Source organism: Massilia sp. UMI-21, from assembly GCA_015277795.1.
Classification (GTDB): domain Bacteria; phylum Pseudomonadota; class Gammaproteobacteria; order Burkholderiales; family Burkholderiaceae_D; genus Telluria.
The window spans coordinates 1-115,343 of sequence record CP063848.1 but is presented as its reverse complement, the minus strand read 5'-3'; the positions used below and the strand labels follow the sequence as shown (position 1 = coordinate 115,343).

Annotated in this window: 93 protein-coding genes, 3 tRNA genes and 1 pseudogene (1 of these 97 running past the window's edge); 57 read left to right on the top strand and 40 right to left on the bottom strand. The window is 65.6% G+C overall.

Annotated elements, in window-relative coordinates:
* From hisD to tatC, 13 genes are all read left to right on the top strand, one after another.
* On the top strand, positions 1-1,301 hold the 3' portion of the coding sequence (gene hisD / locus IM543_00485) for a histidinol dehydrogenase (GenBank protein ID QOY94444.1). It extends 19 nt beyond the left edge of the window; only the last 1,301 of its 1,320 coding nucleotides appear in the window; the start codon falls outside the window, past its left edge; it ends in the stop codon at positions 1,299-1,301.
* Positions 1,298-2,131 carry a site-specific DNA-methyltransferase gene (locus tag IM543_00480; GenBank protein QOY94443.1) on the top strand — a complete coding sequence of 278 codons (834 nt, stop codon included), beginning with the start codon at positions 1,298-1,300 and terminating at the stop codon, positions 2,129-2,131. Before hisD ends, IM543_00480 begins: the two co-directional genes overlap by 4 nt.
* Entirely contained in the window at positions 2,128-3,228 is a 1,101-nt protein-coding gene (locus IM543_00475; GenBank protein QOY94442.1) for a histidinol-phosphate transaminase, read from the top strand. The genes IM543_00480 and IM543_00475 overlap by 4 nt, the downstream gene beginning before the upstream one ends.
* 52 nt (positions 3,229-3,280) lie before the next feature.
* The gene (gene hisB, locus IM543_00470) at positions 3,281-3,871 is read left to right on the top strand and encodes an imidazoleglycerol-phosphate dehydratase HisB (protein QOY94441.1); all 591 of its coding nucleotides are present in this window, start codon (positions 3,281-3,283) and stop codon (positions 3,869-3,871) included.
* Between the two features lie 18 nt (positions 3,872-3,889).
* Positions 3,890-4,531 (top strand): imidazole glycerol phosphate synthase subunit HisH, encoded by a 642-nt coding sequence (gene hisH / locus IM543_00465; protein QOY94440.1) that lies wholly within the window; start codon positions 3,890-3,892, stop codon positions 4,529-4,531.
* Positions 4,532-4,571: 40 nt separating this feature from the next.
* The gene (hisA, locus tag IM543_00460; protein ID QOY94439.1) at positions 4,572-5,348 is read left to right on the top strand and encodes a 1-(5-phosphoribosyl)-5-[(5-phosphoribosylamino)methylideneamino]imidazole-4-carboxamide isomerase; all 777 of its coding nucleotides are present in this window, start codon (positions 4,572-4,574) and stop codon (positions 5,346-5,348) included.
* 5 nt (positions 5,349-5,353) lie between these two features.
* Entirely contained in the window at positions 5,354-6,115 is a 762-nt protein-coding gene (hisF, locus tag IM543_00455) for an imidazole glycerol phosphate synthase subunit HisF (protein ID QOY94438.1), read from the top strand.
* Positions 6,112-6,519: a phosphoribosyl-AMP cyclohydrolase gene (hisI, locus tag IM543_00450; GenBank protein ID QOY94437.1), complete on the top strand. Its 408-nt coding sequence runs from the start codon at positions 6,112-6,114 to the stop codon at positions 6,517-6,519. The genes hisF and hisI overlap by 4 nt, the downstream gene beginning before the upstream one ends.
* Positions 6,516-6,854, top strand: a complete 339-nt coding sequence (locus tag IM543_00445) for a phosphoribosyl-ATP diphosphatase (GenBank protein QOY94436.1) — start codon at positions 6,516-6,518, stop codon at positions 6,852-6,854. The genes hisI and IM543_00445 overlap by 4 nt, the downstream gene beginning before the upstream one ends.
* Before the next feature lie 171 nt (positions 6,855-7,025).
* Positions 7,026-7,400: a histidine triad nucleotide-binding protein gene (locus IM543_00440; protein QOY94435.1), complete on the top strand. Its 375-nt coding sequence runs from the start codon at positions 7,026-7,028 to the stop codon at positions 7,398-7,400.
* A 116-nt stretch (positions 7,401-7,516) separates the two neighbouring features.
* The gene (tatA, locus tag IM543_00435) at positions 7,517-7,756 is read left to right on the top strand and encodes a Sec-independent protein translocase subunit TatA (GenBank protein ID QOY94434.1); all 240 of its coding nucleotides are present in this window, start codon (positions 7,517-7,519) and stop codon (positions 7,754-7,756) included.
* A gap of 9 nt (positions 7,757-7,765) precedes the next feature.
* Positions 7,766-8,287: a Sec-independent protein translocase subunit TatB gene (tatB, locus tag IM543_00430; GenBank protein ID QOY94433.1), complete on the top strand. Its 522-nt coding sequence runs from the start codon at positions 7,766-7,768 to the stop codon at positions 8,285-8,287.
* On the top strand, positions 8,288-9,043 hold the full coding sequence (gene tatC, locus IM543_00425) for a twin-arginine translocase subunit TatC (GenBank protein QOY94432.1): 756 nt from the start codon (positions 8,288-8,290) through the stop codon (positions 9,041-9,043). It begins immediately after the preceding gene.
* 24 nt (positions 9,044-9,067) lie between these two features.
* Here tatC and IM543_00420 read toward each other — a convergent pair whose 3' ends face one another.
* From IM543_00420 to IM543_00400, 5 genes are all read right to left on the bottom strand, one after another.
* The gene (locus tag IM543_00420) at positions 9,068-9,865 is read right to left on the bottom strand and encodes a peptidoglycan-binding protein (protein ID QOY94431.1); all 798 of its coding nucleotides are present in this window, start codon (positions 9,863-9,865) and stop codon (positions 9,068-9,070) included.
* A gap of 149 nt (positions 9,866-10,014) precedes the next feature.
* The gene (locus IM543_00415; protein ID QOY94430.1) at positions 10,015-11,751 is read right to left on the bottom strand and encodes a PHB depolymerase family esterase; all 1,737 of its coding nucleotides are present in this window, start codon (positions 11,749-11,751) and stop codon (positions 10,015-10,017) included.
* A 293-nt stretch (positions 11,752-12,044) separates the two neighbouring features.
* Positions 12,045-13,907, bottom strand: coding sequence for a DUF885 domain-containing protein (locus tag IM543_00410; GenBank protein ID QOY94429.1), 1,863 nt, complete (start codon positions 13,905-13,907; stop codon positions 12,045-12,047).
* Between the two features lie 225 nt (positions 13,908-14,132).
* Complete coding sequence (locus IM543_00405; protein ID QOY94428.1) at positions 14,133-18,278, bottom strand: DEAD/DEAH box helicase; 4,146 nt, start codon at positions 18,276-18,278, stop codon at positions 14,133-14,135.
* Positions 18,275-20,236, bottom strand: coding sequence for a S9 family peptidase (locus tag IM543_00400; protein ID QOY94427.1), 1,962 nt, complete (start codon positions 20,234-20,236; stop codon positions 18,275-18,277). The genes IM543_00405 and IM543_00400 overlap by 4 nt, the downstream gene beginning before the upstream one ends.
* A 91-nt stretch (positions 20,237-20,327) precedes the next feature.
* Between IM543_00400 and IM543_00395 the strand changes: the two genes are divergently transcribed.
* From IM543_00395 to IM543_00385, 3 genes are all read left to right on the top strand, one after another.
* Positions 20,328-21,410, top strand: coding sequence for a uroporphyrinogen decarboxylase (locus tag IM543_00395; GenBank protein QOY94426.1), 1,083 nt, complete (start codon positions 20,328-20,330; stop codon positions 21,408-21,410).
* A gap of 593 nt (positions 21,411-22,003) precedes the next feature.
* Positions 22,004-24,010, top strand: coding sequence for a primosomal protein N' (locus IM543_00390; protein QOY94425.1), 2,007 nt, complete (start codon positions 22,004-22,006; stop codon positions 24,008-24,010).
* 77 nt (positions 24,011-24,087) lie between these two features.
* A complete protein-coding gene (locus IM543_00385) occupies positions 24,088-24,912 on the top strand; it encodes a hypothetical protein (GenBank protein ID QOY94424.1) in 825 nt (274 codons plus the stop codon).
* Here IM543_00385 and IM543_00380 read toward each other — a convergent pair.
* Entirely contained in the window at positions 24,878-25,768 is an 891-nt protein-coding gene (locus IM543_00380; protein ID QOY96448.1) for a DUF2236 domain-containing protein, read from the bottom strand. The genes IM543_00385 and IM543_00380 overlap by 35 nt on opposite strands.
* Before the next feature lie 127 nt (positions 25,769-25,895).
* Here IM543_00380 and IM543_00375 point away from each other — a divergent pair, with 127 nt between their 5' ends.
* Positions 25,896-27,347 carry a dihydrolipoyl dehydrogenase gene (locus IM543_00375; GenBank protein QOY94423.1) on the top strand — a complete coding sequence of 484 codons (1,452 nt, stop codon included), beginning with the start codon at positions 25,896-25,898 and terminating at the stop codon, positions 27,345-27,347.
* Positions 27,348-27,482: 135 nt separating this feature from the next.
* On the opposite strand, the gene IM543_00370 is transcribed toward IM543_00375, so the two are convergent.
* The 3 genes from IM543_00370 to modA all read right to left on the bottom strand — a co-directional run bounded on the left by IM543_00370 (position 27,483) and on the right by modA (position 29,546).
* Positions 27,483-27,968 (bottom strand): DUF1857 family protein, encoded by a 486-nt coding sequence (locus tag IM543_00370; GenBank protein ID QOY94422.1) that lies wholly within the window; start codon positions 27,966-27,968, stop codon positions 27,483-27,485.
* 83 nt (positions 27,969-28,051) lie between these two features.
* Positions 28,052-28,768 (bottom strand): molybdate ABC transporter permease subunit, encoded by a 717-nt coding sequence (gene modB / locus IM543_00365; GenBank protein ID QOY94421.1) that lies wholly within the window; start codon positions 28,766-28,768, stop codon positions 28,052-28,054.
* Position 28,769: 1 nt separating this feature from the next.
* Complete coding sequence (gene modA / locus IM543_00360) at positions 28,770-29,546, bottom strand: molybdate ABC transporter substrate-binding protein (protein QOY94420.1); 777 nt, start codon at positions 29,544-29,546, stop codon at positions 28,770-28,772.
* Positions 29,547-29,613: 67 nt separating this feature from the next.
* On the opposite strand from modA, the gene IM543_00355 reads away from it, so the two are divergent.
* From IM543_00355 to IM543_00345, 3 genes are all read left to right on the top strand, one after another.
* Positions 29,614-31,674, top strand: coding sequence for a UvrD-helicase domain-containing protein (locus IM543_00355; GenBank protein QOY94419.1), 2,061 nt, complete (start codon positions 29,614-29,616; stop codon positions 31,672-31,674).
* A gap of 261 nt (positions 31,675-31,935) precedes the next feature.
* Complete coding sequence (locus IM543_00350; GenBank protein QOY94418.1) at positions 31,936-34,002, top strand: DUF4214 domain-containing protein; 2,067 nt, start codon at positions 31,936-31,938, stop codon at positions 34,000-34,002.
* 56 nt (positions 34,003-34,058) lie between these two features.
* Complete coding sequence (locus tag IM543_00345; protein QOY94417.1) at positions 34,059-34,274, top strand: SlyX family protein; 216 nt, start codon at positions 34,059-34,061, stop codon at positions 34,272-34,274.
* On the opposite strand, the gene IM543_00340 is transcribed toward IM543_00345, so the two are convergent.
* Positions 34,249-35,589 carry a GMC family oxidoreductase gene (locus IM543_00340; GenBank protein QOY94416.1) on the bottom strand — a complete coding sequence of 447 codons (1,341 nt, stop codon included), beginning with the start codon at positions 35,587-35,589 and terminating at the stop codon, positions 34,249-34,251. The two genes, IM543_00345 and IM543_00340, sit on opposite strands and share 26 nt — an antisense overlap.
* 157 nt (positions 35,590-35,746) lie before the next feature.
* Between IM543_00340 and IM543_00335 the strand changes: the two genes are divergently transcribed.
* From IM543_00335 to IM543_00310, 6 genes are all read left to right on the top strand, one after another.
* Positions 35,747-37,912, top strand: a complete 2,166-nt coding sequence (locus tag IM543_00335) for a M3 family metallopeptidase (protein QOY94415.1) — start codon at positions 35,747-35,749, stop codon at positions 37,910-37,912.
* A 94-nt stretch (positions 37,913-38,006) separates the two neighbouring features.
* On the top strand, positions 38,007-40,127 hold the full coding sequence (locus IM543_00330; protein QOY94414.1) for a M3 family metallopeptidase: 2,121 nt from the start codon (positions 38,007-38,009) through the stop codon (positions 40,125-40,127).
* Between the two features lie 97 nt (positions 40,128-40,224).
* Entirely contained in the window at positions 40,225-42,357 is a 2,133-nt protein-coding gene (locus IM543_00325; protein QOY94413.1) for a M3 family metallopeptidase, read from the top strand.
* Between the two features lie 128 nt (positions 42,358-42,485).
* Complete coding sequence (locus tag IM543_00320; GenBank protein ID QOY96447.1) at positions 42,486-42,698, top strand: DUF2132 domain-containing protein; 213 nt, start codon at positions 42,486-42,488, stop codon at positions 42,696-42,698.
* Positions 42,699-42,709: 11 nt separating this feature from the next.
* The gene (locus IM543_00315; GenBank protein QOY94412.1) at positions 42,710-42,994 is read left to right on the top strand and encodes a DUF4404 family protein; all 285 of its coding nucleotides are present in this window, start codon (positions 42,710-42,712) and stop codon (positions 42,992-42,994) included.
* Between the two features lie 107 nt (positions 42,995-43,101).
* Positions 43,102-45,357 carry a YgiQ family radical SAM protein gene (locus IM543_00310; GenBank protein ID QOY94411.1) on the top strand — a complete coding sequence of 752 codons (2,256 nt, stop codon included), beginning with the start codon at positions 43,102-43,104 and terminating at the stop codon, positions 45,355-45,357.
* Positions 45,358-45,402: 45 nt separating this feature from the next.
* Here IM543_00310 and IM543_00305 read toward each other — a convergent pair whose 3' ends face one another.
* The 3 genes from IM543_00305 to IM543_00295 form a co-directional block, all read right to left on the bottom strand.
* Complete coding sequence (locus IM543_00305; protein QOY94410.1) at positions 45,403-46,203, bottom strand: HDOD domain-containing protein; 801 nt, start codon at positions 46,201-46,203, stop codon at positions 45,403-45,405.
* Between the two features lie 131 nt (positions 46,204-46,334).
* Complete coding sequence (locus tag IM543_00300) at positions 46,335-47,498, bottom strand: AI-2E family transporter (GenBank protein ID QOY94409.1); 1,164 nt, start codon at positions 47,496-47,498, stop codon at positions 46,335-46,337.
* The gene (locus IM543_00295; protein QOY96446.1) at positions 47,495-47,950 is read right to left on the bottom strand and encodes a cyclic nucleotide-binding domain-containing protein; all 456 of its coding nucleotides are present in this window, start codon (positions 47,948-47,950) and stop codon (positions 47,495-47,497) included. Before IM543_00295 ends, IM543_00300 begins: the two co-directional genes overlap by 4 nt.
* A gap of 281 nt (positions 47,951-48,231) precedes the next feature.
* On the opposite strand from IM543_00295, the gene IM543_00290 reads away from it, so the two are divergent.
* Positions 48,232-49,389, top strand: coding sequence for a GGDEF domain-containing protein (locus IM543_00290; GenBank protein ID QOY94408.1), 1,158 nt, complete (start codon positions 48,232-48,234; stop codon positions 49,387-49,389).
* 368 nt (positions 49,390-49,757) lie between these two features.
* On the opposite strand, the gene IM543_00285 is transcribed toward IM543_00290, so the two are convergent.
* From IM543_00285 to IM543_00275, 3 genes are all read right to left on the bottom strand, one after another.
* A tRNA-Asp gene (locus IM543_00285) sits at positions 49,758-49,834 on the bottom strand.
* A gap of 92 nt (positions 49,835-49,926) precedes the next feature.
* A tRNA-Asp gene (locus IM543_00280) sits at positions 49,927-50,003 on the bottom strand.
* A gap of 43 nt (positions 50,004-50,046) precedes the next feature.
* Positions 50,047-50,122, bottom strand: a tRNA-Val gene (locus tag IM543_00275).
* A 188-nt stretch (positions 50,123-50,310) separates the two neighbouring features.
* Between IM543_00275 and IM543_00270 the strand changes: the two genes are divergently transcribed.
* The 5 genes from IM543_00270 (at position 50,311) to IM543_00250 (ending at position 58,450) form a co-directional block, all read left to right on the top strand.
* Positions 50,311-51,582, top strand: a complete 1,272-nt coding sequence (locus IM543_00270) for a glycerate kinase (GenBank protein QOY94407.1) — start codon at positions 50,311-50,313, stop codon at positions 51,580-51,582.
* Positions 51,583-51,816: 234 nt separating this feature from the next.
* Positions 51,817-54,051 (top strand): TonB-dependent receptor, encoded by a 2,235-nt coding sequence (locus IM543_00265; protein QOY94406.1) that lies wholly within the window; start codon positions 51,817-51,819, stop codon positions 54,049-54,051.
* Between the two features lie 356 nt (positions 54,052-54,407).
* On the top strand, positions 54,408-56,192 hold the full coding sequence (locus IM543_00260) for a S8 family serine peptidase (GenBank protein QOY94405.1): 1,785 nt from the start codon (positions 54,408-54,410) through the stop codon (positions 56,190-56,192).
* A gap of 168 nt (positions 56,193-56,360) precedes the next feature.
* Positions 56,361-57,464, top strand: a complete 1,104-nt coding sequence (gene dinB / locus IM543_00255) for a DNA polymerase IV (GenBank protein ID QOY96445.1) — start codon at positions 56,361-56,363, stop codon at positions 57,462-57,464.
* 89 nt (positions 57,465-57,553) lie between these two features.
* Complete coding sequence (locus IM543_00250; GenBank protein ID QOY94404.1) at positions 57,554-58,450, top strand: recombination-associated protein RdgC; 897 nt, start codon at positions 57,554-57,556, stop codon at positions 58,448-58,450.
* 151 nt (positions 58,451-58,601) lie between these two features.
* Here IM543_00250 and IM543_00245 read toward each other — a convergent pair whose 3' ends face one another.
* Both IM543_00245 and IM543_00240 read right to left on the bottom strand, forming a co-directional pair.
* Entirely contained in the window at positions 58,602-60,215 is a 1,614-nt protein-coding gene (locus tag IM543_00245) for a catalase (protein QOY94403.1), read from the bottom strand.
* A gap of 81 nt (positions 60,216-60,296) precedes the next feature.
* Entirely contained in the window at positions 60,297-60,782 is a 486-nt protein-coding gene (locus IM543_00240; protein QOY94402.1) for an asparaginase, read from the bottom strand.
* A gap of 141 nt (positions 60,783-60,923) precedes the next feature.
* Between IM543_00240 and IM543_00235 the strand changes: the two genes are divergently transcribed.
* Positions 60,924-61,688, top strand: coding sequence for an L-asparaginase (locus tag IM543_00235; protein ID QOY94401.1), 765 nt, complete (start codon positions 60,924-60,926; stop codon positions 61,686-61,688).
* Between the two features lie 11 nt (positions 61,689-61,699).
* On the opposite strand, the gene IM543_00230 is transcribed toward IM543_00235, so the two are convergent.
* Positions 61,700-62,689 carry a D-2-hydroxyacid dehydrogenase family protein gene (locus IM543_00230; protein ID QOY94400.1) on the bottom strand — a complete coding sequence of 330 codons (990 nt, stop codon included), beginning with the start codon at positions 62,687-62,689 and terminating at the stop codon, positions 61,700-61,702.
* A gap of 349 nt (positions 62,690-63,038) precedes the next feature.
* On the opposite strand from IM543_00230, the gene IM543_00225 reads away from it, so the two are divergent.
* Both IM543_00225 and IM543_00220 read left to right on the top strand, forming a co-directional pair.
* Positions 63,039-64,901: a phosphoenolpyruvate carboxykinase (GTP) gene (locus IM543_00225; protein ID QOY94399.1), complete on the top strand. Its 1,863-nt coding sequence runs from the start codon at positions 63,039-63,041 to the stop codon at positions 64,899-64,901.
* 181 nt (positions 64,902-65,082) lie between these two features.
* Positions 65,083-65,904, top strand: a complete 822-nt coding sequence (locus IM543_00220; GenBank protein QOY94398.1) for a lipid-binding SYLF domain-containing protein — start codon at positions 65,083-65,085, stop codon at positions 65,902-65,904.
* An 80-nt stretch (positions 65,905-65,984) separates the two neighbouring features.
* Here IM543_00220 and uvrA read toward each other — a convergent pair whose 3' ends face one another.
* Entirely contained in the window at positions 65,985-68,834 is a 2,850-nt protein-coding gene (gene uvrA / locus IM543_00215) for an excinuclease ABC subunit UvrA (GenBank protein QOY94397.1), read from the bottom strand.
* A gap of 315 nt (positions 68,835-69,149) precedes the next feature.
* On the opposite strand from uvrA, the gene IM543_00210 reads away from it, so the two are divergent.
* Entirely contained in the window at positions 69,150-69,875 is a 726-nt protein-coding gene (locus tag IM543_00210) for an acetyltransferase (GenBank protein ID QOY94396.1), read from the top strand.
* Between the two features lie 214 nt (positions 69,876-70,089).
* The gene (gene ssb / locus IM543_00205; protein ID QOY94395.1) at positions 70,090-70,593 is read left to right on the top strand and encodes a single-stranded DNA-binding protein; all 504 of its coding nucleotides are present in this window, start codon (positions 70,090-70,092) and stop codon (positions 70,591-70,593) included.
* Positions 70,594-70,934: 341 nt separating this feature from the next.
* Here the strand turns inward: ssb and IM543_00200 are convergent, their stop codons facing one another.
* The 6 genes from IM543_00200 to IM543_00175 are packed head-to-tail and all read right to left on the bottom strand — an operon-like array spanning position 70,935 to position 77,016.
* Positions 70,935-71,333 (bottom strand): cation:proton antiporter, encoded by a 399-nt coding sequence (locus IM543_00200; GenBank protein ID QOY94394.1) that lies wholly within the window; start codon positions 71,331-71,333, stop codon positions 70,935-70,937.
* Positions 71,330-71,608, bottom strand: a complete 279-nt coding sequence (locus IM543_00195) for a K+/H+ antiporter subunit F (GenBank protein QOY94393.1) — start codon at positions 71,606-71,608, stop codon at positions 71,330-71,332. The genes IM543_00200 and IM543_00195 overlap by 4 nt, the downstream gene beginning before the upstream one ends.
* The gene (locus IM543_00190) at positions 71,592-72,110 is read right to left on the bottom strand and encodes a Na+/H+ antiporter subunit E (GenBank protein ID QOY94392.1); all 519 of its coding nucleotides are present in this window, start codon (positions 72,108-72,110) and stop codon (positions 71,592-71,594) included. The genes IM543_00195 and IM543_00190 overlap by 17 nt, the downstream gene beginning before the upstream one ends.
* Positions 72,107-73,750 (bottom strand): monovalent cation/H+ antiporter subunit D, encoded by a 1,644-nt coding sequence (locus IM543_00185; protein QOY94391.1) that lies wholly within the window; start codon positions 73,748-73,750, stop codon positions 72,107-72,109. The genes IM543_00190 and IM543_00185 overlap by 4 nt, the downstream gene beginning before the upstream one ends.
* Positions 73,747-74,091: a Na+/H+ antiporter subunit C gene (locus IM543_00180; protein ID QOY94390.1), complete on the bottom strand. Its 345-nt coding sequence runs from the start codon at positions 74,089-74,091 to the stop codon at positions 73,747-73,749. Before IM543_00180 ends, IM543_00185 begins: the two co-directional genes overlap by 4 nt.
* Positions 74,092-77,016, bottom strand: a complete 2,925-nt coding sequence (locus IM543_00175; GenBank protein QOY94389.1) for a monovalent cation/H+ antiporter subunit A — start codon at positions 77,014-77,016, stop codon at positions 74,092-74,094. It lies immediately after the preceding gene.
* A 242-nt stretch (positions 77,017-77,258) separates the two neighbouring features.
* On the opposite strand from IM543_00175, the gene IM543_00170 reads away from it, so the two are divergent.
* The 6 genes and pseudogenes from IM543_00170 (at position 77,259) to IM543_00145 (ending at position 83,715) form a co-directional block, all read left to right on the top strand.
* Positions 77,259-79,034 (top strand): ABC transporter ATP-binding protein, encoded by a 1,776-nt coding sequence (locus IM543_00170; protein QOY94388.1) that lies wholly within the window; start codon positions 77,259-77,261, stop codon positions 79,032-79,034.
* 240 nt (positions 79,035-79,274) lie between these two features.
* Positions 79,275-79,700, top strand: a complete 426-nt coding sequence (locus IM543_00165; protein ID QOY94387.1) for an organic hydroperoxide resistance protein — start codon at positions 79,275-79,277, stop codon at positions 79,698-79,700.
* Positions 79,701-80,302: 602 nt separating this feature from the next.
* A complete protein-coding gene (locus IM543_00160) occupies positions 80,303-81,466 on the top strand; it encodes an MFS transporter (GenBank protein ID QOY94386.1) in 1,164 nt (387 codons plus the stop codon).
* A gap of 204 nt (positions 81,467-81,670) precedes the next feature.
* A complete protein-coding gene (locus IM543_00155) occupies positions 81,671-82,069 on the top strand; it encodes a DUF4254 domain-containing protein (protein QOY94385.1) in 399 nt (132 codons plus the stop codon).
* Positions 82,070-82,522, top strand: a complete 453-nt coding sequence (locus IM543_00150; protein ID QOY94384.1) for a hypothetical protein — start codon at positions 82,070-82,072, stop codon at positions 82,520-82,522.
* A 79-nt stretch (positions 82,523-82,601) separates the two neighbouring features.
* Positions 82,602-83,715, top strand: a pseudogene (locus IM543_00145) (glycosyltransferase family 9 protein).
* Between the two features lie 39 nt (positions 83,716-83,754).
* Here the strand turns inward: IM543_00145 and IM543_00140 are convergent.
* Positions 83,755-84,807, bottom strand: coding sequence for a glycosyltransferase family 9 protein (locus tag IM543_00140; protein ID QOY94383.1), 1,053 nt, complete (start codon positions 84,805-84,807; stop codon positions 83,755-83,757).
* A gap of 282 nt (positions 84,808-85,089) precedes the next feature.
* On the bottom strand, positions 85,090-86,784 hold the full coding sequence (locus IM543_00135) for a carbamoyltransferase (GenBank protein ID QOY94382.1): 1,695 nt from the start codon (positions 86,782-86,784) through the stop codon (positions 85,090-85,092).
* A 204-nt stretch (positions 86,785-86,988) separates the two neighbouring features.
* Between IM543_00135 and nudC the strand changes: the two genes are divergently transcribed.
* A complete protein-coding gene (gene nudC, locus IM543_00130) occupies positions 86,989-87,810 on the top strand; it encodes an NAD(+) diphosphatase (GenBank protein QOY94381.1) in 822 nt (273 codons plus the stop codon).
* 2 nt (positions 87,811-87,812) lie between these two features.
* Here the strand turns inward: nudC and IM543_00125 are convergent, their stop codons facing one another.
* A complete protein-coding gene (locus tag IM543_00125) occupies positions 87,813-88,679 on the bottom strand; it encodes a hypothetical protein (GenBank protein QOY94380.1) in 867 nt (288 codons plus the stop codon).
* A gap of 146 nt (positions 88,680-88,825) precedes the next feature.
* Between IM543_00125 and folE the strand changes: the two genes are divergently transcribed.
* The 3 genes from folE to IM543_00110 all read left to right on the top strand — a co-directional run bounded on the left by folE (position 88,826) and on the right by IM543_00110 (position 90,533).
* The gene (gene folE, locus IM543_00120) at positions 88,826-89,392 is read left to right on the top strand and encodes a GTP cyclohydrolase I FolE (GenBank protein QOY94379.1); all 567 of its coding nucleotides are present in this window, start codon (positions 88,826-88,828) and stop codon (positions 89,390-89,392) included.
* A gap of 86 nt (positions 89,393-89,478) precedes the next feature.
* The gene (locus IM543_00115; GenBank protein ID QOY94378.1) at positions 89,479-89,802 is read left to right on the top strand and encodes a transposase; all 324 of its coding nucleotides are present in this window, start codon (positions 89,479-89,481) and stop codon (positions 89,800-89,802) included.
* 125 nt (positions 89,803-89,927) lie between these two features.
* The gene (locus IM543_00110) at positions 89,928-90,533 is read left to right on the top strand and encodes a phosphatase PAP2 family protein (protein ID QOY94377.1); all 606 of its coding nucleotides are present in this window, start codon (positions 89,928-89,930) and stop codon (positions 90,531-90,533) included.
* Between the two features lie 181 nt (positions 90,534-90,714).
* Here IM543_00110 and IM543_00105 read toward each other — a convergent pair whose 3' ends face one another.
* Positions 90,715-91,137, bottom strand: a complete 423-nt coding sequence (locus IM543_00105) for a hypothetical protein (GenBank protein ID QOY94376.1) — start codon at positions 91,135-91,137, stop codon at positions 90,715-90,717.
* An 86-nt stretch (positions 91,138-91,223) separates the two neighbouring features.
* Positions 91,224-92,276, bottom strand: a complete 1,053-nt coding sequence (locus tag IM543_00100) for a lipid A deacylase LpxR family protein (protein ID QOY94375.1) — start codon at positions 92,274-92,276, stop codon at positions 91,224-91,226.
* A gap of 130 nt (positions 92,277-92,406) precedes the next feature.
* Here IM543_00100 and IM543_00095 point away from each other — a divergent pair, with 130 nt between their 5' ends.
* Complete coding sequence (locus IM543_00095) at positions 92,407-93,660, top strand: RtcB family protein (GenBank protein ID QOY94374.1); 1,254 nt, start codon at positions 92,407-92,409, stop codon at positions 93,658-93,660.
* Here IM543_00095 and IM543_00090 read toward each other — a convergent pair.
* From IM543_00090 to blaOXA, 3 genes are all read right to left on the bottom strand, one after another.
* Positions 93,650-94,309, bottom strand: a complete 660-nt coding sequence (locus IM543_00090; GenBank protein QOY94373.1) for an HAD hydrolase-like protein — start codon at positions 94,307-94,309, stop codon at positions 93,650-93,652. The genes IM543_00095 and IM543_00090 overlap by 11 nt on opposite strands.
* A gap of 102 nt (positions 94,310-94,411) precedes the next feature.
* Positions 94,412-96,091, bottom strand: coding sequence for a 2-isopropylmalate synthase (leuA, locus tag IM543_00085; protein ID QOY94372.1), 1,680 nt, complete (start codon positions 96,089-96,091; stop codon positions 94,412-94,414).
* A 409-nt stretch (positions 96,092-96,500) separates the two neighbouring features.
* The gene (blaOXA, locus tag IM543_00080; protein QOY94371.1) at positions 96,501-97,289 is read right to left on the bottom strand and encodes a class D beta-lactamase; all 789 of its coding nucleotides are present in this window, start codon (positions 97,287-97,289) and stop codon (positions 96,501-96,503) included.
* 334 nt (positions 97,290-97,623) lie between these two features.
* On the opposite strand from blaOXA, the gene infA reads away from it, so the two are divergent.
* From infA to IM543_00060, 4 genes are all read left to right on the top strand, one after another.
* Positions 97,624-97,887: a translation initiation factor IF-1 gene (gene infA, locus IM543_00075; GenBank protein QOY94370.1), complete on the top strand. Its 264-nt coding sequence runs from the start codon at positions 97,624-97,626 to the stop codon at positions 97,885-97,887.
* Positions 97,888-97,976: 89 nt separating this feature from the next.
* Positions 97,977-99,158: a fatty acid desaturase gene (locus IM543_00070; GenBank protein QOY94369.1), complete on the top strand. Its 1,182-nt coding sequence runs from the start codon at positions 97,977-97,979 to the stop codon at positions 99,156-99,158.
* 185 nt (positions 99,159-99,343) lie between these two features.
* On the top strand, positions 99,344-100,996 hold the full coding sequence (locus tag IM543_00065) for an ATP-binding domain-containing protein (protein ID QOY94368.1): 1,653 nt from the start codon (positions 99,344-99,346) through the stop codon (positions 100,994-100,996).
* A gap of 104 nt (positions 100,997-101,100) precedes the next feature.
* A complete protein-coding gene (locus tag IM543_00060; GenBank protein ID QOY94367.1) occupies positions 101,101-102,195 on the top strand; it encodes a hypothetical protein in 1,095 nt (364 codons plus the stop codon).
* Between the two features lie 48 nt (positions 102,196-102,243).
* On the opposite strand, the gene IM543_00055 is transcribed toward IM543_00060, so the two are convergent.
* On the bottom strand, positions 102,244-102,744 hold the full coding sequence (locus tag IM543_00055) for a hypothetical protein (GenBank protein QOY94366.1): 501 nt from the start codon (positions 102,742-102,744) through the stop codon (positions 102,244-102,246).
* A 336-nt stretch (positions 102,745-103,080) separates the two neighbouring features.
* On the opposite strand from IM543_00055, the gene IM543_00050 reads away from it, so the two are divergent.
* The 3 genes from IM543_00050 (at position 103,081) to IM543_00040 (ending at position 104,698) form a co-directional block, all read left to right on the top strand.
* Positions 103,081-103,572, top strand: coding sequence for a type VI secretion system tube protein Hcp (locus IM543_00050; GenBank protein QOY94365.1), 492 nt, complete (start codon positions 103,081-103,083; stop codon positions 103,570-103,572).
* 170 nt (positions 103,573-103,742) lie between these two features.
* Positions 103,743-104,372 (top strand): peptidoglycan-binding domain-containing protein, encoded by a 630-nt coding sequence (locus tag IM543_00045; GenBank protein ID QOY94364.1) that lies wholly within the window; start codon positions 103,743-103,745, stop codon positions 104,370-104,372.
* A 2-nt stretch (positions 104,373-104,374) separates the two neighbouring features.
* The gene (locus IM543_00040; GenBank protein QOY94363.1) at positions 104,375-104,698 is read left to right on the top strand and encodes a hypothetical protein; all 324 of its coding nucleotides are present in this window, start codon (positions 104,375-104,377) and stop codon (positions 104,696-104,698) included.
* 119 nt (positions 104,699-104,817) lie between these two features.
* On the opposite strand, the gene IM543_00035 is transcribed toward IM543_00040, so the two are convergent.
* Entirely contained in the window at positions 104,818-106,068 is a 1,251-nt protein-coding gene (locus tag IM543_00035; protein ID QOY94362.1) for an IS256 family transposase, read from the bottom strand.
* A gap of 335 nt (positions 106,069-106,403) precedes the next feature.
* On the opposite strand from IM543_00035, the gene IM543_00030 reads away from it, so the two are divergent.
* On the top strand, positions 106,404-107,588 hold the full coding sequence (locus IM543_00030) for a PHA-depolymerase-like protein (protein QOY96444.1): 1,185 nt from the start codon (positions 106,404-106,406) through the stop codon (positions 107,586-107,588).
* A gap of 81 nt (positions 107,589-107,669) precedes the next feature.
* On the opposite strand, the gene IM543_00025 is transcribed toward IM543_00030, so the two are convergent.
* Entirely contained in the window at positions 107,670-108,431 is a 762-nt protein-coding gene (locus tag IM543_00025; GenBank protein QOY94361.1) for an HNH endonuclease, read from the bottom strand.
* A 133-nt stretch (positions 108,432-108,564) separates the two neighbouring features.
* On the opposite strand from IM543_00025, the gene IM543_00020 reads away from it, so the two are divergent.
* Positions 108,565-109,851, top strand: a complete 1,287-nt coding sequence (locus IM543_00020) for an MFS transporter (GenBank protein QOY94360.1) — start codon at positions 108,565-108,567, stop codon at positions 109,849-109,851.
* A 75-nt stretch (positions 109,852-109,926) separates the two neighbouring features.
* On the opposite strand, the gene gyrB is transcribed toward IM543_00020, so the two are convergent.
* The 3 genes from gyrB to dnaA form a co-directional block, all read right to left on the bottom strand.
* On the bottom strand, positions 109,927-112,428 hold the full coding sequence (gene gyrB / locus IM543_00015) for a DNA topoisomerase (ATP-hydrolyzing) subunit B (protein ID QOY94359.1): 2,502 nt from the start codon (positions 112,426-112,428) through the stop codon (positions 109,927-109,929).
* A 196-nt stretch (positions 112,429-112,624) separates the two neighbouring features.
* The gene (locus tag IM543_00010; protein ID QOY94358.1) at positions 112,625-113,731 is read right to left on the bottom strand and encodes a DNA polymerase III subunit beta; all 1,107 of its coding nucleotides are present in this window, start codon (positions 113,729-113,731) and stop codon (positions 112,625-112,627) included.
* A gap of 214 nt (positions 113,732-113,945) precedes the next feature.
* Positions 113,946-115,343, bottom strand: coding sequence for a chromosomal replication initiator protein DnaA (gene dnaA / locus IM543_00005; protein QOY94357.1), 1,398 nt, complete (start codon positions 115,341-115,343; stop codon positions 113,946-113,948).

Below are 115,343 nucleotides of genomic sequence, written 5' to 3'. Positions count from 1 at the left end.
AGCTCGACTCCACCGCAGCCGACTTCAGGCAGACGCTCGACGCCCTGCTGGCTTTCGAAGCCGAAACCGACGACGCCATCGAGTCGAGCGTCGCGAAGATCCTGGCGGACGTGAAGAAGCGCGGTGATGCTGCCGTGCTGGAGTACACCAACCGTTTCGATCGCATCCCGGACGGCGGCGCGTCGTCGATGGCCGCTTTCGACGTCGGGCAGGCCGAGCTGGACGCGGCCCTGGCCGCGTTGCCCGAGGCCCAGCGCAGCGCGCTGCGCACGGCCGCCGAGCGCATCCGCGTGTTCCACGAACGCCAGAAGCAGGAACTGAACGGTTTCACGTTCACGGAAGCCGACGGCACCGTGCTGGGCCAGCGCGTGACCCCGCTCGACCGCGTCGGCATCTACGTCCCGGGCGGCAAGGCCGCCTATCCGTCGTCGGTGCTGATGAACGCGATTCCGGCCCAGGTGGCCGGCGTCCAGGAAATCGTCATGGTGGTGCCGACCCCGGATGGCGTGAAGAACCAGATGGTGCTGGCGGCCGCCGCGATCGCCGGCGTCACCCGCGTGATCACCATCGGCGGCGCCCAGGCCGTCGGCGCGCTGGCCTACGGCACCGAGACCATTCCGGCCGTGGACAAGATCGTCGGCCCGGGCAACGCCTATGTGGCCGCGGCCAAGCGCCGTGTGTTCGGCACGGTCGGCATCGACATGATCGCCGGTCCGTCGGAAATCCTGGTGCTGTGCGACGGCTCTACCGACCCGGACTGGGTGGCGATGGACCTGTTCTCGCAGGCCGAGCACGATGAGCTGGCCCAGGCCATCCTGCTGTGCCCGGACGCCGACTACATCGCGCGCGTGGAGGCGAGCATCCACAAGCTGCTGCCCACCATGCCGCGCGCGGCAACCATCACCACCTCGCTCACCGACCGCGGCGCGCTGGTAAAAGTGCGCGACATGGAGGAGGCCTGCGAGATCGCCAACGCGATCGCCGCCGAGCACCTCGAGATCTCGGCCGAAGAGCCCTTGCAGTGGGCCGACCGGATTCGCCACGCCGGCGCCATGTTCCTGGGGCGCTTCTCGTCCGAGTCGCTGGGCGACTACTGCTGCGGCCCCAACCACGTGCTGCCGACCTCGCGCACGGCGCGCTTCTCCTCGCCGCTGGGCGTGTACGACTTCCAGAAGCGTTCCTCGCTGATCCAGGTGAGCGAGCAGGGCGCGCAGACGCTGGGCAAGGTGGCGGCCGAGCTGGCCTACGGCGAAGGCCTGCAGGCGCACGCCCGTAGTGCAGAGCTGCGCTTGAAGTCATGAGCACCTGGGTCGACCAGGTCTTCTGCGAGGACGCGCTGTCCGGGATGGCGCGCATCCCGGATGCTTCCATCGACCTGATCCTGACCGACCCGCCCTACAACCTCGGCAAGGACTACGGCAACGCCTCGGACCAGCAGAGCGTCGAGGCCTACCTGGCCTGGACCGAGCAGTGGATCGACGCCGCGCTGCCCAAGCTCAAGCCCAACGGCAGCCTGTACATCTTTCTCACCTGGCGCTTCGCGCCCGAGATCTTCGTCATGCTCAAGAAACGCATGACCATGATGAACGAGATCATCTGGGATCGCCGCGTGCCCTCGATGGGCGGCAGCGTGCGCAGCTTCTCGTCGGTGCACGACACCATCGGGTTTTTCGTCAAGCGCAAGGATTACTACTTCGACCTCGACGCCGTGCGCATTCCCTACGACGCCGAGACGAAAAAGGCGCGCTCGCGCTCGATCTTCATCGGCGCCAAGTGGCTGGAAGTGGGCTACAACCCGAAGGACGTGTGGAGCGTGTCGCGCCTGCACCGCGAGCATCCCGAGCGCGCCGATCACCCGACCCAGAAACCCCTCGAGATCATCGAACGCATGGTCAAGGCCTCCTGCCCGGCGGGCGGCGTCGTGCTCGACCCCTTCATGGGCAGTGGCACCACGGCCGTCGCCGCGCGCCAGGCCGGACGCCATTTCACCGGTTTCGAACTGAACCCCGCCTACTGCGACACCATCCGCGCGCGCCTGGCGGCGCCCGAAGTGCCGGTCGCCGGCAGCAAGGCCAATAAAAAACGCAAAAGCGCGGCCAGGAACGCGCCCCTGAACGAGGAAACCGCATGACATCGAACCTCACCCCGATCGACAAGCTGATCGAGAACACCATCCGCGAGGATGTCCGCAACATCGCCAGCTACCACGTGCCGGACGCGAGCGGCTACATCAAGCTCGACGCGATGGAGAACCCCTACCAGCTGCCGCAGGCGCTGCGCGCGGAGCTGGGCCAGCGCCTGGCCGACGCCGCGCTGAACCGCTATCCGGTGGCGTCCTACGCCACGCTCAAGCACAAGATCTGCGCCGGCCTGGGCGTCCCGTCCGGCTACGACGTCCTGCTCGGCAACGGCTCGGACGAGCTCATTTCGATCATGGCCACCGCCATCGCCCGGCAGGACCGACGCGCCGTCGTCATGGCGCCGACCCCGGCCTTCGTGATGTTCGCGCGTTCGGCCCAGTTCGCGGGTGCGGATTTCGTCGGCGTGCCGGTGAAAGCCGACTTCTCGCTCGACCTGCCGGCGATGCTGGCGGCGATCGAGCGCTACCGGCCTGCGCTGGTGTTCCTGGCCTACCCGAACAACCCGACCGGCAACCTGTTCGATGCCGGGGACATGGCGGCCATCATCCGCGCGCTGGGCGAATCCGGCATCGCGGTGGTCGACGAGGCCTACCAGCCGTTCGCCAAGAAGAGCTTCATGGGCCGCCTGCCGGAGTTCCCGAACCTGGTCGTGATGCGCACCCTGTCGAAGCTGGGCCTGGCCGGGATCCGCCTCGGCTACCTGTCGGGCGATGCGAAACTCTTGCAAGAGTTCGAGAAGGTGCGTCCGCCCTACAACGTCAACGTGCTCACCCAGGTGGCCGCCGAGTTCGCGCTCGACCACCTCGACGTGCTCGACCAGCAGGCCGAGATGCTGAACGCCGAACGCAGCCGCCTGGCCGCCGAACTGGCGGCGCTGCCAGGGGTCGAAGTGTTTCCATCGGCCGCGAATTTCATCTCGATGCGTGTGCCGGATGCCGACAAGACCTGTTCAGAACTTCGCGAGGGCAAGGTGCTGATCAAGAATTTGGGTAAAATGGACAAGATGCTGACCAATTGCATTCGTGTCACGGTCAGCACCCCCGAAGAAAACACCGCACTCCTGCATGCCCTGAAAGCATCCTTATAGTCCCCACGAGCGCGGCGTTCCATCCGGAGCGCCGCCACGACGAGCCCCAGCAATGACCCGTACCGCCGACATCACGCGCAACACCAACGAGACGCAGATCCGCGTCGCGATCAACCTCGACGGCACCGGCCGCCAGAAGCTCAACACCGGCGTCCCCTTCCTCGACCACATGCTCGACCAGATCGCGCGCCACGGCATGATCGACCTCGAAGTCGAGGCCGTCGGCGACCTGCACATCGACGCCCACCATACCGTCGAGGATACCGGCATCACGCTCGGCATGGCGGTGGCCAAGGCCGTCGGCGACAAGAAGGGCATGGTGCGCTACGGCCACTCCTACGTGCCGCTGGACGAGGCGCTGTCGCGCGTGGTGATCGACTTCTCGGGCCGTCCGGGCCTGGAAATGCACATTCCCTGGACGCGCGCCATGATCGGCACCTTCGATGTCGACCTGACCGGCGAATTCTTCCGCGGCTTCGTGAACCACGCCGGCGTGACCCTGCACATCGATAACCTGCGCGGCGTCAACGCCCACCACCAGTGCGAAACCGTGTTCAAGGCTTTTGGGCGCGCGCTGCGCATGGCGACCACGCTCGACGAGCGCGCCGCCGGCATCATCCCTTCGACCAAAGGCAGCCTGTAGGCTGGGGTAAAGCGCATCATGACGAACAAGATTGTGGTGGTCGACGGCCTGGGTAACCTGCGCTCGGTGGCGCAGGCGCTGCGCGCGGCGGCGCCCGAGGCCGACATCCTGGTGTCGAGCGATCCGGCCGACATCGATGCCGCCGACCGCATCGTGCTGCCGGGCCAGGGCGCGATGCGCGACTGCATGCGCAGCCTGCGCGAATCCAGCCTCGAGGAAGCCCTGCTGCGCGCCGTCAGGACGCGTCCGGTGATGGGCGTGTGCGTCGGCGAGCAGATGCTGTTCGATGCCAGCGAAGAGAACGAAGGCACGCCGGGCCTGGGCCTGTTGCCGGGCAAGGTGGTGCGCTTCCAGCTGGACGGAAAATTGCAGGCCGACGGCTCGCGCTTCAAGGTCCCGCAGATGGGCTGGAACCGCGTGCGCCAGACCCGCGCCCACCCGCTGTGGGAAGGCGTCGAGGACAACAGTTATTTCTACTTCGTGCACAGCTACTACGCCGTGCCCGAGCAAGCGCAGGACACCATCGGCGAAGCCGACTACGGCGGGCACTACACCTGCGCCGTCGCCCGCGACAACCTGGTCGCCACCCAGTTCCACCCCGAGAAGAGCGCAGCCGCCGGCTTGCGCCTGTACCGCAATTTCATTCACTGGAAACCGTGAGTTCTTCCTTTAATCCGCCGTCAACCAACCGACCACGACCATGCTGCTGATTCCTGCCATCGACCTGAAAGACGGTCACTGCGTTCGCCTGAAACAGGGCGACATGGACCTCGCCACCGTGTTTTCCGAAGACCCCGCCGACATGGCGCTGCACTGGCTCAAGAAGGGCGCGCGCCGCTTGCACCTGGTCGACCTGAACGGTGCCTTCGCGGGCAAGCCGAAGAACGAGAGCGCGATCAAGTCGATCCTGCAAACCGTGCAGGAATATGCCGAAGAAATGGGCATCGACGAGATCCCGGTCCAGCTCGGCGGCGGCATCCGCGACCTCGACACCATCGAGCGCTACCTCGATGACGGCATCACCTACATCATCGTCGGCACCGCCGCCGTGAAGAACCCGGGCTTCCTGCACGACGCCTGCGGCGCCTTCCCCGGCGCGATCATCGTCGGCCTGGACGCCAAGGACGGCAAGGTCGCCACCGACGGCTGGAGCAAGATGTCGGGCCACGAAGTCATCGACCTGGCCAAGAAGTTCGAAGGCTACGGCGTCGAATCGATCGTCTACACCGACATCGGCCGCGACGGCATGATGGGCGGCGTGAACATCGAAGCGACCGTCAAGCTGGCCCAGGCCGTGAAGATCCCGGTCATCGCCTCGGGCGGCGTGCACAACCTGGCCGACGTCGAAGCGCTGTGCGCGGTGCAGGACGAAGGCATCGAGGGCGTGATCTGCGGCCGCTCGATCTACGAAGGCACGCTCGACCTGGCATCGGCTCAGGAACGGGCCGATGAACTGACTGAAGGGGCAAAGGCCTAAGCCGTATGCTCGCAAAACGCATCATCCCCTGCCTCGACGTCACCGGCGGCCGCGTGGTCAAGGGCGTCAATTTCACCGAGCTGCGCGATGCCGGCGACCCGGTCGAGATCGCGCGCCGCTATGACGGACAGGGCGCCGACGAGATCACCTTCCTCGACATCACCGCCTCGAGCGACGGCCGCGACCTGATCCTGCCGATCATCGAAGCGGTGGCCTCGACCGTGTTCATCCCGCTCACCGTCGGCGGCGGCGTACGCAAGGTCGAAGACGTGCGGCGCCTGCTCAATGCCGGCGCCGACAAGGTGTCGATGAATACCTCGGCCGTGACCAACCCGCAGCTGGTGTTCGACGCCGCGCAGAAGCACGGCTCGCAGTGCATCGTGGTGGCGATCGACGCCAAGCAGGTCGCACCCGGCAAGTGGGAAGTGTTCACCCACGGCGGCCGCAACCCGACCGGCCTCGACGCCGTCGCCTGGGCGCAGGAGATGGAACGCCTGGGCGCGGGCGAACTGCTGCTGACCTCGATGGACCGCGACGGCACCAAGTCCGGTTTCGACCTGGGCCTGACCCGCGCCGTGTCCGATGCCGTTGGCATCTCGGTGGTCGCCTCGGGCGGCGTCGGCGGCCTGCAAGACCTGGCCGACGGCATCCTGGAAGGCCACGCCGACGCGGTGCTGGCGGCCAGCATCTTCCACTACGGGCAGCACACGGTCGGCGAAGCCAAGCGCTTCATGCTCGAGCGCGGCATCCCGATGCGCCTGGAGTGAACATGACGAACAAGTGGCTCAATAAAGTCCGCTGGGACGAGCACGGCCTGGTGCCGGTGATCGCCCAGGAAGCGGCCACCGGCGAGATCCTGATGTTCGCCTGGATGAACCGCGACGCGCTCGCCAGGACGGTGGAGCTGGGCGAAGCCGTCTACTGGAGCCGCTCGCGCAAGAAGCTGTGGCACAAGGGCGAAGAGTCCGGCCACACCCAGAAAGTGCTGGAGATGCGCCTCGACTGCGACGAGGACGTCGTGCTGCTCAAGATCGAGCAGAAGGGCGGCATTGCCTGCCATACCGGGCGCCACTCCTGCTTCTTCCAGCAATTCGACGGCGAGGACTGGCAGGCGGTCGAACCCGTGCTGCAAGACCCCGATACCATCTACACCAACAAGAAACACCCATGAGCGAAACCCTGGCCCGCCTTGCGGCCATCATCGAGTCGCGCAAGCCCGAGGCCGGCGGCGACCCTGCAACTTCCTATGTCGCCAAGCTGTTCAGCAAGGGCGACGACGCCATCCTCAAGAAGATCGGCGAGGAAGCCACCGAAACCGTGATGGCGGCCAAGGACGCGCGCGTCTCCGGCGACGCCTCCAAGCTGCTGTACGAGACCGCCGACCTGTGGTTCCACACCATGGTGCTGCTGGCGCAGTTCGGCTTGAGCCCGCAACAGGTAATCGACGAACTGGGGCGCCGCGAAGGCGTGTCGGGGATCGACGAGAAAGCCGCCCGCAAGGAATAACACAGCAAGCGCCGGCTCGTGCTTGCCGCCCGCCTCCGGGCTGTCATAATCGGGGCGTGAGTCCGCATCGCGCGCCGTCATGCCCGGCAGTCACGATGCGGTCATGCGGCAGCGCTAGAATGCACAGGTTTCCCGGGTGCGGAAGCTGTCATCAACGATTCTGGAGACAAGATGGACAACTGCATTTTTTGCAAGATCGTCGCCAAGCAAATTCCGGCCAACATCGTCTATGAGGACGAGGAGGTGCTGGCGTTCAAGGACATCAACCCGGCCGCCCCGGTGCACCTGCTGGTGATTCCGAAGCAGCACGTGGACACCCTGTCCGACTGCGGCATGGAACATGCGGCGGTGCTGGGCAAGATGCTGGCGCTGGCGCCCAAGCTTGCAGAAGAGCACGGTGTTGCGGCCAAGCCCGACGGCAATGGCGGACGCAGCGGGGGCTTCAAGACCCTGATCAATACCGGACCGGACGGCGGCCAGGAGGTCTACCATCTGCACTTGCATATGTACGGCGGCAAGCGTCCGTGGCGCGGCCTTGGCACCTGATCCCTATCCGGGTTTCAACTAAAATTTTAATGCGGGCAAGATGCGCCGCATGGCGTATACTGAAACGTAGGCTTTCCCGAATTTACAGGCGCCAGGCGCCTTGCTAGGAGACAAACATGGGTTCGATGAGTATTTGGCACTGGGTCGTGGTCCTGGTCATCGTGATGCTGGTGTTCGGCACCAAAAAGCTCGGCAATATGGGTTCCGACATCGGCAAGGCGGTGAAGGGCTTCAAGGATGGTGTCAAGGGCGAGGAAGACAAGGCCAACCCGGGCCAGTCGAGCACCCAGCCGCAGCAGCAGGTGAGCGACAAGTCCACCATCGATGTGGAAACCCGCGAAAAGACCCGTCATTAATCGCCGGGCATGATCGATCTCGGACTATCGAAGCTGGCGATCATCGGCGTTGTTGCCCTGATCGTGATCGGCCCTGAAAAGCTGCCGAAGGTGGCGCGCATGGCGGGCACCCTGTACGGGCGCGCCCAGCGCTACCTGCACGACGTCAAGTCCGAGGTCAGCCGCGAAATCGAGCTCGACGAACTGCGCAACCTGCACAAGGAAGTGCACGAGAGCGCGCAATCGTTCAAGTCCGAGGTCGAGCAGTCCATGTCCAGCCACGTCGACGAAGTCGAAGCGCTGTGGGACGACAGGGAACACACGTCCTCGTCGAGGTCCTCGTCCTCGTCCGCCTTCGTCAGCACCGCCGACATCGAGCGCAAGGCGCGCGATTTCCGCCGCAAGAAGCTGGTGCGCACATCCAGCGTCCCGGCCTGGTACAAGCACCGCAACGGCGGCAAGACCCATGTGCTGTCGGGCGCCGCGCGCGTGCGCAAATATCGGCCTGGCCCCGGTCCCGGTGCCAGCAAATCCAAGACTTCCTTTTTCTAGATGACCGAAGAAGCCGCAGGCGAAGAAACCTTCATTTCCCACCTGGTCGAACTGCGTGACCGCCTGGTCAAGGCATCGATCGGGATCGCCATCGTCTGCGCCGCCCTGTTCATCTGGCCGGGCCCCGCACAGGTCTACGACCTGCTGGCCGCGCCGATGATCGCCTCGCTGCCGCCCGGCGCCAAGATGATCGCCACCGGCGTGGTGTCTCCTTTCCTGGTCCCGATGAAGGTGACCTTGCTGCTGGCCTTCATCCTGTCGTTGCCCTGGGTGTTCTACCAGTTGTGGGCCTTTGTCGCGCCCGGCCTGTACGCGCACGAGAAGCGCCTGGTGCTGCCGCTGGTGATCTCGTCCTCGCTGCTGTTCATCGGCGGCGTGGCGTTCTGCTACTTCTTCGTGTTCGGACGCGTGTTCCATTTCATCGGCGAGTTCGCGCCCACGTCCATCGCGGTGATGCCCGACATCGAGAACTACCTCGATTTCGTCATGTCGATGTGCCTGGCCTTCGGCGCGACCTTCGAAGTGCCGGTGGTGGTGGTGATCCTGGTGCGCATGGGAATCGTCAGCATCGAGAAGCTGCGCTCGATCCGCTCCTACGTGATCGTCGGCGCCTTCGTCATCGCCGCCATCGTGACCCCGCCGGACGTGGTCAGCCAGCTGGCGCTGGCCATCCCGATGTGCCTGCTCTACGAGCTGGGCCTGATCGTGGCGCCGATCTTCGCGCGCGTCACGCGTGCTCCCGAAGAACACGCGTAAGCACACCGTGCCCGGCCAGGCCGGTCAGTTCGATCTCAAGACGCCGCCATTGCCCAGTCCCCCCTCCACCGACTGGGCCTGGTAGCCGCGCACCGCCTTCACCATCTGGTTGTACGAATCCATGAAGGAAGCGGCCAGCACCTTGCCCTGTGGCGAGTTGCTGAAGCCGTGCGCACCGGCCAGCCCGCCATGGAAAAAGCCGGCCAGCATGCCGAAATCCCAGTTCTGCGCGCTGCCCTCGGCCGCCGCCAGCTGCACGCCCGAGCGGTTGTCGATCAAGAGCAGCATGGTCGAGGCCTCGTTCGATTTCATCGACGCGCCGATCAGGGAGGCCACCACTCCCGCCCTGCCACCGACCAGCCCACCCAGGCCGCCGGTACCCTTCTGGCTGAAGGTGATCGAAGGCGTCATGGTGTAATCGGCGGCCGCCATCATGCCCTTGCCGAAATTGCTGGTCCTGCGCAGTTCGCCGGAGGCCATCAGGGCCCGTTCGCCCTGCATGCTGCGCAAGGCCTGGCCGCGCTCGACGATGACGAAGCAGTTCGACTGCTGGATGATCATGCGCAGCAGCGGCACCGTGCTCTGCATGCGGTATTCGGCGGTGAACTGGTTCAGCCAGGGCTGGTTCGCTTCCTCGACGATGGCCAGCGTGCCCAGGCTCTTGTCGCAGCGCTCGAGCTTGTCGTTGGCGCCGCTCGACGTCGCGCCGGCGGCGGCGCCGGTGGCGACCGTCCTGGCGCCGGACGCGCCGATGGTGGGAGAGGTGGCGCAACCCGCAAGAGACAGGGAAGCGAGGACCAGCAAGGGCAGGGTCGATTTCATTCAGGCGTCCGTATGGTGAAGAAAGGGAACACCCGATGCTACGAATCGCTGCCCGGCGCGGTTTGTCCACCGTCAAGCGAGCTGTTGAGTCACGACGATCCACGACAAGGCCGGGCAGCACCCGGCCTTGCGACGTGCGCCGATGGCGCTTACGGACAGTTGCCGATCACGTAGTAGCCGGCCGCCGTCTGCGCCAGCGTCGTCGTGTAGAAGGTGTTGTACAGGCCCATGTTCTGGTTCGAGCCGTTGGCCAGCGCATAGCCGCCGCTGTTGTGCGCCCGGCCGGCGGTCACGTGGGCGTAGTTGCTGGCCGTGGTCGTGCTGCAGACGAAGCCCGAGGTGGTGCTGCCGGTCACGCCGGCCGACTTCGCGCTCTCCACGCCGTTGCCGGTGCTGGATACCTGGTAGGTGTAGCTGGTCGATGCCGCCAGGCCGGCGTCAAGGTAGCCCATGCTCGTCAGCGGCGTGCCGTTTACCTTGCTACCGTTGCGGTAGACGTTGTAGCCGGTGGCGCCGCTCGACGCGTTCCAGCTCAGGGCGATGCTGCTGGCGGTGCGGGCGCCGACCGCCAGGCCGGCCGGCGCAAGTAGCGCGGGCGCGGACCCGACCAGGAACTGCGGAATGCTGCAGGCGCTGGAGCTCAGCCCGGTCGCGTTGTTGGTCGCGGTGACCGTGCCGGAATAATAACCGTCGGCGCGTGCCGCGTAGGCCTTGCTGAAGCTGGCGCCGCTGCCGGCGGCGCTGTCATCCACCGGGGTCGGGCCGCTGAGCACCACGCGATAGCTGCTGATCGCGCCCGCCGTGTCGGTGGCGGCGCCGTTCACGGTGATCGTCGAGCCGGAGACGCCGGCGCTGCATGAGCTCATGCTCGGCGGCGCCGCACGCGCCACCCGCAAATTGTTCTTGAACCAGAAGTCCATCACGAAGGCCGGGTAGTTGACCTTGGTCGCATCGACGTAGTTGCTGTTCTGGCCACCGGCGCCGGCCGGCCAGGCATGACCCATGCCGGTGACCGTCATCTCCGAGGTGCGCGGCTTGCCGTTGGCGTCGAGGTGGGGCACGTTGCTGCCGCCGGTCGGCACCGCGCTGGTTGCGCCCTTGGTGTAGCTGCCGCCGTAGACATGGCGCATGGCCGCCGCGTTGAGCGGGCCGTAGGCTTGCGCCACGGTGTAGTCGTTGGTGCCCCAGACCACGCCCGCGACCTGGTTCGCGAAGTGGCTGGCGCTGGCGCCGGCCCAGCTGGTGCAGCTGTTGGCCACGCTGGTCGAGGTGGTGCCCGACGGGACCATCGAGATCTGCGAGGTCGATACGGTCGGCGCCGGCCCGGCGTTGATGCCGATGCCGGCGAAGATGTCGGGCGCCACGCAGCCCATCACCATGGTCTTGGCGCCGCCCGAGGACAGGCCGGTGACGTAGACCTGCTTCGGGTCGATCGCATACTGCGGGTTGCTCACAAAACGGTTGATCAGGTCCAGCAGCACCGCGTTGTGTCCGTAGCTGCGGCTGCGGTTGGTGGCGGCCCAGTCCCAGCAGTGGGCGCCGTACAGGTTGCCGGTGGCGTTGGGCGCCAGGATCACGGCGCCGTACTGGTCGGCGGCCGCCTTCCAGTTGTAGCCGGCGTCGCCCGTGCTGGCGATGACGTCGTTGGCGGCGGTCTGGGCGCAGCCGTGCAGCACCAGCACCAGCGCGCGCTTGCCGGCAAGTAGAGGTGCGGTCGCCGGCCAGTAGTAGTAGCCGGTGAGGGCGCCGCCATTGGTGGTGTCGGTGGCCCAGGTCTGGTTGGCGCTCCAGGCGCCGGGTCCGGCCTGGAGTTGGGCGGACGCCGGCCCGGCGGCGGCCAGCGCCATGCAGGCGGCAAGCGCGGCCCGTTGGAAGGTCAATGCCATGAAAATCTCCGTTCTGTTGTTGTCAGCACTACGGGGCCGGTGGGGGCACGGACGTGACGGGGCACGCCGAGGCCACCACCGGAGATCGGTGAAACGGGAGGAACCGGAAGAGAAAGACTGGCGGGACGCGTCGCTAGGACGCCGGCGCGGGAAGGGAAGTCATGAAGGTCTCCGGCATGTTGTATGGGTTTGCACCCATTCTAGCCCCGGAGACATTGCACACAAGCGAGCGCGCGAGCACGCCGCTTGTGCGCTTTTGCACAGGTGGTTTCCTGTGCAAAATCAATGCATTGTTACTGCATCAGCTCAGCGATCATTTTTACCGGCGCATTGCCGTAGCTGAGGAACTGGTCATGGAATTCCTTCAGGTCGAAGCGTTCGCCGAGCTGCTGCTTGCGGCGCTCGCGCAGTGCCATGATCTGCTCGTAGCCGCTGTAGTAGCTGGTCAGCTGCACCGAAGTGAGCTGCACCCGGCGCCACTTCTCGTCGGCTTCCTGGCGCGTCTGGAAGGCCTGGCGCACCAGCAGGTCGATCGCTTCGGGCTGCTGCATGCCGAGCACGTGGACGCCATAGTCGAGGATGGTGTTGGTCACGCTGCGCAGGTTCCACTTCGAGTACATCAGCCACATCTCGGGCGCGTTGTCGCCGTAGCCGTTCTCCAGCATCATGCGCTCGCCGTACACGGCCCAGCCCTCGACCATGGCGCCGTTCCCGAACAGGGATTTCACCAGCGAGGGCGAGCGGTTCGCATACACCAGCTGCGCATAGTGGCCGGGGATGGCTTCGTGGATGTTCAGGATCTGCAGGATCCATTCGTTGTACTCGCGCAGGCTGCTCTCGGCCTGTGCCGGGGGCAGGCTGTCGAGCGGGGTGACGTTGTAATACGTCTTGTCCTTGGGACGGTAGGGACCCGGGGCGTCGATGCTGGCGCCGGCCACGCCGCGCTGGTACATCGGGGTCTCGCGCACTTCGAGCGGCTTGTCGGCGTCCAGCGTGAGCAGGTTTTTCTCGGTGACGAACTTGTGCAGCGCCGGGATCTGGCGGCGGATCTCGGGCAGGAAGTTCTCGCGCGCGACGTGGCGCTCGGACAGCTTGTCGATCATCATGCCGATCTTCTGGAAGCGGTCGCGCGGCTTGGCCACGCCTGCCAGGTAGCGCGGCCACAGTTCGTCCGAGATGGCGTCCATGCGGGCGAGCAGCTCTTCGCGGGTGGCCAGGGCCTTGCGGAAGGTCTGCTCGGCGCTGCTGGAGGACTGGATCTCGAGCGCGAACTTCTGCTCGTACAGTTCCTTCCCGGCGCGGAACGGACGCGGCTTGACGCTGCCGTCCGCGGCTTTCTTGTCGAGCGCGCTCAGGAAGTCGACGTAGCCCAGCACCGCGGTACCGGCATTGGCGACGCGTAGCGCAAAGATCGCCTTTTCCTGCGGGGTCAGGATCGACTCCTGCGCCGCCTTGCCCAGGTCGGCCAGCACCGCGATGGTGCCCGGCGCCTGCGCGATGGCGAGCTGGGTGTGCTCGCGGGTCGGGTTGACGATCGAGGCCTGCGCCGCCTCGTAGAAGGCCGGCACGCCGGCCAGGCGCTTGAGGATGGTGCGCAGGCGCTGCGGGGTGGCGGCGTATTCGGTGTTCAGAATCAGGTCGAGCGGCTGGGCGATGTTGTACAGCGCCGGGTTCCACTCGTACTCGCGCCAGGTCGTCAGGTTCCAGCGGTCTTTCTCCAGCTTGTTCACCAGCAGGGCCAGGTCGGTGCGCTGACGCGCCGACAACTGCCTGGTATTGAGCTTGTTGAACTTGGCCAGCCACTCGTTGGCAAAGGCCAGCTTCCTGGCGCGGGTGGCCGCGTCCGGGATGGTCAGGTTGGCGGCCTGGTCGAACTTGCCGACGTAGATGCCGCCTTCCGGATCGACGCGCCACAGGGCGGTCAGGTACTGCATGCTCATGGAATCGAAGCGACGGTCGAGGCGCATTTCGGACGCCCGTGGCGCCGCAGCGGCCACCGCCTTCTTGCGGACCGGGGCCTTCACTTTCTTGGTTTTCGACTTGACCACCTTGGCGGCTTTTGCCTTGCCCTTGGTGGACTTGGTGGGCTTGGCGCTGGCCGGCGCCAGCGCGAAACTCGCCAGCAGGACTGCCAGCGCGATCTTGGTTTTCATCATTCTGTTCGAACCCTGCAAATATAAAGGTCGGCGCTCACCCGCGCGGCAAGCGCGAGGCGGAAAGCACGGAAGAGTAGCATTATTCAGGCCGCTTGCGGGCGCTTGAAACATTCCGACACGTGGGCGCGGCCGGCGTGGTTGATTAATTAACTGCGCAATCAAGCGCGCAAATAACTGCGCCCGAACGGCGTATCTGCCGGTGCAGGGCGGTGGCCGCCGGCCACCCTACGACAGGCTCAGCCCCTGCTTCAACATGGCCAGCATCTCGCCCGGCGACATGCGCGCCGCGACCTCGGTTCCTTCGAGCAGGCTGTCGGCCAGGTCGCGCTTGCGGTGGTGCAGCTCGACGATGCCTTCTTCGATGGTGCCGCGCGCCACCAGCCGGTAGATCGTCACCGGCCGCTGCTGGCCCATGCGGTGGGCGCGATCCGAGGCCTGGTCTTCCACCGCCGGGTTCCACCACGGGTCCATGTGGATCACGTAGTCGGCCGCGGTCAGGTTGATGCCGACGCCCCCCGCCTTCAGGCTGATCAGGAACAGCTCGCCCTCGCCGGCCTGGAAGGCGTCGACGCGGCGCTTGCGTTCCTGCATCGGGGTGGCGCCGTCGAGGTACTGGTAGGGGATGTGCTTGCCGTCGAGGTACTTGCGGATCAGGCTCAGGTGGTCGACGAACTGGCTGAACACCAGCACCTTGTGGCGGTTCTCCAGCAGGTCGTCGACCAGGCGCGCGAACGCGATCAGCTTGCTGCTGGCGATGCCGGCGCCGGGCGCCACCAGTTCCGGATTGCAGACGGCGCGGCGCAGCCGCATCATCTCGGCCAGGATCTCGATCGACTTCTGGCTCTCCGGTGCCTCCAGTGCGGCCAGCTTGTCGAGCGCGTCGCGGCGCAGCGACTCGTACAGCGCGCTTTCTTCCTGGGTGAGTTCGACCGGCACCACGATCTCGGTGCGCGGCGGCAGCTCGGTCAAGACCTGGGCCTTGGTGCGGCGCAGGATGAAGGGTTGCGTCAGGCGGCGCAGGCGGTTCCTGGCGCCGGCTTCGGCGCGCCGGTCTTTCCCGCCCTGTTGTGCTTTTTCGATGGGGCCGGCAAAGCGCAGCTGGAACTGGTCGGCGCTGCCCAGCAGGCCCGGGTTGATGAACCTGAACAGGTTCCACAGTTCGCCCAGGTGGTTTTCCAGCGGCGTGCCGGTGGCCGCCATGCGGAACTCCCCCCGCAGCGCCATCACGGCCTGCGAGCGCTTGGTGTGCATGTTCTTGATGGCCTGGGCCTCGTCCAGCACGATGCTGTGCCATGGCTTCTTCGCGAACAGCGGCGCTTCCTGTTGCAGCAGGCCGTAGCTGGCCACCACCACGTCGAAGGGACCGGCCTGCTCCAGCAGCGCGGCGCGCTCGCCCGGACCGAACAGCGTCAAGTTCAGGGTTGGCGCGAAGCGCTGGGCTTCGGCGATCCAGTTCAGGCAGACCGAGGTCGGCGCCACCACCAGCGCCGGGCCGTCGGGCGCGCGGGTGAGCAGCAGGGCAAGGGCCTGCAGCGTTTTACCGAGCCCCATGTCGTCCGCCAGGCAGGCGCCCACGCCCCAGTGGGCCAGGCGCCCCAGCCATTCGAAGCCTTCGCGCTGGTAGTCGCGCAGTTCGGCCTGCAGGGTCGAAGGCAGCGCGGGCGTAAAGGCTTCGCTCTCGGCGATGCGCCGCAAGTGCCGGCGCCAGGCCGCATCGCTTTCCACGCTGCCGGCCGCATTGCTCACATCTTGCGCCAGCTCCGCCAGCGCGAAGCTGGCCAGCGGATGCATGCGCAGCTCGTCGCCGTGGATGCTGCCGTAATCGGCCAGCTCCATCAGGCGGCGGTGCAGCTCGTCGCTCAGGGCCAGGTATTCGTCGTCGCCCAGCGCCACGAAGCGGCTCTTGCCTTCGCGTACACGTTCGAGCAGCGAACGCAGGTCGAGCACGCGCTGTTCGTCCACGACGATGTCGCCGCTGGCCGCGAACCAGTCGCGGTCGCGCCGGATCTGGATGCGCACCGACTTCGCGTTCGCGCGCTTGGTTACGCGGAACTTTTCGCCTTCCGGCCATGCCACCACGACCTTGTCCGGGTCGAGGCTGCGCAGTTCGTCCACCAGCTCCAGGCACAGCAGGGGCTGGCCCAGCAGCCATTCGCCATGCTCGAGCTCTCCGTGTTCGAGCGCGTGGCAGGCGCCCACCAGCTGGCGCTCGGCCTCGCGCTCGGCGTTCAGGTCGCGCCGGGCTTCAAGGCGCACGCCGTTGACGTCGGCGATCACGCTTTCCGCGCCGGCGCCGGGCGTATAGCAGGCGCCGCCTTCCAGCGGGCGCACCAGCACCTGCATGCTCAGGCCCTGCTGGTAGGGGCGCAAGTGCAGGTGCAGGCGCGGGTCGGCCGCCACCTGTTCGATGTCGCCCGGGCTGGCGCCGATGTCCGACTGCACCGTGACGATCGAGGAGATCGCGCTGATGGCGCGCAGCACGCGCCGCTCGGCCTCCACCGGCACTTCCAGGCCGTCGCCGACGATGGCGGCGATGCGGCGGTGTTCTTCCTTGACGCTCACCAGGCGCAGGCGCGTCGGCGTCTCGCGGGTGACGATCACCTCGCCGTCCTGCTCGCCCGGCGCCGGATGCAGCGAGATCGTGACCTTGCCGCCGCGCGCCTTCACGTGCAGCTCGGGCTCGCCCGGCAGCAGTTCGACCCGGGTGCCGGGCGAGTCCATCCAGAACAGCAGCGGATGGCCGACCAGCGCAGCCACGGCCTTGTCCCGTTCGAACTCGAAACGGATGCCGGTGCTGCCGTAGTAACGCCGGCCGGCGATGCTGGCGACGGCCTGCAGGTCCTGGGCGGTGAGGAAGTCGAGGGTCTGGGCTTCTTCCGCCAGGCGCTTCAGGCCGAGGGCGCGGCCGCGGCTCCAGCCGCCCTGGGCGTCGCGTTTCTGCTCGCGTGGCTCCAGCTCGCGCACGCCCATGTGCTCGTCGTAGCGGATCATCCACACCAGGCGCGATTCGCGCACCACCTCGGTGTTGAGGGCCGGCTGCAGGTTGATCAGGGCGTTGAGCTGGCGCTCCCAGGGCTCCTCGCGCTCGAACCAGTGGGTCAGGTCGGTGAAACCGTGCGCGCGGCGCAGTTCACCCGCGCGCACCTCGTAAGCGACGGCGCCCGGACCGCCCATCTGGCCCAGCAGCCCGGCCAGCTGCGCCGACAGCAGGTCGAAGCCGGCGCCTTCGGACAGCGCCAGCATGTCCTCGATGTCCTTGCGCTTGCCCTGCAATTGCGACAGGCCGAGCCAGTGGTGCATCAGCGCGCGGAACGTAAAAGGCTCGAGCGCCATCTCCCAGCTGCGCGAGGCCAGCACCCCGGTGTCCACGGTGCCGCGCCGGATCTCCTGCAGCATGCTGAGCTGAAACACGACCGCCGTCTCCGGCCGCTGCACCGCGCGGGTGGCGATGTCGAGCCAGGCGTCGGCCAGTTTCAGCTGCGGCGGCTGCTTGCTGCGCAGCAGGGCGGTCAGGGTGAGGTGGGCGCCGATGCCGTCGAAAATCGCCTTGCGCTTGCCGGTCTCGCGGCGCAGCTGCTTGAGCGCCGCCTCGATGCCGGGCAGGGCAAGGTCGGTATCGTCGCGCAGCAGGGCGATCACATGGCGCAGGAACAGCCCCGCCGCATCATCGACGTCCTGCAGCAGCGCCGCGGCCTGGTCCAGGCGGCCGCACAGGATCAAGTGTTCGCCCAGGGCGATGCGCAGCGCGATCGACGGGTCGCCCTGGGCCGCATACGTTTCGGCGGCCGCGCGGAGCGCGGGCGCCAGCGCGGGTTCGCGCTGTGCATGCTGGACCAGCACCGCCAGCACGCCGTCGCGCAGCGACGGATCGATGCGCTCGATCAGGCCTGGTTCGAACGGGCGGGCGCAGACCTCGACCAGCGGATGCAGGTAGGACGCTTCGTGGCAGCGCAGGCAGGCCGCCAGCAGGGGCGTGACCGCGCTGCCGTTCTCGCCGGCCAGCAGCGCCATGCGCAGCAGGGCCAGTCCCTGGCGGTAGCTGCGCAGGACGGGCGTGCCTTGCCAGTCGCGGCGCAGCGGCGTGACGTGTTCGTAGGCCGCGCGCAGGGCCGTGAACAGCTCGCTGGAAAGCGCATGTGCCATGGCCGGCCACACGGCGCCGGGCGCGATGGCGGCGCCGCGCTCGCCGGCATCGATGGTCAAGCCCAGTTCGCGCAGCTGCGCCAGCTCGGCCGCCCACTGCTCGGACGGCAACGGCAGGCCGGCGGCCATCAGGTGTTCGAGGATGCGCTGGCGGCCCATCGGCTCGCCGCTGAGGGCGAGCAGGGACAGGATCGCCTGCTCGCCGGAATCGAGATCGTGAAAACTCATGCAGCCGGCAGGTTCTCGATCTCCACCTCGGGCAGGCCGGCCGGCACCGGGATGCCGAACACGCGCAGGTAGAACGCCAGTTCCGCTTCGAGCGTTGTTATCACGCTCTCGGCCTTGCGGAAGCCATGGCCTTCACCTTCCAGGGTGATGTAGGCCACCGGCACCCCGCGTGCACGCAGCGCCTCGACCATGGTCTCGGACTGCTGCGGCGGCACCACCATGTCGTCCAGGCCCTGGAAGAAGATCATCGGACGCTTCAGTTTGTCGGTGTGGTGGATCGGCGAACGCTCGCGGTAGACCTGTTCGGCGCGTTCGGGCGGTGCGATCAGGTACTGGTTGTAGTGCGACTCGAACTTGTGCGAATCGGCGTCCAGGCCGGCCAGGTCCGACACGCCGTAGTAGCAGGCGCCGGCCTTGAACACGTCGTGGAAGGCGAGGGCGGACAGGGTCGTCAGGCCGCCGGCGCTGCTACCGCGCACCAACAGGCGCGCGGGGTCGGCCAGGCCCTGCTCGGCCAGGTGGCGCGCGCCGGCCACGCAGTCTTCCACGTCGACCACGCCCCACTGGCCCTTGAGCAGGTCGCGGTAGGCGCGGCCGAAGCCGGTGCTGCCGCCGTAGTTCACGTCCAGCACGGCGAAGCCGCGGCTGGTCCAGAACTGGGTCGCCAGCTTCAGGGTGCTGGCCGCCATGCCGGTCGGGCCGCCGTGGCCGATGACGATCAGGGGCGGCAGTTCGCCTGCGGCCGGCGCGAAATCGGCATTCGTCGGCGGATAGTGGAAGGCGTAGGCGCTACGGCCGCTGGCGCTCGGGTAGCTGATCGAACGCGGCACCGCCAGGTAGCCGACCGGCGGCAGCTGCGCGATCGAGCGCGCCAGCACCTGGTGCCGGCCGCCGTCGAGATCCTGGTCGAGATCCTGGTCGAGATGCGGGTCGAGATGCGGGTCGAGTTCGATCCGCGCCAGCTCGAGCGCAATCGTCGGCGCCCCGCCCAGCAGCGCGACCGTGTGCCCGTTCACGCGCAGTTCGCGGATTTCTTCATAGGGCGTGGCCACGTCGACCAGGCGGCCGTCGCGCAGGCGCGCCAGCTTGCTGACGCCGCCCTCGATATAGGCGCAGACGATCTCGTCGCCCGATGCAAAACCGTACAGCGAGCCGCCGAAGGTCCACAGCGGGCCGCCGAACTCCGCCTCGCGCGGGCATAGCGCCTGCACCACGCCGTGCTCGAAACGGTACAGGTTCCACCAGCCGCTGCGGTCGGACACGAAGTGCAGCACGCCGCCAGGGGACCATTCCGGCTGGCTGACCGATTCCTGCGGTCCGCCCGCCACCAGCCGGCCATTGAGCAAAGTGCCGTCGTCGGCGATATCGGCCAGCCACAGCTCGGTGCCTTCCCAGGGCATGCGCGGATGGTCCCAGCACAGCCAGGCGAGCTGGCGGCCGTCGGGGGACATGCGCGGCGCGGCATAGAAGTCGTTGCCGTCCACTAGCACCGTCTCGCTGCCGTCGACACCGATGGCGGCGATCGTGTTGTCGGGGTAGTGGCCGCCCGCCGAATGGTCTTCGCGCACCGAAATCAGGCGTCGGCGCGGCGCGTCGACCACGAAGTCGGCGTAGCGGTGCCGGTTGTCGGCGGCCGTGAGCGGCACCGGCCGGGCGCCGGGCTCGACCCGATACAGGCGGCTGTCGGCATGGTTGGAAAACCATGCCACGCCGCCGCTCACCGTGTAGGCGCCGCCGCCGTATTCGTGCACCTTGCTGCGCACGTTGAACGGCGCCGGCGTCAGTTCGCCCCGGGCGCTCACCAGCGTCGAACGCCCGGCCTCGCTGGCGCGGCCCTCCAGCCAGTACAGATCGCTGCCGTCGAGCATGATCGAAGCCAGCGGCGTGGCGCCTGCCGCCACGGTGGATGCGCTGATCGGAGACGTCCAGGTGCCGCAGGGTGCTTGCTGTTTGGTCATGGCTGCTTCTTTCCTCGCGCGAAAAACGCATTATAAGTGGGGGGGCAAGGATGCGATAATAGAGGTTTTCCCTCCGCTTTCATTGTCAGCCATGCCACAATTTGCCCCGCTCCAGAACGACACCTTCCTGCGTGCGCTGCTGCGCCAGCCGACTGACTACACCCCGGTGTGGCTGATGCGCCAGGCGGGCCGCTACCTGCCGGAATACCGCGCCACGCGCAAGCAGGCCGGTTCCTTCCTGGGGCTGGCAAAGAATCCGGACTTCGCCACCGAGGTCACGCTGCAGCCGCTCGACCGCTATCCGCTGGATGCCTCGATCCTGTTCTCGGACATCCTGACCGTGCCGGATGCGATGGGCCTGGGCCTGTACTTCGCCGACGGCGAAGGACCGAAGTTCGAGCGTCCGCTGCGCACCGAAGCCGAGGTGCGCGCCCTGGAAGTACCGGATATGGCGTCGCTCGACTATGTCTTCAAGGCGGTGACCCAGATCCGCACCGCGATCAACGGCCGCGTGCCCCTGATCGGCTTCTCGGGCAGCCCGTGGACCCTGGCCTGCTACATGGTCGAGGGCGGCGGTTCGCGCGAATTCCATACCATCAAGAAGATGCTGTATGCGCGCCCCGACCTGATGCACCACATCCTGGACGTCAACGCGCGCGCGGTAAGCCAGTACCTGAACGCCCAGATCGACGCCGGCGCACAGGCCGTGATGATCTTCGATTCCTGGGGCGGCGCGCTGGCCGACGGCGCCTACCAGGAATTCTCGCTGAACTACATGCGCCAGGTGCTGGGCCAGTTGCAGCGCGAGAAAGATGGCGTGCGCATCCCGGCAATCGTGTTCACCAAGGGCGGCGGCCTGTGGCTGGACGAGATGGCGGACATCGGCGCCGATGCGCTGGGCCTGGACTGGACTGTCAACCTGGGCAAGGCGCGCGCGCTGGTGGGCGACCGCGTCGCCTTGCAGGGCAACCTCGACCCCGCCATCCTGTTCGCCGAGCCGGAGCAGATCCGCGCCGAAGTCGAGCGTTCGCTCGCGGCTTACGGCACACCGGCAGCCGGCCATGGCCACGTGTTCAACCTGGGCCACGGCATCTCCCAGTTCACCCCACCGGAGTCGGTGACGGCCATGGTCGAGGCTGTACACAGCTTCAGCCGCCGGCAGCGCGCCGCCTGAGGGCCGCCGGATGGCCTGGCGATCGGCCCGCGCCGGGCCGATCGCATTGCCACAGCAAAATCACACTTGTTCACAAGTTCGTCAAACCACAAAATTATTCCTGTGGACATCTTTGCCTGGCATGAAAATACGTAAATCAATGATTCTTAAGCGTTTTTTTCATCGCGAACTGTAGGTATACACAGTAGGCAGCCAGGTTTGCAGGTAAATTGTCCCGGCCTTTTGTCCATTGTTCACAAAGTTATCAACAGGATGATCGGTAAGTTGTGAAAAGTGCTTGGTTTACGCGGACTTAGCCCAACTCTTCAAGTAAGGTCTGAAGATTCTGGTGCACCGCAACGCGTTTTCCCAATGCACATGTGCAGTTATGCACAGCAAGCCGATTCCAGCCCAGTTTGTTAACAGGGATAACTCTTGGTTTGCAAGTAATTGATTTTGTTAGATAATTTCTTGTTGTTTCAGTGAATTGAGCGAGCCGAGTTGATCTAACGTAAACCTCGCACGGGGTCAAGTACCACGCTATTCACAAAGTTTTCCACAGCTTATTGACCACTCGCTGGTCTTGCTGCCGCTCCTCATTAAGGAAGGTTGATTTGGCACACTGCTTCCTCCAGGTCGCGCTCGATACACCGCTCAACAGCTGCTTCGACTACCGCTGGGAATGCCAGCCGGGCGAGGCACCCGCGGTGGGCCAGCTGGTGCTGGTGCCGTTCGCACGCCGCGAGGTGGTGGGCCTGATCGTCGCCATCAAGCAGCAGACCGAGGTCCCGCTCGACAAGCTGAAGGATGCCATCGCCGTGCGCAGCCAGCTGTCGCCGCTGTCCGGGCGCTGGCTGGCGCTGGCGCGCTTCGCCGCCGACTACTACCAGCGCCCGCTCGGCGAGGTGGCCTTGCCGGGCCTGCCGAAGAACCTGCGGGTGCCCAAGACCGTGGCGCTCGATCGCGCGCTGAAAAAGCTGGCAAAGGAAACCGCGCCGCATGAGCCCACGCCTTCCGGCATGCCGGTGCTGAACCCGGCGCAGCAGGAGGCCGCGGGCGCCATCGGCGGCGCCCAGGGCTTCGCGCCGATGCTGCTGTACGGCGTCACCGGCAGCGGCAAGACCGAGGTGTACCTGCAGGCCTGCGCCCAGGTGCTGGCGCGCGATGCCGATGCCCAGATCCTGATCCTGGTGCCGGAGATTAACCTGACGCCGCAGCTGGAAGGGAACATCCGCGCGCGCTTTCCCGGCGTGATGCTGGCCACCCTGCACAGCAGCCTGTCCGAGGGCGAGCGCATGCTGCACTGGCTGGCCGCCCACCAGGGCCGCGCGCGCATCGTGCTGGGCACGCGCCTGGCGATCCTGTCTTCGCTGCCCTCCTTGCGCCTGATCGTCATCGACGAGGAGCACGACCCCTCGTACAAGCAGCAGGAAGGCCTGCGCTATTCGGCGCGCGACCTGGCGGTATGGCGCGCGCACCAGCTGGGCATTCCGATCGTGCTCGGTTCGGCCACGCCTTCGCTCGAGAGCTGGCACCATGCCGCTTCCGGCCGCTACCGCAAGCTGGAACTGCGCGAGCGCGCCGTGCGCGACGCCGTGCTGCCCAGCGTGAAGCTGGTCGACACCGAGCGCGACCGCCCCAAGGACGGCCTCACCGGCACCCTGATCGCGGCGCTGCGTCAGCGCCTGGACCGCGGCGAACAGTCGCTGCTGTTCCTGAACCGGCGCGGCTACGCCCCGGTGATCAGCTGCGACGCCTGCGGCTGGATCAGCAACTGCACCCGCTGCACCGCCTTCATGGTGCTGCATCGCCCCGAGCACCGGCTGCGCTGCCACCACTGCAGCCTGGAGCTGCGCATTCCGCGCCATTGCCCGACCTGCGGCAACGTCGACCTGCAGCCGCTCGGACGCGGCACCCAGCGCATCGAGGAAGGGCTGGCGGCGATGTTCCCGGAGGCGCGCATCCTGCGCATCGACGCCGATTCCACCCGCCTGAAGGGCAGTGCCCAGGCGGCCTTCGACAGCGTGCACCGGGGCGAGGTGGACATCCTGGTCGGCACGCAAATGGTCGCCAAGGGCCACGACTTCAAGAAACTGACCCTGGTCGGCATCCTGAATCCGGATACCGCGCTGTTCTCGCAGGATTACCGCGCCAGCGAGCGCCTGTTCGCCCAGCTGATGCAGGTGGCGGGGCGGGCCGGGCGCGCCGGCGCGGCGTCCGAGGTGCTGGTCCAGACCCGGTACCCCAGCCACCCGCTGTACGGCGCCGTCGTGCGCCACGACTACGACCGCTTCGCCGGCAGCCTGCTGGAAGAACGCCGCCAGGCCGGCCTGCCGCCCTTCATGTACCAGGCCTTGCTGCGCGCCGAGGCGCCCGAACTGGCCAACGCGGTGGCCTTCCTGGAGTCGGCGCGCGACAGCCTGCCGTCCGACGCCGTGATGATCAACGACCCGATTCCGATGACGATGACGCGCGTGCACAACGTCGACCGCGCCCAGTTGCTGGTGGAGTCCGCATCGCGTCCGGCGCTGCAGGCGTTCCTGCGCGAGTGGGTCGAGATCCTGCGCGCCATGAAGTCGCGCGTGCGCTGGTCGCTCGAGGTCGATCCGCTCGATATCTGAGCACAGGTGGCGATCGGAGAGAATTCGGCGCCATCCGCACTGCTAGACTGTTCGCCTGCCACGAGAGAGAGCCAAGCATGCGCCCGTCCACCATTGCCACCCTGTTGCTTGCCCTGTTTGGCGCCGCAGCCAACGCCCATGCCGGGACCCGTTCCGGGGCCCTGGCCGTCGACGGCATCCGCGGCAGCATCGCCGCACGCGACTGCGGCCAGGCCGTGGACCGGCTCAAGAGCGGCCTGAAAAACGGCTACCCCGAAGTTGTCCTGCTGGCCGGGTCGATGTACGAGAACGGCATCTGCGTCAAGCGCGACTGGGCGCGCGCGGTGAGCTTCTACGCCCAGGCGCACGGAGCGGGCGAGAAGGAAGGGGCGGCGCGGATCGCGGCCGGCTACGCCGACCCGGCCAGCGGCCATGATGTCGCGGCCGCCCTCTGGTGGGCCTGGCAGACGCCGGGCTTCAGGCTGAACTGGTGCGCGGTGCCCCAAGACGCCAGGGCCGACCCCGACCGCTTCGTCGCGGCTTTGCAGGCCTGGCCGGCAGCGCGGCTGGCGGCCTGCAACTACGTCGCCGGCGTCCTGTCCACCATCGCGGCCGAGGTGAAATACCCCGAGCTGGCGGCCGCCCACGGCATCGGCGGCGACGTGACCCTGCGCTTCCTGGCGGGCGTGCCGCGCATCGAGCTGCAGCGCGGCGACGCGCGCGAGTACGAGCTGGTCGGATGGGTCAGTGCCGACACGCTGCGCGACCGCAAGACGCGCAGGATCGGCGACGGTTTCGAGACGGCGCTGAGCGCGGTCGCCAACCGCGCCCTGCAGCGTTATCCGCACCCCGGCGGCATGCCGGCAGACACGCTGGTCCAGGTGAAGTTCAGTTTCGGGATCGAGCACCAGATGGCGCGCTGAGCTTGCCGTCGGATGCGCCCAGCCGCCGGGCGGCCTGCAGCGGCGGGGTGTCGCCCAGCGGCAGCAGCGCGCTGGCGCGCGCCAGGGCCCGCACCAGCGCCGCCTCTCCAGGGCGCAGGCCGTGTCCGCGCAGTTGCGGCAGCGAACGCACCGGTTCCGGGGTGATGTGCACGGCGGCGCGCACCAGCAGGCCTTGCAGGGCGCGCAGCGGCGCCGGCAGCAGCGGCGCCGCGCCGACGATGCGCATGAAGTCGGCCAGGATGGGCGAGCCCTCCAGGCCGGGCGCGGTGGCGGCCAGCAGCGCCTCCCAGGCGGCCCATGAGTGCGGGGCGCCGCTCGCGCCGTACAGCCGGGCGGCGGCTTCGCCTTCGGCGAACGCGGCATCCTTTTCCGCCGCCGACAGCGGGCGGACATAACGGTGATATGCCTCGCTGAAGCCGAAGCTGGCCGTTGCCTGCACCCAGTCGAGCAGGCGCGGATCGCTGGCGCGGTAGGGCAGGCCGGCGGGCGTGAATCCGCTTACCCCCTCGTGCATGCGCACCACCCGCGCAATCATCTTCTCCGCCGCCGAGCGCGGGCCGTAGACGGTCATCATCGCGGCAAACCCGGTGCGCCGCAGGCGCTTGCCCGGATCGCGCTGGAAGCCGCCGTGGTCCCACACGCCCGAACGTACCGACGGCTCGCTGAGCTCGAGCAGCACCGCCGTTACCCCGCCCACGAACAGGACGACCGGATTGGCGAACACCCGCCAGGCCACGCCGTCGCGCGGGGCCAGGGCCGGCTCGCCGGCCGGCTGGCTGAAGTCGAACGCCATGCCGGGCGGCGGCTTCAGCAGATCCTTGAGCGTCTCCAGCATCGCCTCTCCCCATCCGAACGCGCACATGGTGGCACATTGGCCCGCTTCCGGCGGCACGACTGAAAATCGCGTATCGTTTCGGCATCGGGTTCGACATACAATGCGCCGCACAAGGCATGGAGAAAACATGAACAAACTGGACGTGGACGTTGCCGTCATCGGTACCGGTACTGCCGGCATGACGGCTTATCGGGCGGCAAAGGCGCAGGGCGCGCGGGTGGTCGTCATCGAAGGCAGTCATTACGGCACCACCTGCGCGCGGGTCGGCTGCATGCCGAGCAAGCTCCTGATCGCGGCAAGCGAGGCGGCGCATACGATGCAGCACAGCGCGCCCTTCGGCGTGCATGCGGGCGAGGTCCGCATCGACGGCCGCGCGGTGATGGAGCGCGTGCGGCGCGAGCGCGACCGCTTCGTCGGCTTCGTGCTGGAAGGCGTCGACGCCTACCCCGAGGAAGACAAGCTGCGCGGCCATGCGCGCTTCACCGGCCCGCACACGCTCATGGTCGACGAGCACACCGAGATCAGCGCCGGACGCGTCGTGATCGCCACCGGTTCGACGCCGCTGCGCCTGCCGGCGCTGGAGAACGCCGGCGCGGGCATCGTCACCAGCGACGACGTGTTTTATTGGGACGACCTGCCGCGCTCGGTGGCCGTGATCGGCACCGGCGTGATCGGCCTGGAGCTGGGCCAGGCCCTGCATCGCCTGGGCGTGCGCGTGAAATTCTTCGCGCGCGGCGGCAGCATCGCCCACCTGAGCGACCCGGAAGTGCTGCACAGCGCCACCCGTGTGCTGGCGGAAGAACTCGACATCCAGTTCCAGTCGAAGGTGGTGGGCGCGGAACAGGTCAACGGCGAGGAAGGGGACGAAGTGGCGCTCACCGTCAGCGACGCCATGGGTGTGGAGAAGACCGAACGCTTCCAGTTCGTGCTGATGGCGGCCGGCCGCACACCGAACGTCCATGATATCGGGCTGGAGCACACCGGCCTGGAGCGCGGCGAGGACGGCATCCCCCGTTTCGATGCCCGCACCATGCAGTGCGGAAACAGCCACATCTTCATCGCCGGCGACGCCAACAACGAGCGGCCGCTGCTGCACGACGCGGCCGACCACGGCAAGATCGCCGGCGACAACGCCGGCCGCTACCCGGACGTGCGCCCCGGCCTGCGCCGCACGCCGATCGCGGTCGCCTTCACCGAACCGAACATCGCCACGCTGGGGGCGAACTACCGCAGCCTGTGCGAAGGCGGCAAACGCAAGTTCGCGGTCGGCGCGGTTTCTTTTGCGAACCAGGGCCGCAGCCGGGTGATGTTGCAGAACCAGGGCATGCTGCGCGTGTATGCGGAATATGGCTCGCGCCGTTTCCTGGGCGCCGAGATGATCGCGCCGCGCGGCGAGCACCTGGCGCACACGCTGGCCTGGGCCTGCCAGATGCGCATGACGGTGGACCAGATGCTGGAGATGCCCTTCTACCACCCGGTCATCGAAGAGGGCGTGCGCACCGCGCTGCGCGACCTGGCGCATTCCCTGACCAAGGGCGAGAGCGAAATCGTCGCGGCCGATACCGAGCCGGGGACGTAAGCGACGCGAGTTACCGTAGCGTGGGCGGCTTCGCCGCCCACGCGTTCAGCCGGTGTTGGAACATCGTTGCCGCTCCACGCATCAACGACTGTTTGAACGCGTGGGCGGGAGACCCGCCCACCCTACAAATTCACGTCAATTCAAATAGCTGGCATCCAGCTTGCCCTCGCCGGCCAGCTGGCGCAGGATGCGCACGGTGTCGATGTCGGCTTCCTGGTAGGCCGAGCGCTTGAAGTCGTCGTACATGGCGTTGGCCGGGTCGGTGTGCTCGCCCTGGCCGTCGTCGTAGCAGAAACGCAGCAGCAGGACGGCATCGCCCGGCGCTTCGATGATCATGCGCAGGCTCGAGGCCGCGATCTCGCCCTGGGCCGGCACTTCGTAGCGCACTTCCTTCAGCGGGGTCATATGCACGACATCGTCGACCACCAGGTCGCCGTAGCGCAGGCGGCGCTGGAAGCTGCCGCTGGTGCGTTCGCCGATCGTGCATTCGTCCAGGTGCGGCACGAACATGGTCGGCGACTCGGCGCGCAGCACCAGGCCGCGCCACAGCTGTTCGATCGAGATGGTGTCGATCAGCGGGTTGAGGGGATCGTTGATCTGGATGAGATGTTCGAATTTCATGAGGCAGTCCAAAAAAGCCCTGGCGCACGGCGCCACAAGGGCGTGATGTTACCCGATCGGACAGCGCGGCGTCGCCCCGGTGTTCAGTTGTTGCCAATATAGAGCGCATGCTGCTTGCGCTGGAAGAACGCGATCGCCACCAGGATCGCGAACGAGATCGCCAGCAGCACCAGCGCGTAGGCGTGCGCCGCCGCGTAGTTGAGTTTCTGGGCCTCGTCGTAGAGCGCGATCGAGGCCACCCGGGTCTGGCCCGGGATATTCCCGCCCAGCATGAGCACCACGCCGAACTCGCCCATCGTGTGGGCGAAGCTGAGCGACAGGCCGGTGAGGATGCCGTTGCGCGAGAGCGGCAGCACGATCGAGAAGAAGGCCTGGCGCCGGGTCAGGCCCAGGGCCAGCGCCGACTGCACCAGGTCGCGGCTGACGTTGCGGAAGGCCGACTGGATCGGCTGCACCGCGAACGGCAGGCTGTAGATCACCGAGCCGGCCACCAGTCCGGCAAACGAAAATGGCAGCGGATGGCCGAATACCGACAGCCAGGCCGCGCCCAGCGGCTGCTGCGGCGCCATCAGCATCAAGAGGTAGAAACCGATCACGGTTGGCGGCAGCACGATCGGCAGGCTGACCAGGGTTTCGATGAACAGGATGCCGCGCATCCGGCTGGTGTTGAGCCAGTTGGCCAGCGGGATGGCGATCCCCAGGAGCACCAGCGCGGTCACCAGCGACAGCCGCAGGGTCAGGCCGAGCGCGGCCCAAAGCTCGGGCGGAAAGGCGAAGCCCGACACCGACAGTTCGGTCATCTCAGTTGCCGGCTGGCGGCAGGCCGAAGCCGTGGCGCGCAAGGATGGCGCGCGCCGCCGGCGAACCCAGGAAGCGCACGAAGCGCGCCGCCAGCGGCTGGCCGGCGCCCGCGCGGGTGACGATGGCGCCCTGTTCGATCGGGGGCAGCCCGGCGTCGCTGATCAGGTGGTAACGCCCGACCCCGGCCAACTTCGGGGAACGCACCGTGGCCAGCGAGACGATGCCCACCTGCGCATTGCCGGTCTGGACGAACTGGGCCGCCTGCGCGATGTTCTCGCCGATGACCAGGCGCGGCTGTACCGCTTCCCACAAGCGGTCGCGCTCGAGCACCGCCTTGGCCGCGCGGCCGTAGGGGGCGGTGTCCGGGTTGGCGATCGCGATGCGGCTGATTGTCTGCATCATGCGCGGATCGCGCAAGACGTTCAGGCCCTGGCTGACGTCAACCCGGGCGTCCAGCGTCCACAGCACGATACGGCCGAGCGCATACGGGCGCAGGCTGGCGCCGTCGGCGGCGCCCAGCCTGGCCAACTGGGTCGGGTACATCATGTCGGCCGACAGGAACACCTGGAAGGGCGCGCCATTCCGGATCTGGGCGAAGAAATTGCCGGAGGCGCCGGTGGAAATCCTGAGCTCGGCTTCCGGCGCTTGCTGGCGGAAGGCCGCCGCCAGCTCATCGATGCAATACGCCAGGTCGCTGGCGGCAGCGACGAGCAGCGGTGCGGCGCTTGCCGGCAGGCTGAGCAATGTTGCAAACAAGATGACAAGCAATTTTTTCATGGATTCATTTTAACGCGCCGGTCGACTCAGCCTTACAATACCCGGCCATTCTGCAGAAATCTTTCCCATGTCCAACGCACCCAAATTCGGCCTCAACGGGCCGCAGAGCGAAGCCGTGCTCTATCTCGACGGCCCATCCCTGGTGCTGGCCGGCGCCGGCTCGGGCAAGACACGTGTCATTACGCAGAAGATCGCCTACATGATCGAAGACCGCGGCTACGACCCGCGCACGATTGCCGCCCTCACTTTTACCAACAAGGCGGCGCTCGAGATGCAGGAGCGTATCGCCAAGCTGCTCAAGCAGCCCAAGCAGGCCAAGCAGCTGACCGTCTCCACCTTCCACTCGCTCGGGGTCAAGATCCTGCGGCAGGAAGCGGCCGGCGTCGGCCTCAAGGACAAGTTCTCGATCATGGACAGCGACGATTGCTACACCGTCGTGTCCGACCTGGCGTTGACCACCGACAAGCAGGAAATCCGCCGCATCCAGAACGCGATCTCGCTCTGGAAGAACGGCCTGGTCGATCCGGAAGACGCGATCCGCAATGCGAAGGATGAAGACGAGGCGATGTCGGCGCGCGTCTACCGTAGCTACCTGGCCACCTTGCAGGCCTACCAGGCGGTCGACTTCGACGACCTGATCCGCCTGCCGGTGGAGCTGTTCCGCAACAACGAACCGATCCGCGACCGCTGGCAGCGCCGCCTGCGCTACCTGCTCATGGACGAGTACCAGGACACCAATACCTGCCAGTACGAACTGGTGAAACTGCTGGTCACGGGCCTCGGTAAAAAGCCGATGTTCACGGCGGTGGGCGACGACGACCAGGCGATCTACGCCTGGCGCGGCGCATCGGTGGAAAACTTGAAAACCCTGCAGACCGACTTCCCCGACCTGCGCGTGATCAAGCTGGAGCAGAACTACCGCTCGACCACCCGCATCCTGCAGGCGGCCAACGCCGTCATCGGCAACAACCCGAAGCTGTTCGAGAAGTCGCTGTGGTCCGAACACGGCCTGGGCGAGCCGATCGAGGTGTTGGGCATGCAGAGCGACGAGCAGGAGGCCGAGCAGATCGCCATCATGATCTCGGCCGACCACTTCCAGCGCAAGAACAAGTGGACCGACTACGCGATCTTGTACCGCGGCAACCACCAGGCGCGCGTGATCGAGCAAGCCCTGCGCAAGGAGCGCATCCCCTACACCATGTCGGGCGGCCAGAGCTTCTTCGACAAGGCCGAGATCAAGGACATCATCGCCTACCTGCGCCTGATCGCGAACCAGGACGATGACCCGGCCTTCATCCGCGCCGTCACCACGCCGAAGCGTGGGGTCGGCATGGCCACGCTCGAGACCCTGGGCGAATTCTCCAAGCAGTGGAACTGCTCGCTGTTCGAGGCGGCGCGCAAGGGCGGCCTGGAGGCCAAGCTGGCCGAGCGCCAGCTGGCGCCGCTGCGCGACTTCTGCCGCTTCCTGCTGGAGCTGGAAGACCGCGCCACCCGGCCCGGCCCCTCGGGCAGCGGCGACAACGCCGCCGAGGTGCTCGATGACATGATGAAGGAGATGAACTACGAGCACTATTTATACGAGAACTTCGACGACCGCGCGGCCCAGGCCAAGTGGCAGAACGTGCTCGAGTTCACGAACTGGCTCAAGGAGCGCGGCCGTGGCGGGCGCGACCGCGACGGCGAGGAAAAGAACCTGCTCGAGCTGACCCAGATGGTGGCCCTGATGTCGATGCTCGAGGGCCAGGACGAGGAACAGGATGCGGTGCGCATGTCGACCCTGCACGCCTCCAAGGGCCTGGAATACCCGCACGTGTTCCTGGTCGGGGTGGAAGAGGGCATCCTGCCGCACAAGGGCGACCCGGACGCGCCGGTGGAAGTCATGGCCGCGCGCATCCAGGAAGAGCGGCGCCTGATGTACGTGGGCATTACGCGCGCCCAGCGTACCTTGCGCCTGAGCTGGTGCAAGAAGCGCAAGCGCGCCGGCGAGCTGGTGCATTGCGAGCCCTCGCGCTTCATCAAGGAAATGGCGCTGGACGTCGGCGACGCCCCGCCGAAGGAAACCGAAATCCTGAGTCCGAAAGAAAGGCTGGCCAGCCTGAAGGCGCTGCTGGCAATGCCGAAAGCATAAGTTTTTCGAGGTCTGGCATGGATACGTTGCGCATAAGCCTTGCCAGGCTGTCAAAGGGTGCGCACGATTGAAATTCTTATTTGACTTCATCTGTGCCGCAGGAAATACTTTCCGGAAAGCGAGCTCATCTTTTGAGCACCAGCATCCACTTTCCTACTATTTTCGCGCATGGCAACCGTTTCCGATCTCGAAATTACGCCCCGATCCGGGCTGAACCACATTGACGCTTTGCTCGACAGCGGCCCCGACTGGAATTACCTGATGGGCGCGTCGGCAAACACGCTCTTCTACACGTTCTCGGTTACATCGGGCAACGAGGTCGATCCGACGAGCGGCAAGGCAGTGAGCGGACAGGAAGCCTTTACCCAGGCGCAGCAGCTCGCCACCCGCTCCGCCTTCGATTACCTGCAGAAGATCACCGGCATCCAGTTCGTGGAAACCACGAACGGCGGCAGCGCCCAGATCCACCTGGCGAACCTGAACATCGAGGCCAGCAATACCACGGGCCTGTGCAGCTGGCAAAGCAGTTATTCGTATGGCGCGGGCAATGTGCTGACCGCCTATTCGGCCAATGCCTATGTGTACCTCGACAACGTCGAATGGCGCGCGGAGAACCGTGACCTGACACCGGGCGGCATGGGCTTCCAGACCCTGCTGCACGAGCTGGGGCATGCGATGGGCCTGAAGCATCCATTCGAGGACGACGTCCACCTGGCGAGCGGCGACAACACCGCGAACACCTTGATGTCCTACACCGACGTCGGCGGCCCCTACAGCACTTTCAGCCCGTACGACATCGCGGCCCTGAACTGGCTGTACGGCGGCGACGGCCTGGGCGGCGCGCTCGGCATCAATTCGGTTGCAGGCGGGCGCTACTTTACCGGTACGTCGGGCGCCGATCGCCTGACCGGCACCGCGGCCGACGACACCTTTGTCGGCATGGGCGGGAACGACATCATCGACGGCGGCGCCGGCATCGATACGGTCGTGTTCGGCCGCGCGCGCGGCGAATACCTCATCGGCCAGGACGCCGGCGGCAATGTGGTCCTGACCCATGCGGCGCTGGGCGTGGTCACCCTGGGCAATATCGAGCAGTTCAGCTTCACCGACGCGAGCTACGGGCGGTCCCAGCTCGTGGCCGACAACGTCGCGCCCGGCGCACCGACGGTGACGGTGCTGAAGAACGCTGCGGGTTACACTTCCTACAGCAGGCCCCTGATCACCGGTTCGGCCGAGCCGAATTCGCTGGTACGCGTGTACGCCGGCGACAAGCTGGTGGCCGAGCTGCGCGTCGACGCGAACGGCCTGTTCTCCGGCCCCTCCGACAGCATCTTCGGCGATGGCCAGAACTACGCGTTGCGCGCGACCGCGACCGATGCCGCCGGCAACGTGTCGCCGTACAGCGCGTCGGTCACCTTCAGCGTCGACGCCACCGCGCCGATCATGCCTTCCTCGTCGATGACGATGACCCAGGGCGGCAACCAGCCGGTCTTCAGCGGCAACGCCGAAGCCGGCTCCACGATCCAGCTGGTCCGGGTCACCGACGCCACCGAGATCGGCCGCGCCGTGGCCAAGGCGGATGGCTCCTGGCAGATCGATTCGGTGGCGCTGCCCAACGGCGTGTACCGCACGCTGGTCTCGTCCGTGGACAAGGCCGGCAACGCCACCAGTGCGGCAGCCTACCTCGACTTCACCATCGACAGCGCGCTCAACCAGACCGGCAACCAGCTCGACAACCGCTTTACGCCGGGAGCCGGCAACAACGCGATCGACGGCATGGGCGGCATCGATACGGTCGTCTACAACGGCGCCAGCACCGACTTCACGATCACACGCGGCATCTACGGGGTTGGCGTCACCGACAAGAGCGGCGCGCTGGGCACCGATAACCTGGTCAATGTCGAGCGCATCGAGTTCAGCGACGGCTTCAAGGCGATCGACATCGACGGCATCGGCGGCCAGGTCTACCGCCTGTACGAGGCTGTCTTCGGCCGTCCGTCGGACACGACCGGCATGGGCTACTGGATCAATCGCATGGAAAAAGGCAGCAGCCTGCTGCAGGTATCCAGGGAGTTCATCACCAACCAGCCGGAGTTCGACAAACTGTACGGCGCGAACCCGAGCGATGGCGAGTTCCTGACCAAGTTGTACCAGAACATCCTCGACCGCGCACCGGATGCCGCCGGTTACGCGTATTGGGTGGGACGTATCGTCGACAGCAGCCGCGAGCAGATCCTGATGGAATTCAGCGAAGGTTTCGAGAACCAGGCCCAGGTGATCGGAACCATCGGTAGCGGTATCGACTACACGCCCTGGACCGGTGCTTGACGCAGGAGCAGGCGCGAGACTGGCATAATGCCGGTTTTGCGCCGGAGGGAACCAGCATGAGCCAGGAAGACCGCTTGTCAGATCGACTTGTCGACATCGAGATCAAGCTCGTGCACCAGGAAGACCTGGTCGATACGCTGAACCAGACCATCTACCGCCAGGGGCGCCGCATCGACCAGCTCGAAGCCATGGTCGCCGCGCTGGCGGATCACATCCGTACCCTGCAGTCCACCCGCCAGGGACCGCTCAACGAGAAACCGCCTCACTACTGAACGGGCGACGCTGCGCAGGCGCGGCGCCGGCCAGCATGGCGCCCAGCCGCATGCCCAGGCACAGCAGGGTCAGGGTGGGCGGCAAGCCCCACGGTTGCGGGATCACCGAGGCATCGCATACGTAGAGCCCCGGCGCGGCGCGCAGGTCGCTGTCCACGCCCTTGCCCGCCCCTCCACCGATAGGCACGCTGCCGCCCGGATGCGCGGCGAAATGGCGGGTCGCGAACACCTGTTTCGCCCCCGCCTGTGCGAGGATGCGGCGCGCCATCCCGATGCCTTTCTCGAGACGTGCCCGGTCGCCGGGCGTCAGGCGCTTGTCCACCCAGCGCGGACCCACGGCCCCGCCGATGTCGTCGCGGATCTTCACCATCACGCTCAGCGTGCGCCGGTGCGCACCCACCCGGTCGACGCGGCCCGCCTGCAGCGCGAAGGCCGCGTACATCGGGCCCGGCAGCGTGAGGTCGGCCAGCGCAATGCCTTCTTCGGGAAAGCCGGCGCCGGCGGCCATCGGCACCTCGGCGCCGCCGTCGACATCTTCCACGCTCCCCATCACCGCCACCACCGGGTCGCTGAAGAAAGGCACGCGGGGTGGGCCCAGGCCTGACGCATGCAGCAGGCGCGGACTGCCGATGCCGCCGCCGGCCAGCACCACCAGCGGCGCGCGCGCCGTCTCCAGCGCCCCGGCACGCCGGAACTCCACGCCGGCGGCACGGCCGTCCTCGATCAGCACGCGCCGCACCCGACTGCCGTCGCACAGCATCGCGCCATGACGGCAAGCCTCGTCGACGAAGTCGCGCGCGCTCCACTTGGCGCCATAGGGGCAGCCGTACACGCAGCGCCAGCAGCCGCTGCGGCAGGCCTGCGGGCGGATCATCTTGTCCAGCTTTTCCCAGGCGAAGCCCGCATTGCGCGCCGCCGCCATGATGCGCGTGGCCATCGGGCCGACCAGGCTGTCGGGCAGCGGCGCCAGCGGCAGCTCGCTGCGCAGCGTCGCAAGAAACGGCGCCAGGTCGATGCCGTGGGCGGCGAACATGGCGGGCGGCGGGGCGGCGGCGGTGGCGAAGTTCAGTGCGGAGCTGCCGCCCAGGCCCGTGCCGGCGACCAGCAGCGAGGCGTCGCGATGCAGCCAGGCGCCGCGGCCCGGCAGCGCCATCGTGGCCATCTGGCCGAGGGTGCCGCGCAGTGGCGCGGCGCTGCCCTGCTCGAGGACGAGCACGCGGGCGCCGGCGCGCGCCAGTTCGCGCGCGCTGCTTGCGCCGCCGGGGCCGGTGCCGACGACGATGGCGTCGTAGGAGCGGGAAGAGAAGGAATCCATGGCGAATAAGCGGGTGGAATCGCATGCTAACACGCCCAATTGTTACATCACTGATACATGCGGATACATGCCCGGCAGCGCAAGCCTGCTATGATCTTCGCGCAAAGGCTGTCGAGTACGCCCGGCAGCTCCGTCCAAAGCGTCCGTGAAAGATCTCATGACCAGACCACACCTGCTCATCGTTGCCGCCAGCCTCGCATTCGCCCAAGCCACCGCGGTTGCCGCACCTGCCGCCGCCGCCGGCCCCGCGCTCGACGCCTCGAATCCGTTCGCCCGTCCCAGCAGCCTGCCGCTGAACTACCCGGCTTTCGACAAGATCAAGAACGAGCACTTCCTGCCCGCCTATGCGGCCGGCATGGCCGAACACCTGCGCGAGATCGACGCGATTGCCGCCAACCGCGCCGCGCCCACGTTCGACAACACCATCGTTGCCATGGAGCGCGCCGGCCAGATGCTGGCGCGCGTGGCCGCCACCTTCTCCAACCTGCAGACCGCCAACACCAACGATGTGCTGGATGCCGTGGACCGCGAGATGTCGCCCAGGCTGGCGGCGCACAACGATGCGATCTACCTGAACCCCGCGCTGTTCCAGCGCATCAAGACCCTGCACGCCAAGCGCGCCACGCTCGGGCTGGACGCCGAATCGTTGCACCTGCTCGAGCGCGTGTACAAGGAATTCGTGCGCGCCGGCGCCAACCTGTCGGCCGCCGACAAGGACAAGCTCAAGAAATACAATGCCGAGATCGCCTCGCTGCAGTCGGACTTCTCGCAGCGCGTGCTGAAGGAAGCCAATGCCTCGGCGCTGGTCGTCGACACTCGCGAGGAACTGGACGGCTTTTCAGACGCCGAGCTCAATGCCGCAGCCGCCGAAGCGCAACAGCGCGGCTTGAAGGGCAAGTACGCGATCGCCATCGTCAACACCAGCAGCCAGCCGGCGCTGGCGGTGCTCAAGAACCGCAAGACCCGCGAGCGCCTGATGGCCGCCTCGCTTGACCGCGGCAGCCACGGCGGCCAGTTCGACTCGCGCGACCTGGTGCTCAAGCTGGTCAAGCTGCGCGCGGAGCGCGCCGCGCTGCTGGGCTACCCGAACTACGCGGCCTACTCGCAAGAGCTGGAAACCGCCAGGAACCCGGCCGCCGTCAACAAGCTGCTGGCCGAACTGGCCAAGCCTGCCGTGAACAACGCGCGCAAGGAAGCGGCCGAGATCCAGAAAGTGATCGACAAGGAACATGGCGCGAAGGACGGCTTCCAGGTCGCGTCCTGGGACTGGCCGATGTACCAGGACAAGGTGCGCGCCGCCAAGTACAACTTCGACGAGAACCAGCTGCGTCCTTATTTCGAGCTGAACCGCGTGCTGGTCGACGGCGTGTTCTTCGCCGCCACCAAGGAATTCGGCATCACCTTCAAGGAGCGCAAGGACCTGCCGGTCTATGACCCGGACGTGCGCACCTTCGACGTGTTCGACACGGATGGCAAGCAGCTGGCGATCTTCATCTTCGACCCCTATGCGCGTGGCAACAAGCAGGGCGGCGCCTGGATGAACGAATACGTGTCGCAATCCACCCTGCTGGGCAAGCGCCCGGTGGTCGGCAACCACCTGAACATCCCGAAGCCGCCGCAGGGCCAGCCGACCCTGCTGACCTACGATGAAGTGCGCACCGCCTTCCACGAGTTCGGCCACGCGCTGCACGGCATGTTCTCGAACGTGAAGTACCCGCACTTCTCGGGCACCAACGTGCCGCGCGACTTCGTCGAGTACCCGTCGCAGGTCAACGAGATGTGGGCGACCTGGCCGGAAGTGCTGGCCAATTATGCGAAGCACCACGAGACCGGCGCACCGATGCCGAAAGAACTGTTGGACAAGGTGGTCGCGTCCAAGAAATTCAACCAGGGTTACCTGACCACCGAGTACCTGGCCGCTTCGCTGCTCGACCAGCGCTGGCACCAGCTCAAGCCGAACCAGATCCCGGGCGACGTGCTGGCCTTCGAGGCCAAGGCGCTCAAGGATGCCGGCGTGGATTACGCCCCGGTGCCGCCGCGCTACCGCACGACCTATTTCTCGCACTCGATGAACGGCGGCTATTCGGCCGGCTATTACGCCTACCTGTGGAGCGAGAAGCTCGACGCCGACACGGTCCAGTGGTTCACCCAGAGCGGAGGCCTGTCGCGCAAGAACGGCGACCATTTCCGCAAGACCCTGCTCTCGCGCGGCGGCAGCGCCGAGGCGATGGACCTGTTCCGCGACTTCCGTGGCCGCGACCCGGTCATCGAGCCGCTGCTCGAACGCCGCGGCCTGGCGCGGCCCGGCCTGACCGGTAACTGATTTTTTTCTGCGCAGCGTCCTGTCGCGCCGGGCCACAAGCCCGGTGGCCTCAGGGCGGGCGTGCATCAACGTAGTTCAAACAACCCGAGACACCATGAATCGTCCCCGTATGCTCCTGATCGCGGCCAGCGTCGCGATGGCCAACCTGGCCCACGCCGCACCAGCCTCCCTGCTCGACGCGTCCAATCCGTTCGCCAAGCCGAGCACCCTCCAGTACGGCTACCCGGCCTTCGACAAGATCAGGAACGAGCACTTCGCCCCGGCCTTTGCCGAGGCCATGCGCGAGCAGGCGCGCGAAGTCGATGCGATCGCCAATGACAAGGCGGCGCCCACCTTCGACAACACCATCGTCGCGATGGAGCGCTCGGGCCAGTTGCTGGACCGCGTATCCGCGGTGTTCTCGGCCCTGACCGGTTCCTATACCAACGACACCCTGCAGGCGCTGGCCAAGGACCTGGCGCCCAAGCTGGCCGCCCACGGCGACGCGATCCGCCTGAATCCGACGCTGTTCCAGCGCATCCAGACCCTGTACGCCAAGCGCGACAAGCTGGGCCTGGACGCCGAATCGGTCTACCTGATCGAGCGCTACCACAAGGACTTCGTGCGCGCCGGCGCCAAGCTCTCCAGCGCCGACAAGCAGAAGCTGCGCGAGTACAACAGCAAGCTGGCGGCCCTGCAGACCCAGTTCAGCCAGAATGTGCTGAAGGAAGTGAATGCCTCGGCCTTCGTGGTCGATACCCGCGAGGAGCTGGCCGGCCTGCCGGAAAAGGTCATCGACGCCGCCGCCCTCGAGGCGAAGAAGCGCGGCCTGGACGGCAAGTTCGTGATCCCGGTGGTGAACACCACCCAGCAGGGACCGCTGTCGATGCTGACCAATCGCAGCACCCGCGAGAAGCTGCTGCAGGTGTCGCTGGTGCGCGGTGCGCGCGGCGGCGAATTCGACAACCGCGAAGCCGTGCTGGAGCTGGCCAGGCTGCGCGCCGAGCGCGCCGAGCTGCTGGGCTACAGCAGCCACGCCGCCTACTCGCTGGAAGACCAGACCGCCAAGAACACCACGGCCGTCAACAAGCTGCTGTCCGACCTGTCGGTGCCGGCGGTGCGCAACGCGAAGAAGGAAGCGGCCGAGATCCAGGGCGTCATCGATGCCGAGAAGGGAAATTTCAAGGCGGCCGCCTACGACTGGAACTTCTACAGCGACAAGGTGCGTACCGCCAAGTACGCCTTCGACGCCAGCCAGCTCAAGCCGTACTTCGAACTGAACCGCGTGCTGGAGGACGGCGCCTTCTTCGCCGCCAACAAGCTGTGGGGGATCACCTTCAAGCAGCGCAAGGACCTGCCGGTCTACGATCCGGACGTGCGCGTATATGACGTGTTCGAAGAGAACGGCGAGCACCTGGCGATCTTCGTGCTGGACCCGTACGCGCGTGCGAACAAGCGCGGCGGCGCCTGGATGAGCGCCCTGGTCAGCCAGAACACCCTGCTGGGCAACAAGCCGGTCATCACCAACAACCTGAACCTGGCCAAGCCGGCGCCGGGCGAGCCGACCCTGCTCACCTGGGACGAAGTGCGCACCACCTTCCACGAATTCGGCCACGGCACCCATGGCTGGTTCTCGAAGGTGAAGTACCCGCGCTTCTCGGGCACCAGCGTGCCGCGCGACTACGTCGAGCTGCCTTCGCAGGTGTACGAGATGTGGATGGCCTGGCCGGAAGTGCTGGCAAATTACGCCAAGCACTACCAGACCGGCGAGCCGATGCCGAAGGAACTGCTGGACAAGCTGCGCGCCTCGCAGAAGTTCAACGAAGGCTACCGCACCACCGAATACCTGGCAGCCGCCGTGCTCGACCAGCGCTGGCACCAGCTGGGATCGAAGGCCATCCCGACCGATGTGAAGCGTTTCGAGGAGCAGGCATTGCGTGAAGCGGGCCTCGACTTCGCGCCGGTGCCGCCGCGCTACAGCTCGACCTATTTCTCGCACGCCTTCTCGGGCGGCTACTCGGCCGGTTACTACAGCTACCTGTGGGCCGAGCGCCTGGATGCCGACGCCGGCGAATGGTTCAAGGAGAACGGCGGCCTGCAGCGCAAGAACGGCGACCGCTTCCGCGAGATGGTGCTCTCGAAAGGCGGCACCATGGACGCGGTGCAGATGTACCGCGATTTCCGCGGCCGCGATCCGGTCATCGAGCCGCTGCTGGAACGCCGTGGCCTGAACTGAGTTCGACGAAGCCGGCGTTCGCGCTGGCTTTTCGATTGCCGCACCGCGCTTTGCAAGACCACTACAACACGTCATTAACAACCACAACGAGGGCACCATGATTCGTCCACACATCCTGCTGGTCGCTGCCGCCAGCGCCGCCGCCTCGATGGCCTACGCTGCTCCGGCCTCGATGCTCGAAGCCTCGAACCCCTTCGCCAAGCCGAGCACCCTGCCGTTCCAGTACCCGGCCTGGGACCAGATCAAGAACGAACACTTCGCCCCGGCCTTTGCCGAAGCGATGCGCCAGGAAAGCGCCGAGATCGAGGCGATCGCCGCCAACCCCGCCGCGCCGACCTTCGAGAACACCATCGTCGCGATGGAGCGTTCGGGCCAGCTCATGAACCGTGTCGGCACCGCCTTCGGCACCCTGAAGGGTTCGTACACCAACGACACCCTGCAGGCGCTGGACAAGGAACTGGCACCGAAGTTGTCGGCCCACAACGATGCGATTCGCCTCAACCCGAAGCTGTTCCAGCGCATCCAGACCCTGTACGCCAAGCGCGACAAACTGGGCCTGGACGCCGAGTCGCAATACCTGATCGACCGCTACTACACCGACTTCGTGCGCGCCGGCGCCAAGCTGTCCGACGCCGACAAGCAAAAGCTCAAGGCAATGAACGGCGAGCTGGCCGCGCTGTCGACCCAGTTTGCCCAGAACGTGCTGAAGGAAGCCAATGCGTCGGCCCTGGTGGTGGACACCCGTGCCGAACTGGCCGGCATGTCCGACAAGGCGATCGACGCCGCCGCCGCCGAAGGCAAGAAGCGAGGCATGGAGGGCAAGTTCGTGATCCCGGTCGTGAACACTACCCAGCAGGCGCCCCTGTCGGTGCTGACCAACCGCGCCACCCGCGAGAAGCTGCTGGCGGCCTCGATGGCGCGCGGCTCGCGCGGCGGCGAGTACGACAACCGTAACGTGGTGCTGAAGATCGCCAAGCTGCGCGCCGAGCGCGCGCAGCTGCTGGGCTACCAGAACCATGCGGCCTACCATCTGGAAGACCAGACCGCCAAGACGCCGGCCGCCGTCAACCAGCTGCTGGCCGAGTTCGCCAAGCCGGCGGTGCGCAACGCACGCAAGGAAGCGGCCGAGATCCAGAAGGTGATCGACAAGGAACTGGGCGCGAACAGCTTCCCGGCCGCCGCGCACGACTGGGCCTTCTACAGCGACAAGGTACGCGCCGAGAAGTATGCCTTCGACGGCAACCAGCTCAAGCCTTATTTCGAGCTGAACCGGGTGCTGCAGGATGGCGTGTTCTTCGCCGCCAACAAGGAATTCGGCATCACCTTCAAGGAACGCAAGGACCTTCCGACCTACGATCCGGATGTGCGCGTGTTCGACGTGTTCGACCACGACGGCAAGCAGTTGGCAATCTTCACCTTCGACCCGTACGCCCGCCCGATCAAGCGTGGCGGCGCCTGGGCCAACGCCTGGGTCCCGCAGAGCAAACTGATGGGCACCAAGCCGGTCATCGCCAACAACCTGAACATCGCCAAGCCGGCCGCCGGCGAGCCCACCCTGCTGACCTACGACGAAGTGCGCACCACCTTCCACGAGTTCGGCCACGCGCTGCACGGCATGTTCTCGGACGTGCAGTACCCGCGCTTCTCGGGCTCGCGCGTGCCGCGCGACTATGTCGAGTTCCCGTCGCAGGTCAACGAGATGTGGATGGCCTGGCCGGAAGTGCTGGCCAACTACGCCAAGCACTACCAGACCGGCGAACCGATGCCCAAGGAGCTGCTCGACAAGGTGCAGGCTTCGCAGCAGTTCAACGAAGGCTTCCGCACCACCGAGTACCTGAAGGCCGCGCTGCTCGACCAGGCCTGGCACCAGCTGTCGCCGAAGCAGGTCCCGACCGACGTGCTGGCCTTCGAGGCCGACGCGCTGAAGAAGGCGGGCGTGGACTTCGCGCTGGTGCCGCCGCGCTACCGCACCACCTACTTCTCGCACGTCTTCGCGGGCGGCTACGCGGCCGGCTACTACGGCTACCTGTGGGCCGAGAAGCTGGATGCGGACACCGTGAACTGGTTCAAGGAACACGGCGGCCTGACCCGCAAGAACGGCGACCACTTCCGCAAGACCCTGCTCTCGCGCGGCGGCACCATCGATGCGATGCAGATGTACCGCAACTTCAGCGGTCGTGATGCGCAAGTGCAGCCGCTGCTCGAGCGCCGTGGCCTGACTGGCGACTAAGGAAGCTGGCAAACTGCCGGGTCGGCCGTGCAATACGGCTGCTCCGCGGCTGTTCACGTAAAATCGGGGAAACGATGCCGCTGGCATGGTTTCCCCTTTTTCATGCAAGCCAGTTACGTCACCAAGCGATGAGTGTTCAATCCCTCCACGGTATTACCTTAGAATCCCTGTTAACCCGTCTCGTCGCGCATTACGGCTGGGACGGACTCGGCCGCAGGATCGATATCAACTGTTTTCAGAAAGACCCGAGCATCAAATCGAGCCTGAAATTCCTGCGCCGCACCCCCTGGGCGCGCGAGCAGGTCGAGACGCTGTATCTTGAGACCCGCTTCACCACCTAACGAGAACGATCATGCAGAACGAGAACGATGCGAACCTGAAAGCGCACCTGAAAGCCTTGCACCGCCAGTTGCAGGAAACCAACGAAGTCGATCCCGAACTGGAAACCCTGCTGCGCCAGCTCGACGGCGATATCGACCGCGCCCTGGCGCGGCGCGAAGAAAACCGGCTCGACGAGAACACCTACGGCCTGTCCTCACAGACCCAGGAGCTGGCCGCCCGTTTCGACGTGCGCCACCCGACCTTCTCGGCCGGCCTGCGCCAGCTCGGCAACATGCTGTCGAATATGGGTATCTGAGTCAACTTTCTTGCAGCAAGTCATTCGTGTAGCAAGTCATTGATAAGTAAGCCATTTTTGGGTCGCCGAGGCGACCCTGAAACGGTTTTCCGGTACAATACCGGCCAATGAACGCCCCCCAGAACCTTTTCGCGAGCGTGCCGAAGCGCTCCAGCCGCGCGCCAAGCGCGCCTTTCCTCCCGATGTCCCGTGCCGAAATGGACAAGCTCGGGTGGGATTCGTGCGACATTATCCTGATCACCGGCGACGCCTACATCGACCACCCGAGCTTCGGGATGGCGCTGGTCGGCCGCCTGCTGGAAGCGCAGGGCTACCGTGTCGGCATCATCAGCCAGCCGGACTGGACCTCGGTCGAGCCCTTCCGCGCGCTCGGCAAGCCGAACCTGTACTGGGGCGTCACCGCCGGCAACATGGACTCGATGGTCAACCGCTACACGGCCGACCGCAAGATCCGTTCCGACGACGCCTACACCCCGAACGCCGAGCCGAACAAGCGTCCGGACCGCGCCGTCACGGTCTACTGCCAGCGCGCCCGCGAAGCCTTCCCGGGCGTGCCGGTGATCGCCGGCAGCATCGAGGCCTCGCTGCGCCGCATCGCCCACTACGACTACTGGTCGGACAAGGTGCGCCGTTCGGTGCTGTTCGAGTCGAAAGCCGACCTGCTCATCTTCGGCAACGCCGAACGCGCGCTGGTCGACGTCACGCGTCGCATCGCCGCGGGCGAAAACATCAAGAGCATCCGCGACCTGCGCGGCACCGCCTTCCTGGTGCCGCACGGCTGGCTGCCCGACGACGAATGGAGCGTGCACAACTCGACCCGCGTGGACGTGCCGGGCCGCATCGACAAGCAGCCGAACCCGTATGCGATGGCGCTGGAAGACCCGACACAGTGCGCGCTCGACAACGCCGCGCCGGAACCGGTGGTCAAGCCCGTCATCATCATGACGCGCGAAGAGCGCCAGGCCGCAGCCCGCGAAAAAGCGAGAAAGACCGTGGTGCGCCTGCCGAGTTTTGACACCGTCAGCACCGACCCGGTGATGTACGCGCACGCCTCGCGCGTGTTCCACCTCGAGTCGAACCCCGGCAATGCGCGCGCGCTGGTGCAGCAGCACGGCGACCGCGACGTCTGGCTGAACGCGCCGCCGCTGCCGCTCGCCATGGACGAGATGGACAACGTCTACGACCTGGCCTACGCGCGCGCGCCGCACCCGAGCTACGGCAAGGCCCACATCCCGGCCTGGGAAATGATCCGGTATTCGGTCAACATCATGCGCGGCTGCTTCGGCGGCTGCACCTTCTGCTCGATCACCGAGCACGAAGGGCGCATCATCCAGAGCCGTTCGGAACCGTCGATCCTGCGCGAGATCGAGCTGATCCGCGACACCACCAAGAATTTTGCCGGCACGATTACCGACCTGGGCGGGCCTACCGCCAACATGTACCGCCTGGCCTGCAAGGACAAGAAGATCGAGGAATCCTGCCGCCGCCTGTCCTGCGTGTACCCGACCATCTGCAGCAACCTGGGCACCGACCACAGCAAGCTGATCTCGCTGTACCGCAAGGCGCGCGCCATCCCGGGCATCAAGAAGATCCTGATCGGCTCCGGCCTGCGCTACGACCTGGCGGTGCGCTCGCCCGAGTACGTGAAAGAACTGGTCACCCACCACGTGGGCGGCCTGCTGAAGATCGCGCCGGAGCACACCGAGCAGGGCACGCTCTCGAAGATGATGAAGCCGGGCATCGGCGCCTACGACGAGTTCAAGCGCCTGTTCGACAAGTACTCGATCGAGGCCGGCAAGAAGCAGTACCTGATTCCCTACTTCATCGCCGCGCACCCGGGTTCGACCGACGAGGACATGCTGAACCTGGCCCTGTGGCTCAAGAAGAACAATTTTAAACTCGACCAGGTGCAGACCTTCACGCCGACGCCGATGGCGATGGCGACCACCATGTACCACTCGGGAAAGAACCCGCTGGCGAAGGTGACCGAGGAGTCGGAAGTCGTCGAGACCGCCAAGAGCGGCAAGACCCGCAAGCTGCACAAGGCTTTCCTGCGCTACTACGATCCGGAGAACTGGCCGGTCATCCGCGAGGGCCTGCGCCGCATGGGCCGGGGCGACCTGATCGGCAATGGCGAGCGCCACCTGGTGCCGGCGTCCGACGAGGGCGCCTCGATGGTGCGCGAAGACCGGCGCGTGCCGGGCGGTGTCCCGAAGGGCCGCACGATCGAAGTGGCGCCGAAGCGTGCCGCCCGCGGTGGCGAGCGCAAGCCGGCAAGCACGCCGTTTATGGCGCCGCCGTCGAAGGTCAAGCCGTCGATCCTGGCGACCATCAAGTCCAAGCCGAAGGCCGACCGCAAGTAAGGCTGTTCGCGCCTGCCCCAAGCTGGCGGCGGGCGCGGTCAGTGCTCAGGCAGCCGCGGCGAACGAGCCGTGGCTCGGGAAACGCGCCCGCATCCAATCCATCCCCAGCCCCAGTGCAGAAACGACCTCGGCCGGCAGCGTGTTCACGACCTCCGGATCGTCGCTCGGCGTGTCCGCAAGCAGGCTGGCCAGGTGGACGATGCCGGCAAGCTTGCAGAAGGGCGTGGCGGCCATCGGATCGGACGAGCGCTCCACCGCCATGACGATCCGCGACGGGAAGTTCCAGCGCCGGCACAATTCGGCCGTGATCTGGCCCTCGGACAGTCCCAGCAGGCGCTGCTCGCGTTCCCAGCGCGCACCCGGCAGGTGCGGCAATTGTTCAATCTCGGCAAAGGCGGAAGGCTCCACCTGGTAGATCAGCAGTTCGCCCAGGCGCATGATCATCCCCGCCAGCCAGGCCTCGCCGGCATCGGCATTGGCGCCGTTGGCTAGCCATTTGGCGTAGCCGGCGCAGGCCATGCTGCTGTTCCAGAATTCATCGGTATCGAGACCCGGCATGTTGGGGAAAGCATCGGCAAAGCAGGCCGCCAGGGCCAGCGTCCGGATGTGCCCCACGCCGGTCAGTGCGATGGCTTCGTCGAGCGAACCGATGTTGCGGCTGGAGCCGAAGCGGGCACTGTTAGCGAGGCGCATCAGTTTGGCGGTCAGCGCGGGATCGCGCGCGATGATGGCGCTGATGCTTTTCACCGAGGCTTCCTCGTCGTCGAGGGTGGCGATCAGGGCGTGGGCGACGTCCGAGATGGTGGGCAGGCGAACGTTGTCGAAGAAACTGGCAAGGGTGGTCATGGCACGCTTTCACTGTTAAGACACTTCATTGCGCAGTGTCGTCCAAACCAGTGTAATGCCGTGTGGCAATGACCGTGTGACAGAATGTGCGGATGTGGGGGAAGTGTGGCGGGTAACATACGCCGCCCACCCTACAAGCCCGCGTTCGGCGTCGGCGCCCCGCGCCGTTCGCGCGCGATATCCAGGTCGACGCTGGCCTGGCGCGTGCGCAGCGCCCGCGCATAGCGGTGCCGCGCGCGCAGGCGCGGATTGGTCACCAGCCGGCCCAGGGTCTCGCCCACCACCATCACCACCCCCAGCAGCGGCAGCACCAGCATCAAGCCCACCACCCCGGCCAGCGCGCCGCCGATAAAGATCATCAGGACCGTCACCAGCGGATGCACGCGGATGCTGCGCCCCAGGGTCAGCGGCATGAACACGAAGTCGTCCAGCAGGCGTACCAGCACGAACACGCCGATCGCACCGTAGGCGATGAAGGGATTGCTGGGCGCGTCGGTCGAGGCGACGATCACCACCAGCACGCAGCCGACCACCGAGCCCACGAAAGGCACCCAGGCCAGCACCGCGCAGAACAGGCCGAGCAGCAGCGGCGAGGACACGCCGATCGCCCACAGGCCCAGTGCCAGCACCGCCGTGTCGAGCACGGTCAGCTTGAGCAGGCCGTCGAAATAGCGGCGCGCGGTCTGGTCGACCTCGTGCAGCAGGTAGAGCGCGCGCTCGAAATAGGCGTTCGGCACCGCACGCGCCAAAAATCGTTTGAAACGCAGGCCGTCGCGCAGGAAGAAAAAGGTGAGGAAGGGCGCCAGCAGCAGCGAAGGTACCCAGGTGGCGAGCGCCATCAGGATGTCGCCCAGGTGCTTCTCGGCGAAGTTGTCGGTGTGGGTGCGGAAGATGGCGTTGATGGTCGAGGTCAGGCGCATCTCGGCCAATAAAGGAAACTTCTTCTCGAGCAGGGCGGTCGTGTTGTGCACGAAGGCGATCCCGCCGTCGAGGTAGAGGCCGATCGTCCTTTCCCAGGACGCCTCTTCCGGTCCGCGGCTCCACGAGAAGGCGGCGGTCAGGGCCAGCGTCAGAAAGGCGAAGAACAGCAGGCAGACCAGCATCGCGGCCGCGTTGCGGCCATGGCCGGCGCGCACCAGGCGCTGCATCGGCCCGACCAGGATGTAGTGCAGCACGCCGCCGAAGATGAAGGGCAGGGCCAGCCACAGCATCTGTTGCACCACCAGCAGCAGCACGCAGGTCGCCGCGATGATCCCGGTCCAGACGACGGGGCCGGCGCGCTCGCTGCGGTTCATAGCGCTTCCAGCTGGGGGCGGCCGGTGCCCATCCATTCGCGCAGGCGCAGGCCGATGTGGCGCGCCAGCGCCAGCGAGATCTTGTAGCCGATCACGGCATCGGTCTCGAGCAGCCCCAGGAAGTCGGCACGGAAGAACACCGCCATCTCGCAGGGTTCGACGGCGCGCGCCTGGGCATTGCGCGGCGAGTTGTCGAGCAGGGCCAGGTCACCGAAGAAGCTGCCCGGTTCGAGCTCGGCTACTACCTGGTTGGTACCCTCGTGTAGCTTGTTGATCAGCACCCGTCCGCTCATGATCAGGTAGAGCGCCTGGCCTTCCTCGCCCTCGTCGAAGACGATTTCATCAGTGAGGTAGCGGCGCTCGTGCAGGAGGCCATCGACGATTTTCAGTTCCAGCGGGCTCAAGGATGAGAACAGCGCCGAGTTCTTCAGGCGATGCAGGCGCGGCGACATCTTGGGCGGCTTGAGGAAACCGAAAATCACGATTGCCCGGAATGGTGCGTTGGCTTGTTGTCGGATGATTATCCGCTATCAAGTGCTGCTGCGCATCAAAAACTATGTCGGGGAAGTGTCACGGATAGAAGTGTTGTGCTTTGCTCATGCCGCTGGGCTGCCTGTTCAATTGTGCATCCTTTACGACAAAAAACCGTGTAAGATAATTCTTTACGGAAACACAGATTAACGATTTAACATCTTTGCGGCGATGCCGGGTTGGCTCGCCGATGGGAACAGCGGTGATCGACATTCCTTCCTTCTTGCTGGCGCTCGGCATCGGCAACATTGCGTTTGCCGTGCTGATGGCCGGTTATACATATGGCGCTGCGCCCAGTGCGGGGCTGCGCCTGTGGATGTGGGCGCGCTTCGGCATCGGCCTGTGCCAGCTGCTGGGCTGGAGCCGTCCTTACCTGGACCTGCCGATGCTCAAGGGCGTCGAGGGGGCCGGCTGGATCCTGGCGGTATCGCTGGAAGTGGCGGCCTACTGTATTTTCTTCGGTTTCGCGCGCTGGCAGCGGGTGCTGCTGCCGGTGTCGGCACTGGCGCTGGCCATTGTACTGGCTGCCGGCAGCGCCGGCGCGAAGGTCGCCTACCTGACCGCACTGGTCGCCGGCGTCGTTGCCCTGTTCGCGGCGGCGATGGCCTGGATCCTGCTGCGTCCGACGCGCCGCGCCTCGCTGCTGCAGCGGATCATCGGCGTGAACGACGCCGTGTTTGCGGTGTCGGTGGCGCTGTGGGCGGCCAGCTGCCTGAGCAGCGAGGACCCGCTGGGGCCCCGCGCCGTCCAGGAGTCGGCCTACCTGGCCGGTTACCTCTTGATGATCGTCAACGGCTTCGGCTTCCTGCTGCTGTGCAAGGAAAAAGACGATGCCGAGATGGTGCGCCTGGCCACCGTCGATTGCCTGACCGGCCTGCCGAACCGCCACGCCTTCCTCGAGCGCGCCGAACACGCACGCCAGGCCGCGCTGCGCCAGCGCCAACCGCTGGCCCTGGCGATGATGGACCTTGACCACTTCAAGCAGATCAACGACCGCTTCGGCCATGCCACCGGCGACGAGGCCCTGCGCGTATTCGCGCGCACCGTTCGCGAGACGCTGCGCGCACATGAGACGATCGGCCGCCTCGGCGGCGAAGAGTTCGCGATGGTCCTGCCGGGCGCCGACCTGGCGGCCGCCCTGGCGGCCGCCGAACGCCTGCGCCAGGCGGTGCGCCACGCCACCGTGATCACCAGCGGTACGCCGTACACGATGACGGTCAGTATCGGGGTGGTGGTGCTCGATCCGAACGAGACGCTGGGCATGGCGCTGGCGCGGGCGGATCATGCGCTGTATGCGGCCAAGAGCGGGGGGAGGGATCGGGTGGAGGCGGGGGCGCCGATGCAGCAGCGGCGGGCTTGAACTGCCTGGAATGCAACGAAAAAAGGGTCCGACTTCTCGGACCCTTTCTCTTAAGCTGGCGGAGCGGACGGGGCTCGCCCACGTGCCGCGGGCCGCGGATTCGCTTGCAAGCGAATCCCTTCGAGCCCACGGCCCGTGTTCTCCCGCAGGGGAGAACACTTTGATCGCTGAACGAAAAAAGGGTCCGACTTCTCGGACCCTTCCTCTTAAGCTGGCGGAGCGGACGGGGCTCGCCCACGTGCCGCGGGCCGCGGATTGCCTTGCAAGGCAATCCCTTCGAGCCCACGGCCCGTGTTCTCCCGCAGGGGAGAACACTTTGATCGCTGAACGAAAAAAGGGTCCGACTTCTCGGACCCTTCCTCTTGAGCTGGCGGAGCGGACGGGGCTCGAACCCGCGACCCCCGGCGTGACAGGCCGGTATTCTAACCAACTGAACTACCGCTCCGTTTTTCTGGAACTTGCTTCGACCAGGCTGCTCCAGGCAGCTTGGTCTGTAAAAGAAAAGGGTCCGACGAATCAGACCCTTTTCAGTATTGCTGGCGGAGCGGACGGGGCTCGAACCCGCGACCCCCGGCGTGACAGGCCGGTATTCTAACCAACTGAACTACCGCTCCGTTTACTCTGATCAGTACTTCGATCAACCTGCTGAATCGTGCTTGGTGGGCGCTGAGAGGCTCGAACTCCCGACCTAATCCTTGTAAGGGATCCGCTCTACCAACTGAGCTAAGCGCCCGGCTTCTCTATTCAGAGGTTTCTGTCCGACGCTTGTCATTGCGTCCGAAGAGGCCCGAATTATAGAGGCTGGAATTCGAGGTGTGCAAGGATTTTTGAGAAAAAGTTGAAAACTCATCACATCGGCCGTGTCCACCTGCCCGGCGCTTTTGTGCAAATATCATGGTTCGTCCTGGATGAAGAGCCGACATGCCCACCGCCCACCCGCTGCTGCCGCACCTGTTCGATGCCGCCATGGCCGCTGCCGATCCCTTCCATCTGGTCGCGCGCCACCTGCCGCCGCCGCCCAAGGGGCGCACCCTGGTGCTCGGCGCCGGCAAGGCGGCCGCGCGCATGGCCGAGGCGGTCGAGCGCCACTGGCAAGGGCCATTGACCGGCCTGGTCGTTACCCGCTACGGCCACGGCGCGCCGACCCGCCACATCGAGGTCATCGAAGCCGGTCACCCCTTGCCCGATGCCGCCGGCGAGCAGGCCGCCCGGCGCATGCTGGAGGCGGCGGCCGGACTGGGGCCGGACGACCTGGTGCTGTGCCTGATGTCCGGCGGCGGCTCGGCATTGATGTCGCTGCCCGCGCCCGGTATCAGCCTCGACGAGAAGCGCGCCCTGAACCGGGAACTGCTGCGCTGCGGTGCGCCGATCGGCGAGATCAACCGCGTGCGACGCCACCTGTCCGCCATCAAGGGCGGGCGGCTGGCGCTGGCCTGCCTGCCTGCGCGGGTGGTGACCCTGGTGGTGTCGGATGTGCCGGGCGACGATCCGGCCGTGGTGGCATCCGGCCCGACCGTGCCCGACGGCAGTACCGGCCTCGACGCGCTCGCCATCCTGCAGAAATACGGCATTCCCGTTTCGGGGGCCGTGCGCGCGGTGCTGGCCGACCCGCAACTGGCGGCGCCGCTGGCGGACGATCCGCGCCTGGCGCGCAACGACACCCGCGTCATCGTCACCGCGCAGCAGGCGCTCGATGCCGCCGCGCTGGCTGCCGGGGCGGCAGGGTATGCGCCGTTGATCCTGTCTTCGAGTATGGAAGGAGAGGCGCGCGAGGTCGCGCTGGTGCATGCGAGCATCGCGCGCCAGGTCGTGGAACACGGGCAGCCCTTGCCCGCGCCCTGCGTCATCCTGTCCGGCGGCGAGACCAGCGTGACCGTGCGCGGGCAGGGCAGGGGCGGGCGCAATGCCGAGTTCCTGCTGGCCCTCGCGGTCGCCCTCGACGGCCTGCCGGGCGTGCATGCGCTCGCCGCCGACACCGACGGCATCGACGGCACCGAGGACAATGCCGGCGCCTGGCTGGCCCCCGGCACCTTGGCGCGCGCCCGCGCCCGGGGCCTGGATGCGCGCGCGCACCTGCTGGAGAACGACGGCTACGGCTTCTTTGGCGCCCTCGGTCAATTGCTCGTGACCGGCCCGACCCGCACCAACGTCAACGATTTCCGCGCCATCGTCATCGAAACGGACGTGTTGTAAAGACGTTGCATGCAGCGCCGGACTTTCGTTTTCTCCTTGCAATGCTGCGTATTCATCACTGACAATACGCGCTTTGCAAAACGGCAACTTTAAAACATCATCGAGATGTGCGCCACGATGCGCTTGCCGACAGGCGGAGCATACCGCCCGCGCCGCGGCGTTCACCGGATCGCGCGGCGACGACAAGAGAGAACGGGGACATCGGTTCTTTTATCAATCCATAGGGAAAACTCCATGATGAAGATGTCCAAGATGCACAAGCGCGTCGTCTGCACGCAGGTACTCGGTTCGCTGAGTGGCGCGCTGGCGCTGACCGCCGCCATGCCGGTCCAGGCCCAGACCGCCGCTGCGAACGCAGCGCCGGAACTGCAGACCGTCACCGTGACCGCGCAGCGCCGCACCGAAAACATCCGCGAAGTACCGGTGTCCGTCACCGCGCTCAAGGGCGACAAACTGGACGTATTGGTCTCCGGCGGCGAAGACATCCGCCTGCTGGCCGGCAAGGTGCCGAGCCTGAACGTCGAATCCTCCAACGGCCGTACCTTCCCGCGCTTCTACATCCGCGGCTACGGCAACACCGATTTCAACACCTTCGCATCGCAGCCGGTGTCGCTGGTGTACGACGACGTGGTGCAGGAAAACCCGATCCTGAAGGGCTTCCCGATCTTCGACCTGGCCAGCGTCGAAGTGCTGCGCGGCCCGCAGGGCACCCTGTTCGGCCGCAACACCCCGGCCGGCGTGGTCAAGTTCGAGTCCGAGAAGCCGAAGCTGGGCAAGTTCGAGGGCTACTACAACGTGTCGGCCGCCACCCACTACACGATGAACGGCGAAGGCGCGGTCAACGTGCCGCTGGCGGACAAGTGGGCAATGCGCGTCTCGGCCGTCGGCCAGCACCGCGACGACTACATCGACAACTTCGCCGACGTGGCGATGAGCCAGAAGCGCAATGAGCTCGACGGCTACAACGAGCACGCCGAGCGCGTCCAGTTCCTGTACCAGCCGGACGGCGGCTTCAATGCCCTGCTGAACCTGCACCAGCGCAATACCAACGGCAGCGCCCGCCTGTTCCGCGCGAACCTGATCCAGAAGGGCACGAACAAGATCGTGCCGGGTTACGACCTGGACAAGATCGTCACCAATGCCGACAACTTCCAGCGCCTGAAGACCAATGGCGCCAACCTGCGCCTGTCCTGGGACCTGGGCAGCATGCGCCTGTTCTCGATCACCGGCTACGAGCACGTCAGCGACTACTTCAGCCGCGGCGACATCGACGGCGGCACCCCGGGCGGCCCGGGCTTCATTCCGTTCCAGGTCGAGACCGGCGGCTACATCAGCGACCTCGACCAGTACACCCAGGAATTCCGCCTCGAATCGCAGAACGCCGGCCCGTTCAACTGGCAGACCGGCCTGTACTTCTTCGACGAAGACGCGGTCGGCGGCAGCGACAACTTCAACAGCACCAGCGGCGCCCGCAGCTCGCGCCTGGTGAGCAACCAGAAGAACGAGGCCTGGGCCGCGTTCGCCTCGGTGAACTACACCCTGAGCCCGGACTGGACCGTCCGCGGCGGCGTGCGCTATACCTACGACGAGAAGAACTTCCGCACCCTGGTCAACGAGAACGTCACCCAGATCGGCCCGCGCTCGGTGTCGACCGACCAGGACAAGTTCAACTGGGACCTGTCGGCGACCTACAAGCTGAGCCCGACCGTGAACCTGTACGGCCGCGTCGCCACCGGCTTCCGCGCGCCGAGTATCGCAGCCGCGTCGGCCGCGGTGCCGATCACGGTCGCCGATTCGGAAACCATCACCTCGTACGAGCTGGGCCTGAAGGCCGACCTGTTCGAGCGTCGCGCGCGCACCTCGTTCTCGGTGTATGACTACACCGTCAAGGACCAGCAGTTGACCGTGGTGGGCGGCAATTCGAACGTCAACCGCCTGATCAATGCCGACCGCACCAAGGGCAAGGGCGCCGAGTTCGACTTCGAAGCGGCCGTCACCACCGCCCTGCGCGTGAGCGCCGGCGCGAGCTACAACTACACCCAGATCCGCGACGCCAGCCTATCGGTGAACAAGTGCGCTCAATGCACCGTGACCGACCCGCTGAACGCCGCCGGCCGCGTCGTCATCGACGGCAACCCGCTGCCGCAGGCGCCGCGCTGGAGCGTCAATGCCACCGCCCGCTACGGCGTGCCGGTCGCGGACGGCGAGCTGTACTTCTTCACCGACTGGTCCTACCGCAGCAAGATCAACTTCTTCCTGTACGAGGCGACCGAATTCGTCGGCGCGCCGCTGACGGAAGGCGGCGTGCGTCTGGGCTACATCTTCGGTGGCGGCAAGTATGAAGTGGCTGCCTTCGGCCGCAACGTGCTCGACCAGCGCCGCATCACCGGCGCCATCGACTTCAACAACCTGACCGGCTTTACCAACGAGCCGCGCCAGTGGGGCGTGCAGTTCAAGGGCAACTTCTAAGCTGCGTTTGCATGAACGAGGAAGGCCGCGCTTGCGCGGCCTTTTTTGTTTTGAGCACGGACAATATGTCCTCTCCTACATTATCTCAACAGAAAGCTTTTTGAGATATGTCAACACAAGTGTGGCACACGTTATTTGCCAAAATTAACGTTTCACCGAAGAAAACATGTTTCTTCAACGGTTCTCCGCCTCACTGTTGTTAATACGCTGAAATTGTATCGAATTGTCGCTCACGATCTCATCCTTTCATATTACGCTGCTTTTCGCCGCATTCAGACGGCGCCGGCACTGACCGGAAATCAATGACACAGGCGAGGGTCATTTCGCTTGACGGAAAACACTAACAAGGAAGAAACATGAAGCAATCGCATTCGATTCATCCTGCAATGTTGAAGATGTGTGCTGCAATCTCGCTCGCCTTCGTGGCGGCGACGGTCGGTGCGGCCGAGCAGAAGTTCATTGTTGAAACTGACCGTATCATCGTGAAATACAAGGACGCGGCGCCGGCTGCCAAGGGCCTGGCCCGTGCCGCTGCCATGACCGCCGACCGCAAGGCCAAGCTGGAGCGCGCAGGCCAGGAATTCGGCATGACCGTCCGCGAAAGCCATGCGATCTCGACCGGCGCCCATGTGTTCCAACTGAACGGCCGCAAGCACCTCGACGAGGTGCGCAAGCTGGCCGCCGAAATGATGGCGCGCGACCCGAGCATCGAATACGCCGAGCCGGACCGCATCATGACCCACATGGCGACCGCGAACGATCCTTACTACGCCCAGCAGTGGCACTACACCGACACCACCGGCGGCCTGCGCCTGCCGACCGCCTGGGACAAGTCGACCGGCACCGGCGTGGTGGTGGCCGTGATCGATACCGGTTACCGTCCACATGCCGACCTGAGCGGCCAGATCCTGCAGGGTTACGACTTCATCAGCACCGCCTCCATCGGCAACGATGGCAACGGCCGCGACAGCGACGCGAGCGATCCGGGCGACTGGGTGGCCGCAGGCGAGTGCGGCGCCGGTTCGCCGGCCTCGGGCTCGAGCTGGCACGGTACCCACGTGGCCGGCACGGTTGCCGCCAAGACCAACAACAGCCTGGGTGTGGCCGGCGTGGCATACAACGCCAAGATCGTCCCGGCCCGCGTGCTGGGCAAGTGCGGCGGCTACACCTCGGACATCGCCGACGCCATCACCTGGACCTCGGGCGGCACCGTGAGCGGTGTGCCGGCCAATGCCAACAAGGCCAAGGTGCTGAACATGTCGCTGGGCGGCACCGGCGCCTGCGACGCCACCACCCAGACCGCCATCAACGGCGCCCGCTCGCGCGGCGCGGTGGTGGTGGTGGCGGCCGGTAACGACAACATGAACGTCAGCAATGCCAGCCCGGCGAACTGCTCGGGCGTCATCGCCGTGGCGGCAACCGGCAAGACCGGCGGCCGTGCCTCGTACTCGAACTACGGCACCCTGGTCGACGTGGCGGCGCCGGGCGGCGACGGCAGCTACAGCGTGATCTCGACCCTGAACTCGGGCACCAGCTCGCCGGGTTCCGACAACTACGCGGGCTACCAGGGCACCTCGATGGCCACCCCGCACGTGGCCGGCGTGGCTGCGCTGATGTTCGCGGCCAAGTCGACCCTGACCGTGGACCAGGTGGAAAGCATGCTGAAGTCGACCGCGCGCGCCTTCCCGGCGACGTGCTCGGGCTGCGGCACCGGTATCGTGGACGCGACTGCCGCGGTGAATGCGGCGATCGGCGGCACCAGCACCCCGACCGGCCCGACCATCGCCGAGACCGAGTCGAACAACACCACCGGCACCGCCGACCTGGTGACGACGACCGACACCACCGTGAACGGCAACCTGGGCAGCTCGACCGACACCGACTACTTCCGTGTCGATCTGCCGGCCGGCAAGACCCTGAACTCGGTCATGACCCCGAACAGCAGCTCGGACTACGACCTGTACGTGTACAACAGCTCGGGTACCCTGCTGGCCAAGAGCGAGAACGGCACCGGCTCGGCGGACAGCGTGTCCGTCACCAACACCGGTACCTCGACCTTCGCCCGCTATGTGCGCGTGGTGTACTACAGCGGCGGCACCGGCTCGACCAACGGCAAGTACACCCTGAAGCTCAGCTGGTAAGGAGCAACCAGGACGAGGCGGCGCGCTCCCCTGCGCCGCCTTCATCCGGGAACGCGCGGCATGCCGCGCGTTCTTTTTTGTATTGCAAGAAATCCACTTTCGACGGATACTGTATGCAATTACAGTAGTCGGCACCGCCGCCCGCGTGACGCTGTCCATGTGACTTCTCTGCTCCGTAAAATCATCCACTGCGACTGCGATTGCTTCTATGCATCGGTCGAGATGCGCGACGACCCGTCGCTGCGCGGGCGTCCGCTCGCGGTCGGCGGCCGTCCCGACCAGCGCGGCGTGATCGCCACCTGCAACTACGAGGCGCGCCGCTACGGCATCCATTCGGCCATGGCCACCGCCCAGGCCATGAAGCTGTGCCCGCAGCTGCTGGTGATCCCGCCGGCGATGGAAAAGTATCGCATCGCCTCGCGCCAGATCATGGACATCTACCGCGACTACACCGAGCTGGTGGAGCCGCTCTCGCTCGACGAGGCCTACCTCGACGTCACCGCCTCGCCCCACTGCAAGGGCAGCGCGACCCTGATCGCACAGGAGATCCGGCGCCGCATTGTCGAGACCGTCGGCATCACCGCATCGGCCGGGGTGGCGCCAAGCAAGTTCGTGGCCAAGATCGCCAGCGACTGGAACAAGCCGGACGGGCTGTTCCTGGTGCGGCCGGAAGAGGTCGATGCCTTCGTGGCCGCGCTGCCGGTCAAGAAGCTGTATGGCGTGGGCAAGGTCACCGCCGAGAAGATGCACCGCCTCGGCTTGCAGACCTGCGCCGACATGCGCGGCTGGAGCGTCGAGCGGCTGACCGAACACTTCGGTAGTTTCGGCGTCCGGCTGTACGACCTGTGCCGCGGCATCGATCATCGTGAAGTGAACACCTCGCGCGAGCGCAAGTCGGTCAGCACCGAAGAGACCTATACGCCGGACGTGCCCGACCTGGATGCCTGCCTGCGGCTGCTGCCGGATCTGGTGGAGCACCTGCTGGGCCGGATCAAGCGCAATGGTGCTGAAAAATTCATCAACAAGCTGTTCGTAAAAATCAAGTTTTCGGACTTCCAGCAGACCACGGTCGAGTGTGTTGGCTATGCGCCACATATCCCGACCTATGCCCGCCTGATGGAAACCGGTTGGGCCCGCCACAGCCGCCCGGTACGGCTGCTGGGCGTGGGCGTGCGCCTGAGCGACACCGAAACGGTCGAGCAGTTGCGCCTGTTCGACGATGCCCCGCCGGGCGCGATCGTCGAGGCTGTTGGTGACTCGTCAACTGAATAATTTTTTTCCCTGCTCTACACGGCTGAGTTCTTCCTGGCAGCGTAGAATGTCGTTCCCCAGAATTTTGCAAACAATCGGATAACACGCGTATGTGGTTCAAGAATCTCCAGATTTATCGCCTGCCCGCTCCCTGGGCATTCAACCCGGAACAGATGGAAGAAGCACTGCAGTCGCAGGCCTTCTCGCCCGCGAGCAGCAATGAGCTGCTGCGCCAGGGCTGGGATTCGCCACGCGGCAACGGCAAACTGGTACACGTCGTCAACAAGCAGATGCTGATGATGCTGGGCACCGAGAAGAAATTGCTGCCGAGCTCGGTCATCAACCAGGTCGCCAAGGCCAAGGCCGCCGAGATGGAAGAGCAGCAGGGCTTCCCGCCGGGCAAGAAGGCGATGAAGGAACTGAAAGAGCGCGTGGCCGACGAACTGTTGCCGCGCGCCTTCTCGATCCGCAGCAACGTCTGGGTCTGGATCGACCCGGTCAACGGCTGGCTGGTGGTCGATGCCGCCAGCCCGTCGAAGGCGGACGACGTCATCAAGCTGCTGCTCAAGGCGGTGGACCGCATGCCGCTCGAATCGCTGCGCGTGCAGCGTTCGCCGGTGGCCGTGATGACCGGCTGGCTGGAATCGGACGAAGCGCCTTACGGCTTCACGATCGACCAGGACACCGAACTGCGTGCCACCGGCGAAAGCCGTGCGGCCGTGCGCTACGTGAAGCACACCCTGGAGCCGGACGACATCCGCCGCCACATCGCCGCCGGCAAGCAGTGCACCCGCCTGGCCATGACCTGGAACGACCGCATCAGCTTCGTGCTGACCGAGTCGCTCGCGATCAAGGGCGTCAAGCCGCTGGACGTGATCAAGGAAGGCGAAGCAGTCACCTACAGCGACGACGAGCGCTTCGACAACGACATCGTGCTGATGACGGGCGAGATGGCCAAGCTGCTGGCGGATGTGGTCGAGGCGCTGGGCGGGGAAGCCAAGGCGTAATTCGCCAGCGGCGCCGTTGCAGTCATTCGGGCGCTAGCTATCACCGCGCGGTCGGCAGAGCCGACCACCCTACGAATAGCCGACATCCGTAGGGTGGTCGGCTTGCCGACCGCGCGTTCAACCGGCCGGTGAACTGCCGCGCTGTGCCGGCTTACTTCGCCCCCGCCATCTCCTCGCTGGTCGACGGCTCATCCCCCTGTTCCGGTTTGCCGCCCGAATAGGTCGCCCCCGGACGGTCCTGGTGCGGCGCCGGCATGCCCGGCAGCGGGTCCAGGGCCTTGGCGCGCTCCAGGTCGATCCCCGCCACTTCCGCCACCCGGCGGCCGTAGTCCTCGTCGCAATGCCACAGGTGCCACACCATGCGCAGCTGGATCGGCGCCGGGCATTTCTTGAGGTCGCCGCCGACATTGGCGACCAGGTCGTCGCGCTCCCAGTCCTCGAAGCTGCGGTAGCGCGCGCCGGCCTGGGCATAGTCGTCCGCCGTGCGGCTGGTCTGGTAGCGGCCCAGGTGGCCTTCCACGTGCTGGTGGTAGTCCTTCTCGGGCTGTGGCGCTTCGCCATAGCCGCCCATCAGGCTCGGCTCATAGTTGATGTGCTTGTCCTCGCCGCGGCCGTCCACGTAATAGGTCATGGCGCCGTCGCGCTGGTTGGTGCGCGCCGCCGCGCCTTCCTGCGGCTGGTTGATCGGCAGCTGCAGGTAGTTCGGGCCCACGCGGTAGCGCTGGGTGTCGGAGTAGGACAGGGTGCGGCCTTGCAGCATCTTGTCGTCCGAGAAATCGATGCCGTCCACCAGCACGCCGGTGCCGAAGGCCGACTGCTCGGTTTCGGCGAATACATTGTCTGGATTCTTGTTCAGCACGATGCGGCCCAGCGGCAGCAGCGGGAACTGGTCTACCGGCCAGCGCTTGGTGTCGTCCAGCGGGTCGAAATCGAGCTCCGGATGCGCGCCGTCGCTCATGATCTGCACGCAGAATTCCCATTCCGGAAACTCGCCGCGTTCGATCGCCTGGTACAGGTCGCGCGTGGCGTGGCTGGTGTCCTGGGCCTGGATCTGGGCGGCCTGTTCGCTGGTCAGGTTGCGCACGCCCTGCTTCGGCTGGAAGTGGAACTTCACGAGGTGGGCCACGCCCTGGTCGTTGACCAGCTTATAGGTGTTCACGCCCGAGCCTTCCATCTCGCGGTAGTTGGCCGGGATGCCCCATGGGCTCTTGACCCAGGTGACCATGTGCAGGGCTTCGGGGTGGCTGCAAATGAAATCGTAGAAGCGCCACGGTTCCTGCTGGTTGGTGACCGGGTCGGGTTTGAACGCGTGGATCATGTCGGGGAACTTGATCGCGTCGCGGATGAAGAACACCTTCAGGTTGTTGCCGACCAGGTCCCAGTTGCCGTCGACGGTCTTGAACTTGATCGCAAAGCCGCGCGGGTCGCGTGCCGTCTCGGGCGACTCCTTGCCGCCGATCACGGTCGAGAAGCGCACAAAGATCGGGGTCTGGACGCCGATCTCGTTGAGGACGCGGGCGCGCGTGTAGGTGCTGGCCGGCTCGCCGCCGATGCTGCCGTAGGGTTCGAAGAAGCCGTGGGCGCCGGTGCCGCGCGCGTGTACCACGCGTTCCGGAATGCGCTCGCGGTCGAAATGGGTGATCTTTTCGATGAACTGGTAATTCTCGAGCGTGGCCGGACCACGCTCGCCCACCGAGCGCAGCGACTGGTTGTCGCGGACCGGATGGCCCTGGCGCGTGGTCAGGATGGGACGCTGCTCGTTCATTGCTCTCTCCTCGTGCGGGGTCGATCGAAGAGAGAGTATAAGAAGGCACGCGCCCGGGCAGCGCGCGCATGCCGGTAGGAATTACAATTGCTGGAACACGCCCGCGGCGCGGTTCTTGGTGACGTTATCCCACGGGAACACCTGGCCGTTCATGGCGACGTAGACGCCGGCCGGCAGGGTTTGCGCGACGCCGCAGGCGAAGCCGAGGTTGAACAGGGCGTCGGAATTCGCGATCTCGTAGGGGATCATGGCGCCGGTCAGCACGATGGTCTGGTCGAGCTGCGCGCCGCCCAGCACGGCGGCGGTGTCGCGCATGGTGTCGGTGCCGTGGATGATGACGATGGCTTTCTCCTTGGCCGCCCGGCAGGAAGCCAGCACGCGCTGGCGGTCCGGGTCCTGCATGTCGAGCGAGTCGAGCAGGGGCAGCACTTCGAGCTCGCTTGGCACGGTCATGCGCGAGCGCGCGATCACGGCCGGCAGGTGGCTTTCGGAAAAGCCGAGCACGCCGTTCAGTTCATTGTAGTGTTTATCGAAAGTGCCGCCGGTGGCGATGATTCGCAAAGTCATGTTGGTTTGTCCACGTGCAGAAAAAAAGGTGGGTAATGATAGCCGCAAACCGTAGTGTATCCGACTGTGTCTGCGCTAGAATCGTCCGGATCGGATGAGCCATAATCGATGCGCTATCCCTTCTCTTCTTCATTTACTCCCATGAAAACCGTCGCACCGGGCACCGTCATTTTCCACCGCCATCGAGGCTATGGCGTGATCACCCACGTCAACCTGCTGACCGGCTGGATCTCGGCGCGCTTCGGCAACGAGCAGCGCACGCTCGACCTGAACCTGTCGAGCGACGAGGTACAGCATGCCGACGGCGAACCGATCCTGTTCCGGCGCGCGCCGCCCGACCGCATGCCGCATGCGCGCCTGATGGCCGTGGTGCGCGCGCTGCACCAGGCCGGCTACCAGAAGCTGTACCTGTACTCGTGGCCCAAGCCGTCCGGCCTGCACTGGCGCTGGCACCTGTTCACCGGCCCGCGCAACTGGATGCAGCGCACCTGGCGCGAGGGCTGGTACGGCTCGGGCGCGGACTACAACAACAATCCGGTGATGGGCTGGGGCGATTCGCCGGGCGCCACCACCGAAGAGCTGATCCACGCGCTGGCCAGGTTCGACCCGCAGGGCCTGGCGCAGGCGCTGGGGCGCGACGAAGACCACACGGCCTGGTTCGCGCAGGTGTGCGAGCTGCTGTTGCCGGGGTACATGTATAGCCTGAACATGGAACGCCCGGTGGGCGGCCAGCTGGTCGAGGCGCCGCCGGTGCCGGTGGTGCCGGTGCGCGCCGGCCTGCCGGCGTATGCCGGCCCGGCCATCGGCTGGCCGCCGGGCTGGGCCGGACTATGGACCGGCACCCATGTGATGCCGGCGCGGCGTCCCAGCTTCAGCGGTCTGCCGGAACTGAAGCAGGAGAGCTAGCGCGCGGGGGCTCACTTGGCCAGGGCTGCCGGATTCAGGATGTTGTCCGGCTGCCCCGCGGCAAAGCGCACGACGTTCTCGAACGCCGTCTGGAAATAGATCTCGTAGCTGTCCTGCTCCACATAGCCCAAGTGCGGCGTTGCCAGCACCGTCGGGATGCGCAGCAGCGGCGCATCCGGCCGCAGCGGTTCGCCGACGAACACGTCCAGCGCCGCATGCCCCGGCCGTCCCGCCCGCAGCGCCTGTTCCAGCGCGCCTTCCGCCACCAGCTCCGCGCGGCTGGTGTTGACGAACAAGGCGTCGGGCTTCATGCGCGCGAAATCCTCCGCCCCGACGATGCCGCGCGTCCCTTCCGCCAGGCGCAGGTGCAGCGTCAGCACGTCCGCCTGCGCGAACAGCGCTTCACGTGAGGCGGCCGCCTCGAGGCCGTCGGCGGCGGCTCTCTGCCGGCTGGCTTCGCTTCCCCAGACCAGCACGCGCATGCCGAACGCCCGCGCATAGCCGGCCACGAGCTGGCCGATCTTGCCATAACCCCAGATTGCCAGGGTGCGGCCGCGCAGCGAACGCCCCAGGCCATTGAGCACCGGATTGACCGAGGCGGTCTGCCACAGGCCATCCTTCAGATTATTCGCATACGGCACGATCTTGCGGCTGGCGGCCATGATCAGGGCCCAGGTCAGTTCGGACGGCGCCACCGGCGAGCCGATGCCCTCGGCAATCGCAATGCCGTGTTCGGTGGCGGCGTCGACGTCGATGTGCCCGCTGACCTTGCCGGTTTGCGAGATCAGCTTCAGCTTGGGTAGCCGCGCCAACAGCGCGGCCGGGAGGGCGGTGCGTTCGCGGATCAGCACCAGGGCCTCGAAAGGCGCCAGCCGTGCAGCCAGTTGGCCCATGCCGCGCGCGGAATGCGTAAATACCTTGACCTCGTGTCCGTCCAGCAGCCGGAAACACTGCAGGCCGCGTACGGCATCCTGGTAATCGTCCAACACAGCTATTTTCATCGCAGTTGCTTCCAGTTAACGTTCCATACGTAGCGAAATAACAGCTTCCAAAATGCACTCGAATAGCCTACTACATTACTCGGGCATTTTCTGCTACTTTTTTGTAGTAGACGGGCATGAATCTGGGTTTTCAGGGTGTACAATCGACCAATTCATTGAGGGTTTGACACGCTTGCGTCAGCCCCAGCAGCATCGTTCCCGGCTTCCACGAGGCCGTCGACACGAGCGCCCGTCCCCGGCAGCACCGTGCCGCGCTTTATGGAGCGCACCGCCATTCTAAGGCACGGTCAGACGGACGCCCGAGCGTGTCCGGAACAGACAGCATTCTTAATTGGCATTGGAGGTATCTATGAACCAGCCCGTGATGAACGGCGTCGCCGCACTCAACGTTCCAGCTCACGTCAAACACCAAAAGCTCATCGATTGGGTCGCGGACATCGCCGCCCTGACGAAGCCTGACAGCATCTATTGGTGCGACGGTTCCGAAGAAGAGTACGACCGCCTGTGCGCGCAGATGGTTGCCGCCGGCACGATGAAGAAGCTGAACCCGGAAAAGCGCCCGAATTCCTACCTGGCCTGGTCCGACCCATCGGACGTCGCCCGCGTCGAAGACCGTACCTACATTTGCTCGGCAACGAAAGAGCAGGCCGGCCCGACCAACAACTGGATGGACCCGGCCGAGATGCGCCGCACCCTGAACGGCCTGTTCGACGGCTGCATGGCCGGCCGCACCCTGTACGTGGTGCCGTTCTCGATGGGCCCGCTGGGCTCGCCGATCGCCCATGTCGGCGTCGAGCTGTCCGACTCGCCTTATGTCGCCGTCAACATGCGCATCATGACGCGCATGGGCAAGGCCGTGTTCGACGTGCTCGGTACCGACGGCGACTTCGTGCCTTGCGTGCACACCGTCGGCATGCCGCTGGCCGCCGGCCAGAACGACGTGCCGTGGCCATGCAACGCCACCAAGTACATCGTCCACTATCCGGAAACCCGCGAGATCTGGTCCTTCGGTTCCGGCTACGGCGGCAACGCGCTGCTGGGCAAGAAGTGCTTCGCGCTGCGCATCGCCTCCAACATGGGCTACCAGGAAGCGCAGCAGGGCGGTACCGGCTGGCTGGCCGAACACATGCTGATCCTGGGCGTCGAGTCGCCCAAGGGTGACAAGAAATACGTGGCCGCCGCCTTCCCCTCGGCCTGCGGCAAGACCAACTTCGCCATGCTGATCCCGCCGAAGGGTTTCGACGGCTGGAAGGTCACCACCATCGGCGACGACATCGCCTGGATCAAGCCGGGCGCGGACGGCAAGCTGTACGCCATCAATCCGGAAGCCGGCTACTTCGGCGTGGCCCCGGGCACCAACGACAAGACCAACCCCAACTGCATGGCCTCGCTGCGCGAGAACGTCATCTTCACCAACGTGGCGCTGACCGACGACGGCGACGTATGGTGGGAAGGCATGACCAAGCAGGCCCCCGATCACCTGATCGACTGGCAGGGCAAGGACTGGACCCCGGCGTCCGGCACCAAGGCCGCCCACCCGAACGCGCGCTTCACCGTCGCCGCGACCCAGAACCCGGTGATCGACGCGGCCTGGGACGATCCGGCCGGCGTGCCGATCTCGGCCTTCATCTTCGGCGGCCGCCGCTCGACCACGGTGCCGCTGGTGACCGAAGCCAACAACTGGGTGGAAGGCGTCTACATGGCCGCGACCATGGGCTCGGAAACCACCGCCGCCGCCGCCGGCCAGATGGGCGTGGTGCGCCGCGACCCGTTCGCGATGCTGCCCTTCATCGGCTACAACATGAGCGACTACTTCCAGCACTGGCTCGATCTGGGTAAGAAAATCGAAGCCAAGGGTACGGCGCCCAAGATCTTCTGCGTCAACTGGTTCCGTACCGACGAGAACGGCGATTTCGTCTGGCCGGGCTACGGCGACAACATGCGCGTGCTGAAGTGGATCCTGGAACGTGCCGAGGGTTCGGCCACCGGCGGCCAGCAGCACCTGTTCGGCACCTCGCCGAACTACGGCGACCTGAACTGGGAAGGCGTGGAATTCACCGAAGTGCAGTTCACCCAGATCACCTCGATCGACAAGGACGCCTGGAGCGAAGAGCTCAAGCTGCACACCGAACTGTTCGACAAGCTGGCGTATCGTCTGCCGCAGGAACTGGTGGAGACCAAGGCCAGGTTGGAGAAGCAACTCGGTGCCTGATGCCGCATAGACGGCAGGGGGCTGGAACAGGGGCGGCGCCGAAGGGCGCCGCCCTTTTTGTATCGGAACCACCGTTCTCGTGGGCTGGGCCGGTTGCTTTCCAGATTTCAAACTGGCGCTGCCTGAATGGCAAGGGAGTTACGCTGTTTAGTCTTTCAATACCATCGAGGGAGGAAAGACCATGAAACCAACCATGAAACATTGCATTGCCGCTATGTTGCTGGCAGGATCGAGCAGCGTCGTCGTGGCCCAGGTAGGCCCCGCCAAAGAGGCTGCCACCGTCGGTACGGAACAGCATCAGGAAAAAATGGGCAACGCGGTCGAGCACATTAACAAGTCGATCGAGGTCGTGCGCCAGATGCAGGCAACGCCGGAAATGGCAACGCTGCTGAAGCGTTCGAAAGGCGTGTTCATCGTGCCGGATTATGGTCGCGCGGCGCTGGGTGTCGGCGTGCGTGGCGGCGCCGGCGTGCTGCTGACGCGAACCGGAAATACCTGGGGTAATCCGGCCTTCTACAATATGGGCGGCATCAGCGCCGGCATACAGGCCGGTGCGGAAGCCGGCGCCGTCGCCTTCGTGCTGAATGATGAGAAAGCGATGAAGTCCTTCATGCAGAACAACAAGTTCTCCCTGAACGCCGACGCCGGCCTGACGGTGGTGGACTGGTCGAGGAAAGGCATGGGAACGGCCGGCTGGGGTGACATCACCGTGTGGTCCGACACCGAAGGCCTGTTCGGCGGCGCGGCGATCAGCATCACCGACGTCGACTATGACGAAGAAGAGACCTCGGCCTATTATCGCCGCCAGGTCGCGGCACGCGATGTCCTGAGCGGCAAGATCACCAATCCGAATGCCGCCACGCTGCGCAAGTCGCTGGCCGCACTCACCGGGGACAGTCGCGCGGCCACCATGGGCGCGAGCGGCACCCGCGGCGCCACCTCGGACAGCCAGATGCAAGACAAGGAGCACATGGACAAGACGGACAAGGAATACAAGCGCTAAGCCGGGCGCAGGCATGAAAAAGCGGGGATGCGGCTGGTGGCCGCATCCCCGCTTTTTTTCATCCGACGCTCGATCCCGGCTCAGCCCTTGAGCAGGGGCTTCAAGTACTTGCCCGTCACGCTCGCCTTGTTCTTCGCCACCTCTTCCGGTGTGCCGCTGGCGACGATCTGGCCGCCGCCCGCGCCGCCTTCCGGCCCCAGGTCGACGATCCAGTCCGCGGTCTTGATCACGTCGAGGTTGTGCTCGATGATCGCCAGGGTATTGCCCTGGTCGCGCAGGCGGTGGATCACCTTCAGCAGCAGGTCGATGTCGGCGAAGTGCAGGCCGGTGGTGGGCTCGTCCAGGATGTACAGGGTACGGCCCGTATCGCGCTTGGACAGTTCCAGCGACAGCTTCACGCGCTGCGCCTCGCCGCCCGACAGGGTGGTGGCGCTCTGTCCCAGCTTGATGTAGCCAAGGCCCACATCCAGCAAGGTCTGGAGTTTACGCGCGATGACCGGCACCGGCTTGAAGAACTCGTGCGCGTCCTCGACGGTCATGTCCAGCACTTCGGTGATGCTCTTGCCCTTGTAGTGCACCTCGAGCGTCTCGCGGTTGTAGCGCTTGCCGTGGCAGACGTCGCAAGGCACGTACACGTCCGGCAGGAAGTGCATCTCGACCTTGATCACGCCATCGCCCTGGCAGGCTTCGCAGCGGCCGCCCTTGACGTTGAACGAGAAGCGGCCGGCCGAGTAGCCGCGTTCCTTCGCGGTCGGCACGGTGGCGAACAGGTCGCGGATCGGCGTGAACACGCCGGTGTAGGTCGCCGGGTTCGAGCGCGGGGTGCGGCCGATCGGCGCCTGGTCGACCGAGATCACCTTGTCGAAATGCTCCAGGCCGTGGATCGCGTCGTGCTCGGCCGGCTCGGTCTGCGAGCCGTACAGGTGGCGCGACAGGGCCGGGTACAGGGTGTCGTTGATCAGGGTCGATTTACCGGAACCCGAGACGCCGGCGATGCAGGTCATCAGGCCTACCGGCAGCGTCAGCGACACATTCTTGAGGTTATTGCCCCGGGCGCCGGTGATCACCAGCTGGCGTGCCGGGTCGGCCTTGGTGCGCTTCTTCGGCACCGCGATCTTGCGGCGGCCGTCGAGGAATTGCGCGGTCACCGAGTGCTCGTTCTTCATGATCTGCTCGAGCGTACCTTCGGCGATGATCTGGCCGCCGTGCACGCCCGCGCCCGGACCCATGTCGACGATGTAGTCGGCGGTGCGGATCGCATCTTCGTCGTGCTCGACCACCAGCACGCTGTTGCCGATGTCGCGCAAATGTTTGAGCGTCGCGATCAGGCGGTCGTTGTCGCGCTGGTGCAGGCCGATCGAGGGCTCGTCCAGCACGTACATCACGCCGGTCAGGCCGGAACCGATCTGCGAGGCCAGGCGGATGCGCTGGGCCTCGCCGCCGGACAGGGTATCGGCGCTGCGGTCGAGCGACAGGTAGTCGAGGCCGACGTTGTTCAGGAACTTCAGGCGGGCCGTGATTTCCTTGATGACGCGCTCGGCGATGTCCTTCTTGGCGCCGGTCAGTTCCAGGGTCTCGAAGAAGGCCAGGGTGTCGCGCAGCGGCTTGTCCGAGACTTCGTAGATGGCGCGCTGCTGGGCGCCCTGGCCGATCTTCACGAAGCGCGCCTCGGTGCGCAGGCGCGCGCCCTCGCAGGACGGGCACTTCTTCTCGTTGATGAACTTGGCCAGCTCTTCCTTGACCGCCATCGAGTCGGTTTCCCGGTAGCGCCGCTGCAGGTTGTTCACCACGCCTTCGAAGGTGTGCTCGCGGATCACGGTGCGGCCACGCTCGTTGACGTAGCTGAACGGAATCGCGGTCTTGCCCGAGCCGTGCAGCACGGCATCCTGCGCCGACTTCGGCAGGGTCTCGAAGGGCTTGTCGAGGTCGAAGTCGTAATGGGCCGCCAGGCTCTGCAGCATCTGGTAGTAGAACTGGTTGCGGCGGTCCCAGCCCTTCACGGCGCCGGAGGCCAGCGACAGGTGCGGGAAGGCGACGATGCGGCGCGGATCGAAGAACTCGATGTGGCCGAGGCCGTCGCATTCCTGGCAGGCGCCCATCGGGTTGTTGAACGAGAACAGGCGCGGCTCCAGCTCCTGCAGCGAATAGCCGCAGACGTTGCAGGCGAACTTGTTCGAGAACACCGTTTCCTTCTCGGTATCCATTTCGTAAGCGACAGCGCGGCCATCGGCCAGGCGCAGGGCGGTCTCGAAGCTTTCCGCCAGACGCTGCTTGATCTCCGGGTTCACCTTGACGCGGTCGATGACGACGTCGATCGTGTGCTTTTCGGTCTTCTTGAGCTTGGGCAGTTCGTCGATTTCGTGGATCTTGGCGGCATTGACGCCGCTGGCGACGCGGAAGCGCACGAAGCCCTGGGCCTGCATGGCCTGGAACAGGTCGCTGTGCTCGCCCTTGCGGTTGGCCACCACCGGCGCCAGGATCATCAGCTTGGTGCCTTCCGGCATGGCCAGCACGCTGTCCACCATCTGCGACACGGTCTGGGCCGCCAGCGGCTCCTGCGGGTGGTCCGGGCAATACGGGGTCCCGACGCGCGCGTACAGCAGGCGCAGGTAGTCGTGGATCTCGGTGACGGTGCCGACCGTCGAACGCGGGTTGTGCGAGGTGGCCTTCTGCTCGATCGAGATCGCCGGCGACAGGCCTTCGATCAGGTCGACGTCCGGCTTTTCCATCAGCTGCAGGAACTGGCGCGCGTAGGCCGACAGCGACTCGACGTAGCGACGCTGGCCTTCGGCGTACAGGGTGTCGAAGGCGAGCGAGGACTTGCCCGAACCCGACAGGCCGGTGATGACGATCAGCTTGTTGCGCGGAAGGTCGAGGTTGATGTTCTTCAGGTTGTGCGTGCGTGCGCCGCGGATACGAATTTCTTCCATTAAGTCTTTAAAGGCTTTCAATAAGTTTTGCGGGACCGGCACACATGAGTGTCGCGGGTGAGCGGGCCAATCGGGGAGAACCCATTAGTGTAGCTGGTTTTTCGAAACGCTGTACATGCATCCAGCACTTTCGTGCTAGTAGGACACACCAATCGGCATGTGGAGTAAAGCTATCTGATGTGTTCTCACGCCAGTTCAATAGTTCGCTCGTCAACAAGCGGGATTTTTTTATCGGGTCATTCCCGGTAGCCAAGTCCTGGCTTCGTAGTAGAGTGTTAATTTTAGTTAAGCTGGCAATGCCGACGCGGGGACAGCATGCAGATCACGACGGAAGACGATTTCAACGGCGTCCAGGAAGACCATCCATGGGCGGGACAGTTCACCGTCCTGGGTTACGCCAGCGGTGGAACCAGCCTCATTCCCCATCAGTTTTTCCGCGACTGGCGCGACCAGGAGGCGCAGCATGGCCATTTTTATATCGGCCGCTGCTCGGGCCTCGGCGTCGGCTCGCTGGCCAAGTACGACGCCGGGCACCAGGGCCTGGCAATCGGGCGCTTCGTCGCGGGTGGCCTGCGCCTGCGCTTTCTGCTCAACGGACAGCACGAGACCAGGACGATCTCGACCTACATGTTCTCGATCGCCGGCATGGGCCTGCAGAACGCGCCGCCTCCGCAATATGCCGATTCGATCATCAAGAACGATGTCTGGATCGGCGACGAGGTCATGATGCTGGGCGGCGGCATCATCGAGAACGGCTGCATCATCGGCGCCCGTTCGCTGCTGCCGCCCAACTTCCGCTCGGAACCCTACGGCGTGTATGCCGGGTCGCCGGCCAAATTGATCCGTTTCCGCTTTTCTGAATCCGTGCGCGCGGCCCTGCTGGACCTGGCATGGTGGGACATGCCGCTGACCTGGATCCGCGACAACAATGCGATGTTCCTGCAAGACATGACCATGGAGGAGGACCAGGCCCTTGCCACGATTGCCAGCTTAAAAGCCAGCCGCGAGGCCTTCGAAGCGCAGCACGGCAAGCAGACCTGAGCCGGACCGGATACGGTATTTTTTGCGCCGGATCACCGCGCCGGCGGGCACCTGCCGGGGCGGGGCCCGGTCTCAATTTGAGTGCTGCAACGCCGCGAAAAAAGCACTTTCGGTTCCTGCTCATCGGCCCCATAATACCCAGTTGCAGCACGCGTTCCCTGACGCTTAGTCACGTGCAGAGTCAGGGCTCTACAAAATCTACTGGAGTATCAACATGGCATCAGTCAACAAGGTCATCATCGTCGGCAACCTCGGCCGCGACCCGGAAATCCGCTACATGCCGAGCGGCGACGCAATCGCGAACATCGCGGTGGCCACCTCGTACAAATCGAAGGACCGCCAGACCGGCGAACAGAAAGAACTGACCGAGTGGCACCGCATCTCGTTCTTCGGCCGCCTGGCCGAGATCGTGGGGCAGTACCTCAAGAAGGGCTCCTCGGTCTACGTCGAAGGCCGCCTGCAGACCCGCAAGTACACCGACAAGGACGGCATCGAGCGCTACGCAACCGACATCATCGCTGAGAACATGCAGATGCTGGGCGGTCGCCAGGGCATGGGCGGCGGCGACAGCATGGGCGGCGGCATGGATGACGGCGGCGGCTACGAGCCGCAGCAGCGCCCGGCCCCTCGCCAGGCCCCGCCGGCACCGGCAGCCCGTCCGCAACCGCAGCGCCCGGCGCCGAACTTCTCGGACATGGATGACGACATCCCGTTCTGATACGTACTATTCTGCGAAGTCTTACCTGAAAACGAAGCCACCTCGGTGGCTTCGTTTTTTTATTGCCGATCACGCGCACCGGTGTCATGTCGTACAAACCGCATATCGCCTTATTTAGACGAAACTTTTGATGTCAGCACGACATCGCATCGCCTAGACCTTTATTGCCTTACGCGCGAAAAAGTGTGTTGCCCTGAGCTATTGCAAGGCGGCGACGCCCGCAGCACAGGCCGCCGCCGGCAAGCTCGCGAAACAACTGGCCGCGGCCGAGCGCGAGCGCGAACGCGCGCGTCGGCAGGCGGAAGAAGATCGCAAGCGCAAGGAAGCCGCCGATGTTACGGCTAGCGCCGGCCCGGCACTTCCTCGTCGGGTTGTTCGGGAATGACATACACCTCTCCCGCCGTCGCGCCGGAATCGTGCTTGCGCGCCCGCAGGTCGCGGTACACCGCGGCGCGCACGATCGTCATCGTCACCACCGGCGCCGTCAGGAAGATGAATACCCCGATCAGGATTTCATGAATCACCAGGCGCGACTGCGCCACCGTGAAATAGATTGTCGAGGCCAGCAGCAGGCAGGCGGCGCCGAGGGTGACCGTGATGGCCGGGCCGTGGATGCGCTGGTAGAACAGGGGCAGGCGCACCAGGCCGAAGGCGCCGATCAGGACGATGCTGGCGCCCAGCACCAGCAGCAGGGCCACCGGCAGCGCCGCCCAGCCGGGAATGGCCTCGATGCCCTTCATTCGATGATCTCCCCACGCATCAGGAACTTTGCCAGGGCAAAGGTCGAGGCGAAGCCGAGCAGCGCCACCAGCAGCGCCACCTCGAAATACACCTGGGTGCCGAAGCGGATGCCGAGCACGATGGCCAGCAGCATGCCCGACATCCAGAGCGTGTCCAGCGCCAGCACCCGGTCGTGCGCCTCGGGGCCGACCAGCAGGCGTACGGTGCACAGCACCATCGCCAGCAGGACGCAGACCAGGGCGTAGCCGACGGCGAATTCAAGCAGGGTGTCCATTGTCGTTCTCCGGTTCGAAAATGGTGATCAGGGGCCGCTCGTAGCGGGTCTTGATGGTATCGACCCACCAGTCGGCGTCGTGCAGGTCGAACACGTGCATGGCCAGTTCGTAACGCTCGGGCAGGATTTCGACCCAGACGGTACCGGGGGTCATGGTGATCAGGCAGGACAGCATCGCCAGGCCATAGGGGTCGCGGATGGTCAGCGGCACCAGGATGAAGCGTGCCTCGACATTGCGGGCGTTCCCCGACAGGATGATGCGGCTGACACCGAAGCACGAGCGTACGATCTCGACCGTGGCCATGGCCAGCAGGCGCACCATGGTCAGCGGGGCGCGCATGCGCGGGTAGCCGAGGGGCAGCAGCCGGCGCGACAGCCACGGCACCGCAATGCCAAGCAGCGCCCCGAACAGCAGGTGCGCCGGCGACAGCGACTGGTTGAGCAGCAGCCACAGTACGCACAGGCCCAGCGACACGATCGGATGGGGAAGCCAGCGCATCATGGCGCCTCCGGTGCCGGCGAAGCCTTGTCCGGCCGGGCGGGGCCGGGCACCGGGGGCGTACCCAGCACGCGCTCGACATACAGCCCGGGGTCGTGCAGCTCGGCGCTGGCGCGCGCCAGGTAGCCGAATACGGGGCGGGCCTGGATCGTCAGCAGCACCGACACCAGCAGCAGCGCCACCACCGGCACCACCTCGGCCGTGTGCAGCCTGGGCGGGCCGGCCGTTTCCGTGGCCCAGAAGCTGCGCACGCCGAAACGCATCATCGACACGATGGCCAGCAGGCCGGAACCGAACACCAGCGCCATCAGGCACCAGCCGGCGGCGCCGACGCCGGGCATGCCCGGCGCCGGGTTGATCACGGCGTGGAACATGCCGAACTTGGCGACGAAGCCCGCCAGCGGCGGCAGGCCCGCAATGGAGAGCGCGCAGGCCATGAATGCCAGCGACAGGAAGGCCATCGCCGCCGGCACGCCTTTTCCTTTCGGCTCGGCCGGCATGTCCTCGACCGCGAAGGCTTCGGCGGTCAGGGCCAGCATCGCGGCGCGCGGCGTACGGATGCGGTCGACCAGTTCGATCAGCAGCACGAAGGCGCCCAGGGCGAGGGTCGATACGACAAAGTAGTACAGCCCTGCGGTGACCAGCGAGGCCTGGCCGTAGCCGATGACGGCCAGCAGCGTGCCGGACGAGACGACCGCCGCATAGCCGGCCAGCCGACCGGCGGTGTCGGTGGCCAGCATGCCGGCGGCGCCGTACAGGATCGTTACCATGCCGCCCCACAGCAGCGCGTCGTAGCCGAAGGCTGCCGCATCGCCGCCGGTGTCGGGAAACACGAGCAGCCAGACGCGCAGGACCGCATACGCGCCGACCTTGGTCATCAAGACCAGCATGACCGCGACCGGCGGCGAGGCGGCCGCGTAGGTGGTCGGCAGCCAGAAGCCGAACGGCCACATCGCCGCCTTGACCAGGAAGGCCAGGGCCAGCACGCTCAGGCCCGCATGCAGCAGGGCGCCGCGTCCGGCCTCGAGCGCGCCGATGCGCGCCGCCAGGTCCGCCATGTTGAGCGTGCCCGTGGTCGCGTAGACCAGGGCGATGCCGATCAGGAACAGCAGGGAAGCGGTGAGGTTGACCGCGATGTAATGCAGGCTGGCGCGCAGCCGCTCGGCGTTGTAGCCGTGCAGGACCAGGCCATAGGAAGCCGCCAGCATCACCTCGAAGAACACGAACAGGTTGAACAGGTCGTGGGTCAGGAAGGCGCCGTTGATCCCCATGAGCAGGAACTGGAACAGCGAATGGAAGTGCACGCCGAGCCGGCTCCAGCGCGGCTGGGCGTAGTGCAGCGCCGCCAGCGCCAGCACGGCCGTCAGCAGCAGCATGGCGGCGGCCAGGCGGTCGGCCACCAGCGTGATGCCGAAGGGGGCGGCCCAGTTGGCGGCGAAGTAGATGCCGATGCCGCCGGCCCGGACGCCGTCGGCCAGCATGCACAGGGCCAGCGCATTGGCCAGCAACGCCAGCACCGTGCCATAGGCGAGCGCGAACTTGAGGCGGTGCCAGCCCTGGGTGAACGGCGTCATGAGCGCGCCGCTCAGCAGCGGCAGCAGCACGGGCAGGATCGCCAGGTGTTCGCTCCATGCAAGGCTCATATGCGGGGCTCCTCGCCGTCCACGTGGTCGGTGCCGGTCAGGCCGCGGGCGCCGATCATCACCACCAGGTACAGCGCGGTGGTGGCGAAGCCGATCACGATGGCGGTGAGCACCAGCGCCTGCGGCACCGGATCGGCCAGCGCCGCCGGGTCGGGGACCTTGCCGGCACGGGTGAGCGGCGGACTGTCCACCGTCAGTCCACCCATGACGAAGATGAACAGGTTGACGGCATACGACATCAGGAGCAGTCCGATCAGCACCTGGTAGCTGCGTGGACGCACGATCAGCCAGATGCCGGAGCCGAACACGATGCCGATCGCGAGCGAGATGACGGTTTCCATTTACTCGATCTCCTTGGGGGGCGCGATGGTGGCGGGCGTGGCCGGGGCTGTGGGCGCGGCGTCGCGCTCGGTGCGGCGACTGCGCAGCGACTGGTGCGCCAGCGCCACCAGTACCAGCATGGTGGTGCCCACCACGACGAAGAACACGCCCAGGTCGAACAGGAAGGCCGACGGAACGTGCAGCTCGCCGAGCAGGGGCAGGTGCAGGTGCGCGGTATGGCTGGTCAGGAAGGGATAGCCGAACAGCCAGGCGCCCAGCCCGGTGCCGCAGGCCAGCGCCAGGCCCCAGCCGATCCAGCGATGCGGCCGCAGGCGCAGTTGCGACTCGACCCAGTCGGTGCCGGCCACCATGTACTGCACGATCAGCGCGGTGGAAAACACCAGGCCGGCGACGAAGCCGCCGCCCGGCTCGTTGTGGCCGCGCATGAAGAAGTAGACGGCCACTACGCCGATGCCCGGCAGCAGGAAGCGCAGGTAGATGGCCTGCACCATCAGATAGCCGGAACCGGCTTGTTGGGCCGGTTTCTGGCGCACCGCCGGATCGACGTCGTTGGCCTGCTGCACCGGGATCGGAATGCTCTCGGGCGCGGGACGGAAGCGCCGCAGCAGCGCATAGACCGTCAGCGCGACCGCCGACAGCACCGTGATCTCGCCCAGCGTGTCGAAGCCGCGGAAGTCGACCAGCAGCACATTGACCACGTTGGCGCCGCCGCCTTCGGGCAGGGCGCGCAGCACGAAGAAATCGCGGATGCCGCTCACGCGCGGCTGCGTCAGCACGGTGTAGCTTGCCGCTGCCAGGGCCAGTCCGCCGGCCACGGCCACCGTCGCATCGCGCGCGCGCCGCAGCCGGGTAGCGGCCGGCGCGTGCGGCGCGAGGCCGGGCGGCGCAAAGCGCGGCGGCAGCCAGCGCAGGCCGAGCAGGATCAGGATCGCGGTCACCGTCTCGACCATGAACTGGGTCAGCGCCAGGTCGGGCGCCGACAGCCACAGGAAAGTGATGGTCGTGGCCAGGCCGGTGGCTCCGGCCAGGGCCAGGGCGGTGAGGCGGTGGTATTTGGCCTGCCAGGCGGCGCCCACCGCGCAGCCGGCGCCGATCACCCACAGCATGGCGAACAGCGGATCGGTGCCGGCCAGGCCGGGAAGCGGCCAGCTGCGCTCCGGCCGCGCCAGCAGCAGGGGAACGGCCACCCCGGCCGCCACCAGCACCAGCAGTTGCGACTGCAGGTGGCGTGTGCCGGCCAGGCGGATCAGCCGACGCGCGCCCAGTGACAGCCCCAGCATGCTGGTCTCGTACAACTGGGCGCCGCGCAGGTGGTGGAACAGCGGGGTGCGGTCGCGCTGGGCCAGGTCGAAGCGCTTGCGCAACACCAGGTACAACACCAGGCCGCCGCCCAGTGCTACCAGGCTCATCACCAGCGGCAGGTTGAACCCGTGCCAGATCGCCAGATCGTATTCCGGCATGGTCGGTCCCAGGATGGCGTGAGCGGCCACCGCCAGCACATCGCCCACCACCCGCTCCGGCATCACCCCCACCGCAATGCACAGCAGCACCAGGCATTCGATCGGCACGCGCATCCAGCGCGGCGGCTCATGCGGCTGCTCGGGCAGGTTGCGCGCGAGGGGGCCGAAGAAGACGCTGATGTAGCGCAGCGAGTAGGCCACGCTGAACACGCCCATCGCCACCGCCGCGACCGACATCCACCAGTTCTCGCGGCCGCCGACGTGCACTGTCTCGGCGAAGAACATCTCCTTGGACAGGAAGCCGTTCATGAGGGGAACGCCGGCCATGGCGGCGCTGGCCACGATCGCCAGCGCCGCGGTATGCGGCATGACGCGCCGTAGTCCGCGCAGCAGGCGCATGTCGCGCGTGCCCGACTCGTGGTCGATGATGCCGACCGCCATGAACAGCGAGGCCTTGAACACCGCATGGTTCATGGTGTGGAACACGGCCGCCACCACCGACAGCGGCGTGCCGATGCTCATCAGGACCGTGATCAGTCCCAGGTGGCTGATGGTGGAATAGGCCAGCAACCCCTTCATGTCGCTCTGGAAGATCGCGAAGAAGGAACCCAGCAGCAAAGTGCAGACCCCGGCGCTGCCCAGCACCCAGAACCACTCCACGCTGCCCGCCAGGGCCGGCCACAGGCGCATCAGCAGGAACACGCCGGCCTTGACCATGGTGGCGGAATGCAGGTAGGCCGATACCGGTGTCGGCGCGGCCATCGCATGCGGCAGCCAGAAGTGAAAGGGGAACTGGGCGCTCTTGGTCAGCGCCCCGAGCACGACCAGCACCAGGACCGGCCGGTACCAGTCGTGGTCGCGGATCCGGTTGCCCGCCGCGAGCACGGCCTCGAGTTCGTAGCTGCCGGCGATATGGCCGAGCAGCAGCACGCCCGCCAGCAGGCACAGGCCGCCCATGGCGGTCACCACGAAGGCCATGCGCGCCCCGCGCCGGGCGTCGTTGCGCTCCTGCCAGTAGCCGATCAGGAGAAAGGACGTGACGCTGGTCAGCTCCCAGAACACGACCAGCTGGATGAGGTTGCCCGACAGGACGACCCCGAGCATCGACCCCATGAAGGCCATGATGTAGGCGTAGAAGCGCGGGACGGGATCGCGCTTCGACATGTAATAGCGCGCATACAGCAGCACCAGTGCGCCGATGCCGAGCACCATGACGGTAAACACCCATGCCAGGCCGTCCATGCGCAGGACGATGTCGAGCCCGAATTCCGGCAGCCATGCAACACGCAGCTGCGGGACCTCGCCGGCGGCGATGCGGCCGAACTGGGCGATCGCCAGCCCCAGCGCGGCCAGCGTGGCAATGCCGGCGATGGCGGCGGGGCGGTCGCGCGAATCGCCCGGCATCCACGAGGCGAGCAGCGCGGCGCCGAAAGGCAGAAGCAGGAGCAGGAGCAGGAGCAGCATGCCGTCAGCTCCGTGGGATCAGGCGTGCGGACCGGGCCTGGCCGATGGCAGACAGCAGGGACCGCGGTCCGGGAGCACAGCTGCTGTCTTTCACGTCGTCCTCCTGCAGAAAAGTGTGGCAAATATGATCACTTTACTGTGTTTGCCGGGGATGTGACGCCGCGTTCAGCCCGTCGCGTGCTGTCGCAGCGCAGGCGGCCGGCCGTGCGCGCCCGCGAGGCATGCATTGGTAAGATGCCAACATGCACATCCTCTGGAGCTACCTGCGCCCGCACTGGCGCCTCGCCATGCTGGCGCTGCTGCTGGCCGGCCTGGCACAGGTGCTGAACCTGGTCGACCCGATCATCTTCGGCAAGATCATCGACGACTATGCCCTCCATCCCGGCGACAGGACCGACGAGCAGCTGGTGTCCGGCGTGATGCGCCTGCTGGGGCTTGCCGTGCTGGTGGCCCTGCTGGCGCGCCTGGCCAAGGCGCTGCAGGAATATGTCACGAGACTGGTGGTGCAGCGGCTGGGCGTGGCGATTTTCAATGACGGCCTGCGGCAGGTGCTGCGCCTGAAATACCAGGAATTCGAAGACCTGCGCAGCGGCGAGACCCTGTCGCTGCTGCAGAAGGTGCGCGCCGACAGCGAACGCTTCATCAACACCTTCATCAACACCGTATTTGCCTCGCTGGTCGGGGTCTCCTTCCTGGTCTGGTACGCGGTCACCAAGCACTGGCTGCTGGTGCCGGTGTTCGTGGTCGGGGTGCTGGTGCTGGGCGGGCTGACCGGCCTGCTCTCGCGCGAGATCAAGACCCAGCAGCGTTCGATCGTGCGCGAAACCAACCGGAATTCCGGTTTCATCACCGAGTCGCTGCGCAACATCGAGCTGATCAAGAGCCTGGGCCTGACCTTCACCGAGATCCGGCGCCTGAAGGCGCAGACCGACAGCATCTTCGCGCTCGAGATGGAGAAAGTGAAGCGGATCCGCCTGCTCTCCTTCCTGCAGGGCAGTACCCTGAGCCTGCTGAAACTGGCGATCCTGTTCGCGCTGCTATGGCTGATCTTCCGGAATGTCCTCTCGACCGGCGAACTGATCGCGATGCAGTTCATCTCGGTGGCGATCTTCGCGCCGCTGCAGGAGTTGGGGAACATCATCCTGGCGCACCGCGAGGTCGAGGCCTCGCTGCTGAACTTCCGCGCGCTGATGGACAAGCCGATCGAGCGCCGTCCGCAAGACTTCGTCGAGATCGGACCGCTCCAGCAGATCCGCTTCGCCGAGGTCGGCTTTCGCCACAAGGGGGCGCCCGAAGACGCGCTGGAGGATATCTCGTTCAGCGCCGCCCTGGGGCAGACGCTTGCCTTCGTCGGGCCCTCCGGCTCGGGCAAGTCGACCCTGGTGAAGCTGCTGGTGGGGCTGTACACGCCGGCGCGCGGCAAGGTGTTCTACAACGAGATCTCGACCGAAGACCTGCGCTACAACGAGGCACGCCGCCAGATCGGCTTCGTGACCCAGGAGACCCACCTGTTCGCGGGGACCATCCGCGACAACCTGCTGTTCGTGAAACCGGATGCGAGCGATGCGCAGCTCATGGCCGCGATGGCGCAAGCTTCCTGCCTGAACCTGGTCGAGAAGTCGCCCGAGGGACTGGACACGATCATCGGCGAGCGCGGCATGAAGCTGTCGGGCGGCGAGAAGCAACGCCTGTCGATCGCCCGGGCGCTGGTGCGCGAGCCGCGTCTCCTGATCTTCGACGAGGCGACGTCGGCGCTCGATTCGCTCACCGAAGAGCAGATCACCAACACCGTGCGCGACATCTCGGCGCGCGCCGGCCAGATCACGATCCTGATCGCGCACCGGCTGTCCACCGTCATGCATGCCGACGCCATCCACGTGCTGGAAAAGGGCCGCATCGTCGAAACCGGCACGCACGCCGCCCTGGTGGCGCAGAAAGGCCTGTACTACGCGATGTGGCGCCAGCAGATCGGCGAGCGGAAGCCGGAGCCGGGTGCGGTGCAGGCGTCTGCGGGGTAGCGCAGGCCGCGCCCGTCGCCTTGCGCACGACCCGAAGGCGCCGCCATGTGCAGCATGCTTGCGCTGGTCGACACCGCGCATTTGTCGCCACAGAAAAATAGCTTGCAATTAAATAGTGCGCTATGTATTATCGCTTTCATGGCACGGACCTTGGTCCAGGCCAGCACAATTTAAGTAGCGCGCGATCTAATCGCTAACAATGATTTGGGCTTGGCCCACAACCCGCAAAGGAGCATCTCCATGGCAATCGAAAAAGTCCTCTACCGTGCAAGCGCCCAGGTCACCGGCGGCCGCGACGGCCGCGCCGTCTCGTCCGACAATGCACTCGACATCAGGCTGTCCACCCCGAAGGAGCTGGGCGGCGCAGGCGGCGCGGGCAGCAACCCGGAGCAGTTGTTCGCTGCCGGCTACTCGGCCTGCTTCCTCGGCGCCATGAAATTCGTCGCCGCCCGCGACAAGCTGAAGATCTCGCCCGACGTGTCGGTGCAGGGCAGCGTCGGCATCGGCCCGATCCCGACCGGCTTTGGCATCGAAGTGCTACTGCAGATCAGCCTGCCGGGCCTGCCGGAAGAGGAAGCACGTACCCTGATCGAACGCGCCCATGTCGTCTGCCCTTACTCGAACGCGACCCGCGGCAATATCGACGTGAGCCTGCAGCTCGTCTGATACCAGGCCGCAGCGCCGGACCGACAGCCAGCCATACGGGACAGAACAGCCCATATGGCTGGCTTTTCTGTTTTTTTGACAACGCTTCCATTTATTTCTGCTTTTAAACCGGATTTAAATGCGAAAGCTGAGATTTCACAATTCAATGACTGAATAACTGAAATAGGCAAGCCTGATAAAGGGGTGGTTGAATCAGCCCGGCTTATGCTGAAGTTGCCATATTGATTATTCCATTTGAGCCAATGTAATTTAAACGATGGAGCGATATGTCATGGCTGGGTGTATTCAAATTTTTCTTGCTTCGGCACGATGCCCTGATGGCGAAGAATCCGTCAGCTCGGAAGCATTTGCTTACATTTAAAGGGCTCTTGGCCTATTTTCTGTTCGCTTTTGTACGGTTCTGTAGTGGTTCGATAAGGATGTTGGCAGCAATTTGTCGGCGCAAAACAACGGCATAAAATATTTTTCCGCGCGGCAAACAAAAAATTTTTCCGACGTTTAGAATTGCCTCCCATCAGCTTCCTGACGTAAATCATTTCACCGATCAGGATTGGCTGGCACTTCTCGAATTTTCCCGAAAAATTTAACAATCTTCCTTTCCGATGCACACTACCGCTTCCGCCTCGCGTTCCGGTTTCAGTTTCAGTTTCGCGCAAACCCAGCAATACGCCCTACCGGTGGCGTTTGCACTGTTCGGCCTGGTCATGGGCTCATGGGCCGGCCGCATCCCGGCCCTGGCCCAAGGCGTGAAGGTCTCGCATTCGGGCCTGTCGATGGTCCTCCTGTGCGGCGGCCTCGGCGCGCTGCTGTCCTTCCCGATCTCGTCCTTCCTGATGCGACGCTTCGGTGCACGCAAGTCGCTGCTCACGTCGGGCATGGCCCTGCTGGCCGTCCTGGTCTCGATCGGCATGGCGCCCGACGTCGCGCGCCTGATGATGGCGGTGCTGCTGCTGGGCGTGACCGCGAGCGTGTACGACGTGGCCATCAACTCGGCCGCTACCAAGCGTGAAGAGCAGACCGGCAAATCGGAAATGTCGAAGCTGCATGGGATCAGCTGTGCCGGCGGCCTGGTGGGCGCGACCCTGGGCAGCCTGATGGCCAGCATGAAGATCGCTCCGGTGAATCACTTCATGATGCTGGTCGGTCCGCTGGCGCTGGTGCTGTGGCTCGCCTTCAGCCTGATGGACGCCGATGGCGTTCCGGAACAGGTCGAGAAGAAGTCGTTCTCGCTGCCGCGTGGTCCGCTGGTGCTGCTGGGCCTGTTGGGTTTCCTGGGGGCGATGACGGAAGGCAGCATTGCCGACTGGAGCGGCGTGTTCCTGAAACAGCATTTCGGCGCGTCTGATGGCCTGGCGCCACTGGCCCTGTCGGCTTTCTCGGTCATGATGCTGATGTCGCGCCTGATGGGCGACAAGCTCAAGATGCGCTTCAGCGCCCAGCGCCTGGTCACCATCGGCTCGCTCGTGGGTGCCAGCGGCCTGATGTTCGCGGTGCTGGCGCCAAGCGCTTACGTCGCCCTGGTGGGTTTCGCGATCGCCGGCCTCGGCCTGGCGCTCCTGTTTCCGTTCGTGTTCAGCGCAGCAGGTACCCAAGGCCCGATGGCCCTGGCCGGCGTCGCCAGCATGGCGTATAGCGGCAGCCTGATCGGTCCGCCGGTGATCGGCGCGGTCGCCCACTTCGCCGGCATGCAGGCCGCGATCGCCTACCTCGGCGTCCTGGCGCTGGTAATCGCCTTCGTCGCCAGCCGTACCCGAATGCTGAAGTAAAGTTTTCGCCGGCCTGGGTTCCTGGCCGGCACCCGATCCTCGCACGGCGCAAGCCGGGCTTCCAACGCAGACCGCGCAGCGCGCCGTCTGCGTTTTTTTTCGCCTGGACTGCGGCGCTTTGCGCCGGCCCAAGCCGGACTGGTCACCGCCAGAACTTCGCCGGGCCTGCCGTCTCCAACGGGTATGACGACGAACGGGGATGCCATGTCCAGCACAGTCAACGCGGTCGCGGTGATGGGCTTCCACGATGGCGAGCTTGCCCAGCCCGACTGGCCGAGCCTGCATCGCCCGGCCGAGCTTCCCGGAGCGTGGCGCGCCATCGACGCCACCCATCGCTACAACTGCCTGTTGTGGCAAGAAGAAGACCGCGCGCGCCGGGTCGACGTTGCGGCCGCCGAGATCGCCACCAGCAAGCGCCTGATCGACCGCTACAACCAGCAGCGCCACGACCTTGCCGCCTGCCTCGACCAGCTGCTGCGCGAAGCGCGTGCGGGCCAGGCCTATTTCAAGGTTTACCGCCAGTTCAAGATGTACAACGACCCCGCCCTCAACCCCTACCTGTACGGGCCGGCGGCAGGTGGCGCGGCCCAGGCGGGAAGCTGAATGACGCTGCCGCGCATCGACGTGCTGGTTCCCAGCTGCTGCCGGCCGGCGGCGCTGGCGGTCGCGCTGACCGCGATCGGCGCCCAGGATTATCCCGCGCTGCGCATCGTCGTATCCGACCAGACCGAAGGCGCGGGCGCACTCGGCCAGCCCGAGGTGGTGGCCGTGCTGCGCTACCTGCGCGCCACCGGGCGCCAGGTCGACACCTGGCGGCACCTGCCACCCGGGCACTGCGGCGAAGACGTGCTTGCCCAGTTGCGCGTGATGGAGCGTTTCGGCGGCTGCGGCATGCTGCCTTCCGGCGCCTACCACATGGAGTTGCCGACCACGCTCAAGGCGCGCGAGGTCGATGCGCCCTGGGCGCTGCTGCCGCATGCCGGCAGCCCTGCGCAGCCGGCATCGCCGGGGCAGCCGGCACCTGTGCAAGCCGCCCCGACGCAGGCGCGGCCGTGAGCGAGGCACGGCCTCCACACCGGGTGCTGTTCCCACGGCGCGGTTTGCGGGCGCGTACCGCAGTGCCAGGGACAGGCCCATGAATGGCAGCCCGATGCGCCTGCACGGGGTCGCCAAGATCGCGGTACTGCGGCCAAACGCGGTGGGCGACTTCGTTTTCGCCCTGCCGGCACTGCAGGCGCTGAAGCACGCCTATCCCGATGCCGAGCTGGTTTTCCTGGGCAAGGCCTGGCATGCACAATTCCTGCACGGGCGGACGGGGCCGGTCGACCGGGTCGTCGTGTTGCCACCCATTCCGGGTGTCGGCGCGCCCGCCGGCGATACCGTGGAGGGCGCGGCTGTCGAGCGCTTCGTCGCACGCATGCGCGACGAAGGTTTCGATATCGTGGCGCAGATGTTCGGCGGTGGACGTTATTCGAACCCTTTCGCCATGCGGCTCGGCGCACGGCTCACCATCGGTGCGCGCGCGCAAGGCGCGGCAGCGCTCGACCGCTGGGTTGCGCATGTCGAGCCCGCCAACCGGCGGCTGGCCTTGCTGGAGATCGCGGCATTGGCCGGCGCCACGCTGCCCCCGCTGGCGCGCGAACTGGCGCTCATGCCCGCCGACCGCGCGGCTGCAGCGGCGCTTCTGGCGGCCGAGCGTGCCGCCATGCCCGGGTTCCACGCCACTGGAACGTGCCCAGCCCCTGGTGTTGCTGCAACCGGAATCGTCCGACCCGCGGCGATGCTGGCCGCCAGAGCGCTTTGCCGCCGTCGGCGATGCGCTGGCCTCGGCCGGCGCGCTCGTTACCGTCAATGGCACGGCGGACGAGGCGGGCCTGGTGCGCAGCATCGTGGGCGGCATGCGCCATCCGGCCCTCGACCTGTCCGGAAAGCTCGGGCTGGGCGGCCTGCTCGGTCTGCTCGAGCGTGCCGCGCTGGTGGTGTCCAACGATACCGGTCCGCTGCACCTGGCGCTGGCGATCGGCACACCGGCGGTCGGCATTTTCTGGTACACGAACCTGGTCGACGGCGCAGCTTTGCGGCCCAGCCTGTTGCAGGCGGCCGTGTCGGCGCAGGTCCGGTGCGCGCTATGCGGCGTCGACAATCGCGTGTCGCGTTGTACGCACCAGCAGAGCTTCGTGGATGACGTTCCGGTCGAGCAGGTGCTTGGTCTGGCGCTGGCGCAGCTGCAAAGGCGTGGGGATGGATGAAGCCGTGATCCTGCAAGCGTAGCGGCAGCGCCGCATCCGTTACCAGTAGGGCCACATCCCCGCCGCGCGCTGCCCGCTCGGCGCCGTCCCGGCCAGCAGGGCGCGCGCATGCTGGAGCACGACAGCGGCGCGCTCGGCGGCCGGATCCCAGATGCAGCGGTGGCGTAGCCGGTCGGCCGGCGCCCAGCGGGCGATATCGGCCTTGCTGAACACTACCACGCTGTTCAGCCCGAGCCCGGCGGCGATGTGCGAGACGCCGGTGTCGTTACAGATCAGCAGCCGTGACCGGCTCATCAGTGCGGCCATGGCGCCGATCGAAATCGGCGCCGCCGCTTCGACCGCCGGTGTGCGCATGTGTGCGGCGACCGCGCGTGCCAGCGGCGCTTCGTCGGCCGAGCCGGTCAGGACGGTATCGAATCCGAACTCGTGTTTGATCTGGTCCGCCACTTCCGCAAAGCGTTCGGGCGGCCAGCATTTGTCGCGCTTGCGGGCGCCCGCGTGGATGCAAATGTAGTTGCCTGGCTCCAGACCGGGCGCGACCTTGCTGGCTTCGAGCTCGTCGATGTCCTCGCGCCGCAGCGGGAACTCGAGCTGCGCGCCACCGATCGGCGCACCCAGCCGGTCCAGCAGGGTCAGTAGCCGTTCCGGCTCGGCGCCGCTGTCGGGATAGGGAAGGAGCAGGGTCCGGTGGCTCTGGCTGGCCTCACCGCGGGTGAAGCCGGCCATTGTCCTGGCGCCGAATCCGGCGACGACATGGTTCGTCACGTCGCCGCTGCCGTGCAACTGCAGCGCGAGGTCGAAGCCGCGGTCGCAGATGGCGGCATAGTAAGAGGTCAGTTCGTCTTGCCGGACTGCCTGTTCGGGCAGTAGCGGGTGCCCCGGGAAGGGAATGAACTCGTCCACGTAGGCGTCGAAACGCTGCGCGAACTGGCTTGCCCAGGGCAAGCCGGTCAGCACGATCCTGGCGCCGGACAAGGCCGCGCGCAGCGCCCGCAAGGCCGGCACGGCACAGAGCATGTCGCCCAGCTGGAGGGCACGGAACACGATGACCTGGTGAATATCGTGGCGCTGCAGGAAGGAACGGCGGCTCATGTGTTCTCCAGATAGTCCAGCCTTGCGCAAACAACATGGCGCCCGCCGGCGCCGATCCCCTACGATGCCGCGCCGGTACGGCGCCGGATCGAGCCCGGCACGAACGGTCGAGGAGCTTGCGCGCGATTCGCTCGACCCGGCGGTCGTGCGCATCGCCCAGCACCTGCGCCAGCCCGTCTTCGCAGCGGTCGATGGCAATGCGAAAGCGCGGCTCGTCGCCCGAGACGTGAATGGTCGGCGTGCCGCCGGCCGGTACGCTCGGGCGCCCCGGATATTCACGGGTCATACCGGCAGCTCCGGCTCGTTGCGCTTGGTGACCAGGAAGGGGGGCATGGCCAGTGCGTGCAGGGGCATTTGGCGGAATGCGGCCACGGCCTCGAAGGGCGTCTCGACGATGGGCTCGTCCTTGCCGTTGAACGAGGTGTTGAGCAGCACCGGTATGCCGGTGCGCACCTCGAAGCCGGCCAGCAGGGCACGCAGCAGCGGATCGTCTCCGGGCCCGACGGTTTGCAGGCGTGCGGTGCCGTCGACATGGGTGATGGCCTGCAGCATCGGTGCCACATCGGGGCGTACCGGCGCCGCGAACTGCATGAAGGGCGAGGTGCCGGCCACGTCGAAATACGCCGACGCACGTTCTTCAGGCACCACCGGTGCGAGCGGACGGAACCACTCACGCTGCTTGACGCGCGCATTGATCCAGTCGCGGATGCGGTCGCGGCGCGGATCGGCGAGGATGCTGCGGTGCCCCAGCGCGCGCGGGCCGAATTCGCTGCGCCCCTGGTAGAGGCCGATCACGCGCCCGGTGCACAGCAGGTCGAGCATGCGCGCGCACAGGGCGTCGCGACCGCGTGGCCGTTCGACGATCAGGTCGCCGGCGTCTTGCAGCGCTGCCTCGATATCGGACAGCTGGGGCGGCGGCCCGAGATAGTCGGCGCTCCAGCGGAAGTCGCAGGGCTGGTCCGCCAGTTCGGTGAGGCCGTAGATGGCGCAGCCGAGGGCGGTGCCGGCGTCGCTCGGGGCCGGCGGCAGGAACACGCGCCGGAACGGCGTTTCGCGCAGCAGGCGTTGGTTGGCGGAACAGTTCAGGGCGGTGCCGCCGGCGAAGCACAGGTGCTCGGCCCCGGTCTGGCGGAACAGCCAGTGCGCCAGTGCGATCAGTGCGTCCTCGAAGGCGCGCTGGCCGGCCGCCGCCAGGTTGGCGCAGTCGGTGAAGCGCGCTTCGGTGCTGCCGAAGCGGAAGCGGCTGCGTTCGCGCAGCAGCGAACGCCAGGCCGATGGAATGCCGACCGCCATGCCCTCGACGTCGAGCGGCGGCAGGCCGAGGGCGGCCGGGTCGCCGTAGGGCGCCAGGCCCATCACCTTGCCCTCGTTGCCCTCGCCCGGGAAGATCGCCTGCGTCAGCAGGAAGTAGAACATGCCGAGCCCGACGAGGCGGCCGTCGTCGTGGCGGCCGCCAACGGGGTCCCATACCTGCTTGCCGATGCAGCGGATGTCCTTGCGGCTCGCGCTGTAGAAGGACGCTACCTCGCGCCATTCGCGTGGCGTGCTGGCGGCCCCGCTCCAGGATTCGGTGAAGTCGGACACCGGGCTGCCCTGGCCGTCGATGACCATGACCGCCGCTTCGCCGAAGGGGGAAGGGTGGAACACGCTGTACAGGTGGGCCAGGTGGTGCGAAATGCGCGCGCGGCGGCTGCCGTGCGACAGGGTCAGCGTGGCGGCAAGTTCTTCTTCGTACGAGGACAGGCTGCGGATTTCGTCGTCGGACGAGAAGCATTCGACCACGATGTCGATCGGGCGCTCGAGCCCGGGCAGCTGCGGCAGGTAGTGCTCGCGCAGGTCGCCGGACTTGCCCCAGTGGTGCTTGCGGCGCGTGATGCGTTCTTTCTGGATAGCCCAGTCCAGGTGCGAGCCGTGCATCAGGCAGATGCTGGCGTCCTGGGTCCGGTTTATGCCAAGCACAACTGGGGTGTCGTCCATGTCTTCTCCTGGTATCCGTCTGAAGCAGCAAAAGGGCCCAACTTGGAGCCTGATGAGCAGCGATTAGTTCACGCCGTTGGCGAGAATCCGCACGCCGCGGGCGGAGTGCGGAAACGCGCGCGGGGCATCCTTAATGCGGGTGGAAGAATGGCGTCGGGAAAGGCGGTATGATCGGGGCATCGTCCCGCCTGCCCATACCTGAACATGCTCCAGACACCTTCCACCTTCACCCCGCTGTTCGCGCCCCGTCCCGATCCCGCACCCCGCAGCTTCCTGTTCCACGACGGCCGTCTGCTGGTGCGCGAGCACGACCTGGCGCTGCCCGATGCCGCCACGCTCGAGCGCCTGGCGGTCGACCGGGCCCGCCTGCAGCCGCTCGGCCTGCATGGCGAGCGCTATTGCGAGGCCGGCTGGTTCGACGCCGAACCCGTGCTGCCGCCGGGCTATGCCCTGCGCGGCCTGCGTTCGCTGTTCGCGGAGATGGACGAGGAGCTGCTGGGCCTGGCGGCGCGCGCCGCCCAGGTCGCTGAATGGGCGCGCACCCACCGCTTCTGCGGCGCCTGCGGCAGCGGCACCGTGCTGGCGGCCGGCGAGCGCTGCTACAAATGCGTGCAGTGCGGCCACATGGCCTACCCGCGTATCTCGCCGGCCATGATGGTGCTGATCAAGAAGGGCGACAGCGTACTGCTGGCGATGCACGTGGCCTCCGCCGTCAAGCGTTTCGTGCCGCTGGCCGGGTTCCTGGAGGCGGGCGAGTCGGTGGAAGAAGCGATCCACCGCGAGGTGTACGAAGAGGTGGGGCTGCGGGTGCGGAACCTGCGCTATTTCGCGAGCCAGTCCTGGCCTTTCCCGCATTCGCTGATGCTGGCCTTCACGGCCGACTACCTGGATGGCGAGATCCGGGTGGACGCGTCGGAGATTGCCGAAGCGCGCTGGTTCGGGCCGGATGACGAGTGGCCCGAACGGGTGCCGCACATGTCAGTGTCGAGCGTGCTGGTGGACGCCCACCGCCCGCCGCACCGTTAGGTTCAGGACTGCGCCGGCGCGCTCTCCGGCGTGTGGCGTACCGCGGCCTGGGGCTTGGCGCCGGTGCTGCGCAGCTGGACGGCGCGCTGCAGCAGGTCGAACCAGAACGGGGCGCCGAACAGGGTGGTGCCGGCGGTGATCAGCCAGCCGGCCGCCTGCAGCGCGAATGCGCTGTCCAGCTGCGGCGGAAAGCTGCTCCAGCCGATCGGCATTGCCCATAGCTGGCGCAGGGCCTCGGCGTCCAGCGCGGCCGGGGCCGCCTTGATCTGCGCCGCCAGGGCCGGGTTCTGCCACAGGGTCTGGAACAGATGGATGCTATCGATGTTGAGCAGGATGGTGAGCAGCAGGGCCAGCAGGAAGGAAATCAGGAGCTGGCGCCGCTTGTAGATGCCGGACAGGCGTTCCATCGCGCTATTGAACCAGCCGGCGATGCCGTCCTGGAAGCGCTGCAGGTCGCCGCTGGACTGGCGGTACAGGGCCAGCAGCACGCGCCTGAGCTGCTCGTCGGGCAGGGCTTCGATCGCCGCCTGCAGCGGAATGGCCGGGTTGCTGCGCAGCGAATCGAGCAGGGCGATCGCGAAGTGTGCGGGTTCGATGTAGGATGGTCGGGCCACGAGAGGCTTGCCGGACAGCGCGCGCCGTTCCTTGCTGCTGCCGTGCGGATTGACCAGCGGGTGATCGTACAGGCTCTGCGCCAGCGCCTCGCAGCGCGGATCGTCCAGCATGCGCTTGATGGCGTCGAGCAGCATGTTGGCGCGCAGGCTGAAGGCCGCCGCCAGCGCTTCCTGCAGGCTACTGACGACCAGCGCCAGGGTGCCATAACAAAACGTCAAACCGATGGCGACTTCGAGGACGGTGCTGCCGAACATGGCGATCTCCCAGGTCGAAAAACCACTGTCCACGCTACCCGCGCTGTTGCGTAGACACATTGTTTTTGCTCAACAAATTGGCAGCGCCCAGACCCCATCGCGCATTTTCTATATACTTGCGGCAATCGATTTTCGTAGGGTTCACCATGTCTGACAAAGAAGCTTTCACCGAACACGACTGGCGCCGTTTGCTGACCAGCCTGGGCGAGGATCCTGACCGCCCGGGCCTGCAGGAAACGCCGCAGCGCGTGGCGAAGGCCTGGAAACACTGGACTTCGGGCTATGACCAGGATCCGGTCGAAGTACTCAAGGCTTTCGAGGACGGCGCCGAGCAATACAACGAACTCATCGTGGTGCGCAACATTCCGGTTTACAGCCATTGCGAGCATCACCTGGCGCCCTTCTTCGGCAAGGCCACCGTCGGCTACCTGCCGAACGGGAAGATCGTCGGCCTGTCGAAACTGACCCGCCTGGTCGACATCTTTTCCAAGCGCCTGCAGGTGCAGGAGCGCATGACGATCCAGATCGCCAATGCGCTGATGCAAGTACTGGAACCGAAGGCGGTGGGTGTGGTCGTCAAGTGCCGCCATCTGTGCATGGAAAGCCGCGGCATCCGCGCCATCGGCGAGGAAACCATCACCTCCGCCATGCTGGGCGAACTGCAGCCGAACCTGGCGCTGCGCACCGAGTTCCTGGCGCTCGCCCGCGACTGAAAACCCGCTTCCGGGCGGCCTGTGGTTGAGGCCGTCTTGGAACCTGTTCCGGATCGCCGCCTCCAAGTTATTTTGGAGGGCGCGCCATGGATCGTCCGGCCTATCCCAGCGACATTTCTCGTGAGCAGTTCGAGCCCGTGCGTGGGCTGCTGGAAGCAGCGCGCCGCAAGACCCGCCCGCGCAAGCACGACCTGTACGACGTGTTCTGCGCCGTCCTGTACTTTCTCCACACCGGCGCCACCTGGCGCAGCATGCCGCCGGGCTTTCCGCCCTGGCGTACCGTGCACGAGTATTTCACCCAGTGGACGATGCTGCGCGACGGTGACCGCACCCTGCTCGAGAGCGCACTCGACAAAACAGGGCGCGAGGTGGAGCTGACCCAGTTGCGACGCCTGCTCCATCGTCGTTGAGCTGCGGCAGTCGCGCGCAGAATATTCACGCGTTTGTCACAATCTGTTGCATTTCTCTAAACGTGTGGCAGCCGAGCTCGGCTAAGCTAAAAAAATTGTCAGTTTTTTATCTTTGAGCCGGCACCATGTTCGAGCATGTCAACCTTATCCTGTTTTCCGCCCTCAACGCCCACGCCGGACTGACCGGCTGGCAATTGATGGGCGCCGTGTTCGCCGCACAGTGGCTGATTTTTCTTGTGCCGATGTCGCTCGTCATGCTGTGGCTCGGCGGCGGCGCGGCACGCGAGGTCGCGCTGCGCGCCTTCATTGCCGCGGTCTGTGCGCTCACCCTGAACGCCCTGATCGGCCATTTCTGGTACAGCCCGCGACCCTTCGTGCTCGACGTCGGCCAGACCTTCCTGCTGCATGATCCGGACAGTTCGTTCCCGAGCGACCACGCTACCAGCATCTTCTCGGTGTCCCTGGTGCTGGCCTTCAGCCGGGTGCAGGAAGCGCGCCGCATCGGATGGCTGCTCTTGCCGCTGGCGTTGGTGGTGGCCTGGTCGCGCGTCTACCTGGGCGTGCACTGGCCCAAGGACATGGCCGGCGCGCTCGCCATGTCGGCGGCGATGGCATTGCTGGCCCATACGCCGGCGCTGCGGACGGCCTGCGCCCAGTTGCTGCCGGCGACGGAAAAGGTATACCGCCGGGTGCTGGCGGTGCCGATCGGGCGCGGCTGGCTGCGCCCCTGATCGGCGTCCGGGCAGGTCAGCGCGGCCGGCAAGGCACCGGTCGCGGCCTGCGTCGGTGCGAGGGGATCCAACGCACGCAGGAAGCGTGGACGGGCTCCTGGCCGGTCGCGCTGTCCTGCGCTGTTCTACGCACGGTTCTACGCGCGGTTATACGCGCGGTTATACGGTGTCCCTGGCCGTTTTACTGCTGGTCGGACGCCGGCGCGAATACCAGCTTGTCGCGCTCGTCGAGGTGGAAGCTGCCCAGTGCCTCGCCGGTAACGGCGTCCGCTGCCGGCGCTTCCAGTTCGGTACACGAGCGGGCGTCGACCTGCCAGACATCCTCTCCCGCGCGCAGCGTGTACACGTCGGGACCGCTCGCGAACAATTCGATCTCCAGACCCGACAGGGACACTTCGCCCAGCGCCATCTGGCGCTGGCAGTCCGGCAGCCGGGCGGCGGTCAGCCGCAGCGTCGCATGCTTGCTCCAGAAATAATCCTGCACCACACGCAGCGTCAACGCATGATCGTTGCCCTCGATCTGGTAGCTGGCCGAGTCGTTGACGCAGCCCGTCAGCAGCAGGGAGGCGAGCAGTGGGGTGAGCAGGGAGATGGGCTTGCGCATGGCGGTTCCGTGGTCAATTGATGCATGAGTGCATCGTCTGATGGAGTATAGAAGGGCCATGGTGCCGACGCAACCGCGGCAGGGCATCAGAATTCCGTGCCCAGCGTCAGCGCGCCGATGGTGTGCCGGGGTACCGGAACCGGCGCCCGGAACTCGGCGCTGCGGCGGGTGGCGCGCAGCTGCACGAACCAGGGCCCGTGTTCGCGCCCGCGCGTACCGGGAAAGTCCAGCCTCAGTCCGGCGCTCAGCTCGCCCACCCAGCGCCGCGGCGTCACGCCCGGGTCGTCCCTCCATGGCCGGCCTTCGAGGAACAGGTTGTAGGCCATGCCGCGCGCTTCCGCGCCCAGTACCAGCGTGCACTGGACCCAATGCCACATGCAGGCGCTGTCCACGGGCCCCACGCGGTGGACGATGCCCGGCGGCGCCGGCGCCACCAGCGGCAGGTTCTTGCCGATCGTGACGCTCACGCCGGCGGCGGCATAGCTCATGATGCTGCCCACGGCAAGACGCCAGTGGCCGGCGGTGTGCAGCCGCACGTCGCCGGCCAGTTCGCCGGACAGGAACGGCCAGGCCGAGCGCCGTTCGGCCGACACCAGCACCGCCAGCGTATTGCCGACCTGCTTGTCCCAGCCCTGCGGCCGGGGGCGGTCGAAGACGCGGTGGAACAGTTTCTGCGCCGGTTCGGCCAGCGACAGCCGCCCGGTGACGCCGGCCTGGGCCGCCAGGGTCGTGAGCGACGCGCCATCCGGCGCCAGGAACAGCCACTGGCGCTCGGCGTAGAGCAGGCCGGCCCAGGGACGGTCGAAGGGCTGGGGCGCGGCCACGGTGATGTCGGCCGGGGTATACATCAGCTGGCCGACGCTGTGCTGGGTGAACAGGAAGCGGGCCTCGTCACAGCCGAACAGGCGGCAGGCAGCGCCGGTCCAGCGCCGGGCCAGCTCGCCGCGGGCATCTTCGGTGTCGCGCGAGACGAGCTGGATGCCGTTGGTGTAATGGCGGTCGGTCTTGAACGGGCTGTCGTTTTCCCAGGTCAGGAAGCGTGCCGACGATGCCGGCGTTTCCTGCGCCGGGCAGGAAGGTGCGAGCAGAAGTGCGAACAGAAGCACGAGGAGTGCGGGCAGGCTGCCGATGGCGCGCATGGTCGTCCTTTCTTGTTTGAAACATCCTCCAGTCTTGTGCCTGTGTTAAAGCACTCCTTGATCTGTGGCAGGGAGTGCGCGGATTCGACGCGCGCAGCAGCGTTTGTCGATTTGCGCGAAGATAGGTCGCATGAAACAGCACCTTACCCACACCCCATCGGGCATCGAGTTGCTCTCGCCGCAGGGTGGCAAGCCGGTCAAGATGTGGACGCAGGGCGTCCCGGTCGAGCCCGAGGCGAAGGAACAGTTGGAAAAGCTGGCGCAACTACCCTTCGTGTTCCACCACGTCGCCGTGATGCCGGACGTCCATGTCGGCAAGGGTTCGACCATCGGCAGCGTGATCCCGACCCTGGGCGCGGTGATTCCCGCGGCGGTCGGCGTGGACATCGGCTGCGGCATGATGGCCGCCAGGACCAGCCTGCGCGCGTGTGACCTGCCCGACAACCTGCACGGCCTGCGCAGCGCCATCGAACAGGCGGTGCCGCACGGGATGTCGCCCAGGACGCGCAAACATCCGGGCCGCGACACCGGCTCCTGGACCAACCCGCCGCCGCCGGTCGACGCCGGCTGGGCGAAACTCAAGGGCGAGTTCGACGCCATCTGCCGCAAGTACCCGAAGCTGCGCGGCACCAACAATTACAAGCACCTGGGCACGCTAGGCAGCGGCAACCATTTCGTCGAGGTCTGCCTGGACGAGGTGGGCTTCGTCTGGGTGATGCTGCACTCGGGTTCGCGCGGCGTCGGCAATGCCATCGGCACCCACTTCATCGAACTGGCGCGCCAGGACATGCGGCGCCACATGGTCAACCTGCCCGACCAGGACCTGGCCTACCTCGAGGAAGGCACCGAGCACTACGACGACTACGTGGAGGCGGTTGGCTGGGCGCAGAAATTCGCGCGCATCAACCGCGAAGTGATGATGCACAACGTGATCCGGGCGATGCGCGAGCTCATTCCCCAAGCTTTCGAAACCCACGTAGAGGCTGTCAATTGCCACCACAACTATGTGCAGAAAGAAAAGCACTTCGGCAAGGACGTCTTCGTCACGCGCAAGGGCGCGGTAGCGGCCCGTGAAGGCGAGCTCGGCATCATTCCAGGCTCGATGGGCGCGAAGAGTTTTATTGTGCGCGGCAAGGGCAACCCGGAAAGCTTCCACAGCTGCAGCCACGGCGCCGGGCGCGTCATGAGCCGTACCGAAGCCAAGCGCCGCTTCACCAGGGCCGATGCCGAGCGGGCGACCCGGGGCGTGGAATGCCGCAAGGACGAGGGCGTGATCGACGAGATCCCGATGGCCTACAAGGACATCGACGCCGTCATGCACGCGCAGCGCGACCTGGTCGAGGTCGTACATACCCTCAAGCAGGTGGTGTGCGTCAAAGGCTAGCCGCAGACCCGGCGCGCGGGTGCAGGATGTGCAACAGCTCGGCCGGCGAGCCGAACTCGAGATCGGGCAGCGGCGCCACCCGCCGCAAGGCCTCGATCGGGGCGTAGCCCCAGCTCACCGCGCCAAAGGCGACCCCGGCCCGGCGCGCGGCCTCGCCGTCCAGCGCCTGGTCGCCCACATACAAGGCATGCGCCGCCGGCACCGCCGCGCGCCTGACTACCTTGCGGATGCGCCCGGCCTTGCCGAACACCGACATGCCGCACTCGTAGTGGCCGAACAGGGCGCTCAGTTGCGGGCCCAGCACCAGCCGCACGTTCTGCTCCGAATTCGACGAGACGATCGCCAGCCGCACGCCGGCCCGGTCGAGCCCCTGCAGCGCCTCATGGACGCCGTCGAACAGCGGAATGCTCGCGGCGTTGTCGCGCATCAGGCCGATGAAGCTGCGCGAGGCCAGCGGCAGTTTCCAGGCCGGCATGCCGACCTGGCGCATGATCGTGCGGGCATCGTGGTGGCGCAGGTCGTGCGCCTGCGCCGCACTCACGCGCCGGAAACCGTGCCGGTCGGCGATCTGGTTGAACACGCTGATGAAGAAGGGAAAGGAATCGGCCAGCGTGCCGTCGAAGTCGAAAATGGCGAGACGGTAGGACATGGGCACGAACGCTTGCGATAACGATGCGGCCGATTATAGTCCTTGTCCTCTCAGGTGGTCCCGCCGTTGGCGCGCAGCACTTATCCGCTGATCCAGGCGGCCTCAGGCGGCGACGGCCGTGTCGGCGCTGCCCGCGACGGCGATATGCCGGTTCACCGCCGACAGCAGCGCGCGGAACGAAGCCGTCAGGATATTGCTGTCGATGCCGACGCCGAACAGGGTCTGGCCGCTGCCCACGCGCAGTTCGACATAGCAGGCCGCGCGCGCATCGGCGCCGCGGCCGATCGCATGCTCGTGGTAGTCCATCACGCGAATGTCCAGGCCGAGCGCGTTGACAAAAGCGTCGATCGGGCCGTTGCCGCTGCCGGCCAGCGCCTGCGGCAGGTGCTGGTGGCGCAGGTCCAGCGCGATCTGCACGCCGTGCGCGCTGTCTTCCAGCATGCGGTGCGCCACGTACTCCCAGGGCGTGTCCTGCTCCAGGTATTCGCGCGAGAACAGCGCGTGGATATCGGCGGCGGCGATCTCGCGGCCGCTTGCATCGGCCACGCGCTGCACCGCGCGCGAGAACTCGATCTGCAGGCGGCGCGGCAGCTCCAGGCCGTATTCCTGCGCCAGCAGATAGGCCATGCCGCCCTTGCCGGACTGGCTGTTGACGCGGATCACGGCGTCGTAGCTGCGTCCCAGGTCGGCCGGGTCGATCGGCAGGTAGGGCACTTCCCAGAGCGTGTCCGCCTGCTGCACCGCGAAGCCCTTCTTGATGGCGTCCTGGTGCGAGCCCGAGAACGCGGTAAAGACCAGGTCGCCCGCATACGGGTGGCGCGGGTGCACCGGCAGCTGGTTGCATTCTTCCACCAGCTGGCGCACCGCATCGATGTCCGAGAAATCCAGGCCCGGGTCGACGCCCTGGGTGTACAGGTTCATGGCCAGGGTCACCAGGTCGACGTTGCCGGTGCGTTCGCCATTACCGAACAGGCAGCCTTCGACGCGGTCGGCGCCGGCCATCACGGCCAGCTCGGCCGCCGCCACGGCGGTGCCGCGGTCATTGTGCGGGTGTACGCTGACGACCAGCGCCTCGCGCCGTTCCAGGTGGCGGCACATCCACTCGATCTGGTCGGCGTAGACGTTGGGCGTGCTCGCTTCCACGGTGGAGGGGAGGTTGACGATCATCTTGTTCTCGGGCGTGGGCTGCCACACGGCGCTCACGGCGTCCACGATCCGCTTCGAGAAATCGAGCTCGGTGGTGGAGAAGGATTCCGGCGAATATTCCAGGCCCCACTGGGTCTGCGGGTGCCGCGCCACCAGTTCCTTGATCAGCTGCGTACCCTTGACGGCGATCCGCACGATCTCGTCCTGCCCCATGCCGAACACCACGCGACGGAACACCGGCGCCACCGAGTTGTAGACGTGGACGATGGCGCGCCTGGCGCCGACCGCCGATTCCACCGTGCGGCGGATCAGTTCCTCGCGCGCCTGGGTCAGCACGATGATGGTCACGTCGTCCGGGATGCGGTTTTCTTCGACCAGCATGCGCACGAAGTCGAAATCGGTCTGCGAGGCGGACGGGAAGCCGACCTCGATTTCCTTGATGCCGATCTTTACCAGCATCTCGAAGAAACGCAGCTTCTTCTCCGGGCTCATCGGCTCGATCAGGGCCTGGTTGCCGTCACGCAGGTCGGTGCTCATCCAGATCGGCGGGTGCGTGATGCTGCGGCTCGGCCACTGGCGATCGCGCAGCTGGACGGCGGGGAAAGGACGGTATTTGGCGGCGGGGTTCTTCAGCATGGTGTTGCTCCTGGTTGCGTGACACGACGAGCCCGGTGGGGCGGTGCTGTGGCGGCAGGCTGCCGGACGGGCCACGAACGCTAGGCCCGGCAACCGGTCGGTAGTTTTAGCAGCAGGCGAAACCGGGCGCGCGCGCCGGCGGCCAGCAGGGCGCTGGTGGCGGAGAACGACGGAGTGGGTGAGGCAATTTTGGACATCGGTACAACTTTCCTGAAACTTGCTGGCCGGCCGGGGTGCCGGGACCTAGGGCGTGGATTACGCGCGTAGTAGCAGGGCGGCCGGCGATAGCGCGCCGGCGGCAGGTAGGGAAGTCGACAGATGCGGGTGGAAAGACATGCGATCCACTCTAAAAGACGAGTGAACCGCCTGTCAAGAAAAAATTGTGCGGTGCAGAATACGTACGACCGTGTTAAAACCGCTCCAGCAAGGCCGGCAGCTCCTTGATGAACGCATCGCGCACGCGCAGTCCGGCCCGGCCGCCCGGCACACGCTGCGCATCTTGTTCCAGCCGCGCGAACACGATCGTGCGCTTGCCCCTGCTGACCCAGCCCACCAGCCAGCCATGCGGCAGCGCGCCCGGCTCCGCACCGCTGCCGGTCTTGGCGTACAGGTCCCAGCCGTTGCGCAGGCGCGGGTAGCGCATGAGGGCCGTGGTCATGTCGACCGCCTTGCCCGAGACCGGCAGCGTGCGGCTGACCAGCTTGCGCAGAAACACGGCTTGCTCGTCGGGCGAGATCTTCAGCGAACTGCCCAGCCAGGCCTCGGTCAGCCCGTCGCGCTTGCCCGGATTGCCGGAGGCGTCGCGGTTGCCGTACTCGAAGCGGTCGAGGTAGGACTGGAAACGCTGCGCGCCCAGGCGCGTGGTGACCTGTTGCGAATACCACACCACCGAATACTTCATCCACGCGGACGGATTGGTGGCGCTGCGCCATTCCGGCAGCCAGTCGACGTAGCCCTGGCGGAAGGGCAGCAGCGGCGTGTCTTCGTCGACCAGCACGCCGCTGTCGAAGCCCATCAGGCTGATCGGCACCTTGAAGGTCGAGGCGGGCGTCACGCGCTGCTCGCACTGACCCTCGCGCACCAGCGTCTTGCCGGTATCGGCATCGACCAGCAGGGTGCAGCGAATCGCGTCCTGGGCCGTGGCCGGCAAGGCGGCGCCGGCCAGCAGGAGCGGCATCATCAGGGATATCGACTTCATCAGGCCTCCGTCAAAGCACGCAGTATAGCAATAGGGCAATAATCGAGAATGTGGCCCATTTCTGCACCGCAGCACCATCACTGGTATACTGGAGGCCTGTCGTCGAAGCAGCGCTTCCGACTTTCCTTCGGCTCCGCCAGTGCAACGATGCGCGGCGGCGCCGCCCAAGCCTCCGCACCCCGCCCTCGCACCTCGCAGGCTGCGCGCTTTCTGTTCTCTCTCTGGTCACGGTCAGGCCAGCACACCAACACCGCCCCGCGTCACCGGATGGTGCGACCGACGTTTCATCGACCCGCGCGCCGCGCGGGTCGTCCAACAGCATAAGGAGAATGACATGGCCAAAGAAGAACTGATCGAAATGAACGGACTGGTGTCCGAAATCCTGCCCGAAATGCGTTTCCGCGTTGAGCTCGACAATGGTCACAAGCTCATCGCCTATACCTCGGGCCGCATGAAGAAGAACCACATCCGCATCCTGGCGGGCGACCGCGTCACCCTGGAAATGTCGCCGTACGACCTGAACAAGGCACGCATCACCTTCCGCCACATCGAAAACCGGGGACCTTCGGGCCCGCGTCCGGCGCCACGCCGCCGCTGATCCCGATGTAGCCTGTCGTACGCAGGCGTGCGCTTCCCGCGAGGGAAGCGCGCATACTCGAGCCTCGCAGCCGATCACGGGAGCATGCGATGGACGAGTTCTTACGTTTCCTGGCCGATGGCCTGGCCGGCGCCTCCGCGCTTGGCATCCTCGCCTACACCTTGCTGGCGACGCACGTCACCATCGTTGCCGTCACCGTCTACCTGCACCGCCACCAGGCGCACCGCGCGCTGTCGCTGCATCCTTTCCTTGCGCATTTCTTCCGCTTCTGGCTGTGGCTGACCACCGGCATGGTCACGCGCGAATGGGTGGCCATCCACCGGCGTCATCACGCCCACTGCGAGCGCGCGGGCGACCCGCACAGCCCGCGCCAGGTGGGCCTGCGCACGGTGTTGCTGCGCGGCGCCGAACTCTACCGTACCGCCAGCCATGACCGCGAGGCAATCCACCGCTATGCGGCCGGTTGCCCGGACGACTGGATCGAGCACCGCCTGTACAGCCGCTTCACCTGGCAGGGCGTGGGCCTGCTGCTGGTGGTCGACGTGCTGCTGTTCGGCATCATCGGACTGTCGGTCTGGGGTATCCAGATGCTGTGGATCCCGGTGCTGGCCGCCGGCGTCATCAACGGTGCGGGGCACGCCATCGGCTACCGCAACTTCGATTGCCTTGATGCCGCAACCAACATCCTGCCCTTCGGCGTGCTGATCGGCGGCGAAGAGTTGCACAACAACCACCATACCTTTGCCACCTCGGCCAAGCTGTCGGTGAAATGGTACGAATTCGACATCGGCTGGATGTACATCCGCGTACTGGAATGGCTGGGGCTGGCGAAGGCGCGGCCCCTGCCGGCGCCGCCCGGCATCCGCTACCGCCACGCCAGGGTCGATGCCGCCACCCTGCGCGCCGTGCTGGCCAACCGGGCGCGGGTGATGGCGGCGCTCAATGCACGGCTCCGGCCGGTGTGGCGGCGCGAGCTGCGCGGCATGGCGCTTGGCGCCGGCCTCGACCGCAAATCGGCCCTGCGCCTGCTGAGCCGCGACCCGGGCTACCTGGACCGCGACGAGCGGGGCCGGCTGGGCCGCCTGCTGGCCGCCAGCGACTCCCTGCGCCGGGTGCAGGCCCTGCGCGAGCAGCTCGCCCAGCTGTGGCAGCGCTCGCTGGCCAGCGAGGAACAGCTGATGGAAGCGCTGAGCGCCTGGTGCGCCAGGGCGGCGGCCGACAGCTGCGCGCAGGTGCGCTCGTTCGCCGCCGAACTGCGCGGGTATGCGTAGGGTGGAACGAGTTTCTCGCCCACGCGGTGATAGTTTGCGCCAAGATCATCCGGCGCGATATCGGCGCCGGTAACAATCACCGCGTGGGCGGAATCCGCCCACCCTACGAAATTCAACAGTGCTGGCAACAGGCGTGATCGGCCTTACAATGTTTTCATCCATAAAACAGGTGAGCCCGACGATCCATGGCCCATATCCATCCTGCCGGCTGGCGCGAGATGTCCGTCACCGGTTCCGCCGCGCGTGAAATCGAAACCCTGACGTTGCTCGAGAAGCGCCTGTCCGATACGCCCTACGAGATCTACCACGGCGTGCACTGGACCAACGTCGAGCATGGCTTCTCGGCCTACGGCGACATCGACTTCATCATCGTGGCGCCCAACGGCAGGCTGCTGCTCATCGAGCAGATCGCCGGCTTCCTGAACGAAAGCACGGACGGCCTGGTCAAGAACTACCAGGGCAAGCCGCGCAGGATCCGCCACCAGATCCTGCACACCATCGAAGGCTTCGCCAAGCGCTACCAGGGCGAGCTGTCGATCGACTACCTGCTGTACTGCCCCGACTACATCGTGAAGGACCCGCAGCAGGCCGGCATCGATCCCAGCCACATCATCGACGCCAGCACCAAGGGCCGGCTGGGCGCCACGATCCGCGAGATTTTGCCGCTCACGCCGCGCACCGAGGAGTTCGACCGGGTCACGCGCTTTCTCGGCGACACCCTGAGCCTGCGTCCGGACCCGAGCTCGATGATCGGCTGCGCCACGCAAATGGTGACGCGCCTGTCCGGCGGCCTGGCCACCTGGGCGCGCCGGCTCGAATTCTCTCCCTACCGCCTGCGCGTCATGGGCACCGCCGGCAGCGGCAAGACCCAGCTGGCGCTGGCCGAATACACGGCCGCGCTGGACGCCGGCCTGCGCCCGCTCTACGTCTGCTTCAACCGCCCGCTGGCCGACCATATCGGGCGCCTGGTGCCCGCCGGCGGGCGCGTGGCCAACTTCCACGAACTGTGCGACGCCTGGCTGCGCGCCCAGGGCAAGACGCCCGACTACGCCTCGCCCGCCGTCTGGGCCGAGATCGAGTCTTCGCTGGCCTCGGCCGACCTGCCCGAGACCTGGCAGTACGACGTGCTCATCGTCGACGAGGGCCAGGATTTCTCGGTGACCTGGCGCGACATCGTGCTGCGCATGCTCAAGCAAGGCGGACGCGCCATCTGGATGGAAGATCCGGACCAGAACCTGTACGGCAAGGACATGGTGCCGCTGCCCGGCTGGGTGGTGCTGCACTCGAACACCAACTACCGCAGCCCGCGCGAAGTGGTGCAGATGCTGGGTTCGATCGGCGCCGTCAGCCAGCCGGTGGAAGCGGGCAGCCCGTTCAAGGGCGCCGACATCGAGGAGCTCACCTACCCCGAAGGCGACGTCGAGGCCATGCTGGCGCAGACCCGGCGCGCCGTCACGACCTGTCTGGCGGCTGGCTTCGGGCGCCAGGACATCGCGATCTGCTCCTTCCGCGGGCGCGAAAAATCCGCCATCCTCAAGCTGGATAAACTGAGCGACGCCCACACGCTGCGTTCCTTCACCGGCGCCTACGACCTGTTCGGCAACCCGGTGTTCCGCGAGGGCGGGCTGCTGGCCGAATCGGTGTACCGCTTCAAGGGCCAGTCGGCGCCGGCGCTGATCTTCACCGAGATCGACTTCGAAGAGATGGATGAACTCACCCTGCGCAAGCTGTTCGTCGGCATGACGCGCGCGCGCCTGAAGCTGGTGCTGGTGATGAGCGAGCGGGCATCGGTGCAGTTTCTCGACCGGATGAGCGGGGGCGGCGAGCTCAAACTGTGAGCAATTCGCACCCGGGCTTGATCTTATTCCGGCGGCATGGAAATCGGCCGGCCCGGGGCTTGGCCCCGTGCTAGCATTTCAGGGATCGAATTCCGGAGAACACCATGAAGCGACCCGCCGTAGGAAACGCTGCGCGACTGCGCCTGAAGCTCCTGGGCGCGTCGGCCCTGATGGCGCTGCTGGCCGCCTGCGGCGACCATCCGCCGAAGGAGGACGATGACGAGGAACCGGCGCCGGTGCAGACCGCCATCAGCATCGTCGCGGGCAGCGCGACGGATGCCGGCAGCACCAATGCCACCGGCGCCGCCGCGCGCTTCAACGGGCCGCGCGGCATCGCCATCGACGCCGCCGGCAACCTGTACGTGGCCGACACCGGCAACGACAGCATCCGCAAGATTACGCCGGAGGGCGTCGTCACCACGCTGGCCGGCGCCCCGGGCTCGAGCCAGTACATCGACGGCGCCGGCGACCGCGCCCGCTTCGTCGAGCCCGGCGCGCTGGCGATCGGCAGCAACGGCACCCTGTTCGTCACCGACGAACTGCGCATCCGCAGCGTCGGCAGCAACGGGCAGGTCGGTACGTTCACGACCATCCCGGTGGGCAGCAACGTTACCAGCGGCAGCATGGCTGCGGTGATGCCCAAAGGGATCGCGGTCGACAGGCGCGACCACCTCTTGGTGACCAATGGCCTGAGCACGCGGCGCATCGTGTCGGGCACCACCAGCATGCTGGAAGGCCCGGAAGTGGCGCAAGACCTGTTCGGCACGCGTACCGCGGAAGCGCGCGGCGTGGCAACCGACAGCAACAACAACGTCTATGTGTTCGACCTGCAGCGCACGATCAGCAAGACCAACAATGCGATCATCGTCAACATGAACGTCCTGACGCGCCTGGCCGGCACGCCGAACACGCGCGGCGCGGCGAACGGCGCCGGGGCCGCGGCCAGCTTCGAAGAAGTCGTGGCGATGACGGTCGACCCGCAGGGCAACGTCTATGCGGCCGATGCGGTCAACAACCTGGTGCGCAAGATCACCCCCGACGGCGTGGTGACGACGGTGGCCGGCACCGCGCGCGCCAATACGCTGCAGGCCGGAGGCCTGCCGGGCAGCCTGGCGCCGATCCGGGGCATCACCAACGACGGCAAGGGCAACCTGTACCTGACTTCCGGCAACGCCGTGGTCAAGATCAAGCTGCCCTGAGCGAGCTTCGCCCAGCCAGGCGCCGCAGCGCCGACCGGGAGCCGGGCCTCAGTGGCCGATGGCCGCGGTGGCCACGCCCTGCGCCACGCTGTTCTTGCTGGTGGTGGTCGTGAGGGCGAACAGCGGCTTGCGCGGCGATTTATCCGTGCTCCATTCGTAGGCCACGGTGCTCTTGACGCCGTCCGGCCCCTTGTCCGAGGTATTGCGCTTGCGCTCGCTGCGGAAAGGCTCGGGCGCCTTGCCCACCACCTTTTCGAACATCGCCTGGGTGGTCGCGGCCGGCACCGTCTTGGCGTACAGCGCGCACAGGTTCTTGTCCGAGTGGACCACCAGGATGAACTGGCCGTGCTTGCTCGGCACCGACCAAGCGCTGCCCTTGGCGCCCTGCAGGAACATCGCCGCCGCCTCCGCAGGCAGCTGGGGCAGGGGCGCGAGCTGCTTGCGCAGGCCGTCGAAGTCGTGCAGGTACTTCAGGCAGTGCGAGGAATAGATGTCCATGAAGGCCGCAGCCTGCTGTTCAGGCGCGGCGAGTGCGATTGACGATAGCAAGGTTCCTCCGATGATGGTGGCGGCTTGTTGAAGAAGTCGCATGGATTCGTGCTCCGGCTGGTTGCTGGTAATGCTCACTATAGCAACTCAGCCCTGGGAAGCTGGGTTGCCTCAGGCAAACGTACGCGAGCCAGCTACCAAAGCTTCGAGCTGATGCGGCAAATTCGCGAATGCTCAGCAAGACGTCCCGGGCCTGACGGTCTTCATCCAATTCATGAATTGTGCGCTAATAAGACCGGCGTGACTAAGTCATTCCGACCTGCGCCTTGTTAATTTCCCTGCCCCTGTGCCGCTTCAGAATGGTCCGTCCGGTATCAATCACATGGAGAGCACAACATGGCAATTGACGCATACCTGCAAATCGAGGGAATCAAGGGCGAGTCGGCCGACAGCGGGCACCAAGGGTGGATCGAGCTGACCTCGGCGCATTGGGGCGTCGAGCAGGCTACGGTTAGGAGCAAGTCCACCGGTGGCGGGCACACGGCCGGCCACTGCGAGCACCGTACTATCTCCCTGACCAAGCTCGCCGACATGGCCTCGCCGCTCCTCATGCAACACTGCTCGATGGGCAAGACCATTCCCAAGGCCAAATTGGAATTTATGCGCGCAGATGGCGACGGCAAGCCGGTGAAGTACTACCAGGTCGAGCTGGAAAATGTGCTGGTGTCCCATATGGAACAGAACATGCGCGGTGGTGGGCTGATTGAGGATGATATCGGTCTCTGCTTTACGAAGGTGAAGTGGACCTACACCCACCAAGTCATCCGCGGTGGCACCAGCGGCAGTACTTCCGGCGGTTGGGATCTCGCGGCGAAAAAGTGCGCGTAGAGGGCATGGGCTTGCGGCGCACGAGTCAGGTCTTGGCCCAGGAACGTCTCCGGAGAGCTTGGTATCGTCGCAGCCATTGTCTGGATCAGCCTGTACTGCGGACCCAACGCGTGCAAAACCTCCATATAGGGCTCATATCTAATAGTTTGTTGTTATAACGTGGAGCCAGCATGACTAACAACCGAACAGTCGAGCAGGTGAATACGAGTAGGACAGAAGTAACATTGGAACCGAGTGGTCGTCACTGGGTTTCTCGATACGGTGGATCCGAAAACCTCCGTGATTTGCGCCCCCCGTTCCGTGACCGTGTCGAAGCCTTCGTCGAGGCGTTGCGCGCTGCTGGAGCGCGAGTCGCGATTAACGCGACTTACCGGCCCGGGAAGCGTGCCTATCTGATGCATTGGTCTTGGAAGATCGCCAACCGTGTTGTTAGCGCTGAAAATGTCCCTGCCATGGATGGGGTACCGATATCGTGGAAACACTACGATAGGGACGAAAAGTATGCGGATGCGCCATCCATTGCAGCAGCGCGTGAGATGGTGCGTGCATTCAGGATGGAGCGGCTTGGTGTGGCGCCATCACTCAATTCGCGCCACGTGCACGCATCCGGAATCGATATGACGATCAGTTGGGCCAGGGCACTGACGCTGCCTGACGCCTACGGAAATGTTGTCGAGATATCGACTTTCCCGCGTACAGGTATGAACCCTCAGCTACATGTCGTGGGCGCAAGCTATGGCGTTATCAAATACAACCGCCGCGGTCGCGATGATCCTCATTGGTCAGATACGGGAGCATAAATATGCGTCTAGTGATTAAAGCTGTGCTGTGCGTACTTTACTTTGGCCTCGGTCCAGCAATCGCTGTGGAAGCACGTCTTCCTTCCGATGTTGCCAAGTTCGTGGATCAGCGAGAGGGCTGCGACCACTTCCGCGGCGAGTTCCCCGACCCGCCCGATGAGAAGCGCATGCGGGAAATCGAGCGCGAAATTCGCAAACTCTGCACCGGCACCGACAAGAAACTCCAGCAGTTGAAGCGCAAGTACGCCAAGAACCGGACGGTCATGGAACGCTTAAACGAGTTTGAGGAGAATATCGAGGCGCCTTCACGAAATGGCAGATCGTAGTACGGGCCCGGAAATAAAAGCGGCCTCATGAAGAGGCCGTTTCATTTTGAGACATGGATAGATTGAGCCCAGTCTCGAGGACCTGTCAGAAATTCTGTGTGCGGGGCCAGAATTCGTAGTTAGGTAATGGCGTTTGTGAAGCGTTCGCCGAACATGATGGCGAACTGGTTGGCAGCCTGCTTCCAGGTACGCTGCGGCATCTTCCAGTCTTTCTCGATATTGCGCAAGGCCAGGAAGAGTAATTTGGTCGCCGCTTCGTCGCTGGGGAAGTGGCCACGGTTCTTGACGATCTTCCGAAGGCGCATATGCAAGCTCTCGATGGCGTTGGTCGTGTAGATAATTGTGCGCACTTCCGGCGGATAGGCGAAGAAAGGAATCACCTGCTGCCATTGGCGCCGCCACATCGCTGCCACAGTCGGGAATTTGGTGCCCCAGGGCCCGGCCGCAAACGCGTCCAGCGCCGCTTCGTCCAGGTCGGCGTTGGCGGCCTGGTAGACGGGTTTCAAGGCCGCTGCCAGCTCCTTGCGGTCCTTCCAAGCCGCCAGGGTTGTCGAATTGCGGATCAGGTGCACGATGCAGGTCTGGATCTGCGCCTGGGGATACACCGCTTCGATGGCTTCGGGGAAGCCGCGCAGGCCGTCGACGACAGCGATCAGGACATCGTCCAGTCCGCGGTTCTTCAGTTCATTGAAGACCTTAAGCCAGAACTTGGCGCCTTCGGTTTGCTCGATCCACAGGCCCAACACTTCCTTGCGGCCATCGGCGCGAATGCCCAAAGCCAGATAAACAGCCTTGTTCTTGACCGTGCCTTCGTCCCGTATTTTCAGGCGCAGCGCATCGAAATAGACGATCGGGTACATCGCTTCGAGCGGGCGCTGCTGCCATTGCGAGACCTCTTCCAGCACCTCGTCGGTGATGGTCGAGATCAGGTCGGGCGATACCTCGGTACCGTACAACTCCAGCAAATGCCCCTGGATTTCGCGCACGCTCATTCCGCGTGCGTACATGCTGATGACGTGATCGTCAAAGCCCGCCATGCGACGCTGGTGTTTGGCGACCAGCTTGGGCTCGAAGCTCGACAGGCGATCGCGTGGGATGTCCAAATTAAGCTCGCCGCTGGGTGTGAGCACCTTCTTCGGACTGCTGCCGTTGCGGTGATTCTTGCTGCCTTCGCCCTCGTTGGCCAGATGATGGTTCAGCTCGGCCGACAGCATGCGCTCGGCCAGCATCTTCTTGAGCTGCCCGGCCAAGCCGGATTCGCCGAGAATCGACTCGGCGTCCTTGTTCTCAACCTGGGCAAGCAACTGGTCGATCAGCTCGACGGGGAACGGGTATGCGGCTTTCTGCTTCTTGGGCTTTTTGGTGGTCATTACGTCGGTCATGGAACAGTCCTTTCGGCATTATTTCATGACCCCGTTTCACACAGAAAATCTGACAGGCTCAGTCTCGAAGTTTTCTGCGTGTCCGACGCTTGCCACATCATTAGGTGACCGCCCAACGAGGATCCCTCACGGATACTCCCGGTGAATTGATGCACACCGTCTGTGCATTCATGCGCCTGATGTTCGCTTGACTATGTCCTTACCTCAACTATTCTGAACCAGCCAGGCGCGAGCATGGCTGGATCGTCGCACGACGACGACTCCACATAACGACGACAACATCGGAGACGGAATTGAACTACACCACTCGCACATCGACGGGGCTGGCAACGCTCGTCCTCAGCCTGCTCGCCACCAGCGCCCATGGCGCGGTCATCGCCCTGCCCAAGTACAACGTCAGCGTCAACGAGGTGTCGGTCTCCGGCTTCTCGTCCGGCGCCCACATGGCGGCGCAGATGCATTTCGCGTATTCGAAGACGGTGAAGAAGGGCGCCGGCATCATTGCCGGCGGGCCGGTCTACTGCTCGCAGGGCAATGCCTTGATCGCGACCGGTCCGTGCATGGCCAACACCGCATCGCGCAACCTGCCTTACCTGATCTCGGTGGTGAACACCTGGTCGGGCAACGGCTACATCGACCCGACCGGCAACATGGCGGCATCCAAGGTATACCTGATGTCGGGCACCATCGACTCCACCGTGCGCCAGCCGGTGATGAACGACCTGCGCACCATGTACGGCAACTACGTCCCGTCCGCGAACATCGTCTACAAGAACAACCTGACGGCCGAGCACTCGATCCCGACCGATTTCTTCGGCAGCGGCTGCGCCATCAACGGTTCGCCCTACGTCAACAACTGCAACTTCGACACCGCAGGCGAGATCCTCAAGTGGATCTACGGGCCGCTGAACGCGAAGAACGCCGGCACCTTGAGCGGCAGCTTCATCAACTTCGACCAGGCGGCCTTCTGGGGCAACCGCAACCCGAACACGCACGGTATGGCGAGCAGCGGCTACGCCTACGTGCCTGCCGCCTGCGCCGCCGGGCAGTCCTGCCGCCTGCACGTGGCCTTCCACGGCTGCATGCAGAACGTCGCCAGTGTCGGCACGGCCTTCTACCAGAACGCCGGCTACAACCGCTGGGCGGACACCAACAACATCGTCGTGCTGTATCCGCAGGCGATGGCCAAGGCGAACAACCCGGGCGGATGCTGGGACTGGTGGGGGCACGACGACGTGAACTTCCCGGCCAAGAGCGGCGGGCAGATGGTGGCGATCAAGACCATGATCGACAAGATCGTCAGCGGCAATGCGGCGGCGCCGTATACGTGCAGCTCCTGGTTTGCCAGCAACTACGCGCACGTGTCGGCGGGGCGTGCCTACCTGGGCTCGGACGGGCAGGTGTATGCGGTGAACTCGAACCAGTACCTGGGCTATTACATGACGACGGCGTACACGGATGTGCGGAGGACGTCGGCGGGGTATTACGCTTACGGGACATGTTCATAAAAACCTAGCGGATGATCGAAAGCCCCGGCCTGCCTCGGGCTTTTCGATCAGGATCCACAGAAAATCGTCGGACAACAGGTTTCAGCCGAAAATCGCTTGCTCGACCGGTTCCGGTACTTCGACAGCAAGGCGCGGCACCTGTTGATACAAGGCCAGCTTGAACTCGTCGCGGTCTTTCGCATAGTGGCAGCGACGGTGACAATTTGGACAAAGCGCTACCGCGTTTGTCGTCTGGTCCGAGCCATGGCTGGACAGGGGCATGACATGGTGGACTTCCAGGTAGGGCAGCCCATCCATGCCAATGAACGGTGCGGGGACGCCGCAGCCTTCGCAGCAGCCGTTTGCCGCCTGCAGCACCCATGCTTTCACGGCCGGATCGCGCACGTAGCTTGTCGTCGTTACCGTCGCCGTGCGGGGCAACTGCGCCCCCTTGGGCACGGCGCCAAGATGCCGTTGGCGTAGGTCGGCGACCCGCTTTGACAGCGTATCGGCATCAGGCGTCGGGACATACGCCTCCAGCGACTCGATACCTTCCGCGCTTAACAGGGAGATCATCTTCTCTTTGACTGCCGAGCCGATGTTGCGTGCGGGGAGATAGCCGGCAATGTACGGCATCTTGAGTTCATACAAAGCAGCCGAGATATTCTGCATTCGAAACTCGATCGACGCTTTTGTCCTACCGGCGAGTGGGCCGGCACGGAGTGTTCGATTGACCGCAGCCTTGTTATAGCTCACACCGTTCAGCTCCGCGTACAGCATTTGCAGATACGCCTTGATCGTGGCGGCGAGCTCTGCGTCGCTCCAGGCCTTGGCATCGGTGGCGGTGATGGTGAAGTCGGACATGGGTTGGTCGGCGCTCGTTGCCGGCCAGTCTAGCTGTTGTTCAATATCTCATCAATAACAATATGTCCTGCATAAATGGGTAGGGCAGAGAATATCTTTCCCCGCATTAACACTGATTTGATACGATCTCGACATGATCGATATCCCTGGCAGTCAAGCCGCACCTCCGCGCATCCGTCGCCGTCAAACGCTGGCACTCGTCCTGCTGGTCGTCACGGGCGTCATCAACTACCTCGACCGCGCCACGCTCGCCGTCGCCAACGAATTCATCCGGGTCGACCTCGATCTCTCGCTCGGCCAGATGGGCCTGCTGCTGTCGGCCTTTTCCTGGAGCTATGCCTTGTGCCAGCTCCCGGTCGGCGCGCTGGTCGACAAGATCGGCCCGCGCTGGCTGCTCGGCGCTGGCCTGGTGGTGTGGTCGCTGGCGCAGGCTGCGGGCGGATTGGTCTCGACCTTCGGCTGGTTCGTGCTCGCACGTATCGTGCTCGGGATCGGCGAGGCGCCGCAGTTTCCATCGGCGGCGCGGGTCGTCAGCAACTGGTTCCCGCTGCGCGCACGCGGCACACCGACCGGGATCTATAACTCGGCCTCCCCGCTGGGTTTTGCGCTCGCACCCTTATGCCTGTCACCCCTGATCGCCGCCACCAGCTGGCACTGGGCCTTTTTCGTCACGGGAGCGCTGGGCATTGTCGCGGCCGTCGTGTGGATCGCCTTGTATCGCGACCCGGTGCGCGAAGAGCTGTCGGAGGCCGAGCGTGCCTACCTGGACGAAGGCCAAAGCATCGAAGCCGCGCCAACGGCAGGTTTCGCGGCGTGGCGCGCACTGTTCCGCCACCGCGCCACCTGGGGCATGCTGCTTGGTTTCTTTGGCTCGGTGTACTTGAATTGGGTCTTCCTCACCTGGCTGCCGGGCTACCTGCGCACCGAGCGCCACATGGACGTGGCCTACGTCGGGGTGGCGGCCACGATTCCCTTCCTGTGCGGCTTCGCCGGCGCGCTGATCGCTGGCTGGGCGTCCGATCGGATTACCCGGCATGCGGCTTCCGCTGTGAAGGGGCGCCGCACGGCGGTGGTGCTGGCCATGCTGGGCATGGTGGCGTTCACGATTCCGGCTGCGCTGGTCGAGAGTAATACTGCGGCGATTGCCTGCATCTCGGTCGTGATCTTCCTCGCCAACGCGGCCTCGGCCTGTTCGTGGTCGCTGGCGACCGCGGTTGCGCCGCGCAGCCGGGTGGCGTCGCTTGGCGCGATCCAGAACTTCGGTGGCTTCATCGGTGGCGCATTGGCGCCGATTTTCACCGGCTATATCGCGCAGAGTTGGTCCTTCGTGCCGGCCTTGCTGACGGGCGCGGGCATTGCTTTTCTCGGTGCGATGTCGTACCAGTTCCTGGTGATCGGACCGATTCCCGAGCAGGATTGAGGGTGTCGCTTCGCAAGCGATAACAGAAATAAAAACGGCCTCATACGAGGCCGTTTGCTTGAAGAGGCAGGACGATCAGACGTCGATATTCCCCGCCTGCAGCGCATTCGACTCAATGAAGTTCCTCCGCGGCTCGACTTCATCGCCCATCAAGGTAGTAAAGATCTGGTCCGCTGCAATCGCATCCTCGATCTGCACCTTCAGCAGGCGGCGCACGGTCGGGTCCATCGTGGTTTCCCACAGCTGTTCCGGGTTCATCTCACCCAGACCCTTGTAGCGCTGCTTGGTCACGCCGCGTTCGGCTTCGTCGCGCAGCCACAGCATGGCTTCGTGGAAGCCGCGCACCGCGAACTCCTTCATTTTCTCGCCTTCGCCGCGGCGCATGATGGCGCCTTCGCCGATCAGGCCCTGGAAGGTGGCAGCGGCGTTGGCCAGCACGGCGTAGTCGTTGCTCTGCACGAAGTCGGCGTCGATCGAGGTCACGTTCACGTTACCGTGGCGCATGCGCTCGATGCGCAGCGCGTGCTTTTCGCTCAGTTCGTCCGAACGCACGACCACTTTCACGGCCGGGTCATTGATGGCCGCTTCCATTGCCTGGGCCGAGGCGGTGGCGTCTTCCAGCGTGGTCATCTGCAGGGTGACGCCGCCCATGATCGCGGTCAGCGCCGCGCGGTCGATCACGCGGGTCAGGCGCATCATGATGGCGTTGGCCAGGTTGTACTGGCGCACCAGCTCGGCCAGCGCTTCGCCGACGATTGGCTCGGCGCCTTCGCGCGGAATCAGGGAGGCGCCGTTCAGCGCCACCATCATCATGTAGCTCGCTTCTTCCAGGTCGTCCTTCAGGTAGCGCTCGTCGCGGCCGTGCTTTACCTTGTACAGCGGCGGCTGCGCAATGTAGATGTGGCCGCGCTCCACCAGCTCCGGCATCTGGCGGTAGAACAGGGTCAGCAGCAGGGTGCGGATGTGGGCGCCGTCGACGTCCGCGTCGGTCATGATGATGATGCGGTGGTAGCGCAGCTTGTCGACGTTGAATTCGTCCGGACCGATCGAGGTGCCCAGCGTCGCGATCAGGGTGGTGATCTGCTCCGACGACAGCATCTTTTCGAAGCGCGCCTTTTCCACGTTCAGCACCTTGCCGCGCAGCGGCAGGATGGCCTGGAACTTGCGGTCGCGGCCCTGCTTGGCGGAGCCGCCTGCCGAGTCACCCTCGACGATGTACAGCTCGGCCAGCGCCGGGTCGCGTTCCTGGCAGTCGGCCAGCTTCGACGACAGGCCCAGGCCGTCCATGATGCCCTTGCGGCGGGTCAGGTCGCGCGCCTTGCGCGCCGCTTCGCGCGCACGCGCCGCTTCCACGATCTTGCCGCAGATGATCTTGGCGTCGTTCGGCTTCTCCATCAGGAAGTCGGTCAGCGTCTTGGCGACGATTTCTTCCACCGGGCCGCGCACTTCCGACGACACCAGCTTGTCCTTGGTCTGCGACGAGAACTTCGGCTCCGGCACTTTGACGGACAGCACGCAAGTCAGGCCTTCGCGCATGTCGTCGCCCGAGATTTCCACCTTCGCCTTCTTGGCGAAGTCGTTCTCGTCGATGTACTTGTTGATCACGCGCGTCATCGCCGCGCGCAGGCCGGTCAGGTGGGTGCCGCCGTCGCGCTGCGGGATGTTGTTGGTGAAGCACAGCACCTGCTCGTTATAGGCGTCGTTCCACTGCATCGACACGTCCACCGAGATGTTGGTGCCCTGGTCCGACATACGGTCGCCGGTGGCCTGGAACACGGTCGGGTGCAACACACTCTTGGCCTTGTTGATGTACTCGACGAAGCCGCGGGTGCCGCCCTCAAAAGCGAACACTTCTTCCTTGCCGCTGCGGTGGTCGCTCAGCTTGATGTTGACGCCGTTGTTCAGGAACGAGAGTTCGCGGATACGCTTGCTCAGGATCTCGTAGTGGAACTCGACGGTGGTGAAGATTTCTTCGTCGGCCCAGAAATGCACTTCGGTGCCGCGCTTGTCGGTCTCGCCCAGCACTTTCATTGGCGAGACTTCGACGCCGTCGACCACTTCGATGAGGCGGTCCACCGGGACGCCGCGGCAGAATTCCAGCTGGTGTACCTTGCCTTTTTGGCGCACGGTCACGCGCAGCAGCTTCGACAGGGCGTTCACGCACGACACGCCCACGCCGTGCAGGCCGCCGGACACCTTGTACGAGTTCTGGTTGAACTTGCCGCCGGCGTGCAGTTCGGTCAGGGCGATCTCGGTTGCCGAGCGCTTCGGCTCGTGCTTGTCGTCCATCTTGACGCCGGTCGGGATGCCGCGGCCGTTGTCGGTGATCGAGATCGAGTTGTCGGAGTGGATCGTGACGTGGATCTCGGTGCAGTAGCCGGCCAGGGCTTCGTCGATCGAGTTGTCGAGCACCTCGAACACCAGGTGGTGCAGGCCGGTGCCGTCCGAGGTGTCGCCAATGTACATGCCCGGACGCTTGCGCACCGCTTCCAGGCCTTCCAGGATCTGGATCGAGGACGCGCCGTAATCGTCCGTTTTGGGGACGGGGGTCATTTCTGGTTGGGTATTCTCGGACATGGACTGCTTTCTATAAAACGGGTGATCCAGGTTGCCTGCCATAAGCCGCAACCTGGACCCGTCGTTCCGGCGCAGGCCGGAACCCAAGTTCCTGATGTTCACGCAAACTTGGATCCCGGCCGACGCCGGGATGACGGTGATAGCTAATCGGGCACTACAGTACTAACTCAGCTGGCGACGATCCCGGAGCCGCTGATCAGATACGCATCGGCATGACGACATACTTGAAGTCGCCATTGTCGGGAATCGAGATCAGGGCCGACGAATTCGAGTCGCCCAGCGCGATGTTCACCTGGTCGCACTTCAGGTTGTTCAGCACGTCGAGCAGGTAAGTGACATTGAAACCGATGTCGATGGTGTCGCCGCCGTAGTCGATCTCGAGTTCTTCCACGGCCTCTTCCTGGTCGGCGTTGGTCGAGCTGATCTTCATGATGCCCGGCTCGATGATGCAGCGCACGCCCTTGAACTTGTCGCTGGTCATGATCGCGGCGCGCTGCAGCGAACGCAGCAGCTCATCGCGGCCGATCGTGAACTCGTTCTTGTAGCCCTTCGGGATCACGCGGGTGTAGTCAGGGAACTTGCCCTCAACCAGCTTCGAGACCAGCTCGATGTCGGCGAAGGTCAGTTTTACCTGCGAGGCGGCGATGTCGAGGCGGACCTCTTCGTCGCTTTCTTCCAGCAGGCGCTGCAGTTCGATGATGGTCTTGCGCGGGATGATCACTTCCTGGCGCTCGAAGGACTGCTCGGTGGCCACCTGGCAGAAGGCCAGGCGGTGGCCGTCGGTGGCCACGGCGATGATGTTGTTGCCGTCCAGCACCAGCAGCAGGCCGTTCAGGTAGTAGCGGATGTCCTGCTGGGCCATGGCGAAGTGCACCATGTTGAACAGGTGCTTCAGCGTCTTTTGCGGCAGGGTCACCGAGGCGTTGTAGCTGTCGGCCACCGACACGGTGGGGAATTCTTCCGCGGCCAGGGTCTGCAGGGCGAAGCGCGACTTGCCGCTCTGGACGGCCAGGCGCTTGTTCTGCAGGGTCATGGTGACGTCGCCCGATTCCGGCAGCGCGCGCAGGATGTCCAGCAGCTTGCGCGCCGCCACCGTGGTGCCGGTCACGTCGTCGCCCGAACCGATGTTCGCGAGCGTGGTGATCTGGACTTCGGTGTCGGTCGAGAGGAACGAGACGCTTTCGCCGTCCTTGCGAATGAGGATATTGGCCAGAATCGGCATGGTGTGCCGACGCTCGACAATACCGCTCACGATCTGCAGTGGCCGGAGAAGCGTGTCTCGGGTGGTTTTGACCAGTTGCATAGATATCCTCAGTTAAGTATTAATTTATTTATTGCTATCGCTCTATTTTGCCAATTGCCGGAAGAGAACACAAACCTCTTCGAATATATGGGCGACAACCGCTTTTCGTAGGGTGGGCGGCATTGCCGCCCGCGCGTTCAGCTACATCATGCTCTGCCACATTGCGACCGAAGTTTGAACGCGTGGTCGGCAGAGCCGACCACCCTACGGGAAATCAGCCCTTCAGGGTCTGCTCCAGCACATGCAGCTCGTGGTTGCATTCCGCATTCTTCTGGCGGTCCTGGGCGATCTTGCGCACCGCGTGCAGCACGGTGGTGTGGTCGCGGCCGCCGAACAGCTCGCCGATCTCCGGCAGGCTCTTTTGCGTCAGCTCCTTGGCCAGGTACATCGCGATCTGGCGCGGGCGGGCGATGTTCGCCGGGCGCCGCTTGGAGTACATGTCCGCCACCTTGATGTTGAAGAAGTCCGCCACCGTCTTCTGGATGTTCTCCACCGAGATCTGGCGGTTCTGCACCGACAGCAGGTCCTTGAGGGCTTCCTTCACCACGTCGATGGTGATGTCCTTGCCGTGGAAGCGCGAGTAGGCCAGGATCTTGCGCAGCGCGCCTTCCAGCTCGCGCACGTTCGAGCGCAGGTGCTTGGCAACAAAAAACGCGACGTCGTCCGACAGGGTCACGTTTTCGGACTGCGCCTTCTTTAACAGGATCGCCACGCGCATTTCCAGCTCGGGCGGCTCGATCGCCACCGTCAGGCCGGAGTCGAAGCGCGAGATCAGGCGGTCGTCCATGCCGGTGATCTCTTTCGGATAGGTATCCGAGGTGATGATGATCTGCTTCTTGGCCGCGATCAGGGCCTCGAACGCATAGAAGAATTCTTCCTGCGTGCGGCTCTTGCCCCCGAAGAATTGGATATCGTCGATCAGCAGCATGTCGAGCGAGTGGTAGTAGTGCTTGAAGTCGTCGAAGCCCTTGCGCTGGTAAGCGGTGACGACGTCGCGCACGTACTGCTCGGCGTGGATGTAGCGGATGCGCGCATTCGGGTTGTCGGCCATGACCTGGTTGCCGATCGCATGGATCAGGTGGGTCTTACCGAGGCCGACGCCGCCGTAGAAGAACAGCGGGTTGTACGAGACGCCCGGGTTGTTGGCAACCTGGATCGCAGCGGCGCGCGCCAGCTGGTTGGCCTTACCGGTGACGAAGCTTTCGAAGGTCAGGTCCGTGTTGATGCGGCTCTGCTCGCGCTTGGGCGAGTTGGCGATGTTCACGTTGCCCTGGCTCGGCTGCTCCGGCTGGCGGGGTGCGTCGAAATTGGTCGCACCGCCGCCCGCAGTGCCGGTCGCGGCAGGGCCCGCCGGCTTCTTGGCCGGGTTGTTCTTCGGGTCGAGCACGAACTGCACCTCGACCGGCGCCTCCCAGTACTGGCAGGCGAGCTCGGTGATGCGCGTGGCGAACTGCGTCTTGACCCAGTCGAGCTTGAACCGGTTCGGCGCTGCAATGCGCAGCTTGCCGTCCTCGTAATCGAGCACGACGAGCGATTTGATCCACGCACTGTATTGCTGCGGCGTCAGCTCGAGTTCCAGCTGCGCGGAACAGGTCTGCCAAAAGTTTTCCAT

What these genes read in the sequence shown, in the direction of transcription:
- IM543_00480 (QOY94443.1), top strand. Translation starts at nt 1,298, where the DNA reads ATGAGCACCTGGGTCGACCAGGTCTTCTGCGAGGACGCGCTGTCCGGG.
- IM543_00475 (QOY94442.1), top strand. Translation starts at nt 2,128, where the DNA reads ATGACATCGAACCTCACCCCGATCGACAAGCTGATCGAGAACACCATC.
- hisB (QOY94441.1), top strand. Translation starts at nt 3,281, where the DNA reads ATGACCCGTACCGCCGACATCACGCGCAACACCAACGAGACGCAGATC.
- hisH (QOY94440.1), top strand. Translation starts at nt 3,890, where the DNA reads ATGACGAACAAGATTGTGGTGGTCGACGGCCTGGGTAACCTGCGCTCG.
- hisA (QOY94439.1), top strand. Translation starts at nt 4,572, where the DNA reads ATGCTGCTGATTCCTGCCATCGACCTGAAAGACGGTCACTGCGTTCGC.
- hisF (QOY94438.1), top strand. Translation starts at nt 5,354, where the DNA reads ATGCTCGCAAAACGCATCATCCCCTGCCTCGACGTCACCGGCGGCCGC.
- IM543_00445 (QOY94436.1), top strand. Translation starts at nt 6,516, where the DNA reads ATGAGCGAAACCCTGGCCCGCCTTGCGGCCATCATCGAGTCGCGCAAG.
- IM543_00440 (QOY94435.1), top strand. Translation starts at nt 7,026, where the DNA reads ATGGACAACTGCATTTTTTGCAAGATCGTCGCCAAGCAAATTCCGGCC.
- tatA (QOY94434.1), top strand. Translation starts at nt 7,517, where the DNA reads ATGGGTTCGATGAGTATTTGGCACTGGGTCGTGGTCCTGGTCATCGTG.
- tatB (QOY94433.1), top strand. Translation starts at nt 7,766, where the DNA reads ATGATCGATCTCGGACTATCGAAGCTGGCGATCATCGGCGTTGTTGCC.
- tatC (QOY94432.1), top strand. Translation starts at nt 8,288, where the DNA reads ATGACCGAAGAAGCCGCAGGCGAAGAAACCTTCATTTCCCACCTGGTC.
- IM543_00420 (QOY94431.1), bottom strand. Translation starts at nt 9,865, where the DNA reads ATGAAATCGACCCTGCCCTTGCTGGTCCTCGCTTCCCTGTCTCTTGCG.
- IM543_00415 (QOY94430.1), bottom strand. Translation starts at nt 11,751, where the DNA reads ATGGCATTGACCTTCCAACGGGCCGCGCTTGCCGCCTGCATGGCGCTG.
- IM543_00410 (QOY94429.1), bottom strand. Translation starts at nt 13,907, where the DNA reads ATGATGAAAACCAAGATCGCGCTGGCAGTCCTGCTGGCGAGTTTCGCG.
- IM543_00405 (QOY94428.1), bottom strand. Translation starts at nt 18,278, where the DNA reads ATGAGTTTTCACGATCTCGATTCCGGCGAGCAGGCGATCCTGTCCCTG.
- IM543_00400 (QOY94427.1), bottom strand. Translation starts at nt 20,236, where the DNA reads ATGACCAAACAGCAAGCACCCTGCGGCACCTGGACGTCTCCGATCAGC.
- IM543_00395 (QOY94426.1), top strand. Translation starts at nt 20,328, where the DNA reads ATGCCACAATTTGCCCCGCTCCAGAACGACACCTTCCTGCGTGCGCTG.
- IM543_00385 (QOY94424.1), top strand. Translation starts at nt 24,088, where the DNA reads ATGCGCCCGTCCACCATTGCCACCCTGTTGCTTGCCCTGTTTGGCGCC.
- IM543_00380 (QOY96448.1), bottom strand. Translation starts at nt 25,768, where the DNA reads ATGCTGGAGACGCTCAAGGATCTGCTGAAGCCGCCGCCCGGCATGGCG.
- IM543_00375 (QOY94423.1), top strand. Translation starts at nt 25,896, where the DNA reads ATGAACAAACTGGACGTGGACGTTGCCGTCATCGGTACCGGTACTGCC.
- IM543_00370 (QOY94422.1), bottom strand. Translation starts at nt 27,968, where the DNA reads ATGAAATTCGAACATCTCATCCAGATCAACGATCCCCTCAACCCGCTG.
- modB (QOY94421.1), bottom strand. Translation starts at nt 28,768, where the DNA reads ATGACCGAACTGTCGGTGTCGGGCTTCGCCTTTCCGCCCGAGCTTTGG.
- modA (QOY94420.1), bottom strand. Translation starts at nt 29,546, where the DNA reads ATGAAAAAATTGCTTGTCATCTTGTTTGCAACATTGCTCAGCCTGCCG.
- IM543_00355 (QOY94419.1), top strand. Translation starts at nt 29,614, where the DNA reads ATGTCCAACGCACCCAAATTCGGCCTCAACGGGCCGCAGAGCGAAGCC.
- IM543_00350 (QOY94418.1), top strand. Translation starts at nt 31,936, where the DNA reads ATGGGCGCGTCGGCAAACACGCTCTTCTACACGTTCTCGGTTACATCG.
- IM543_00345 (QOY94417.1), top strand. Translation starts at nt 34,059, where the DNA reads ATGAGCCAGGAAGACCGCTTGTCAGATCGACTTGTCGACATCGAGATC.
- IM543_00340 (QOY94416.1), bottom strand. Translation starts at nt 35,589, where the DNA reads ATGGATTCCTTCTCTTCCCGCTCCTACGACGCCATCGTCGTCGGCACC.
- IM543_00335 (QOY94415.1), top strand. Translation starts at nt 35,747, where the DNA reads ATGACCAGACCACACCTGCTCATCGTTGCCGCCAGCCTCGCATTCGCC.
- IM543_00330 (QOY94414.1), top strand. Translation starts at nt 38,007, where the DNA reads ATGAATCGTCCCCGTATGCTCCTGATCGCGGCCAGCGTCGCGATGGCC.
- IM543_00325 (QOY94413.1), top strand. Translation starts at nt 40,225, where the DNA reads ATGATTCGTCCACACATCCTGCTGGTCGCTGCCGCCAGCGCCGCCGCC.
- IM543_00320 (QOY96447.1), top strand. Translation starts at nt 42,486, where the DNA reads ATGAGTGTTCAATCCCTCCACGGTATTACCTTAGAATCCCTGTTAACC.
- IM543_00315 (QOY94412.1), top strand. Translation starts at nt 42,710, where the DNA reads ATGCAGAACGAGAACGATGCGAACCTGAAAGCGCACCTGAAAGCCTTG.
- IM543_00310 (QOY94411.1), top strand. Translation starts at nt 43,102, where the DNA reads ATGAACGCCCCCCAGAACCTTTTCGCGAGCGTGCCGAAGCGCTCCAGC.
- IM543_00305 (QOY94410.1), bottom strand. Translation starts at nt 46,203, where the DNA reads ATGACCACCCTTGCCAGTTTCTTCGACAACGTTCGCCTGCCCACCATC.
- IM543_00300 (QOY94409.1), bottom strand. Translation starts at nt 47,498, where the DNA reads ATGAACCGCAGCGAGCGCGCCGGCCCCGTCGTCTGGACCGGGATCATC.
- IM543_00295 (QOY96446.1), bottom strand. Translation starts at nt 47,950, where the DNA reads ATGTCGCCGCGCCTGCATCGCCTGAAGAACTCGGCGCTGTTCTCATCC.
- IM543_00270 (QOY94407.1), top strand. Translation starts at nt 50,311, where the DNA reads ATGCCCACCGCCCACCCGCTGCTGCCGCACCTGTTCGATGCCGCCATG.
- IM543_00265 (QOY94406.1), top strand. Translation starts at nt 51,817, where the DNA reads ATGATGAAGATGTCCAAGATGCACAAGCGCGTCGTCTGCACGCAGGTA.
- IM543_00260 (QOY94405.1), top strand. Translation starts at nt 54,408, where the DNA reads ATGAAGCAATCGCATTCGATTCATCCTGCAATGTTGAAGATGTGTGCT.
- IM543_00250 (QOY94404.1), top strand. Translation starts at nt 57,554, where the DNA reads ATGTGGTTCAAGAATCTCCAGATTTATCGCCTGCCCGCTCCCTGGGCA.
- IM543_00245 (QOY94403.1), bottom strand. Translation starts at nt 60,215, where the DNA reads ATGAACGAGCAGCGTCCCATCCTGACCACGCGCCAGGGCCATCCGGTC.
- IM543_00240 (QOY94402.1), bottom strand. Translation starts at nt 60,782, where the DNA reads ATGACTTTGCGAATCATCGCCACCGGCGGCACTTTCGATAAACACTAC.
- IM543_00235 (QOY94401.1), top strand. Translation starts at nt 60,924, where the DNA reads ATGAAAACCGTCGCACCGGGCACCGTCATTTTCCACCGCCATCGAGGC.
- IM543_00230 (QOY94400.1), bottom strand. Translation starts at nt 62,689, where the DNA reads ATGAAAATAGCTGTGTTGGACGATTACCAGGATGCCGTACGCGGCCTG.
- IM543_00225 (QOY94399.1), top strand. Translation starts at nt 63,039, where the DNA reads ATGAACCAGCCCGTGATGAACGGCGTCGCCGCACTCAACGTTCCAGCT.
- IM543_00220 (QOY94398.1), top strand. Translation starts at nt 65,083, where the DNA reads ATGAAACCAACCATGAAACATTGCATTGCCGCTATGTTGCTGGCAGGA.
- uvrA (QOY94397.1), bottom strand. Translation starts at nt 68,834, where the DNA reads ATGGAAGAAATTCGTATCCGCGGCGCACGCACGCACAACCTGAAGAAC.
- IM543_00210 (QOY94396.1), top strand. Translation starts at nt 69,150, where the DNA reads ATGCAGATCACGACGGAAGACGATTTCAACGGCGTCCAGGAAGACCAT.
- ssb (QOY94395.1), top strand. Translation starts at nt 70,090, where the DNA reads ATGGCATCAGTCAACAAGGTCATCATCGTCGGCAACCTCGGCCGCGAC.
- IM543_00200 (QOY94394.1), bottom strand. Translation starts at nt 71,333, where the DNA reads ATGAAGGGCATCGAGGCCATTCCCGGCTGGGCGGCGCTGCCGGTGGCC.
- IM543_00195 (QOY94393.1), bottom strand. Translation starts at nt 71,608, where the DNA reads ATGGACACCCTGCTTGAATTCGCCGTCGGCTACGCCCTGGTCTGCGTC.
- IM543_00190 (QOY94392.1), bottom strand. Translation starts at nt 72,110, where the DNA reads ATGATGCGCTGGCTTCCCCATCCGATCGTGTCGCTGGGCCTGTGCGTA.
- IM543_00185 (QOY94391.1), bottom strand. Translation starts at nt 73,750, where the DNA reads ATGAGCCTTGCATGGAGCGAACACCTGGCGATCCTGCCCGTGCTGCTG.
- IM543_00180 (QOY94390.1), bottom strand. Translation starts at nt 74,091, where the DNA reads ATGGAAACCGTCATCTCGCTCGCGATCGGCATCGTGTTCGGCTCCGGC.
- IM543_00175 (QOY94389.1), bottom strand. Translation starts at nt 77,016, where the DNA reads ATGCTGCTCCTGCTCCTGCTCCTGCTTCTGCCTTTCGGCGCCGCGCTG.
- IM543_00170 (QOY94388.1), top strand. Translation starts at nt 77,259, where the DNA reads ATGCACATCCTCTGGAGCTACCTGCGCCCGCACTGGCGCCTCGCCATG.
- IM543_00165 (QOY94387.1), top strand. Translation starts at nt 79,275, where the DNA reads ATGGCAATCGAAAAAGTCCTCTACCGTGCAAGCGCCCAGGTCACCGGC.
- IM543_00160 (QOY94386.1), top strand. Translation starts at nt 80,303, where the DNA reads ATGCACACTACCGCTTCCGCCTCGCGTTCCGGTTTCAGTTTCAGTTTC.
- IM543_00155 (QOY94385.1), top strand. Translation starts at nt 81,671, where the DNA reads ATGTCCAGCACAGTCAACGCGGTCGCGGTGATGGGCTTCCACGATGGC.
- IM543_00150 (QOY94384.1), top strand. Translation starts at nt 82,070, where the DNA reads ATGACGCTGCCGCGCATCGACGTGCTGGTTCCCAGCTGCTGCCGGCCG.
- IM543_00140 (QOY94383.1), bottom strand. Translation starts at nt 84,807, where the DNA reads ATGAGCCGCCGTTCCTTCCTGCAGCGCCACGATATTCACCAGGTCATC.
- IM543_00135 (QOY94382.1), bottom strand. Translation starts at nt 86,784, where the DNA reads ATGGACGACACCCCAGTTGTGCTTGGCATAAACCGGACCCAGGACGCC.
- nudC (QOY94381.1), top strand. Translation starts at nt 86,989, where the DNA reads ATGCTCCAGACACCTTCCACCTTCACCCCGCTGTTCGCGCCCCGTCCC.
- IM543_00125 (QOY94380.1), bottom strand. Translation starts at nt 88,679, where the DNA reads ATGTTCGGCAGCACCGTCCTCGAAGTCGCCATCGGTTTGACGTTTTGT.
- folE (QOY94379.1), top strand. Translation starts at nt 88,826, where the DNA reads ATGTCTGACAAAGAAGCTTTCACCGAACACGACTGGCGCCGTTTGCTG.
- IM543_00115 (QOY94378.1), top strand. Translation starts at nt 89,479, where the DNA reads ATGGATCGTCCGGCCTATCCCAGCGACATTTCTCGTGAGCAGTTCGAG.
- IM543_00110 (QOY94377.1), top strand. Translation starts at nt 89,928, where the DNA reads ATGTTCGAGCATGTCAACCTTATCCTGTTTTCCGCCCTCAACGCCCAC.
- IM543_00105 (QOY94376.1), bottom strand. Translation starts at nt 91,137, where the DNA reads ATGCGCAAGCCCATCTCCCTGCTCACCCCACTGCTCGCCTCCCTGCTG.
- IM543_00100 (QOY94375.1), bottom strand. Translation starts at nt 92,276, where the DNA reads ATGCGCGCCATCGGCAGCCTGCCCGCACTCCTCGTGCTTCTGTTCGCA.
- IM543_00095 (QOY94374.1), top strand. Translation starts at nt 92,407, where the DNA reads ATGAAACAGCACCTTACCCACACCCCATCGGGCATCGAGTTGCTCTCG.
- IM543_00090 (QOY94373.1), bottom strand. Translation starts at nt 94,309, where the DNA reads ATGTCCTACCGTCTCGCCATTTTCGACTTCGACGGCACGCTGGCCGAT.
- leuA (QOY94372.1), bottom strand. Translation starts at nt 96,091, where the DNA reads ATGCTGAAGAACCCCGCCGCCAAATACCGTCCTTTCCCCGCCGTCCAG.
- blaOXA (QOY94371.1), bottom strand. Translation starts at nt 97,289, where the DNA reads ATGAAGTCGATATCCCTGATGATGCCGCTCCTGCTGGCCGGCGCCGCC.
- infA (QOY94370.1), top strand. Translation starts at nt 97,624, where the DNA reads ATGGCCAAAGAAGAACTGATCGAAATGAACGGACTGGTGTCCGAAATC.
- IM543_00070 (QOY94369.1), top strand. Translation starts at nt 97,977, where the DNA reads ATGGACGAGTTCTTACGTTTCCTGGCCGATGGCCTGGCCGGCGCCTCC.
- IM543_00065 (QOY94368.1), top strand. Translation starts at nt 99,344, where the DNA reads ATGGCCCATATCCATCCTGCCGGCTGGCGCGAGATGTCCGTCACCGGT.
- IM543_00060 (QOY94367.1), top strand. Translation starts at nt 101,101, where the DNA reads ATGAAGCGACCCGCCGTAGGAAACGCTGCGCGACTGCGCCTGAAGCTC.
- IM543_00050 (QOY94365.1), top strand. Translation starts at nt 103,081, where the DNA reads ATGGCAATTGACGCATACCTGCAAATCGAGGGAATCAAGGGCGAGTCG.
- IM543_00045 (QOY94364.1), top strand. Translation starts at nt 103,743, where the DNA reads ATGACTAACAACCGAACAGTCGAGCAGGTGAATACGAGTAGGACAGAA.
- IM543_00040 (QOY94363.1), top strand. Translation starts at nt 104,375, where the DNA reads ATGCGTCTAGTGATTAAAGCTGTGCTGTGCGTACTTTACTTTGGCCTC.
- IM543_00035 (QOY94362.1), bottom strand. Translation starts at nt 106,068, where the DNA reads ATGACCACCAAAAAGCCCAAGAAGCAGAAAGCCGCATACCCGTTCCCC.
- IM543_00025 (QOY94361.1), bottom strand. Translation starts at nt 108,431, where the DNA reads ATGTCCGACTTCACCATCACCGCCACCGATGCCAAGGCCTGGAGCGAC.
- IM543_00020 (QOY94360.1), top strand. Translation starts at nt 108,565, where the DNA reads ATGATCGATATCCCTGGCAGTCAAGCCGCACCTCCGCGCATCCGTCGC.
- gyrB (QOY94359.1), bottom strand. Translation starts at nt 112,428, where the DNA reads ATGTCCGAGAATACCCAACCAGAAATGACCCCCGTCCCCAAAACGGAC.
- IM543_00010 (QOY94358.1), bottom strand. Translation starts at nt 113,731, where the DNA reads ATGCAACTGGTCAAAACCACCCGAGACACGCTTCTCCGGCCACTGCAG.
- dnaA (QOY94357.1), bottom strand. Translation starts at nt 115,343, where the DNA reads ATGGAAAACTTTTGGCAGACCTGTTCCGCGCAGCTGGAACTCGAGCTG.